This is a genomic window from Acinetobacter sp. TSRC1-2, from assembly GCF_049895885.1.
Classification (GTDB): Bacteria; Pseudomonadota; Gammaproteobacteria; order Pseudomonadales; family Moraxellaceae; genus Acinetobacter.
The window spans coordinates 1-113,522 of record NZ_JAFCTF010000014.1 but is presented as its reverse complement, the minus strand read 5'-3'; the positions used below and the strand labels follow the sequence as shown (position 1 = coordinate 113,522).

Genomic DNA, 113,522 nt, shown 5'->3' with positions numbered 1-113,522 from the left:
GAGTATGATTTAAAGCCATTTCTTGCTGTTTTATGGTCATTATTTTTAGCAGGATTTGCCTCTTTCTCATCGTTGTAAGGTAGTGAATAGTAAACATTTTCTCATTTATATATAAAATTAGTTATTTTAATACAATAAGATAGAATGCATTTCATAAAGAAATACTCATAATCTTTGGTCTTATTGTTAATAGAAACTCATATTATTATATTGAGCAAAATTGAATTTTAACTTAACAATTCATAGGCTGTGATGGACAAGTACTCATGGGAGATGAGAGCGAATGACAACGGAAAAAATAGATGTAAATTCTGTAGTGGATCATGCGAAATTTAAGCCATTTCATTTCAATGTGGTTGCTTGGTGTTTGCTCATTATCTTATTTGACGGCTATGATCTAGCAATTAATGGTGTGACTTTGCCATTACTAATGAATGATTGGGGCTTAAGTGCTGTCCAGGCAGGCATGTTAGCCAGTACAGCTCTTGCTGGCATGATGTTCGGTGCGATGATCTTTGGCTCACTCGCAGACAAGATCGGTCGTAAGAAAGTGATCATGATCTGTATTGTATTATTCAGTGGTTTAACTTTTGCGGGCGGTTTTGCTTCAAATCCAACTGAATTTGGTATTTTACGCTTCCTTGCCGGGCTCGGTATTGGTGGGGTGATGCCAAACCTGGTGGCATTGACTTCGGAGTATGCCCCACAAAAAATGCGTAGTACCTTGGTCACGACCATGTTCAGTGGGTATGCTGTAGGCGGTGTAATGGCAGCACTACTAGGTTCATGGTTCACGCCAAGTTTTGGTTGGCAAATCATGTTCTTTATTGCAGGTATTCCATTATTTTTATTACCCTTGATCTGGAAGTTTTTGCCTGAATCACTCGCGTTTATTGTGAAACAGAACAGGCAGGCCGAAGCACGTCAAATCGTACGTCGCTTGGCACCAAATCTGACTGTAACAGAGAATACGATATTCACTTTACCACAGGAAAATGTGCCTGAAGCAGCTAACGTAGTGAGTTTGTTCCGTCGTGGCCGCGCGGTAAATACCTTGCTGTTCTGGGTCGCGTTCTTCACTTGCCTGTTAACCATGTATGCTTTAAGCAGCTGGTTACCGAAGTTAATGATGGCGGCAGGCTACTCGATGGACAACAGTCTGATGTTCATGATGGTGATGAACGTTGGTGCAGTCGTGGGTATTGTCGGTGGTGGTATTCTTGCAGATCGTTTCCACTTGAAACCGGTACTGATGGTTCTGGGTATTATGGGTGCGATTGTGATGAGCCTGATGGGCTTCCAGTCGAATACCTTCCTGCTTTACATCTTGGTGTTCTTGGCCGGTGCAGCGTCGATTGGTTCACAAATGCTGTTATATAGCTATGTTGCGCAGTTCTACCCACTTGCGGTGCGTTCGACAGGCATTGGCTGGTCTTCTGCGATTGGCCGTATGGGCGCGATTGTAGGGCCGATCCTGATTGGTGGCTTACTGGGTATGAACCTACCTGCTTACTTCAACTTTATGGCAGTCGGTTTACCGGTTCTGATTACTGCAATTGCGGTTGCATTGATCATGCATGACAATGAGTCTGAAAAAATTGGTTCAATTGAGCCAGCAGTGTCTAAAGCTTAAAGCCAAGTATTAAATAAGAAGCCTCCGAAAGGGGGCTTTTTATTGTCTAGAAAATTTTTAAAGATTATTATCTTAAATAATAAGCAAGTAGGAAAAATAATGAAAAAAGATTGGAAGTCGGTTAATGAGTGTTTTTTATTTAATTTAACGAACTGGTTTCTGTTAATTGCTGGATTAATAAATTTGGGTGTAGGAACTTGGTCTTCTTATTTCGGTAACACACCTATTGCTATTACTTCTTTGACAGCAGGGTTAGTATTATTATTTGCTGCGACAATCGACCGATTTGAGTCATTGAAAGGATTAGGAGTAGAAGCTAAGACTAGACAATTAGATAAAAAATTAGAAGAAGCTGATAAGGCATTAATCTATCTTAAAGAGATGACAGCTATAACAGCTAAAACTCTTGTCGAAATTCAAAGTAATATCGGTAGATTTGATGGAGCTCCTACATCTGAAGAGTTTATTCAATTTGCTGATGATATTAGAAAAATAATGAAAAAAACTGGATCTAATGAACAAGATATACATGAAGTTTTAAAACCTTGGGCTAAAACTTTATGTATGGATCTAAGTTTTAAGAAAATTAGGAGTTTACGAGCTGCTTTAAATGAAAAAATTCAAGATTTAGATAATCAAATTAAGGAAATTCCTCAACCAATTAATTCTTCTCACTCTTCTCGTCATAATGATCTTCTTGAAAAGAAATCTAGAATCTCTACATATCTCCAAAATGATTTAAGTAAGTTACATTTAATTGAAATAGATGACTATCCTGAAAAACTATTAAAATTATACGATGATGCACCATATCTAGAAAAAGAAAAAATTGAAAACTTAAAAAAAGAGCTAGAATTGTTTATACCTGAAATGAAGTTATTAAAATTTGAGAAAAAAGTTGATAACAAATATTTATGGATAAGAGCACTTAAGGAAACTTGAGATTTAACTTAGACAGTGTTTAATTATTTTAACTACTACGAAATTATCTAGGATATTGTTTTATGAAACTCAACTCATTCTCCCCAATCCCTGAAGATGATGACGAACTGCATCTTCCTGAACTGGTGTACTGGGCATCCTTAGGTGATATTGATCAAGTCGAGCAGGGCATCAACGATGGTCTGGACGTCAACTCTGCCGATGAAGAAGGCTATAGCGCCTTACATGCAGCAGCTGAAAATGATCATTTAGAGGTCGTGAAGCTATTGATTAGTAAAGGTGCGGATATTAATCATCGCAGTACTTATACAGCTTTAGAACTTGCTAAAATGGCAGGAAATCAAGAAATAGTGATTTATCTAAAGAGCTTAAAAGGAATAGCTTAAATCACTTAAATACAAAAAAGCCCTATCACGATGAGAGGGCTTTTTTGTATGCATTGCTTAGGTATAACGGCTGTTCTACCTCACGTCCTGATGCTCAAACTTATAATTATTGTTTTAGGTTTGGGAAACATCCTGTTTCCTGATGAATTCAGAATAAGAAAATTATCTTGAAGGAGATAGAGGTTCATAGAACTATTTTATGTACGTTACGTCTTACACAACCCACCAGACAAAACGAAATGAAAAGTTTGTTACCAATAAAAAACAGTGATTTTCAATATTTTACTTAGAATAAAAGTGATGAGCTATTTGAATGGCAGAGGATAATAACGATGAAAATGTTCCGACAGCGTATGCTGACCACAATCATATTAATCAGTACATCAAGTTTAACAGCCTGTAATGCACAAACTGACGCTGTGAACTCTGCATCCAAGTCAGCCCCAGAAACGCCATCTTCCAAACCTTCTTCAGGTTTAGTTAATCAAACTTATAAACTGACGAACGTCGCACAGTTTAATGAACCTTGGGCGATTGCCTCTTTAAAGGATGGACGTTTACTGGTCACTGAGCGAAAAGGAAAATTACAATTATTTGATCCTAAAACTCGACAACAGGTTGAAGTTAAAGGCATCCCTAAAGTGGCATACGGCGGGCAAGGAGGCCTTGGTGATATTGCCTTGCATCCACAATTTGAACAGAACCATCAAATTTATATAAGTTATGCAGAAGCAGGACCGGGCGGTTATGGTGCTGTAGTTGTTCGGGGTGAGTTAGATTTATCCGATGCTCAAAAACCGCAACTTAAAAATTTAAAAACCATCTGGAAACAGGTGCCTAAAGTCCAAGGTCAGGGCCATTATGCGCACCGGCTGTTATTTGGGGCTGATGGCAAGCTCTGGATTAGTTCCGGTGAACGTCAGAAGTTTGATCCTGCACAAGATATGCAATCCAATTTAGGCAAAATCTTACGTTTAAATGATGATGGTACACCTGCTTCAGGTAATCCATTTATGAATCAAGGAGAGATCGCAAAACAGGTCTGGTCATTGGGCCACCGTAATCCACTTGGCATTGCATTTGATCCTAAAGGGAAACTGTGGGTGGCTGAAATGGGACCTAAAGGTGGCGATGAGCTCAATCTCATCATAAAAGGTGAAAACTACGGTTATCCGATTGTTTCAAATGGCGATCATTATGATGGAAAAGATATCCCTGACCATCCTACCCGTCCTGAATTTAAAGCTCCTGAGATCAGCTGGACACCTGTCATCTCTCCATCTAGTTTGATTTTTTATAAAGGTAATCAATTTCCAGCATGGAAAAATAAGGCCCTAATTGGCGGCTTGTCTTCTGAAGCGATTGTGGTGGTTGATACAGAAACGAAGCCAGTAAAGGAAGTACAGCGCCTAGCCATGAAACAACGTATTCGTGGTTTAGTTGAAGCCCAAGACGGTTCAATTTGGGTACTCGAAGATGGTAAAAATGCAAAATTGGTTAAAATGACTGCAAAATAATTTCAATTTCATTGGATTATAAAGCCCGATTCAAAGATCAGACTTTCAAAGATAACAGCCTAAATCCTTGGGTCGAATTATGTTATGAAGGATTGTTTTGTTGATTGAGATTAAAGTTTGATATTTCAGCATGAGGTAGATTTTGGTCATTTAATTGAGCTTTTCGACAAGTGGGTGGCTCACTTTAAATCACAATACAAATAGTTATAAGAATAAAATAAATTTAAAAAAAAGCCCCGACATCCTGTCGAGGCTTTTTTATATTCATTTTAAAGGTATAACTCCTGTCCTACCTATCAGCGTCCTGCTGTTTATTGCCTATCATTATTGTTTTGTGATTTAGAGACTTCCTGTCTCTGTATGGCTTAAATATAGCGCTTAAATTAATACGTGAAAAGTGGAGATATTCGGCAGCTGTTGTAAGCTAAAACCTACACAGGTGCTTAAAAAATATCAGGCACTCACATATTGAATCAGTTTATCTAAAACAGATCTGAGATTTTTGTTATCAAATTCATTCGGTTCAAATTCTTCAGTTTTATTGCGTGAGAAGATGTCCCGAATTTCAATCACCGCATTGCTATCGACTAAACCGAGCTGGGTTCCAACTTGACGGATTTGATCAATCGAGCGTGAGCCATTGGTTGCACCATAGCCAATATAAGCCGCCGGTTTACCTTGCCATTCTTTGCCTAAGTAATCCAAAGCATTTTTAAGCGCCGGACTATAACCATGGTTATACTCAGGGCTAATCAAAATAACGGCATCACCCGAAGCAATTTTGTCAGCCCATTCTTGTTGTTTGGGCTGATCATAAATACCGGTCAGAGGAGGGTGGCTACCTGCAAAAATAGGCAGGTTCCATTCTTTTAAATCGACCATTTCAACCTGAACGGTACTAAAATTGGCTCTTTCAATACTGCGCTGTACCCAACGTGCCACTTTTATGGCTGTACGCCCCTCGCGAACACTACCGACAATAATCTGAATTTTCATCTTGAACCTGTGTTTTTTTATCAAGTTATGCTCTAAATTAGTCTGAATGTGTTGGGCTGAATATGAGGGATTTGTATCTCCCAAATGTAAAAAAGCTCCCGAAGGAGCTTTTTAAAAATCATCCCTTAGATGATCTTTTACATTAGTTTAATACCTTGTTGACCGGCAGGCGTCACTTTAAAGATTTCCACTTCAAAGGTAATATTTTTGCCTGCAAGTGGGTGATTAAAATCAATTTCAGTAATATCTTCACCGACTGATTTCACTACCCCAAATAGGCTTTGTTTGGCTTTATCTTCAAACTCAATCATATGACCGACAATCGGTGTCTGTTCGAATTTAACGGTATCAAATTTTTGCACGTTTTCAGGGTTCCAGGGACCGAACGCATCTTCGGGAGGAAGACTGACAGTACGACGGTCACCGGCACGTAAACCAAACAGTGCTTTTTCAAAACCAGGCAATAAGCTGCCATCACCCATCACCAGGCTTACCGGTTCTTCACGGCTACGGGTGTTGTCAATTTCCACACCGTTTTCAATAGCCACCGAAAAATGCAGCTCTACTTTCGAGCCTTCATTAACACGAGTTTCTTCGTTTGGATTAATAATTTCAGTCATTGTGTTGCGCTTCCGCACGTTGAATACGTTGCTTTTCTAGGAAAAAAGTATCGATCAGCATTAGAATAGTCCCAACAGTAATGGCACTATCTGCAATATTAAAAGCAGGAAAGTGGCTGTTGTTGTAGTAAATGTGAATAAAATCGACCACATAACCCAAAGATACGCGGTCAATTAAGTTACCGATCGCCCCACCCAAAATCAGGGCAATCGCCAACGGTAAAATTCCCATTTTTTTCGGCATGCGCATCAGCCAAAATACAAAAATTACAGACACTAAACCTGCCAGTGAGGTAAAGAAATAACGCTGCCATCCACCGGCATCGGACAAGAAACTAAAGGCTGCACCATAGTTATGCAGTAATGTCCAGTTTAAAAAGGGCAGTACCGGCACAGGATCTGCATAATTCAGATGTGTCGTTGCAATCCATTTGGTCCATTGATCCAGAATAATCGCCACAATGGATAAACCCACCCACATCAGATTGTGTGGGTAGAATTGGAATAAGCCCTTTTTAGCTTGTGGATTAGGCATATTTTCTCTCTTCGCCTTGACCTGTAGGAAGGTTAATAATACAACGAGAACAAAGACCTGGATGTTCGTGATGTGTATTCACATCTGGTAGTACATGCCAGCAGCGTGCACATTTTTCACCTGTCGCGGCCGATACTTTCACACGTAGGCCTTCAAGATCCGTTGCTTCACCTTGTGCTTCGTCAAATGCATTTACAATCACAGTCGATGTGATCAGAACGAAACGAAGTTCATCACTTAACTGATCAAGCACTGCTTTCAATTCAGCATTTGCCCAAAGTTCAACTTTGGCAGACAGGTTAGAACCAATCAGTTTGGCATTACGTGCAGCTTCAATTTGCTTGTTCACTGCAGATTTAACGCTAATTAAAGTTTGCCAATCCGCTTCTGAAACCAGGTTGGCTTTCGATGCAACCGGAATGTCATACCATTCAGTGGTGAACACGTATTTCTCAGTTTGACCCGGAATTAAAGGCCAAGCTTCTTGAGCAGTAAAGGTCAAGATCGGTGCCATCCAGCGAACAAAAGCCTGTACCAGGTGATACAAGGCAGTTTGTGCAGAATGACGTGCTTGCGAGTCTGCTTTGGTGGTGTACTGACGGTCTTTGATGATGTCTAAATAGAAACCACCCAAGTCATTAATACAGAAATTGGTCAACGCGCTTGCCACGATATGGAAGTTCATATCTTCATAAGCTTGCTGAATGGTTTTTTGTACGTCCGCTGCGCGTTGCAAAATGTATTGGTCTAACGCAATCAACTGATCGACTGGCAATGCATCTGTAGCCGGTTGGAAACCATTCAGGTTTGCCAACAAGAAACGCAAAGTATTACGGATACGACGGTAACCATCAGAAGCACGGCTAAAGATTTCTTTACCCGCGGTCATTTCATAACGGTAATCTGCAGATGCGATCCAGAAACGTAAACCATCTGCACCCATATCTTTAATGATGTCTTGTGGTGTGATCACGTTACCAATGGATTTCGACATCTTGCGGCCTTTCTCATCGACCACGAAGCCGTGTGTCAACAAGCCTTTATACGGTGCGCGTTCGTTGATGGCAATTGAAGTCAACAATGACGATTGGAACCAGCCACGGTGCTGGTCTGAACCTTCAAGGTATAAATCAGCAGGATCAGTCAATTCTTCACGTTCACGCAGCACGGCATAATGGGTTGTACCCGAGTCAAACCAGACGTCTAGCGTATCGCGTACTGCATTGTAGTGCTCAGCATCGGCACCAATGAAGTCTTTCGCTTCACGGTTATACCAGCCATCAATCCCTTCCTGTTCAATCAGTTTAGCAACTTCTTCGATCAGTTCAGGCGTACGTGGGTGCAGCTCATTAGTGTCTTTATGCACGAAGAACGGAATTGGTACACCCCAAGTCCGTTGACGCGAGATACACCAGTCCGGACGGCCTTCAATCATCGCCTGAATACGGTTTTTACCCCAATCTGGGACAAAACTGATGTCATTTTCAATCGCGTTTAAAGCGCCTTGGCGTAACCCTTTTTCGTCCATGCTGATGAACCACTGTGGGGTCGCACGGAAGATAATTGGGGTTTTATGACGCCAGCAATGTGGATAGCTATGTTTGATGACCACATGTGCCCACAGCTTGTTGGCTTCACTTAATGCAGCAATAATTTTTGGATTGGCTTTATAGATGTGTTCGCCTGCAAAAACAGGTGCAGTCGGTAAATACACACCGTTACCACCCACAGGATTATCGACTTTCAAGTTATACAGTAGGCCCACTTTATAATCGTCTACACCATGGCCCGGTGCTGTATGTACCGCACCTGTACCGCTGGTTGCAATCACGTGTTCGCCTAAAATTACAGGAACCTGACGTTCAGTAATTAAAGGATGTTGTAATTGTAAGTTCTCAAGTTTGCTACCGGCAAAATCAGCAATCACTTCAACGGTGGTAAAGCCATAGCGTTCAGTTGCAGATTCCACCAAATCTTTGGCCAAGATAAAGTTTTGCGCGGCTTTTTCGTCGCCACGTGCTTTAACAAGTTGATATTCAATGTCCGCATGCAGGGCAACCGCCTGGTTCGCAGGAATGGTCCAAGGCGTCGTTGTCCAGATCACGATATCGGTTGAGTCTTTAACTTCTACGCCCAAACGAGCCGATAAATCTGCCAAATCAACAATGGTAAAGCCAACGTCGATGGCATCCGATTTTTTATCTTCGTATTCAACTTCAGCTTCAGCCAAAGATGAACCACAGTCCAAACACCAGTTGACTGGCTTAAGACCCGGTTCGATATGACCTTGTTTTTGGATTTCACCCAGCGAACGCACGATATTGGCTTCTTGCGCAAAATTCATGGTCAGGTAAGGATTGTCCCAATCCCCAAATACGCCCATACGCACAAAGTCTTTTTTCTGTAATTCGACTTGAGTATAGGCATATTCGCGGCAATGTTTACGGAACGTTGCAGCATCGACTTTAACGCCGACTTTACCAACTTTTTCTTCAACTTTAAGTTCAATCGGTAAACCGTGACAGTCCCAACCCGGAACATACGGTGCATCAAAGCCATCCATAATACGGCTTTTGATGATGATGTCTTTAAGAACTTTATTTACCGCATGACCCAAATGGATTTGACCATTTGCATATGGAGGGCCATCGTGAAGCACATATTTTTTCTTGCCAATACGCGATGCACGAATCTGCTGATAAATGTTGTCGGCATACCACTCTTCTAACCATTTCGCTTCACGTACTGCGAGATTTGCTTTCATCGCAAATTCAGTACCTGGGAGGTTTAGCGTGGCTTTATAATCCACTGCATTTTCAGGAGTTTGCTTATCGCTCATGCAAGTTGTCTTCCAATTTAATCAGTCTTAGGCTGACGCGTTTTACAATAAAAATGTGGGATTTAAAAGGGAAAATTGGGGGTATTTTGTCGAAACTCAAGCAGTTTCTCAACATCATCATCAATTCCCGCTTTCAATGCTTCAAGCGAAGGGTAGTCCTTTTCACCATGTAAATAGTTCAAGAACGTCACCCGCATTAACAGGCCATACAGATTAGCAGAAACATCAGGAAAATGTACTTCTAATCGCCATTCAGGATGCTGCTGTTTGATGGTGGGTCGTGTACCAACATGTCCTGCACCAAACAGGGCAGTTGGTTCATAGCCTGCAATCCCCAGTTTTTCAGGATTGTCGGCTTTTACTTTGTCTTTTAAAGATCCGGTTTCACATAATACTTCAACGCCGTAAATCCCGTTTAGACACGGTTTATGACGATTTAAACGGACGTTAATGGTTGGGAAATTAATGGTCCGTCCAATCTGATCACCATATTGTACCCGGCCGGTGATGCTATATGGACGTCCTAGGAGCTTTGCAGCCAAAGCTAAATCGCCGGCTTGCAGGGTGTGACGAATCCGGGTCGAGCTGACGCGGTGTCCATCCAATGCAATCGTATGCAAGTTGGTGACCTGAAAACCGTAGGCCCGCAAAAATTCACTATTGCCTTGACGGTTTTTACCGAAATGGAAATCGTCGCCCAGAACCAGATGTTCTGCATTGAGCTTTTGTTTGAGAATATCTGCAAAGCTTTCAGCATTTAAGCTACGGAAATGATTATCAAATTTCGCAATCGCGATATAGTCGACCCCGAGTTCGGTTAAGTATTCGACTTTTTCACGCAATGAGCTAATGCGTGGCGGTGCTTCATAGCCTTTAAAGAACTCTAAAGGTTGCGGTTCAAAAATCATCACCAAGGTTTTTAAATTTTGTGCTGCGGCAAGTTGTTTTAATTGTGCGATCATTGCCTGATGACCCAAATGTACACCGTCAAAATTACCAATCGTAACGGCAGTTTTTGGCAATTGAAAATTTGGCGCTAAAGCATTCAGGCGGAGCAGCTTCATGGGCGAATCAATAAGTGAAAAATTATCAGGGCTATATATTGCCATAATCTTGAGCGTTCGTCTTGTTGTTGTGTTTTCAACCAAAAAAATTATTGGATATCTACCTAAAAATAGTGGTGTAGAAAGATCAAAATATAGATTGATTCAGGACAGATTTTTAAGTTTGCACTCTTCCTTTAATTCTTTTCTAATGGGTGCAGTTTTGAGTTGGCAAATAAATAAGGTACTACAATGTCGGATTTGGCTTTAATTATGGCACTTCCCAATGAATCGAAAGGTTTGTTTGAACAAGCGGGGATTCAAGTGCATTACAGTGGTATTGGTAAAGTCAATGCTGCATTTAAAGCCTTTGAAGTGATTCAAAAAACCGGTTGTAAGACCTTACTCAATTTGGGCTCAGCAGGAAGTTCTCAATTTGATGCACATGCCTTGGTTGAAGTGACGACTTTTGTGCAACGCGATATGGATGTATCGCCATTGGGTTTTGCGGTCGGCGTTACACCTATGGATGATGACCATCCTGCAGAAATTCATTTAGAGTCTTATTTTCAGCACCTGGAAAAAGGCACTTGTGGAACAGGCGACAGCTTTGAAACAGGTACGCCGAAAGTGCCATGCGGTCTGGTAGATATGGAAGGCTATGCACTTGCGAAAGTCTGCAAGAAGCTGGGCGTGCGGTTAATTTCCGTGAAATATATTACTGATGGTGCGAATGACACAGCGCATTTGGATTGGGAAGAAAATTTATTATTGGGTGCGCAAAAGTTATTAAAATTATATCAAACGGTCAAATAAGCAGAGTAGGGTTGGAAATTCGGCGACCATAGTTGTCTATGGTCGTATGCCAAAATTATCGTAGACGATAATTTAAGAATTATAATTTAAGAATCATGGGCGCGGAATAACGCCGTATAACATCATATGGACAGTATGTTGGATGATCCGCTGCTGCATACTACGGTTACGTAAGGTTTTACCGGTCACCATTTCCATTTGGGTGGCAAAATCTGCATAGTTTTGGGTAACCGCCCAAATATTCAGAATTAAAAGCTCAGGATCAATTTCCTTGGAAATTTTACCTTGCTCTTGCCACATGGTAATGACTTTGGCTTTACGCTTCACCAGTTTCTTTAATGGACCTTTTAAAATTGGCAAAATATGCGGTGCACCTTGAATCACTTCCAAAGCAAACAGTCGCGATGCTTTCGGCTGGGTACGCGAAACCTCAATTTTTTGCAATAAATAATTGGTGATCGCTTCTTCAGGCTCAAGCTCTGTTTCTAGCATTTGCAGTGGAGCAAGCCACTTCTGTAATACCGTGGTGAGTACTTCAACGTACAGTGCTTCCTTATTTTCATAATAATAGAAAATATTGGATTTGTGCATTTCAGCAATTTGAGCAATCTCGTCTAAGCTTGCCCCATTAAAACCGTAAAGGGAAAATACATCCAGTGCAGCATTCAGCAGTTGATGTCGTTTTTGTGTACTCTTTTTTTGTTCCATTGGTCATTTAAAAACAATTAAAAGTGGAACCTTAAATTGTACGGCAAATCGTCAGATTTGTGCACAGGCAAAAGTTTTAATTTTATGAATAATGGCGATTTATTTTTTAGATCAGCTATTAAATTGCCAAGTTTTCGACCAATGCAAAAAGATGCTTTAAAAGAGGGTAGAAAATAGCGCGGTAAAGATCGTTAAAGAATTCAATAAGATTGAACTTTTGTATTTTGTTGAACGACTCAGTTAAACACCCAAGTCATAAATGAATGATTAAATTAATTAAAGAATAAGGTGAGGTTTATATAACCTCATCATGAGATGAGCCCAAACCGGTTATCAGGATGTGCTCATTTCAAATGTAAAAAATCATGTTGCCAATACAGCATTGAGAACTTGCTGCTCTAACTCGCTAAAAGCGTAATCTTTTTTGCGTGGTCGTGCTAAATCCACTTTAAATTGTTTAGCAATATGACCTTTATCAAGCAAAATAATTCGATCGGCCAGTTGTACTGCTTCGCTGACGTCATGGGTCACCAAAATGGCAGTAAAGCCTTGCTCATGCCAAAGTTTTTCAATCAAGCTCTGCATGTCTAAACGGGTGAGAGCATCCAGTGCACCGAGTGGCTCATCCAACAGCAAGATGCGAGGCTTATGTGACAATGCACGTGCAAGCGCAGTACGCTGACGCTGACCTCCTGAAAGTTGAGAAGGCCACAATCCCGCTTTTTCTTTCAGTCCGACTTTTTCTAACAGGGCAGAGGCATTGTCTTGATGCGCTTTGGCTAAACCCAACTGTACATTCTGTTCAATGCTACGCCACGGCAAAAGTCGCGGATCCTGGAACATGACCCGAATGTCATCACTGCTAATGCCCTCGCGAATATGTCGTGCCGATTTAAACTTGATTTCACCATAGCTGGGTTGTTCTAAATCGGCAATCAGACGAAGCAGGGTACTTTTACCACATCCGCTACGCCCAACAATGGCAAGAAATTCACCGGGTTGAATATGCAGGTCTAAATCTTCCAGAACGGTGACATCACCATAGAATTTATGCAGCTGCTCAATCAGAATTTCTGCACCGACCACTGCGCTTGGATTAATATCTGCAGTTGCCGACTGTTTTGGTGCAGCCGGATCTTCTGCGACATGTCGCCCTATACTTAAATCAGTCATAATTTATTCCTTATTTTTGATATCCAGCATGCCAACGCAGCAAGTATTTTTCTAAGCCTACTGCCGATACATCGGCCAATTTTCCAAGCAGTGCATAGAGTAAAATCCCCACCAAGACCACGTCAGTCTGTAAAAATTCACGCGCATTCATGGTCATGTAGCCAATACCGGATTGTGCTGAAATGGTTTCTGCCACAATGAGCAACACCCACACCAGACCCAATGCAAAGCGTAAACCGACCAGAATGGATGGCATGGCACCCGGTAAAATAATTTCTTTGTATAACTGCCAGCGGGTCAGACCGTAGCTTTTACCCATCTCGATCAGTTGTGGATCAACCGAGCGAATACCATGATAAGTGTTGATATAAATCGGGAAGAACACACCGACAGCGACTAAAAATAGTTTGGCGGATTCATCAATCCCGAACCAGAGAATCACCAAAGGAATTAAAGCCAAGGCTGGAATATTACGGATCATTTGCAAGGTGGTGTCGAGCAGCGTCGATGCCGTCTTAGAAGAACCATTCAGTAGACCGAGTAGCAACCCTAAACCACCGCCAACCAATAAACCGAGCAGGGCACGTCCGGCACTGACTTTGACATGTTGCCCAAGTTCACCACTGATGAGCAGATGCCAAAATGCAGCTACGACCGCCGTCGGTGCAGGCAAAATACGGCTTTCTAACAGACCGGTACTGGATGCAATTTGCCAAATCAAGATCAGGGCAATCGGAACCAACCAAGGCAGCAAATGCTGCCCAAATTGTGTTCCACGTGAAACCTTGGTTTTAGCCAAGGCTTCGGCAGAAATGCTTTTACTCATTAAGCCGGCTCCTTAGCTTTTACTTCTTGTTTCGCCTCATCTGGTACGTAGTTATTTGCCACGATTTCACCAAAAGGACCGGTTAAGTTCGGTTGCGCCAATTTTTGACGGGTTTGCAAAGGCAGCAATGGGAACACCAGTTCAGCAAAACGGATAGATTCTTCAAGATGTGGATAGCCTGAGAAAATAAAGGTATCAATACCCATGTCGGCATATTCCTGAATGCGTGCAGCTACAGTTTGTGGATCGCCCACCAATGCCGTACCTGCGCCGCCACGAACAAGACCTACGCCTGCCCAAAGGTTCGGAGACACTTCAAGTTTGCTGCGATCGCCATTATGCAGTTCAGCCATGCGACGTTGACCGACCGAATCCATTTGTTTGAATTTTTGTTGTGCAGCCGCAATGGTTGCATCATCAACAAATTGAATCAGTTCTTCAGCCGCCGCCCATGCTTGTTCATTGGTTTCACGCACAATCACGTGTAAACGGATACCGTAATTTAGGCTACGCCCTTTAGCCGCAGCTTTAGCTTTGACATTTTCAATTTTTTCTTTCACTGCTGCAGGTGGCTCGCCCCAAGTTAGATAAGTATCGACCTGGTCGGTGGCCAATTCCACTGCGGCATCTGAAGAACCACCGAACCAAAGAGGTGGGTAAGGTTGTTGTACAGGTGGATAAAGCAGTTTTGCATCTTCCACTTGTAAACGTTCACCATTGAAACTGAAGCTTTCACCGGTATGTGAACGTTTTAAAATCTCACGCCAGATGGTGGTGTATTCAGCTGCAGTTTTATAGCGCGTCGCATGATCTTCATAAACGCCGTCACCTTTCAGCTCTTGCTCGTCACCACCAGTGACCAGATTCAGCAGAACACGACCATTCGATAAACGGTCAAAAGTGGCAGCCATACGTGCAGTCAGTGCCGGAGTCGTTACCCCGGGACGTAAAGCGACGAGGAATTTTAAATTTTTGGTGGCATCAATCAGGCTGGCTGCTGTAATCCATGGATCTTCACATGAACGCCCGGTTGGAATCAGTACGCCTTCATAACCCAAGTTATCTACCGCCACGGCAATCTGTTTCATATAAGCATGATCGACCTGACGTGCGCCTTTGCTTGTGCCTAAATAACGACTGTCACCATGCGTAGGAATAAACCAGAAAATTTTCATTGCTTTGATCCTTAGATTATTTGCCTGCCCAAACGGCTTGCTGAATATAGATAGATTTTGGAATGATCTTGAGTTCGCTAAAACGGTTTGCGAGTTCTTGTTGATTGGCAATCACTTTTTGAGTAAGTGGAGCCGCAGTTGACGGATTAGGACGACGTTGGATAAAGGTCTGGCTGACATTCGGTTTTAGTCCGGTACTTTGAGCAAATAGGGTTGCCGTTGCAGCCTTGTGGCTTTGTACCCATTTATCGGCAACGTTCAGTTGCTTGATAATGCCTTTTAATGCCTGCGAATGATTTTTAACTAAATCATTTGAAGCCAGATAGAAGGTGTAATTTGGACTTAAGCCTTTGCCTGTGGTCAGTACCTTAGCCTTATCTTCCAGTTGCGCCGCAGCATAGTACGGATCCCAAATGGCCCAGGCATCAATCGCACCTTTCTGGAAAGCCGCACGTGCATCAGCCGGGCTTAACCAGATCGGTTGAACGTCTGTCCATTGCAAACCGGCTTTACGTACTGCCTGCACCAACAAATAATGTGAGCTTGAACCGCGGTGAACCCCAATACGTTTACCCTTCAACTGGCTGAGCTGGGTAATTTTGGAATTGCTGGGTACCAAAATGGCAGAAGCCAAAGGTTTTGCGGTTTCATAAGCGAAATAATGCAAGGGCTTGTTGCCTGCCTGAGCATAGACCGGAGGCGTATCGCCTGTAGCACCGATATCCACAGAACCGACGGCCAAGGCCTCTAAAATTTGTGGACCGCCCGGAAATTCATTCCAGCTAATTTTCGCGTTGGGAAATTCCTGTTCAAATAACTTTTGCTGTTGCGCAATCACCAGATTGACAGAAGATTTTTGATAGCCCACGCGCAACTGTTTGACTGAAGGATCGGCTGCCCACGCGGCGCTCGAACCCAATATCGCACAAGCAATCAGCATCGCGTTCATGCCATGACTGGAGGTTTTGAACCAGGTAATTGCTTTGTTGTGTTGCTGATGTTGAGTCATTGTCGAGTCCTCTATTGTTCTGTTATTACTTGGCTAAAAGTGCAGCTTGAATATTGATTTCGTTTGGAATCAGTTTCTGGTTATAAAAAGCATCTGCAACATATTGCTGTTGTTTCACCACTTCATCAGAAATCGGTTGTACACCAAAACCCATGCGGGAAATGGAGGATTTAAGGATGCTGACAGACAGTCCTGTTGGTTTTTCCAGGAGTTTGGCTGCTTCGTCTTGATGCTGTGATACCCACTGTGTAGTGGTGTTTAACTCATTCACGACAGCTTTCAGCACATCCGGATGCTGCTCGGCAAATTTACGGTCTGCCAAATAGAACTGATGATTGCTAACCAAGTTTTCACCTGTTGCAATGACACGTGCACCAATTTGCTGTTCAGCAGCGGCAAAGAATGGATCCCAAATCACCCAGGCATCGACTGCACCTTTTTCAAAAGCGGCACGTGCATCGGAAGGCGGTAAATACACCACTTGAATGTCATCCAGTTTCAGGTTGTTGGCTTCAAGTAATTTGAGCAATAAGTAATGCACGTTTGAGCCTTTGTTCAGGACAACACGTTTACCTTTTAGATCCTGGATGTTTTGAATGGCTGAATCTTTTTGCACAATTAAGGCTTCAGCTTTAGGCGCTTGCGGTTGGTTGGCGATATAAACCAGATTCGAATTGGCGGCCTGAGCAAAAATAGGCGGTGCTTCACCTGCTTCTCCCAAGGACACACTGCCAACATTTAAACCTTCCAGCAATTGTGGACCGGCAGGAAATTCGACCCATTTCACATGGACGCCTTGGTCTTTCAACGCTGTTTCTAAAGTGCCGCGTTCTTTAATAATCGGTAACAAGCCATATTTTTGAAAACCAATATTTAAAGTCACCGTTTCAGCTTCTTTTTTTCCACAACCTGACATCATCATTGCGCCCGCAACTACTGAAGAAAGGACCAGCGATTTCGCCCAGAATTTTGCTTGAATGGCGCTCATGAATGTGTGCTCCGCAATAATGAAGTGTTGAATATTGAACACATACGCTAAAGCCTTTTCTTTTTCGAAAATAATAAAAAAATAGAAATTCTTAATGAGGAAAAAAGATAAATAAAAAAAAGAAAAACTTATGTGGAAAAATGATTTATAGGAACAATAAAATATGTTGTTTTAATTAATTATATTGTTGATATTAAATGAATTAAATTTTAAATCTTAGACCAATATAAAGTTATGTGAAAACTGCATAAGTAAATTGTCACAAATTTCGCAAAAGCACAGATAAAGATATAAAAAATAAAGCTATAGCTGTCATAAAAAAAGTCACTTTAAAGTGACTTTTTGAATACCAAGGAATTACGTTGGTAGTTATATAAGGCCTGACGCGCATTCGGCAGATCATCAACACTGGCCGGTTCAAAGCCATGCTCGACAAACCAGTGTGCAGTACGTGTGGTCAGCACAAACAGTTGCTGAATGCCCAATTTTTTAGCTTTGTCTTCCAAATAATACAAAATTTGACTACCACGATTGGACTTGCGATAGGTGGGATCAACCGCGACACAAGCGATCTCGGCGGATTTAATTTCATTGGCTGAAGCTGGAATCGGATACAGCGCAGCACAGGCTAAAATCATCCCATCACGTTCAATTACAGAAAACTGCTCGATTTCACTTTCTAAGCGTTCCCGTGAGCGATAAACCAAAATACCTTCAGCTTCAAGTGGGCGAAGTAAATTCATTAAGCCACCGACATCCTGAATCGTGGCAGTACGCACTTCTTCATAATGTGAATCGGTCATCATGGTGCCTGCACCATCGCGGGTGAACAGTTCTTCCAGCAATGCGCCATCATAGGTATAAGAAATTAAATGTACACGACGTACGCCTTGTAGTGAGGCATTTTTCGCACCGCGTAACTGCAAAGCGATATCCGGATTGGAGTCTTGATATTGCAAAATATGTTGATCAAGTTGATGCGGCGGAATTTCACGCTGCAATTGCCCAAATTCATTGACCAGACCTTGTTGTTTACCCAAGAAAATCAACTTGTCGGCTTTAAGCAAAATAGCGGTATTGGTGGCGACTTCTTCCGCGACCAGATTAAATACTTCGCCAGTATTGGAATAACCGGTTGGGCCAAGCAAGACAATATTATGATTTTTAAGATGTCTTTGAATGGCATCGGTATCCACGGTACGCAGTTCACCGGTCAGCTGGAAATCCACGCCATCACGAATGCCATAGGGTTTTGCGGTGACAAAATTGCCAGAAATGACATCAATACGTGCGCCGTACATCGGTGAGTTTGCCAGTCCCATCGAAAGCAGCGCTTCGATTTGCAGGCGAATGGAACCCACCGCATTCATCACGCAGCTTAAAGATTCACGTGTGGTAATCCGGCGATGATTATGAAACGGGGTTTGAATGCCGCTGGCTTTTAAGTTCTGATTGATTTGCGAACGTGCGCCATGCACCAGAATCAGACGAATGCCCAAAGAATGCAGCAGGGCAATGTCATGAATAATATGCTGGAAATTTTCATGTTGTACCGCTTCACCATCAAACATGATGACAAACGTTTTATTGCGGTGGGCATTGATATAAGGCGCAGAATGTCGAAACCAATGCACATATTGCAAAGTTGTGCTTTGTGATGTTTCCGATGAATTCGCGTGCATACTTATCTCAAATGAAGAATAAAATCCTATGCCTGATTCTAATCAAAAAATTGCCCAGAGGAAGCCCTAATAAAAAAAACACCTTAACAAAAGTTAAGGTGTCTGCAGCAGGGAATAAGTGGGACTGAGCGATTAGTTAATAATACGGACAATGCGGTTGTTACGTTCATTGACTAGAACATGATCCCCATTCACTTTATACCATTGCTGATTACGGCTTGATTTCGGTAACTGACGTGCTTCACGATCACTGATTTGGAAACGTGAGCTGCTGTATTGACGTGGTAAGGTTTGACCGACACGCCAATCACGACTCGGGTTTACACGTTTGTTGTCATAACGGTTATTGTTGTCCCAACGGCTGTCCTGATGCGATTGTGCATGGTTATAACGTTGACGATCATCATAACGATGATCTGGTGCTGCCATCGCAGAAGTAGCCATCAATGCAGATAGAGAGAGTGCAATTGTTGTTAGAATTTTTTTCATATCTTTCACCTAAATTTCAAAGAGAACGGTTATTTCGTTAAAGCTAAATTAACCAAAAACTAGAGATAAAAAATGAGAGCTTTATAGTTGAATTGTGAAATTCATGGAGAAAAAAAGAAGATTTTATAAACGCTGAAAAGCTTGCACTCAAAGACTTGCTGTTAAAATAAACAATTTTTTAAAAATAAAAAAAGCCCAAACCGGAGTTTGGGCATGGAGAATTTAAAACTGAATTTAAAAACCCTGAATACGAATGATATTATTACTATCAGTATCAACTAAAATATAGTCATTATTGATTTTGTACCACTGCTGGTTACGAGAGGGTTTTGGCAAGTCATGGCTTTTGTAATCGACTTTATAACCGTTACCCCGATAATGCTGCGGCATCACATAACCGGTTTGCCATTTATGCTGTTGTAGACGTTTTACCCCACGTTCTTCCCGAACACGGCGTTTATCTTGCATACGATCATCGTCATCATCCTGGTCACGAAAATCTCGACCATTATTCGACTGCTGATGACGCGGTTGATCCCAACCACGATTGTTATCGTGTTTCTCGTGAGGTGCAGCAGTGGTTACACTGTTTGCCATCAATGCACTGAAAGAGATTGCCAAAACTGTCAAAATCTTTTTCATGTTGAACCCTCATAGAAAAATTATTAATTTCAATCATGCTAATGTACGAAAAAATTGCAGAGAAACTGTGAAGATAAATCACTCATTTATTAAAAAATGCAGAGATAATAAGGATATTATGCAGAAATATCTCACGATTTAAAAATCTTAAGAAATTTTATATCGATATTAAATACTAGAAAAATAGGGTATTGATGAAAACTTTGTATCAAATTTTTGATAGCGCTTTTATTTATTCAAAATTGTTCTGACTAAATGCGGAAACAGCCCTATGGTGACTGTTCAATAAAACTGTTCTAGTTCCATTGCTCAGCAAGGTCTTGAAGTGAATTCACAGCCTCTGCAATTGCTTCTGCCTGGCCTGCATCATCCAGACCGGTAATCAATGTATTTGAAAGCTGTAATTTTTTAATGCTACGAATCGTTTCAATTTTACGTTTTTGATCAGCCATAACCTATTCCTCATATGCAGTGTTTTTCAATATGAATAAGCATAAGCTTATTTTTTTGATTTGAAAAAACGAATATTATTGTTGAATTTATTTGAAAATACGATTTATAGTTTGAGGTGATCTGAAAGTTATTTCACCTCAAAAAAGAGGCATAAAATAAAAAGGGAGCATGGGCTCCCTTTTTGATCTTTTTAAAGATTAATCCTGCGCATCAATACTTTGACCATTCAGATGCAAGCTGTCGTCACCCATTAAATACAGGTAAGCCGGCATGATCATTTCAGGGGTTGCCAAGGTTTTCGGATCTTCATCTGGATAGGCTTTGGCGCGCATGGCAGTCCGTGTTGCGCCCGGATTAATACAGTTAAAACGCACATTTGGATAAACATTTTCTTTGGCAAAAATCTGATTGACTGCTTCAATGGCAATTTTTGATACTGAGTAGGCTCCCCAACGCTCACGTGCTTCACGACCTACACCGGAACTGGCAAAAACCACAGAGGCATGCTCCGATTTTTGCAGAAGCGGTAACAGGGTTTGTGTCAGTAAAAATGGCGCACGCAGATTCACAGCCATCACATCGTCCCAGACATCGACCGGGTAATGGGCGAGTTCTGTGCGTTCACCCAGAATACCGGCGTTATGCAAAATGCCATCGAGGTGACCAAATTGTTTTTCTAAAGTATCGACCAGTAACTCATAGTCTCGAGGAGAGGCGCTGGAGAGTTGCAAAGGCAGAATAGCCGGTTGGGGTGCGCCCAAGCTTTCAATTTCATCATAAATGACTTCAAGCTTGTTTAAGGCACGTCCATGCAGGACTACTGTTGCCCCATGCAGGGCATAACTAATTGCAGCTGCACGACCAATACCATCGCCCGCACCTGTAATCAGGATAATGCGATCTTTTAGCAGATCGGGGCGAGGTTGATATTCTGAATATTTCATTGCATACCTCCTCGTTTATCGTATTTTTATGTCTTTATGAAATCAGAGAATTGTTATGTTGCTTTGAGATGACCAATTGGTTAATTACTTGATGTAATTCGGCAACTGTCTTGACTATACAATCAGCCTGCCATGCTGTTAAGTCATCTTTGTGTTGCAATGGTAAATAGCCATAGCCTGCCAAAATGGTATACATGTTGGCATTACGACCGGCATCAATATCACGTGGATGGTCGCCGACATAGATACAGTCTTCAGGTCGAATCTGAATGTGCTGGGCTGCCAGATACATCGGTTCAGGATCAGGCTTGGTTTTGCTGACATCTTCTGGACAAACCAGAACAGCACAGCGTTCAGACAAGTTCAGCGCTTTAAGTAAGGATTCACTTAACCAGCGTGGTTTATTGGTAACAATGCCCCAAGGAATATCGTGGCTTTCCAGTTCTTCAAGCAGCGGATACATGCCTTCGAACAGGTCAGTATCCACCGCAATATCTTCGCCATACAGATCTAAAAAACGTTGCCGATGGGCAAGAAAAACCGGATCTTCAACCTCCAGTTCCGGATAGACCAGTTTCACCATGGCGCGTGCGCCTTCAGACACTTGGGTACGGATTAAATCCGCAGCCACGATCTCGCATTGTTTATCGCGGCACATGTCTTGAATAATACGGATAAAGTCGGCAGCGGTGTCAATCAGAGTGCCATCTAGGTCAAACAGTACAGCTTTCATTCGGCACCTTCTTTTACCGTATAAACCATGTAGTTCACATCCACATTCGGTGCCAGCCAATAACGTTTGGTAATGGGATTAAAATGTAAACCGGTCATGTCTTTAAGTTTTAGGCCCGCACTGCGAATGTCATGCGCAAGTTCCGAAGGTTTGATGAATTTATGATAATCATGCGTGCCTTTGGCGAGCATCCGAAGGACATATTCCGCACCAATAATCGCAAATAAATAAGATTTTGGATTACGGTTAATGGTCGAGAAGAATACATGACCACCCGGTTTAACCAAGGTCTGGCAAGCTTGAATAATGGATGCTGGATCGGGTACATGCTCAAGCATTTCCATGCAAGTGACCACGTCATATTGTCCAGCTTGTTCTTCTGCCAACTGTTCTACGGGAACCTGGCGATATTCAATATTGGTCACATTTTCTTGTTCTGCATGAATACGCGCTACATTTAAAGGGGCTTCACCCATGTCGATGCCTAAAACTTTTGCACCACGACGTGCCATGCTTTCAGACAAAATACCGCCACCGCAGCCAACATCGAGGACTTTTTTGCCGGCAATGCCACCTGAATGTTCATCAATCCAATTTAAGCGTAAAGGGTTAATTTGATGCAGGGGACGGAACTCAGAATGCTGATCCCACCATATGGCTGCGAACGCTTCAAATTTGGCAATTTCTTGTGGATCAACATTCAATTGCGACATCGGTCTCACCTCAATCAAGTCATTATATTTTAAAAAAAGTTATAGGGGCTTAGTGTAGCGTTTATTCTCAAAAAAGCGATAAAAGCTGTAAAAAAGTTCACAGAATGAAAACGAATTCGGCATAATTGATTTATAGTCATCGTATAACTTAATCATAACGATTTAGAGGACAATAAGGTCAATGAAAAAATTCCTTTTAGGTAGTGTTGCTACTGCTGTTTTTGCCTTTTCAGGCATCGCAATGGCTGCCAATTTTGTCGCGGGTAAAGATTACACCGTGGTTGCCAACCCAGGTAAAGTTGAAGTTCCTGGAAAAATTGAAGTACGTGAGTTCTTTTGGTATGGCTGTCCTCACTGCTTTACATTAGAACCGCATATGCAGGCTTGGCTGAAAAAAATTCCTAAAGATGTCAACTTTGTGCGTACACCTGCTGCGATGAATCCAGTCTGGGAACAAGGCGCACGCGGTTATTATGTGTCTGAAGCATTAGGCGTTCGTAAGAAAACTCACTTGCCTTTATTCCATGCCATTCATGCCGGTGGTCAACAGATTTTTGACCAGAAATCACAAGCCAAGTTCTTTGTGAAATATGGCGTACCAGAAGCCAAATTTAACAGCATGTTTAATTCATTCGCGATTACCTCGAAAGTGGCTCAATCGAAGAAATTGGCACAACAATACCAACTGAGCGGTGTGCCTGCGGTCGTGGTAAATGGTAAATATGTGGTTCAAGGTGAAGATGCCAAAGTAACTCAAGTGGTGAGCTACCTGGTGGAAAAAGAGCGTAAAGCCAAATAAGTTTGATGTACTAAAAAACCGTAATTGTTAAAGCCAGTCAGTTAAGAAATTGACTGGCTTTTTCTTTTTTAAATTCCAGATAGTGTCCGATACACGGACATGTCATCCGCAACCTGAGTAAAAACAAAACACTATTTTGTTTGTAACGCAAAGTAGAGGTATTAAAAAAAGGGCTGTTTTTGCAAAAAGTTATTTTAAGTACAGAAATTGAACAGGTTTTGCAGTGAGGTGCATTGCGCCCTAAGATGCTTTTCTTGCGAACTCAAAATATATTTTGAGGCTCATCAGTTGGCGAATGAAAACCACTGTTTTGCAAGGAACAAACGAGCTTCGAACAGTTGATTGAAAATGGTAAGACTCCGTCTTGAATGGCCAAAAAGTTAAGCAAGTTATTGAAAAATAATTAATTCTTCAGCGTTACGCAACAGCTGCGGTTGCTTATATCTAATCTTGAGCGATTACTTGCTCACTGCTGCCAGTGTCGTATCCCAGTTGGAGATTCCGCGAAAAATGACATGTACCTGGGTAATAGTTTGCAGCTTAAATTTTATTTGTTGTTCTATTCGTTCATCCGTCTGATAGTGACGATTGATGTCCATCCAGGTCATCGCCCAAGTAAAGGATAAATTAATTAAAATATTCGAAATTACCTGAAGGTCTTGTACATTGCGGATGTGCTGTACCGTTTCCATTTTGCATAAATCATTGGCCAAGTCTTCAATTAAGAAATTAATTTCCCGTACAATGGCCTGACGAATCACTTCTGATCCGCCCCAGCGCTCGGCAATCATAAATACCCAAGGTTCAGGATTATGCTCAACCGCCTGGAAAAACAGATCTAGGCTGATTTTCGCTTTGGTATTCGGTTGGTAGATATAGGCTTGTCCAAGTTGATGCAGAATGCCTTTTAGATGCAGGGCCACCTGATCGACTAATTCGAGTCCAAGCTCATTCATGTCTTGAAAATGGCGATAAAACGCAGTCGGCACCAAACCGACGTGGCGCGCGATTTCACGCAAACTGATACTGCTAAAAGAACGTCCAGACGTGCTTAAAGCAAGCGCGGCATCCAAAAGCGCTTGGCGGCTTTGTTGTTTACGCTCATCCCGTATCGACATTCGACTACCCTAAAAAAATTCTGCATGAAGTCTATCAAAAAAAAACAAATTAAACGACGAATGTCAGTGAACAGGTGTTGACTGAATTAAAAAATAATTATAGTGTACAAGTGTTCACTGTAAGAACACCTGTTCACTCAAATAAATAACCAGCAATAAAAAAGAGGAACCTCATATGAGTCATGTGATGCAGTACCAACCGCAATGGATCCGAGAAGATTTCGTCGATTTTATTGCTGAAAAAGTGAATCCAGTTTGGGCGTGGAAAAAAGTGAAAGCCAGTATTGTCGAGCTAAACATGCTGAGCGAAGACTTTTATCAAATTCAGCTTCAGCCCAATCATAACTTTCAGGCAAAAGCATTTCGTGCTGGGCAAAGTATTTTAGTGACTGTAGTGATTGCAGGTGTTCGTCAGCAACGTAGTTATTCGATTGTAAAAATTACCACTCACGGCAACATTGTGATTGCAGTGAAACGCCAGGGTAAAGTATCCAATGTCTTAACGCGTTTAGCCCGAGGCAGCGTGGTGGAAATTTCTCAAGTTCAGGGCGATTTCATCTTAAGTTCATCTCAGGATTCTATTCTATTACTGGCATCGGGTAGCGGCATTACTGCTATTTATTCACTGTTAGAGCAGGCACTGGCTCAAAAGGTGAAGCAGATTGATCTGATCTATTTTACGCGTGACAATGCTTTTCATACTGAATTACTGCAATTGGCTGAACAATATCCACAGTTTCAATATCATCATTTTAATACTGTGGTACAGAAGCAACATTTAACGGCGGAACTGCTTGGAAGTGCCGTAGCGGATTTCGAGCAACGTCAAAGTTATGCCTGTGGTGCCAAGGGCATGATGCAAAGCCTGAACCAGATTTATCAACAACTGGGTATTACCAATCAACTCAAACAGGAATATTTCCAGGTCGTTGTAGATGAAACTGCAGCAGTACAACCGGTGGTATTTCTACGTGCCCAACAAGAATTTGAAGCAAAAACCAATTTACTTGAAAGTGCCGAACAGGCCGGGTTAAGACCGGCACATGGTTGCCGTATGGGGATTTGCAATACTTGCACTTGTACCAAAGTCAGCGGCTCAACCAAAAACTTGCTCACCGGTGAAATTGACCACGATAGCAATACCCAAATTAAATTGTGTATTAGCCAAGCTGTCAGTCCTGTAGTGATCAACCTTTAAAAATTTTAGTTCTGCTCGCACTTGCCATGAATAGGTGCTGAAGCATGACTCAGGAGAAAAATAATGAATATGTCAGTTAAATTTTTAGAAAACAGTAAATCAAAACATCTGAGCGCTAAACAAACTGCCGAATTTGGTGAGAAAGTCGATGCAATTCGCCGTGAAATTATGGACAGTATTGGCGAGCAAGATGCCCAATATATTTATAAAATTCGTGATTTTGTCCGTTATAGCGAAATAGCCTCTCGCGGGATGCTGATGTTTGGTGGCTGGATTCCACCGGTATGGTTGATGGGTACCGGTTTGTTGGGTCTGTCCAAAATCGTTGAAAATATGGAACTGGGTCATAACGTGATGCATGGTCAGTTTGACTGGCTCAATGATCCGAATCTGAATGGCGCCAATTATGACTGGGATACCATGGCGACCGGAGATGACTGGAAACATACCCATAACTACATTCATCACACTTATACCAATATTGTAGGTAAAGACCACGATGTTGGGTATGGCTTGCTGCGGGTCAGTGAAGCGCAAAAATGGGAACCGCGTTTTCTTTTCAATATTCCTTTAACCATTCAATTGATGGTATTTTTCGAATGGTATGTAGGCTTACAAAACCTACATTTAGAAGATGCCTTGATTTATAAGACCCGAACTTGGAAACAGGTCTGGGAAGATTCGGCAAAATTCCGTCAAAAAGCCATCCGACAAGTGGGCAAGGATTATGTGTTTTTCCCTTTAATTGCGGGGCCGAATGCTTTACCTGTATTTGCCGGCAATGCCGTAGCGAATGTGATTCGTAGTCTATGGGCATCAGCGGTCATCTTTAATGGTCATTTCACTGAAGATACAGAAACTTTTGAATCAGACAATACTGAAAATGAAACCCGTGCAGAATGGTATTTACGTCAAATTCGCGGATCGAGTAACTTTAGCGGCACAGAATGGTTGCATATTTTAAGTGGTAATTTGAGTCATCAAATTGAACACCATTTATTCCCTGATATGCCGGCTAACCGTTATGCAGAAGCGGCACCAAAAATTCGTGCCTTATGTGCGGAGTATGGCATTCACTATAATGAAGCCAGTTTTATGAAACAGTTTGGCAGTGTTTGGGTGCGTCTAGCTAAATGTTCTTTACCGAACTCTTGGACAGCATCGGTTGAGCAATCAAAACAAAAGTTAAAAACATTATTCCGCTTTTAAAGTGAAATAGAAAGGGATTTGAGCTAAGCATAATGGGAGGCTAATTCAACTGATGGCTAAATAGAAGCAGCGTGATTTTATGGTTTTTGTCAATCGATAGTCTGTCGGCAAAACCTTCAAGCTTGCTTCTGTTATACTAGGCCGCAATGAATTTTAGCCAAAGAGAACCGATTATGCGTATCGACCAACGTACAGTAGATCAATTACGTGACGTAAAAATTACCCGTAACTATACGCGTTATGCGGAAGGTTCAGTATTGATTGAATTTGGTCATACTAAAGTTCTTTGTACTGCAAGTATTGACAATTCAGTACCACGTTTCCTTAAAGGCAAGGGACAAGGTTGGGTCACCGCTGAATACGGTATGTTGCCACGTTCAACGCATACCCGTAGTGACCGTGAAGCCGCTCGTGGTAAACAAAGTGGCCGTACTCAAGAGATTCAGCGTCTGATTGGTCGTAGCTTGCGTGCCATGGTGGATTTGAAAAAACTGGGTGAAAACACCATTACCATTGACTGTGATGTGATTCAGGCAGATGGTGGTACACGTACCGCCGCTATTACTGGGGCAGCCGTAGCTCTCATTGATGCAATGAATGTATTGCTTGAGAAAAAGAAAATTAAGCAAGATCCACTTAAAGGTTTAGTGGCTGCGATTTCTGTCGGTATGTATAAAGATGAAGCGTTATTGGATCTGTGTTATGAAGAAGATTCAAGCTGTCAAACCGACTTAAATGTGGTCATGACACAAGCAGGCGAATTTATTGAACTGCAAGGTACTGCCGAAGAAAAACCCTTTACCCGTGCACAGTGTAACGAGATGCTTGAATTGGCTGAAAAAGGCATTCAAGAATTAATTAAAAAACAACAGGAAGCTTTAGGCTGGTAAGTTGTTTAATTAAGAAATAAAAAACGCACCTCAAGGTGCGTTCTTTATATAGATCAGCTAAAAGGACTGGATACAAAAAGGCTGCAATAGCTGCACCTTTTGAAACGCAGGCTTAAGATCAAGTTCATATTCAGTGCTTAGACTCATGTTTTATTTTTTCAGGAGGAGTAGATGTTAAATATCATTATCTTGGTTGTAGCCGTGGTAACGCTGGCGCTGATGACCAGTGATCCAAGGGCTTCAGAAAAAGAATCGATCCAATCCGCTTGGCAACAGAACACACCCTCCAGTAAAATTCAGGATTTAACATCTAAACCGAAATCTCAACCGCAAAATGATATTGAGCAGACTTAAGCATTAAACCGCATAGATAAATCAACCGCTTTGACGTCTTTGGTTAAAACGCCCATCGAAATATAGTCAACACCTGACGTTGCCACTTCACGTAAGTTGTCAATGGTGATGTTGCCCGATGCTTCCAACTTGCAACGACCGGCAACATGCTGAACCGCATCAATCATTTGTTGTTGACTGAAATTATCCAGCATTACGATATCGGCATGGGCTTCCAAGGCTTGATTGAGTTCATCCCAAGTTTCGACTTCAACTTCTACAGGTTTACCCGGTGCAATGTTATGCGCTTTGGCAATCGCCTGTGCAATGCCGCCTGCTGCCATAATATGGTTTTCTTTAATCAAGAATGCATCAAACAAACCAATGCGATGGTTTTGACCACCGCCAATAGCCACGGCATATTTTTGCGCAATACGTAAGCCGGGAAGGGTTTTACGGGTATCTAATAATTTGGTGTTTAAGCCTTCTAATTGTTTTACATATTCAGCCGTTTTCGTCGCAACTGCAGAAAGCGTTTGTATAAAATTCAGTACAGGGCGTTCAACCGTGAGTAAGCTGCGTGCAGAACCGGCCAGTTTTAAAAAGGCTTCATTGGCTTGTACGCGGTCGCCATCATTTTTAAGCCAAGTCACTTGTACCGATGAATCATATGCCTGAATCAGTGCATTCACCCAAGGCTGACCCGCCAGAACCATGTCTTCACGGCTAATGATGGTTGCGGTGGCTGGTTCATCTTCAGGAGTCAATAAAGCGGTGATATCACCCTCGCCAATATCTTCTTGTAAAGCCTGTTGAATATTGATCTGGATTGCGTGTTCCAACAAAGATTGAGATATGCTCATCAGAATTCCGTATCTTTTTTAAGCTATGAAAATTGCGCGTTATATTAGCATTGTTCATTTGAAAGAAATGTTTTTTCAATGGATTTTTATTTTTGGAATTTGAGATTTTAAGTTTAAAGTTTTAGGATTGCGCTAAAATCATCTACTTACACGAATAAGACTCAGGATAGGAATATGCAACAAGCACCGTCTTTTCAGGTCATCGATGGTCAGTTAATCGGTGCAAGGCAAGTACCATCCCCAAACTATAATCAACGTCCCGAATACACTGAAATTCAACTGGTTGTGGTACATAACATCAGTTTGCCACCCTCACAATTTGGCGGCGGCTATATTGAACAATTTTTTCAAAATCAGCTGGATTGGTCAAAGCATCCTTATTTTCAGACTATTCGAGGGATGCAGGTTTCGACGCATCTGCTCATTTTGCGCACGGGTGAAGTGCTGCAATTTGTGAATTTTAATGACCGTGCCTGGCATGCAGGGCGTTCAAGCTATTTATCCAAAAAAGAATGTAATGATTATTCCATTGGTATTGAACTGGAAGGCAGTGATGATCAGTCTTTTGAAGAGGTGCAATACAGTATATTGGCAAAAGTGATTGCGACATTACAGGCGACCTATCCGAAGATATTACAGCATCTGGCAGGGCACTCCGATATTGCCCCGGGACGTAAAACCGATCCCGGTCCTTTTTTTGATTGGTTAAAAACCAGAGCATTAATACAACAATCCAAAGCAGATCAATAGCTGCTCGAGTTTATGAATTAACAACGAAATTCCTTTGGAGTTTCTTTACAATAGCGACTTATTTTAAGACTGGGTGGAAACGATGGCGCTGTGGCGGTCGACCTTTATTGTCAGTGCAATGACCATGTTGTCTCGGATTTTGGGTTTAGTCCGAGATGTGGTTTTGCTGAATGTGTTTGGTGCAGGTAAAGATTTCGATACCTTTGTGGTTGCCTTTCGTATCCCTAACTTTTTTCGGCGCTTGTTCGCTGAAGGTGCCTTTTCGCAAGCCTTTATTCCGGTTCTAACCGAATATAAAACTACTAAAACCCATGCTGAAGTGCAAATTCTGATTAGTCGGGTCTTTGGTTGTCTGGCCACCTTTATGACCGCGCTGACATTCATTGCTATGATCGCTGCACCGGCGATTTTGTATATCTATGCACCGGGTTTCCATAGTGATCCAGAAAAATTTGCCCTAGCCACGGACATGTTCCGTCTGACCATTCCGTATTTACTGTTTATGTCGCTGACTGCTTTTGCCAGCAGTATCTTAAACAGTTACGGTTCATTTTCGACCCCGGCTTTTGCACCGGTTTTATTGAATGTCACCATGATTGCCGGCGCATGGTGGTTAACGCCTTATATGGCTGAACCGATTATGGCCTTAGGCTGGGCGGTCGTGGTTGCAGGTATTTTACAACTGGCGATTCAAATCCCGGAGCTATGGCGTAAAAATCTGCTTATTCCACCGAAAGTTGATTTTAAGCACGAAGGTGTGGATCGCATCATGAAACTGATGCTGCCTGCACTCTTTGGTGTTTCAGTAACGCAAATCAATTTGCTGCTGAACACCATCTGGGCATCCTTCATGCAAGACGGTTCGGTGTCCTGGTTATACAGTGCCGAACGCATGACCGAATTGCCTTTGGGCTTAATTGGAGTGGCGATTGGTACGGTCATTTTACCTTCTTTGTCTGCACGTCATGCCGAGCAAGATCAGTCCAAGTTCCGTGGCATGATCGACTGGGCTGCCAAAGTGGTTATGCTGGTCGGTATTCCTGCCAGTATTGCCTTGTTCATGCTATCGACTCCCATCATTCAGGCACTGTTCCAACGTGGGCAATTTACCCTTGAAGATACGCAAATGACCGCATTGGCTTTGCAATGTATGAGTGCCGGGGTAATTTCCTTCATGTTGATTAAAGTCTTTGCACCAGGGTTTTACGCACAGCAAGATACCCGAACCCCGGTACGTGTCGGTTTAATGGCCGTTGCAGCCAATGCGATTTTAAATGTGATCTTTATAGGCTTCTTTAAACTGATCCATTGGGAAGCCGAACATATGGCATTGGCCTTGGCCTCTTCTGGTTCTGCACTGGTGAATGCCGGAATGTTGTATTTCTATTTGCATCAACGCAATATTTTCCGTTTTGGGGCGCACTGGAAGAAACTTTTCCTTCAGTTTGCCATTGCCAATGCCATCATGATTGCGGCACTTTGGTATGCCTTGACTTGGTATAATGGCGATGTTTCGCAATGGATTCGCGTATTCGAAGTCATCGGACTTTGTGTAGTGGGTGTTTTGGCTTATGCGATTGGTTTATTGATCACAGGGTTCAGACCACGTCACTTAAGACCATAATAAACAGATCTCGAATTTATTCTTTATCTTGAAATAGGGGCCTGAATTTAATGTGTGAAAAATACTTTAATTTTTGCTTAATTTGATTCAGGCTTTTCTAATCTGATAGATGAATCTTTAATATAAAAAAAGAGCCCGAATAGGCTCTTTTTTATGAAACTAGAGGTATAAGGTAATTTTATACTTTCCCTCGAGAGAGGAAGCCGACAATTGCTAGAATAACTGCAATGACAAGTAGAATAACCGCGAAGTCTTTAGATAAGCCGGCGACACCACCGAAACCTAACAGACTGGCTATAAGTGCAATCACTGCAAAAATAATCGCCCAACGGAACATAAGCTTTCTCCAAGTGTTGTTATTTTCAAAGTAGATTTAGTATAGGACGTTGAAATTCCTAAAAGTGTTATGCTTATGTTGAAAAAATGTTCACTTTGACAGTAAATATATGATTCAAAGTAAAAATAACATTCATACATTGTGAACTTGAACACGCTATAATAATGAAAACCTCTCTTCTTTTTTGTTTTTATGACTGCGCAATTACGTCCGGAATTTTGGAAAAAATATCCTTTAGCTGAACTGAATCCTACTGAGTGGGAAGCACTTTGTGATGGGTGTGGTTTATGTTGTCTGATTAAACTGGAAGATGAAGAAATTGGCGAAGTAGCTTATACCAAGGTGTCATGCAAACTTTTAGATTGCAAAACAGCACATTGCAGTAATTATGCCGAGCGTTTTGAGTATGTTCCTGATTGCATTCAACTCACGCCTGAAAAATTGGCTACAATTCACTGGCTTCCACCCAGTTGTGCTTATCGTCGCTTAAAAGAAGGCAAGAAGTTACCGTCTTGGCATTATTTAAATACCGGTACACGGGAGAGTGTGATTAAGGCGAAAAAGTCGGCTGCAGGGCGCTGTATTTCGGAAGTAGAAGTCAATGAAGCCGATATTGAAGACTATATTGTTCGTTGGGTACGTTAATTTTAACCGTACAGTTTTTGGAAAAGATCTTCTAAAAGATATTTAGTTGATATCAGTTTAATCCTGTCAAGTTTGCGCTGCCTGTTGCAAGAGTGCTGGAATCAGCAAGCTTCAAAACCAGATGATTTTTTTGTAAAACATTTCAATTGAAATACGCGATATTAAAATTACATAGTAGACTGGTTTTAAGCACAGTAAAGAAATAACAAGATGTCAGATAGTCATATTCCACTGCCTGAGCGGCTCCGTCCACGTGATTTAGCAGAAATTATCGGTCAGGATCACTTATTGGGTGATCAAGCACCTTTACGCCAAATGATTGATCAAGGGCATTTACCCTCGATTATTTTTTGGGGACCACCGGGTGTGGGCAAAACCACCATTGCTTTGCTTTTGGCACAGGCGGTTGATCGACCTTTTGTCAGTCTATCTGCCTTGAATGCGGGAGTGAAAGAACTCCGTGAAATCATTGCTGAAAGTGGGGACTTACTAAAACCTGTAGTGTTTATTGATGAAATCCACCGTTTTAATAAGTCACAGCAAGATGCTTTATTGAATGCAGTGGAAAAGGGAAAAATCACGCTGATTGGTGCCACCACAGAAAACCCCTCCTTTGAAGTGAATAGTGCATTGTTATCGCGTTGTCAGGTGTATAGCCTGAATGCTTTAGATGCCGATGCCATTCAGACTTTATTGAATCAAGCTCTACAAAACGATACCTTTCTAAAAGAACGATTTATTCAAATTGAAGAATATGAAGCACTGATTCAATTTGCTGCCGGAGATGCGCGTAAAGCCCTCAATCTGCTAGACCTGATCGCCAGCACCTTTGAACCTGAACTTGAAAATGTCATTACCAATGCTATTGTGGTGAAAGTCGCGCAGCAGAATATTGCCCGCTATGACAAATCGGGCGAGCAGCATTATGACCTGGTCTCGGCTTTTATTAAGTCGATTCGCGGTAGTGATCCGGATGCAACTTTATATTGGATGGCACGCATGCTCAAAGGCGGGGAAGATCCGGTCTTTATTGCACGCCGTATGCTGATCGCAGCTTCCGAAGATATTGGTAACTCGAACCCCAATGCTTTGCTTCTTGCGGGAGAGTGTTTCCGTTCGGTACAAGCAGTAGGTATGCCGGAATGCCGGATTATTTTGGGACAGTGTGCAGTATATTTGGCGACCAGTGCCAAAAGTAACAGTACTTATTTGGCCATTAATAAGGCTTTGGACTTAGCTGAAAAAACCGCAAATTTACCCGTACCATTACATCTAAGAAATGCGCCAACTAAATTGATGAAAGAGCAGGGCTATGGCGTGGATTATCTCTATCCACACAATTACCCAGAGCATTTTGTCTTGCAAGACTATTTGCCGCCTGAATTAAAAGGCACCAAGTTATATGAGTCCGCACGAAATAAACGTGAAGTGGAAGGTGAGCGTTTACAGCAACGTCGTTGGCAGCAGGAACAGCAGCAGCAATAAAAAAAGCCCGATTCAGGGAGAATCGGGCTGAAAATAGGATGTCTTGGGGGAGATACATCCTAGAGGGTAAACAATAATCTGGTGGGCAAGGCATCAATCAAGATTTAATTTCGATGTTGCCTGATATATAAATTATATTAGCGGTTTAAGTTCAGAATGTAAAAACGATCATTTTTATTAAATAAATTTGTTTATTCGATTGAATAATTTATTCATGATCATAAAAAACCGAGCTTAAAAGCTCGGTTTTTTGAATCAGCATGCTGATTAGACTGATTAGATGTCAGAAAGATCGAGACCTAAACGTGTTGCCACTTCTTCATAAGCTTCAACCACACCGCCTAAACCTTGACGGAAACGGTCTTTGTCGAGTTTTTTCTTGGTGTCTTTGTCCCATAGACGGCAACCGTCTGGAGAGAATTCGTCACCCAGAACAATACGGTCGTGGAACACACCAAATTCAAGTTTGAAATCAACAAGAAGCATGTTGCCTTTGTCGAACAAATCTTTAAGTACTTCGTTTACTTTATAAGTCAGTACTTTCATTTGTTCAAGTTGTTCAGCCGTTGCCCAACCTAAAGCAATCGCTTGAGATTCGTTCACCATTGGATCGCCAAGTGCGTCATCTTTGAAGAACAATTCAAAAGTAGAAGGCGTTAATTCTTTACCTTCTTCAACACCTAAACGACGGCACAAGCTACCCGCTGCGTAGTTACGAATAACACATTCGACAGGAACCATTTTTAATTTTTTCACTAAAACTTCAGTAGGAGAAAGAAGTTTTTCAAAGTGAGTCTCAATGCCAGCAGCAGCCAATTTTTCCATGATGAAGGCGTTAAAACGGTTGTTCACCTTGCCTTTACGATCTAGCTGTTCGATTTTTTCGCCGTTAAATGCAGAGGCATCATCACGGAAGACTAGGATAAGGTGATCTGCACTGTCTGTTTCATAAACAGATTTCGCTTTACCAGTATAGAGCAAGGTTTGTTTCAACATGGGGGAACCTTTTTCAAAAAAAAATGCCTAGTACGACTAGGCTGGCCAATTTTGGTAAATCTGGGTTAACAGTTCTGCAGCTTTTTCTTTGTCTGCAAAGCTATTATCGGCATTGAACACAGCGATGTTGTTACTCGTTCCTACAGATGCAAGTCTTAATACATAGATCTGTTGATCGACCTTAATCGTTACTTCATAACGATTTTTACTTTGACCAACAATGGTATGGTTCAGGCTGCTGAGAGTAGCAAGTGTGTACTGCCAAATTGTAGCAGAATTTCCATCAATTTTGAGCAACGGATTTTGATTTCCATCACGAACTAACTGAGGGCGACCGACATTTTTGCTGTCATTTTGGCTATCTGTTGGTGCATTTGCCTGAGCTTTGTCAGGGCGAGGTAAAGCAAAACGGTTGCCACCTTTATTTTCAAGCTTAGGCGCGTGTTCAATCGCCAATGGGTCAACCACTGGAGACGGATACAATGGCGTTGCAGGTCGAACCATTGAACCTTCAGGATATTTCAGAGGTTCAAAGGTTGCAGTATTTTTATAATCCAGAGAACCATTGTTGATTCCCATTGAACTACAACCCACTAAACTGAATGCTGAAAGGGTAAGGGTTAAACCAAAACGTAATTGCATAGTGTTGTGCTCTTTATTTAATGACACCAGAAGCGTTCAATGCTTCACGCAGCGGTGTACGATATTGTTCTGCAAGAGGAGTTAATGGTAAACGAATACCTGTACCAATTAATCCCATTTCATGAAGCGCCCATTTCACAGGAATTGGGTTGGATTCACAAAATAGAATATTGTGTAAATTTGCAATTTCATTGTTTAAAGCTTCAGCGCGTTCTGTATTACCTGCAACCGCAGCAGCACATATTTGGCTCATTTCTTTAGGTGCAATATTGGCAGTCACAGAAATGTTGCCTTTCGCGCCAAAGCCCATCAATTGGTATGCAGTGGCATCATCACCAGAGTAAACGGTCATGTCCTTACCGTGTAATCCTTGAATAAGTTCTTGACCACGCGGTACATCACCAGTTGCGTCTTTAATCCCGATAATTTGCGGGATATCAGCCAGGCGAATCACCGTTTCATTTAACATGTCGACGCCAGTACGACCTGGTACATTGTAAAGAATTTGTGGCAAATCAACAGCTTCAGCAATAGCTTTATAATGCTGATATAAGCCTTCTTGTGTAGGCTTGTTGTAATAAGGCGTGACTAGAAGCGCTGCATCGGCACCGAGATCTTTGGCTTCCTTAGTGAGTTCGATCGCTTCATGGGTAGAGTTCGCCCCCGTACCTGCAATGACAGGAATACGTTTGTTGGCTACACGAATGATTTCAGCAATGACTTTGGTGTGTTCTGCCATGCTTAAGGTCGAAGCTTCACCAGTTGTGCCTACAGCAACAATACTGTTGGTACCTTGTGCTATATGCCACTCAACGAGCTTTTCTAGACCCTTCCAATCTACGCTGCCATCTTCAAACATCGGGGTGACGATTGCGACAATTGAACCTTGGATGATCTGTGCTTGCTGAGTCATTTTAAAAAAATATCCTATTTGTCCATCCGGCTGAGGTAGAAAAACATAAATTTGGATGGTTACCTATTCTGATTTATAGCATTTTCAACACGATTAAGCGTAATTGAATAATGCTTATGCAAATTATGAACGAACAAACGATGAAGAACAATATGCTTTAGTCAAACCGTATAAAAACTTTATGAAAAGCAAGTGAAAAATCTACTAAACAAAACAAAAGCCCTTTTTTACAATCGCAGTTCACTAAAAGTTTGCTCAGCATCACTATATAGGTGGCACCTTGTTATAACTCAAAAGTGCCAGTGAAGTTGTTATAAAAGTGCTTTAAAGCCAATACCACCGCCAATTCCGGGTAAAAACATCGGAATTTAAGATTTAATAAAGATGAGCATAGACTTGAGAGCTATATAAACCAAGAGTTTAAAAGATAAAAATCATCATTAAAAACTTAAGGAATAATCAGTTAAAACTATTAATCTATTTTTACCATTTTCGCACAGGATGATTTTCAGAATTGAAATCCTGATTGTCATATTGAATTTTTTGTGCTGATTAGTCGCGATTAAGTGTTTTTATGACTATCAGGTATTGCGCTAAGAAACGTTAAATATCCATTATTTTTATCCATAAATTAAAGAGTGTTCAACTTATTGGTAGTTATTTGTATGTGCAGACTCAGGGATGATGGCGTTCTATTTTGAAACACTGATTGAACAAGGAGTTTGCAATGGAAAGATCAGATAACAAACACTCCGTCATTACAGTCGCTATCTGTTTTTTAATTGCAGTCATTGAGGGACTGGATATTCAGGCAGCGGGTATTGCTGCAGCCGGTATTCGTGAATCTTTTGGCTTGGATAGTTCGCAATTGGGGGTGTTTTTTAGCGCAGGGATTCTGGGTTTATTACCTGGAGCGCTGATTGGTGGAAGATATTCAGACCGTATCGGGCGTAAAAAGGTGCTGATTTGGTCGGTTGCAGTATTTGCAGTATTTACCTTATGTACCGTATGGGTAAACAGTTTTAACACGCTTTTATTGGTTCGTTTTTTAGCAGGGGCAGGTTTAGGCGCTGCCATGCCAAACTTGATTACGCTGGCTTCCGAAGCGGTTAGACCTGAAAATCGTGGTCGTGCTGTGGGTTTGATGTATTGTGGTATGCCAGTGGGTGCGGCTATTTTGTCGTATATTGCGAGTTTAGATTTTGGCTCAAACTGGAAAAACATTTTTTATTTAGGTGGATTGTTGCCGATTATTGTGCTTCCCATCATGATTAAATTTTTACCAGAATCACGTGAATTCTTAAAAGCGCAAACTAAGGCGGAAACAACAACAGTAACCACTCAAGGCTCTTTCAAAGATTTATTTAATAGCAGTAACGTGACACGTACCTGCTTAATTTCAGTGAGCTACTTCTTCACCTTGATGGTGGTTTACATCATGTTGAGCTGGTTGCCTTCATTGTTTATGGAACTTGGCTTTAGCCGTAAAGAAGGCAGTACTGCACAGTTCTTCTTCATGATAAGTGCAACAGTCGGTACGATTGTTCTCGGTATGCTGACTGACCGCTGGAAAAAAGCCTATGTGATTATTTTAATGTACGGCGGTATTTTGGCAGGTTTATTTTGCTTGAATGCAGCAAGTTCATTGACACAAATGTATATGACTTCGGCATTGGTGGGTGCATTCGTGATTGGTTGCCAAGGTGTGCTTTATGCGTTCGGTAGTATTGTTTTCCCAACTGAAGTGCGCGCAACAGGCGTGGGTATGGCATCAGCCGTAGGGCGTGTTGGCGCAATGCTTGGGCCCGCAATTGCAGGTCAGTTACTTGCGGCAGGTTTTGGTGCAGCAGGGGTCATTTCAGCAGCCATTCCTTGTATCGTGATTTCAGCTGTCTTTATGTTGATTCTGGTTCGTCGCTTACAAACTCAAGCTTAATTTTTGATGTCTAAAATAGCTCGCAGATCGCGGGCTATTTTTTTATCTTCAATTTTATTTCTATTTTTTAGTCATAAAAAAATTAAAAACTTTTCTAAACTGGGGAAACAGCTCAATCATTGAATTTGCCAAAATACCGTTATGATTTACATTTACAGTCATTTCATTTTTACGACCAAGTCTAAATACTGCAATTTATTTTGTTATATGCTTAACAAAAATGACAACACGCAAATAATGGACTGCCAATGATGCAAAACAATAGCGCTTTGATTGTAGTAGATGTACAAAATGGTTTTACCCCCGGGGGTAACTTAGCCGTTGCGCATGCAGATCAGATCATTCCGAACATTAACCAATTGGCGCGATATTTTGACAATATTGTGATTACTCAAGATTGGCATCCAAAAAATCATGTGTCATTTGCTGAAAATCACATAGCTAAACAGCCTTTTGAAACGATTCAATTAGATTATGGAACTCAAGTGTTGTGGCCTGCGCATTGTGTTCAAGGCACGCCGGATGCCGAACTACATCCAGATCTTAACTTACCCATCGCACAATTGATTATTCGCAAAGGTTTCCATGCGCATATCGACAGCTATTCTGCTTTCATGGAAGCGGATCAAAAGACCACAACCGGTTTAGCGGGTTACTTAAGGGAGCGTGGAATTGATACGGTTTTTATTGTCGGCATTGCCACAGATTTTTGTGTGGCATGGACTGCGATAGATGCTTGCAAACTGGGCTTTAAGGCTTATGTGATTTCGGATGCCACCAAGGGCATTGATCTGGATGGGTCATTGCAACATGCCTGGCAAGATATGCTTGCAGCAGGGGTGAAACGCATTTTAGTCAGAGATATTATTCAGCAGCAGGCCTCATAAAGTGTGCAATTAAGAGAAAAGAAATAATTAGTAATTTCTCGATGCTTCTTGTACCAGCTAACATTTAGCCTGGATAGCAGAATAAATATTGGATTGAACCATGTCAGCTTTTTTGCGCTTTACGCAATTTATTCAAAAAACCTTTGCGCTGTGGGTAGTGTTATTTTCAGGTATTGCTTTAATTGTGCCCGAAGCGTTTGTTTGGCTCAAAATGTATATCACCTGGATGCTGGGTATCATCATGTTTGGAATGGGCATGACCATGACCGTGGATGATTTTAAAGGAATATTACAAAGTCCTAAAGCGGTGGTGATTGGAGTGGTTGCACAGTTTGTGGTAATGCCGGGACTGGCTTATTTGTTATGTCAATTGTTTCAACTGCCGCCTGAAATTGCTATTGGTGTGATTCTTGTGGGCTGTTGTCCAGGTGGCACAGCATCGAACGTGATTACCTATATGGCCAAAGGCAATACTGCTTTATCTGTGGCCTGTACCTCTGTTTCGACTCTTTTAGCACCTGTGTTGACACCTGCGATTTTTTATCTTTTGGCCAGTCAATGGATCGAAATTAATGCATTATCCATGCTGGGTTCAATTTTACAGGTCGTGCTGTTTCCAATCATTTTGGGTTTAATTGTCCGGACAGTATTGAAGCAAAAAGTGGATGCCTATATTCAAGTCATGCCACTGATTTCCGTACTGGCAATCGTCGCGATTGTGGCTGCAATTATTGCAGGCAGTAAGGCACAAATTTTAGAATCAGGTTTACTGATTTTAGGTGTAGTCGCGTTACATAATGGTTTGGGCTATTTAATGGGTTTTTGGGCAAGTCGAGTGTTTAAATTGCCTTATGCAGACAGTAAAGCGATTGCCATAGAAGTGGGCATGCAAAATTCTGGTTTGGGCGTGGCTTTGGCTGCAGTGCATTTTGCCGCTTCACCACTTACTGCAGTGCCAAGTGCTATTTTTAGTTTATGGCATAACATTTCAGGTCCTGCATTGGCGACGTATTGGGCCAGTAAAGCCAATAAAATGAAATAGGGGTTGCATGAAATTTCTATTTTAAGTAGACGAAAAAAAGCCGAGCACATAAGCTCGGCTTTTTTTATGAATTCATTTTAAGAAGCTTTGGACTGTTTGGCTTTTAAAATTTCAGTTCTGAAGGTCTGTGCCAATTCAGCCACTTCACTGTCCATCCCGTTCATCATAAAGGCATGACGAGTCAGCACATTGGTCGGATTTGGCATGCTGACCAATTGGTAACGGTCGGAAATATCTTTGAGTAATTCATTCGGTAAATGAATGGCACTTTCTTTTGCCGCTAACTGTTGAACCAGACGCTCTGCAGCTTGGACCGGCGTCAGATGCATAGCTTCGACATGACTTGAAATTGCATTACGGGTTTGTAAAACAAAGCGCTTTTCTTCGCGATAGCGTTTGTACAACACATCCGACAATAACTGGAATACGGTACTGATCATCACCAAACATTGCACCGCATTTGGTGTTTCTACCGACATACTAATGGTTGCGCCATGTTCATCAAATTTATGCACAGTTGAAATATCCGAACTATTTAATTTGTAGTGTTGAACACACAATTCGGCGGTTTTATTCAGGAAAATCTGACATAAATTGAAATACGGTACGGATACTGTTTTATTAACCGAATCCATAAGTTGTTTTGGATCATAAAACTGAATATTTAAGGCAATACATTTGTCGTCAAGCACGACAGGTTTTGATTCTTTGACTTTAACTTTTGCCTGAGCATTGTGCTGTGCTTGTGCAACTGCTACAGCAGCATTGTGTTGTTCTTGTTCTAAGGCCTGAGCCAAGGTTTGAATTTCATGTTTTAGTCGTGATTCATTATTGATACGCGCTAAATATTCAGTCCGACTTGGGCGGGCAATCGCACGATAAGCCAACCATAACAAGCCGTGAATCATCAGCGATAATAAAATTGCCAGCCATTGAGTCCGTAAAATTTCACCAATGCTGGATTGGATTAACGTGATTTCAATGGTGCCGACTTTCTTTTCATTTTGCAGTGCTTCACGTACAAAGACTTCACCTTGACGTGTCTTGGTTAAACCACCTGTTGCAAGTACCTGATTATTCGCATCTAAAATACGAATAGAAGCAACACTCGGGTTAGTTGCATAACGGTCGGCCAATAATGCCAATGACACCGTATTAGCAGGCTCAAGCTCGGATAGGCTGTCTGTGACCAGTTGCGTGGTCATCAGCTGTCCCTGACTGGCGCGATTTGCATTCAGTTGATGCGTCGTCGCAAGAACCAGTAAAAAGGTGTGTAAAGCAAAACTTACTATCAGTAGGCTAGCAAATAGCCCTTGTCTAGGCGCATTCAACGTAAACTTCCAAGGCATTTATGTTCAAATTCGATTATGATTCTTACAATAGTTGTAGCTCAGATCCGAGTCAATTCATGCGAGAAATCATTCTTATATCATTTTTGGGACCCGACCAGCCTAATCAATTTACACGATTAATGCAGGTACTGTCCGTACATTCTTTACAAATTTTGGATGTTGGACAGGCCGTCATCCACAACCAACTGACTTTAGGTATTGTTGTTTCGTCAGATGACCAAACTGCTACAGCATTAGCCATGAAGGAGATCTTGATTCTAGCACATGATATTGGTTTAACTGTGCGCTTTAAACCAATCTCTACCTCAGAATATGATCAATGGGTCAGTGAGGGTGGGCAGACCCGTTATATCGTGACTGCACTTGCACCAGAATTAACCGCATCTCAATTACAAGCAGTCACCAATATTGTGTCTAACCAAGGCTTTAATATTGAAACTGTAACGCGTTTGTCGGAACGTCCAAAGCTAGCGGGTCAAGCCGATGGACCGAAACGCTCTTGCGTACAGTTTGGTTTAAAAGGACAAATGCTGGATGCCACGGCAATGCGTGCATCTTGCCTACGTTTATCGACTGAACTCAATGTGGATGTCGCGGTTCAGGAAGATAATGCTTACCGTCGTAATCGCCGTTTAGTCTGCTTCGACATGGACTCGACTCTGATTGAACAAGAAGTGATTGATGAGTTGGCGATTGAAGCGGGTGTAGGGGAGCAAGTTGCTGAAATTACTGAACGGGCCATGCAAGGAGAACTTGATTTCCAACAAAGCTTCCGTGCCCGTGTCGCCTTATTAAAAGGAATGGATGCTTCTGTTTTACCTCAAATTGCAGAACGTTTAACCGTGACTGAAGGCGCAGAACGTCTGATTTCAACCTTGAAAGCATTAGGTTATCGAACTGCTATTCTTTCAGGTGGCTTCCAGTATTTTGCTGAATACCTGCAAGAAAAATTAGGTATTGATGAAGTTCATGCTAATTGTCTAGATATTGCTGATGGCATGGTTACAGGCGAAGTCAAAGGCCATATTGTTGATGGTGCGCGTAAAGCCTTCCTGCTGCGTGAACTTGCTGAACGTATGGGTATTTCACTTGAACAAACCATTGCTGTAGGGGATGGTGCAAATGATTTGCCAATGTTGTCCATAGCCGGTTTAGGTGTGGCATTCCGTGCAAAACCTTTGGTTCGCCAAAATGTAAATCAGGCCATTTCTAGCGTAGGTTTAGATGGCGTGTTGTATCTACTCGGTGTACATGATAAAGACCTGAGTCGTGCCTAAATATTAGGCCTAACTGTTGAAGTTTATTGACAAAACGCGACGTTGATGTCGCGTTTTTTTGTTATAAAAATAGTTAAAACACGATGAGCGGTTGAGTTGAATTGCTGATAAAAACAACAATCAATCCATTCGTAAAAAATATTTTTTCAATGCTTTTAGTGCATTGTTTTTTTGTAATGACACGGTAAGTCCGTACCCATCTCACTTCCAGAAAAAGTTAAAAATAAAAAAATGTAATGACAAAATAATATTGCGACAAGGTGTGTCGCTTTATGAAAATACAAGACTTTTTTTCTTTAAAAAACTACGCATAATGCTTGCATAGAGATTGATATAGACATATTCATCATTTATTTAACGGTATCGGGAATCAGGTTTAGACAAACATTCAATGTCCAAATCTTATCTTAGACGGAGGTTTTTATGGTTACAGCGAATTTAGCAACCATCGTAGGCTTAAGCTTGATTGCGGCTGCTTTGATAGCTGTTTTCTTCTCGCCTTATCGTCGTTTGTTAAGCTTTATGTTTGCAGGTATGCTGTTTTGGGGATTGATTGAAGTTGTCCGCTTTGGTACACAGGTGGTATTTGAATTACCTGTGACCTATAGCTATCTTACTGCATTAATGTCAGCAATGGTCGTAGTCGCCATGCTTTTGGTACGCGAAGATCGTCGTGCAGAACGTGCTTTAAATGAGCGTCGTTGTATTGAACATACACCTGTATATGAAGAAGACCAGCAGCACTGCTCAAGCCGTTAAATCGTAGTGTTTAAGAATTCTAAAAAAGATGTGTCCAGAGCACATCTTTTTTTTGTTCGTTCAATATTGTTATACAAAGCCTTACTTCAAAAAACATAACTTATGTTAGGATAAGTCGTCACTTTTCCAACAATTACAATAGGCTTAAATGTCATGAAACTATCTTCGATTCCTGTCGTAAAATTACCACTGGTCGATGTAAGCACGGATCCGCTTGATTTACTAGTTGCGGGCTTGGCTTTGCGTATGAAGCAATTGGCTCGTACCAGTCCAAAATTTATTGAGTTAGTTCATGAACGTCAGTTTCGTATTCAAATTGGTACAGATTTAGGCGTTGCGCGTCAAATTCTGGTAAACAATGGACAAATTGATACTGTGTCTGGCGATGCTGAAAAAGCAGATTTTATTTTACAGTTTGCAGACAGTGAGCAAGGCGTAAAAACTTTAATGAAAGGTGATCCCACCGCTTTCATGACAGGCATGCAAAATGGCACGATTAAAATGGAAGGCGATTTTGGTCTTTTGGTTTGGTTTAACAAAGTAGCCAAACTGATTCCACCAAAACTACCTAAGCCAGTACAGGAAAAAGTGAAATTGGTGCGTTCATTTATTCGTGAAAAAACCGGTAAATAAGATTTTTTGTTGAATATTAATTTCTTATTGATAATAATGCCCCCTATTTTTAGGGGGTATTTTATATGAAAAAGGTTTTAACGACAGCTTGCTTAGCGGCAACTTTAACAATGACCGGTTGTGCAAGTATTATTTCGGGATCAACGCAAACATTGACATTTAAATCTGTTCCTGAACAAGCCTCTATTTCTATTAGCAACAAAGCAGGTGAAAAAGTGCATACAGGCGTTACGCCTGCAACTGTGACTCTTAAGCGCGGTAATGGTTATTTTAAGCCTGCCGCTTATGATGTAGCTTTTAAGAAAGAAGGCTTCCAAACCAAGACTATTCAAGTAACTGGTAGTGTTAATGGCTGGTATGTAGCAAATATTATTTTTGGTGGATTAATTGGATTACTTATTGTTGACCCTGCAACGGGTGCAATGTATACATTGAATCCAAGTGATATCAATGCAGTACTGGAAGATAATCAAACTGCATCACAAAAAGGACAGCAGTCACTTACTGTAATGTTGATTCAGGATATTCCTGTAGATATGATGAGCCGAGCAAAATATATCGCGACTCTCTAAGGTCGAAATTAAAAAAGCCCTCATTCGAGGGCTTTTTTAATGGTTGATCTATTTCGCTGTTTATTCAACTTCTAGGTTAAAGGTCACGGGTCCATCATTCACCAGATGCACTTTCATATCAGCTGCAAAAATGCCGGTTTGCACATTTTCAAATTGAGTTTGAGCATAAGCGACCAATTCTTCATAGAGGTCCTTGGCTTCACTTGGTGGCATCGCTGGTCCAAAATCAGGACGTAAACCTTTTTGTGTTTGCGCCATCAAGGTGAATTGCGAAACTAATAATAATCCGCCACTTGCTTGGCTGACATTCCAGCCCATCTTGCCTTGTTCATCATCAAAAAAACGATATTTCAAAATCTTGTCGATCAGCTTTTTGCCTTTTTCAAGATTATCTTCTTTACCCAGACCCAGAAATACCAAAATACCGTGTTGGATTTCACCGGTAGTTTCACCATTGACCACCACTTTGGCTTCTAAAACTCGTTGTAATAACGCACGCATATTTTATCAAATCAGTTATTTCAAATTTGCGGTGAATTGTAGCAAATCTATGCTTAAACGCTTCAAAAAGTAGTAGTGTGTAGATGTGGATTTAAAAAATTTCCATAAATGTATCAAGACGAAAGTACCTTTTAATGTCTGTGCTTTAGTAACACTCGTTAAAAATGAGGGTAAAGAAACTGTTAAGCATAATTAGAAGGATTGACCAGGAGTAAATTTTGTTTTAGCCCTTGATGTATGAACCTTAATTTATTCAATAGTTTTCAGCATTTACGAAAACATTAGTTTTATAGTGAAAAAAATATGCTTTAATGCGGATAGTTGATAAAAACTGAAAGTGATATGTCCGCAATCATCCATTCATTATTAGATACCGACCTGTATAAATTCACCATGTTACAGGTGGTTCTGCATAAATTTCCTCAAACTCATAGTGTTTACCATTTTCGCTGTCGCAATTTAGAAGATACCGTTTATCCACTCACGGATATTCTGGATGATTTAAATGAGCAGCTTGACTATTTATGTCAGCTCAACTTTAAAGAAGATGAGTTGCAATATTTACGTAGCTTGCGTTTTATTAAAAGTGACTTCGTCGATTACTTAGAATTATTCCAACTGAAACGACGCTTTATTAAAGCCAGTATTGATGATCAAGGCCGTTTGGATATTTGGGTTGAAGGCCCGATGGTTCAGGCGATGATGTTTGAAATCTTTGTGCTGGCGCTGGTTAACGAATTGTATTTCCGCCGTATTCGTACTGATGAGGTTTTGGCAGAAGGTGAACGTCGTTTACAGGCCAAAGTGGCCTTGCTTAAAAAGTACGAACAAGAGCAAAATCCGAATGATCCACCATTTTTAGTATCCGACTTTGGTACTCGTCGTCGTTATAGCTATGCCTGGCAGAAACATGTGATTACCCAGTTTCATCAGGCCTCTCCCTATATTTTCCGTGGTACCAGCAATGTGTTAATTGCCAAAGAATTGGGTCTTACTCCAATTGGCACCATGGCACATGAATTCCTGCAAGCCTTTCAAGCTTTGGATGTGCGGTTACGCAATTTTCAAAAACTGGCTCTGGAAACCTGGGTACAGGAATATCGCGGTGACTTGGGAATTGCCTTGACCGATGTGGTCGGGATGGATGCCTTCCTGCGTGACTTCGATTTGTATTTTGCAAAACTGTTTGACGGTCTGCGTCATGACAGTGGCGATCCCTACGAATGGGGCGACAAGGCCTATGCACACTACAAAAAACTAAAAGTCGATAGCAAAAGCAAAATGCTGACTTTTAGTGACGGGCTGAACCTGGAAAAAGCCTGGAATTTGCATCAGTACTTTAAAGACCGCTTCCAGGTGAGCTTTGGTATTGGCACCAATTTAACCAATGACTTGGGCCAAACTCCATTAAATATTGTGTTGAAACTGGTGGAATGTAATGGTCAATCGGTGGCTAAAATTTCCGATAGTCCCGGAAAAACCATGACCGATAACGATACTTTCCTCGCTTATTTACGTCAGGTGTTCCAAATCACTGAAACTAAATAACAGTGACTTTTCTATAGCTGATTTTTTGCTAAAAGAATGCAAAAAATCAGCATAATAGTGAAAATGAGTTGTGCTAAGATCGTGAATGTTGATCTAAATAAAACTCGAAAAAGTATGACTGTTTCTGCATTTAATTTTGGTCTGCTCATTGAAGCAGAAGATCTCTTGCCACATTTGGGCAATGAGAAATTACGTATTGTCGATTTAAGCCGTAGTTCTGTTTATGATCAACTGCATATCCCGCATGCGATTCATGTCAAGCCTAAACAGCTGCTTCGCCAAGAAGAGCAAGCCTCGGGTTTACTTCCCGATATTGAAGGCTTAAAAGCACTGATTGAATATTTGAATATTTCTCCAGATCATCACATTGTCGCCTATGATGATGAAGGCGGGGCATGGGCTGGACGCTTGATCTGGAATTTGCATTGCCTCGGTTTTGAAAATACCAGTTTGTTAAATGGTGGTATACATGCCTGGTTGGCTGCAGGCTTTCCAACCTCGTCAGAGGTCGAAAAATTAGCGTCTGTTGCAAATTTGGTTGAAATTAACCAGGCACATATTGATCAGTACCGTATTGAATACCCAGAACTTCTTGATAAAGTTCAAAACCATGGAGTCCAAGTGTGGGATTGTCGTACTGAAGATGAATACACTGGACTTCGACTCGCATCGCGACGCGGCGGTCACATTCCAAATGCCCGACATTTTGAATGGAGTACTGCCCTTAACCGTGAAAATCATTTAAAATTACATCCCTTAGAACGCACTCAACAACGCTTAGAACAATTGGGATTCAATTTAAATGAACCTGTGGTGGTATATTGTCAGTCACATCACCGTTCGGGTTTAGCTTATATTTTGGGTCGATTACTCGGTTGGAATATTCAAGCTTATGATGGTGCGTGGAGTGAATGGGGCAACCGCCTCGACAGTCCGATTATTACCGGAGAGTTACCGTCTTGAGTTTCGCATCACGATTAAAAAAACAAATTTTTATTCAAGCACAACGTGTTGTGCCACAACACCAATTATCACGTGTTGTGGGGAAACTCGCAGCCAGTGAAAACCCAATTGTCAAAAATACCGTGATTCAGGCTTTTAAAGCCCAATATGGCATTGATATGTCAATTGCTGAACAAGGTGATGCATTGAAATATAAGTCTTTCAATGAATTTTTTACCCGTTCCTTGAAAGAGGGTGTACGTGCGATTGATAACAATCCTAATAGTATCGTTTCACCTGCGGATGGTGCAATTTCACAATTGGGTAAAATCGAAGAGGGCGATATTTTTCAGGCCAAAGGTCAAAGCTTTTCAGTTGAAAAATTAATTGCCGATCCACAACTGGCTGAACCGTTTAAAAATGGTCAGTTCGCAACCGTGTATTTATCGCCTAAAGACTATCACCGTGTGCATATGCCTTTTGCGGGAACTTTAACTGAAACTTTATATGTGCCAGGTGAATTGTTCTCGGTGAATCAGACGACTGCGGAAAATATTCCGGGTTTGTTTGCGCGTAATGAACGTATGGTGTGTCTGTTTGATACTGAACTGGGCCGTATGGCTGTGGTTTTAGTCGGTGCCATGATTGTTGCCGGTATTGAAACCGTAGCGACAGGTAAGGTGAAACCCACAGGTCGTCTGGAACTCAATCAACATAATCTATTCCTTGAAAAAGGTGCAGAGCTGGGTCGTTTTTACCTAGGTTCTACCGCCGTAATTTTATTTGAACAAGATAAAATGGCTTGGGATGCGATGTTTAAGGCAAACTCAGTCGTAGTAATGGGTGAAGCTTTGGGGCATACAGTTTAATAATATTCTTGTTATAGCAGGAGCTTAGGTGGAGGGGGCTTTTAAGTATTACCTCTCCCTAATCCTTTCCTAACAGGAGAGGGAATTTAAGCTGTAAAAAGAGCCCCATATGAGGCTCTTTTTTACGTTTTAGAATAAGTTGATCTTCTGAATTAGCGTTTTACCACAATCGAATCAATCCCACTGCGTTGTAAAGTTTGCTGGGCTAAGATTGCAGCTTCAGGTGAATCATAAGGACCGGAAATTACCCGATACCAGGTTTGACCATTTTCAACCGATTTAACCACATCTGCAGATAAACCATTCAAAATAATTTCAGCGCGACGCGCATCAGCACTATCTGGATCAGAATAGCTACGAACTTGAAGAATATAACTTGGCTGATGGGCAACCGGAGCTTCAGCGCTTTCAAGGCCTGGCTCAGTAGCTTCACTATTAACCGTCGGTTTTTCTTCAGGTGCTTCAACAATCACCACAGTTTCTGATTTTTTAGTTTCAGGCATAGCCTGATCAGGAATAGGCGTGACTTGTTGCTGAGGTAATAAATCGTAGAAACGATAGTCTTTGTTGGTGTCTTCTTGGTAATGTTCAGAATTAATCTGATTCTTCGGCTGAACCGGTGCCCACGGTTTCCATAGCATCAAAGCTACAGCAAAACTCAGCACGATTAAAATGACGACAAGTGTTCCAAGCCATGCCGGAATCAATGGCTTTTTAGGCTTGTTCGGTCGCTCAGATACACCGCGTTGCGTTTTTCCAAACACGTGGGACTTCCTTTTATTCTAGTTACATTGAGGTAGGGGCAGATACACCTAATAATTCTAAACCATTACGTAAGACTTGTTGTACATTTACTGAAAGTAATAAACGGGCTTGCGTAAGGTCAGCATCATCATTGAGTACTTTATGCTCATTATACCAACCGTGGAATAATGCTGCCAATTCTTTCAAATAGTTACCGACTTGATGTGGTTCATAGCTATTCGCTGCACGAATTACAATTTCCGGATACGCAGCAAGTTTGGCTAAAATTTCAGTTTCAGCATCAAGATCAAGTTTCGCTGCAAATTGACGTGCATTCACGGCATCAAAATTCACATGGGTAGCTGCCGCTTTCTCTAACATACGACAAATACGGGCATGTGCATATTGAATGTAGTACACCGCATTGTCTTTGCTTTGTGACACTGCAAGGTCAAGGTCAAAGTCAATGTGCTGTTCAGATTTACGCATTACATAGTAGAAACGCGCAGCGTCATTGCCGACTTCTTTACGCAAGTCACGTAAAGTGACGAACTGACCTGAACGAGATGACATTTGCACCAGCTCACCGCCACGCCATAGGCTGACGAACTGAACCAAAAGCACAGTGAGTTTTTTAGAGTCATAACCCATTGCATCAATCGCAGCTTTGACACGTGCGATATAACCGTGATGGTCTGAACCCCAGATATCTACGATATCGGTATAGCCACGTTGTAATTTATTTAAATGGTAAGCAATATCAGATGCGAAATAGGTGGTTTGACCATTACGGCGTTTGACCACACGGTCTTTTTCATCGCCGAATTCAGTCGATTTGAACCAGACGTTGCCGTCTTGTTCATAAAGATAGCCACGTTGATCTAAGGTTTCTAAAGCTTCGTCAATTTTTTCAGTTAACGATTCTTCACTGAACCATTGATTGAAGGTTACACCGAATTCACCCAGGTCATCTTTAATGTCATCAAGAATGGCTTTTAAGGCCGCTTGTAAGAATACACGGTAGCCTTGACCAATTAATTGTTGTGAATTGAAGATCAAGCCATCGATATGTTTTTCTTTATCGCCTGAAAGCACAACTTTGTTGCCATCTGCATCAAGTTCAACAGCAAATTGCACATCTTCAGGGACATCTTTATAGACATCCGCAACAGGGCGTACATAAGCATCGCCATCTTTGTCGATAATGCTTTGTGCGATTTCTTTAACGTAGTCACCTTGGTAAGCATTTTTTGGGAACACCAAGGTTTGACCAGTAAGCTCTAAATAACGAAGATATGTAGAGGTCGCAAGGATGTCCATTTGACGGCCGGCATCATTGACATAATATTCGCGGTCAACTTTAGCGCCAGTGGCTTCAAGCAAGTTGGCAACCGTCATGCCATATGCTGCACCACGACCATGACCTACATGTAGGCTAGAGGTTGGATTGGCAGAAACGAATTCGACTTGAATGCGTTTTTCAGCGTTGGCCTGGGTACGACCAAATTGGTCTTTTTGTGCCTCAACCTGATCAAGGACAGTAAAGCGTTGGTCGGCATTTAAAAAGAAATTAATAAAGCCCGGGCCAGCAATTTCTGCTTTGCTGATATCTGCAACTTCAGGAAGACTGGCGAGGATTTTTTCCGCGAGATCACGAGGCTTCATGCCCGCAGCTTTAGAACCGATCATCGCGATGTTCGACGCGAAGTCACCGTGAGTTCGGTCTTTGGTTCGCGTTAAGTTACCACTGTTATTAAAGTCGGATGGGAGTACACCTTCAGCTTGAAGAGATTGCACTGCATGATCGAGAGCTGCTTGGATTGCCGTATTCATAATCAGTCGAAAAATAAACGTCGCGGAAAAACAGCAAATATAGCAAATTTCACCGTCTTTAGGTAAACCCATTTGTATTGAATGAATCTTGTCCGGCAGTCTGCACAGTATGGAAGTCGATAAAATAAGGAAAAAATCCCAAAAAGGGAGATTTATGGCATATTGGAGGGCTTGAAGGAATGAACAGAGCAGAGTGTATGCAACCTGAACGCCCTATGATCATCGGAAATATTCCCAAACTTCCAGCAAAATGGGCCACGGTGGTGATGCCGTTTATTTTGTCTGGACTGATGAGTGGCATTATTTCCTTTATTAATATGCTGCGTAATTTGGGTTGGACCGATGGTTTTACGAATTTATGGTTTCACAACTGGATGATTTCTTGGGCCTTTGCTTTTCCAATTGTATTAATGCTTTTACCTTTAGTCCGTAAATTAACTGGCAAACTGGTCGATCTATCTGCTCCGAATGTACCGAAGTAATTTTGTCCTTTTAGTTTAAAGGCTGGTCCAATCATTCTGCTTTTTCAGTTTGAAAGATCTACAGTCTAGAGACCTTAAAAACTTGAATGATTTTAACAAGAATATTTTGCTTATTGATCAAAGACTGCTGTGACCAAGTGCCCGAATCCAACTAAAGCACCACATCCACCAAAGCGCGAATAATCCCCAGCACCAAACCAATAAATGCACCCACGACCACGCCATTGACACGGATCATGTGTAAATCGCCACCGACTTCATTTTCAATTTTGTCGATCATTTCCCGCGAATCCCATTCGTGAATACGCTCGCTAATAAACCGAATGACTTTCTCACTGTATTGGTCACTCAAATTAACCGCAATCCCACTCATCCGATCATTGAGTAGTTCACGTACTGCCGGGTTGGAAATGATATTTTCCCCTACTTGCTGAATGGCGATACGCAGGTTTTGTGCAATACCTGAATCGTCTTTCAATAAGTCGGCTTTAATGGCATCACAGAGAATGACGACGGCGCCGCTAATAAAATTCAGCACTTGCGGGCTGTCCAGCAAGGCATCTTTGGTACTGTTTAAACGATGACTGGCATTACTTTCATCATCTGCCAGTTCCAGCATCAACTGATGTCCCATTTCTTCAATTTTTTGACGCCACGGATGCTCCGGGTCGGCAAGCATGGATTCAACGCGTTCCACCAGTGAGTCGATGGTACGTTGCTGTACATCAATGCCAATCCAGCTTGCGCCTTTCGCCAGTTTCCATACCCCTAATTCTTTGAATAAGGTGCGTGTGAGTTGACGCGTTTCTTCGGGATGAGACATCACCCATTCATGCGCTAGATCAAGTCCGCGTTGTAAGACATCTTGATGAAAATCATTTTCCAAAACCGCGCGCAGCATTTCACTGGCCAAGGTATTGATTTGGGTATTGCGCACCCATTGCACGCTATTGTTTTGAATAAAGCGTCCAATTTGCTCCTGTCCCACGAATTCAAAAATTTTCGGCACGGTTTGCTGAATGACTTGGGTGACTTGAGCATTATTTTCAGGTTTGGCCAACCATTGCCCAACGGCCAGGCTGAGATCGGTATTGTGCAGACTTCGCTTCACTACCTGGGGCGATAAAAAGTTTTCCTGTACAAAACGTCCCAATGATTCTGCAATACGGGCTTTATTGCGCGGAATGATTTCGGTGTGATCGCGCATGAATTTGGGAATTGGCATTTTCCCAAACGGGTTACGGAACAATACAGTAATGGCATACCAGTCCGCTAAACCACCTACCACACCGGCTTCGGCAGCCAGCATGAAAATATGAATCAGCCAGACATACTCAGGAAGCAGCTTGGCCACCACCATCAACACTAACCAAGTCAGAACCGCCAAGACTAGAGCAATGGTGGCAAAGCGTTTACTGCGTTGCAAACTAGGTGGAGGGGTTACTTCCGCTGGAGTCATGCAATATTCCTGTTAATAGGGGACATCGGTTATTTTTTGGGTGTCACGACTGGGGGCTGTAAAACTTGCCCAGTCGGGCTAAGTCCGTATTTTTGTCCTAACGATTGTAAAATCAAATAGGCATCGAAAGCATCATTGGGTGCTTTTTTCTGATCTTTATAACATTCAATGGTATAGGAAACTTGTACCGGGTCAATAGTGACTACGCGTGGCATATCATAAAACGAGTCAGGCCAGAAACCCGGGTAACGACGATAATAGCCGTATGGATAGTACATTGGGGTTGATGAGTAGACTACGGCTTGTCGTGGAGGCTGATTACGGTTACTCGGATCATTTAGGACTTTAAAATAGCGAAATCCGTTTTGTACGGTGGTTTGAGCGGCTTTTACCAAGGTAATTTCTTCCGCTGTACCAAAACTCATGTTGGGGCGTGCCTGGAAACTGATGCGATAGGACTGTGAATTTAAAGGGGTATTGCTGAATTGACCTAATTGGTCAAAAGTCAGGGGTTTTGAAGGCATCGTTGCACAGCCGGAGAGGGCAATTGCCACGACCATGCTTAAACCTATAATGCTGTTCTTCATGTTAAACCTCCATACCAATTTACTGTGTGAGGGAGGAGACACAATAAATTTTTAGAAACTGCTGTTAGGTTGGGTCAAAAATTCGAGCTCTTCTGCAGTCGAGGTGCGCGACAAAATTTGATTACGATGCGGATAGCGCCCGAAACGGTCAATAATCGCTTTATGCATTTTCTCGTAATCCAGATTCATCGGATTGCCGAGGCGTTGAAATAATTTTAACGCGAATTCGTGGATCAATTTCGATTCACTGTGCATAAAGGGCATGTATAAAAATGCACGTTGTTCTGGACTTAATTGTTTATCCAAATCCAGACTAATCGCTTCTTGGGCAAGTGTCAGTGCTAAAGCATCCTGGGCAAAGGCTTGCGCTTGATCCCGGAACAAATTGCGCGAAAACTGATCCAGTACAATAATTTCAGCCAGACGGCCTTCCGCAGTTTTGCGCCAGGACCAAAGCTCGGCTTGTGTAGCTTGATGGTGAATATCACGAAACTTTTGATTAATTAATCCATCAAAATCATCACTTTTTGCAAACCATAATGGCTGTGTGTCCGAATTAAACCAAAAGTCCAAAATATCCAGATAATTCATAATATTTACAATTCCTTAGCACTTATTATTCAATACAATCACAAAATTCAGGTGTCTTATAGAGTAACTTTGTGATAAAAATTTTCCAGAAATAAAATCAAGGTTTTACTTGAAAACTATACTCGGTTTAATGTGACAGTCCAAAATCACGTTATACTGCTATAAACTGATGATTTTATTTTAGTAGTTCTATTTAGTAGTTATCTTCCGATAAGCGAGATTGTAATGAGTCAACCCGAATCGACCTCTCAAGTTGTATTACCAGCTTGGGTGGATTCTTCGCTGTTTAAAGGCATGTTGCGTGGTATTGAGCGCGAAAGCCTGCGTATGCAAAGCAATGGTTTTTTGTCGCAAGCATCGCATCCAAAAGCACTCGGGTCGGCTTTAACACATCCACATATCACCACTGATTATTCTGAAGCCCTAATGGAGTTTATTACTCCGCCGCAAGACAGCATTAAAAAAGCATTACATTATTTAGAAGACATTCATGCGGTTGCCCATCGCCATCTAGAAAATGGTGAAAAACTGTGGCCATTGTCGATGCCTTGTATGCTAGATGATGAAGAAAATAATATTCGTTTAGCACAATATGGCACCTCTAATGTGGGTCGTTTTAAGACTTTATATCGTCATGGCTTAGGCGTGCGTTATGGTCGTCGCATGCAGACTATTTCAGGGGTGCATTATAATTTATCTTTCCCTGATCAAGTCTTTGAAGCACTGCAACAACAAGAAAGCGACGACACTTTAAAAAGTTTAACTTTGCAGGATTATCGCAGTCATCGTTACTTTGGTTTAATTCGTAACTTTATACGTTTAACTCCCTTGGTGATGTTCCTGGTGGGTGCCAGTCCTTCAGTGTGCCAGTGCTTTATGACTGGACGTGAACATCACTTATTGCCTTTATTAAAAGGAACCTTATTCCTGCCATATGCAACAGCACTGCGTATGGGTAATTTTGGTTATCAGAATTCTGCCCAGAAAAAATTGGGCATTCACTACAATAATCTGTCGGGTTATTTAAAAGGCTTGCAAAAAGCGGTAAAAACGCCTTATGCACCTTTTAGCCGTTTAGGTTTAAATGATGAACAGGGCGAGCCGATTCAAATCAATGACCATGTGCTGCAAATTGAAAATGAATACTACAGCTTAGTCCGTCCAAAACAGGTGCCTCAAGCTGGGGAAACCCCATCTCAAGCGCTTGAAAATCGTGGGGTCGGCTATGTTGAACTGCGTGCCGTAGATGTCAATCCGTATAGTCCGATCGGGATCGATGAAAACACAGCGGCATTCCTGGAAGTGTTGGCACTGCATTGTTTATTACAAGATAGCCCGGATTTACTGGATCAAGAACAGGAACAGATTGAGCGCAATCAGACTGAAGCGGTCAATCGTGGTCGTGCGCCAAATGCAGTGATTATTGATGTTACGGGTGAACAAGCCATTGAAGACTGGTCACGTACTCGAGTCACAGAAATGCAACCTTTGGCTGATTTACTGGATGCAACCTATAGTACCGATATGTATTCAGCTGCATTGGCTGTCATGTTTAAACGCATTGATGAAGTGGATGAAACTCTGTCTGCACAAGTGATTGCCGATACTTTAGAAAATGGTGGCACATGGAACTTTGGTAGTTTTATGGCACAACAACATGCAACGACCTATGCGCAGCATCAATTAAGCCCGGATACATTGTCTTATTTTGAGGGGCTGGCTGAGCAATCTTTGCAACAACAACAGCAACTCGAACAAGATAGCAGTCTCAGCTTTGAGCAATATCTTGCCGATTATCGATAAAAATTAAGAGGATTCACCATGCAATGGAGTTATCGCTTCGTGAGTGGTTTTTTGTTTTTGGCCAGCGTCATTGGCATGGCGTTTGCGTTATATCTGGAACACGTACAAGGACTTGAACCTTGTCCATTATGTGTGTTTCAACGCATTGGCCTGATTGGGTTAGGGATTGTTTCTCTGGTCGCTTTTTTACATAACCCGAACTCAAATGCGGTTAAACGTATTTATGCCTTATTGGGTTCAATCAGTATTCTCTGGTCGGCAGGTGTGGCAGCGCGTCATGTCTGGCTACAAAATTTGCCACCCGATCAAGTTCCCAGCTGTGGTCCAGGCTTGGATTACTGGGTAGAAACTTTGCCTTTAAAGTCGGTGTTTGAACAAGTACTGACAGGTTCGGGCGAATGTGCCAAAGTGGACTGGACTTTCCTGGGGCAATCCTTGCCGGTATGGTCGCTGTTATTCTTTGCGGTGTTGGTTTTACTCAGTCTGTGGCAATTGTTGCGTAGCTATCCATTTGTAACGCATAAACCTATCAAGAAGAAATAAAAAATCTCATAAAAAAGCCAACTTTAAGTTGGCTTTTTTCTTATTCGTTTAAGTCAGCGCAATACCCGATAAATCTTCTAATTGCAGCCTGTATTCATGCACCTGTTCTTTCACTGGTTCATCTTGTGGCGGATAAAACCATTTCGCAATTTGTTCAGCCACACTGGCATGATAGTGCAGTTCAAAATGATTTAAGCCATAGAAAATAGCTTTATGCGATTCAGGCACTTTCAATTGGAACCGTGGATTAGGATGTTCGCCTAAAGCACTTTTAATACTGACCAGATAATCACCCAATACATTTAAAGGGCGATTTTTTCTACTCTCATAGGCAATGGAGGCAGCAACGAAAAAAGTATTGATATGGGAAGGCAAGGGAGCAGGTTTGCGATTGTCATCCATCCCCCCAATCCGGGCATGATTATGTTCCCAGTCATCATCACGTACGCTGCCATAACGTAAATCTAAAATGCCGTTACTGCGGATATTGACGATATGCCGAATAATTTTTACAAAGGGGAAGTGTCCCAGTTTATCCTGCATGATAAAACCAAAACGTTCTAAAACCGCACCATGATGCGGTGACCCTAAACAGACCAAATTTTCTGTCAGGTGTATCCATGGATACATGTTCTGTTTGCCATAAAACAAGGCGCTACGTAAGACCAGGCCGCCCATACTGTGACCGATTAAATCAATACTGGTAATCAATGGGTTACGACGAATCAAATCTTCTAAAGTATTGGCAAGACTGCGTCCATTGGCAGAGATACGCCGTCCGGTATTGTAGTTCAGGTAGAGCATGGTTTTATTGCCACGCTGTGCCAATAACTTCTCTCCGATACCGCCATATTGATGCGTTGACCAATCTAAATGGTTTAAGCATAAGCCATGCACAAAAATCACCACCCGACCGGATAGATCACCTTTTTGCAGTTCACCGTAGTGATCGTATAACACCATCGGCAGGGCAAGCGGGTTTTGATATTTGAGTAAATAATCCCCCAGTACCCCGTTTAAGACACCGATTAAAAAGTGCAGTGAGGGTGTAAGCGGTTTATCATGTAATTTTGGATATTTTTCAATAATCTGACGTAAACTTGGTGCAAATACATAAAGCCCAGAATTGAGCAAAGTATCGTAGGAGAACTGATACAACTTTTCAATATAAGGAATTCGCTGTAATTTTTTCGAGTGTTGTTCACTCATGCCAAATAGACTGATCATGATTTCGCGTTGAATGACCTGAATCAGGTCTTGTACCACATCCCCTAAACGGGTCGTGACCAATTGAGCCAGACCTTCTAATACATCGGCTTGGCTGGGTGGAGTACGATCCCATCTACAATAGGTTTCATGCAATGGTGTTAAACTTGGCATTTTATCCTATCCTTTTTCCAACCATGTCCCGCAGGCACTTTATTTTTTCTTGAGATCACGGTATAAATTCTTAGCTTTTAATCTTCTCGGGTTCATCTCGAACAACTTTCACAATAACGAGGATTGTGTTTTAGTTGTAATTTTTTTGTCTGACAATTCCTGTAAAATGCAAATTAAAACGAAGTGTTAATGTAGTTCTCATTTTAGAATAAATCAGAGTCATTTAAATTAATATGAAATAAAAAGCGATGAACATTATTTATTTACATGGATTTCAAAGTAGTAGCTTGTCCATAAAAGGGCAACATATTAAAGCATTTTGCCAGCAGCAGAAAAATTTTGAGGTCTATTTACCTGATTTAAATATGCCACCCAACCAGGCTTTGGTTTATGTTTCGGATATGATTGCAACTTTAGATCAAGTGGTCCTCATTGGTAGCAGTCTTGGGGGCTTTTATGCGACACAACTGGTCGCAAAACATGGGGTGCCGGCTGTTTTAATTAATCCTGCTATGCGACCATGGCAATTATTTCATGATTTATTTGGCAGCCAGCAGATTCCCTATAGGGTGAATGCTGAATGGACTCTGGATCATACACAACTTGAGCAACTGCGGCAGATGGCGGTTCCATTTGTGCAAGATGCAGACAAAATTTTAGTGTTACTGCAACAAGGTGATGAAGTTTTGGATTATCGTGAAGCACAGCGCTATTATAGCCATGCTTCACATCAGTCCATGATCATCACAGAAACGAATGGCAAGCATGCGATGGACAATTTCGCAGACAAAATACCGATGGCATTACAGTTTTTATCGGATTGTATAAAATAAGGAAACAGTACAACGTGTCTCAATATACGGCTCAATCACTTGAAGTTTTATCTGGTTTAGATCCGGTTCGTCGTCGTCCGGGAATGTATACCGATACCACTCGTCCAAACCATTTGGCACAAGAAGTAATTGATAATGCAGTGGATGAGGCACTTGCAGGACATGCCAATAAAATCACCGTGACGGTGTATAAAGATGGTTCTTTGTCGGTCGAAGATAACGGTCGGGGTATGCCCGTCGATATCCACCCGGAATATGGCCAAAGCGGGATTGAAATTATCCTGACCAAATTACATGCCGGCGGTAAATTTAGCACCGACAACTACCAGTTTTCAGGTGGTTTGCATGGTGTGGGTATTTCGGTTGTTAATGCACTATCTAACCGGATTGAAGTTGAAGTTCAGCGCCAAGGCAATGTCTATAAAATGGCGTTTGAGCATGGTGAACCGGTTTCACAACTCGAAGTGTTTAAAGGTAAAGCACCTAAGCGTGCCTCAGGTACCACGGTTCATTTCTGGCCAGATGTAAAATATTTCGACTCACCCAAATTTGCTTTAAAAGCCTTAAAGCATAATTTAAAAGCCAAGGCGGTTTTGGCGGCAGGCTTACAAATTGTATATGTCGACCAAATTAATAACGAAAAAATTGAATGGCAATTTGAAAATGGTTTAGTCGACTATTTGATGGATGAATTGCAAGATCGTGACATTATCCCATGTCCTGCCTTTGTGGCGACAGGTGAAGCAGAACGTGCCAGTGCAGAATTTGCAATTTGCTGGAATGCTGAAGGCGGTGAACAGGTTCAGGAAAGTTACGTCAACCTGATTCCCACTGCACAAGGTGGTACGCATGTGAACGGTCTTCGTTCGGGTGTCACGGATGCCATGCGCGAGTTCTGTGAACTGCGTAATTTATTGCCGCGTAATTTAAAGCTTTCTGCGGAAGATGTCTGGGATGGCGTGAACTACATTCTGTCTTTAAAATTTCAGGAACCGCAATTTTCCGGTCAAACCAAGGAACGTCTTTCAAGTCGTGAAGCATCAAGCATTGTGCTAAATATTGCCAAAGATGCATTCACGCTGTGGTTGAATCAAAACTCTGATACAGCTCTGCAGATTGCTGAAATAATGATTGCCAAAGCCGGCCGTCGTTTAAAAGCCGCTAAAAAAGTTGAACGTAAAAAGATTGTTGCAGGACCAACTTTGCCGGGGAAACTGTCCGATTGTGTCGGTCATACGTTAGATGAATCTGAACTGTTTATTGTGGAAGGAGATTCTGCGGGTGGTTCTGCCAAACAGGCGCGAGATAAAAATTTTCAGGCGATCATGCCGATTCGTGGGAAAATTTTGAATACTTGGGAAGTGGCATCCGATGAAGTTCTGGCTTCTCAGGAAGTACATAATATTGCCATTGCGATTGGTGTAGATCCAGGCAGTGATGACCTTTCAGAATTACGTTATGGCAAAGTGTGTATCCTTGCCGATGCCGATTCAGATGGTTTACATATCGCGACGCTATTGTGTGCATTGTTCGTGAAACATTTCCCCACCTTGGTTGAAGCAGGGCACTTGTATGTTGCCATGCCGCCCTTGTTCCGGATTGATGATGGCAAAGACGTCCATTACGCACTTGATGAAAACGAATTAGAATCAATTCTGAAGAAAACCAAAACCAAAACGCCGCAAATTACCCGATTCAAAGGCTTGGGTGAAATGAATGCCAGCCAACTTCGTGAAACGACCTTAGACCCTGATACTCGCCGTTTGGTGCAGCTTGATTTAGATGACATGCAATTTACTGCAGGATTACTCGATAAGTTGCTTGCCAAGAAACGTGCCAGTGATCGTAAAGAATGGTTAGAACAAAAAGGTAATCTGGCTGATTTAGTGGTTTAAGCATTTAATAAAAAAGCCCCCCGAAGGGGCTTTTTTATTAAATTTCTAGACTTTCTGACCACAGAAAATAACCACCGTATTGGCTTGTCCTAAATTCTCCGCCAATGGCTTTGCCTTGTTCTGTGAGTAAATGTTTGCCATTTTCATTGAGTGTTAAAAATCCTTTTTCAATAAACTTATCTAATAAATCAGTAGTTTTTAATTTATGTTTTGCCGCTAATTTTGATGAAGTTAATTTACTTAAATGATCTGTGTCCTCATCTTTTTTTTCTTCAGCTTGAGCTTGTCCTGTTTTTACTTCATCTAATGAGATTCGAAGTTCATCACTAATGCGAATAATGCGCTGAGATTCTTCATAAGCATCTTTAAATACTTCATCATCTTCATATTTACGAATTAAAATGCCCATTTCATTATTATTCACTTGACTAAATTCGTAGAGATTTAAACTTGAAATAATGCATTCCGATTCATTCATATAACATTTTGCATGTAGGTTTTTACAAAAGCTGAGGCGTACATAATCAAGTTTTTGCATCCATTTAATTTCATCAGGATGTAAATCACTTTTTCCATAAACAATACGGATATCAATTTTTAAACGGTTTTTGTCTTCTAAGAGTTCTTTAATACGGTCATTTAAATGCAGATAAGGACTGATTAAGATGAGTCGCTCTTTTGCATTTTTAATCAGTTCTTCCAAGAAAAAATTGGTCGCACTGGTATTTAAAAATTTTGCCATTAAATTTCCCAAACAAAGTTTATACAAATTATTTATTATTATTAAAGCATATACAGATCATTTGTTTAGCAGTAAATAAAAAAATTTAAAGCATTATTTTTCAGAAGGTTGAATAATTTAATACTTAATCTAGTATCAGCTGCATCAACACCAAATCACGCCATTGTCCAAATTTTTGTCCCACTTGAGGCATATAGCCTGTGTGCTTAAATCCTAAATTTTCATGTAAAACAATAGAACCTTTATTTCCATGATCAATCGCCGCGACCATGACATGAATATGATGCTGTTGTGCATGGTCAATCAATTTCAGCATTAAAGCCTTGCCTAAACCTTGTCCGATAAAGTCAGGATGAATAAACACAGAATGTTCAACAGTATGTTTAAAGCCATGAATTTGACGAAATGAAGAATAATCAGCGTAACCTGCAATATGTTTAGATTCTAAATCTTCAGCAACTAATAAAGGAAACTGTTGAGCGGCGAGATTTTTAAACCAGTCATGAAAATCCTCTAAAGACTTTTCCTTGTCATTCCAGGTCGCAGTTCCATTTAGAATTTCAGCATTATAAATATTCAGTATCTGTTCTAGATCTTGTGTTTGAGCGGGACGTACTTGGAAGTCCATTACATATGCCGAATGAATAAATAGAGGCATATTTTAGAAATAATTCCATTTTAGGGCAATAAAACGTATTAGAAGTGGTATTTAACCAATGCGCTTACGTTATTTTCATTGGCATCTGGAATACCAAATTTATTGTTCCAAACTGAATGTTCGATACCGAGGTATAAACGGGTATCTGGTGAAATGTGTTTACCCGCATTCCATTTCCATTGCGTGGTCCAGTTGAGTTCACTTGCATGGTCATTTTTTTCTGCTGTAGACCAGTCAAGGAAACCGTCCACAAGGAAGTCTTCAGAGCCTAATTTAAATGGCACACCATAAGTGAGTGTCATTTGATAGTCATCTTTTTGAAGTTCATTATTGGCACGATAGAAATTTACACTCGCATATTGGAAATATGGAATATCTAGATCGAAGCCTACACCGTATAAGAAGTTATCAAAGTTATTATAACTTTCTTTAGCGCTATTAGCTTCCCAGGTAGTAGAAACCAACACGTCTTTTACAGGACCGAAAGCAAGTTTTTGACCCGTTACTTCACCCAAGCTTAAGCGAGGTGATAATTCAAAATAAGTTGATTTGTTATCATCCCCACCGCGCATGCGGTCAGCAAAAAAGAATACATCTGCATACTTCACTTTAGCTGCATATTCAACAGTCATAGTGGTTTGCTGATCATCTACAACTTCATAGTTTTCACCATAAAGACCAGTCACGCTGAAGTCTTGCCAAATTGGCGCAGCTTGAGTAAGTGCAGCAGTTGAAGCCAATGCACATGTAGCAAAAATTTGTGTAAGTTTCATTAAAAAATATCTCCCCCGAGAAGCAAACAAAGCATACAGATTCTCTAGCAAAAATAAAGCCAAAATTGATCAGTAAGGCAAAATAATCTAATTCTCTAAAATGCCTTTTAACTCAAAATTAAACTACAGCTTTGATACTTAAAAATACACGCCGATAAAAAACATCAAACGATTTTATACTGTAGTCCTGAGCGATAACCAATAATATGAGATTTATCAAATAACTTGGCAAATAAATTTAAATCACCGAATTTCTATGTGGTTATTTAAAAATATCAAAATACTACTTGCATCTGCTTCGCATAGCCCCTTATATTCGAAGCATAAGGACACGATTCTGCAGACTCAAAAGTGTTCATCGTTCAATGTGGAGGAATTCGTTCCAAACTAATTTGAAGATGTTTCGCGCTGTTTTTACAGCAAGTTTAAACGTGCCAAGATAAGAAGTTTTGCACAAAAAGATGTGAATAAAAGAGGATGAAATTATATGAACATTGAAATCCGTACAGATAAAAACATTCAAAATAGTGAACGTTTAATTACTTATGTTCGTACAGAACTGAATGCAGAATTCCAACGTCATAGCGAACGTATTACTCACTTTTCAGTTCATTTTAGCGACGAAAATGCAGCCAAAGGCGGTGCAGATGATATTAACTGCATGATTGAAGCGCGTCCAGCAGGGTTGAAACCTGTGGTGGTCAACCATCGCGGTCATAATATTGATACTGCCATCCATGGTGCCATAGATCGTTTGAAACGCAGTTTAGAGCATCTGTTCGAGAAAAAAGAAAACCCTCGTGCAGCAGTGCCGGTATTTGCTGAAGTCAACGATGCTGATACTGAGGATGCAGAGGATTTAAAAGATTAAGTAGCAACATGCTTCATTAGATAGGAAAAAAGCTCTTCGGAGCTTTTTTTACGTGTACATGTTAGGAAAGTAAAATGAATAATAAATATGCTTGTTATACATTTATCTAAAACAAATCAGCGTTTATTGGGCATAATAGTTTAAAACTGATTAAAGAGAGCTTTCTCCATGTTAACAGCGCAACAACAAGTCTTTGTACAAGCAATAGAAGAACTAGATCTTGCTCAAGTACAACGCCTTTTGGCAGAAGGTCTTGACCCTAATTTTATTGATCCGGAAAAAGGTCCTATGATTTCTGTCTGGTCAGATGGTTTATTTAAATGGTGGGAACAGATTTGTGAAGCCCATGAAGCAGGTTCACCCTTATCTGAACAAGAAAAACAACAAAGTTTGGCGGTACATATTGAAATTTTAGAAGCGCTTATTCAGGCCAAAGCCAATGTACATTTATGGGATGCTGAAGAACTGTATGGTCCATTATGGGATGCTGCCAGTGCTGCTTGTGTGCCTGCAGTGAAACGCTTACTCGATGAAAAAGTAGATCCAAATAGCAAGGATGAAGAAGGGCTCACCATTTTATCTTCAATCAGTGATTTATTCTTTGATTGTGATTTTGATGAAATTAACTGGTCAGAAGCTTTGGCAGAAGAAAAACAAACCTTGGAGTTGCTCCGTAGTCACGGTGCTAAAATGACCAAAGAATTAACATAATAGCGAGATAAAAATGTCAGCAGTAAAAATAGTAGCTTTGATTGTTGCGGCAGGTTTCAGTATGAATACTATGGCTGCTGAATTTTCCTTTGACCGTCCGGGGACAGGTTTCAGTACCGGTATTACTCCAGTCGGTCAATTGGCATGGGAACAAGGTTTACCGAATGTCAGCTATAACCAAACCACGGTAGAGGGCGAACAACAAAAAACTGTCACTTTAAACGCGGATATGTTATTGCGTACCGGTTTGGCCAAAGACCTAGAGTTACAATTGGGATGGCAAGGTCCAGCTTGGAGCAAAGTAAAACGTGCAGGTCAGTCAGTTGAAGAAGATGGTTTGGGCGATGTCAGCATTGGACTTAAAAAAGCCATTGATCTGGATGATGACAAGCTTTCTATGGCTATTTTGGCAGAAGCTATTTTAGCGACAGGAAATGATGGCTTTAGTAATCACGATGATATTTATAGCCTGAGTTCTGCGGTAGCTTATGCAGCGACTGATCTGATTACCACTTCAATCACCATGCGTTATGAAGCCCAAAACAGTAATTGGGCTGTGACTGCCGTCCCAACCATTGAATATAAAATTGCGGATAAATGGTCAGGTTTTTCTGAATTTGTGTACCGCAAGGCTGAAAGTGAACATTATGAATATTCACTGGGTTCTGGTGTTATTTATGCACTGAATAACCGCGTACAAATGGATGCGAGTGTGGGTGTTGACTTGAATGGCAGAGATAAAAGCTACCAGTCAGGTTTGGGTGTTTCCTTCCTCTTTTAATTAAAAATATAAATGTATATGAAAAAGTATCTTCCAAATAATGGGTTCTTGTTTCATTCTGCTGTGAGCGGATTTATTTGTAGCGTCATTTTATTGTTTTCAATGACTTTACAGGCACAAGATCAATTGCGTTCTGCAGAAGATGCTTTTTCTTTTACGGTTGAATCCAACCGTAAGCATGAAGCACAGCTGAATTGGAAAATTCCCGATCGTTATTATTTATACCAACATAAATTTGAAGTTAAGCAGGGAACACAAAAACTTGCTTTAAAACTGCCTAAAGCCACCGATCTGTATGATGAAAACTATGGACATACCCAAGTTTATTTTCAAAATATTCAATTCAACATTCCGACTGAAGCATCAAAAACTTATCAGGTGACTTGGCAGGGCTGTGCCCAGGACCGCATTTGTTACCCACCTCAAACGGTCGAGTTTCAGACCGATGTCGATGGCCTGGTGCTTCTGCAAAATCAGGCTAAATCCAGCAAGCGTTTGCTCGACCTTTCACAGTCATCGAATAACACAACAAGCAGTAAGACAGCTTTTTCGACTGAACAAAATAATGTAGAAAGTGCTGAATCTCCAGTTGCGTTAGATACTGCTCAAGATCAGATGTGGTCGCAACAACTGGCAAAAAATTCTTTATTTTATAGTCTGTTGCTATTTTTTGGCTTAGGGATTTTACTGGCCTTTACCCCATGTTCCTTGCCGATGTTACCGATTTTGACTTCGTTAATCGTGCGCGACAGCAAGGGCTTAAAAGCCTGGATGATTGCCTTGGTTTTTGTCTGTAGCATGGCCATGGTTTATGCCATTTTAGGTTTGATCGCCTCAGCTGCCGGTTTGAACTTCCAGCGCTGGTTGCAGCAGCCTTCTACCCTGATTGCTTTTAGCGCGCTCTTTGTCTTGTTCGCGTTGAATTTATTTGGCCTGTTTGAAATTAAATTGCCGCATGCTTTAGTAAACCGTTTAGATCGGGTGCATTCGCTGCAAAAAGGTGGCAGCTTGGTGGGTGCGGCGGTGATGGGCATGATCTCGGCCTTACTGGTTGGACCCTGTATGACCGCACCTTTAGCCGGGGCGTTATTATTTATTTCCCAAACCCAAAGTCAGTGGCAAGGGGCATTATTACTGTTCACGCTGGGTTTCGGAATGGGAACACCGCTGCTTTTGGCCAGTGTATTAGGTGCAAGAATTCTGCCCAAAGCCGGGCAGTGGATGCATCAAATTAAAGTGATTTTTGCTTTTATCATGCTGGCTTTGGCACTGTATTTTATTCGGCCTTTAATTTCTGAAGCCTGGACGCAATGGCTAGGTTTGGGCTTGGGATTAAGCTTTATTGGCTATGTAATCGCGCGCTTAGTCGGACAAAAAACACAGTTCAAATGGCTGTATATTTTAGCATTAATCACCGTGATTCCTTATCTGGCCTATACGCAATATCAGCACAGTCAACGATTCTTTATTCAGCAAAGCACTACTCAAGCGACATGGCATGTGGCTAAAACAGCCAACGAATTTCAGCAGTTGTTAGCCAGTGCGCCATCTGAGCAAGCCATTATTATTGATGTCTATGCAGACTGGTGCGTGGCGTGTCAGCCGATTGAACATCGTGTTTTAAAATCAGCACAAGTGCAGCAAACTTTGGCCCCGTATTTTTTGATTAAACTGGATTTGAGTCATTATGATGCAACCCATCAGGCATTGCTAAATCAATGGGATATTTTAGGACCTCCAACGTATTTATTTTTAAATCCAAAACAACAAGAAATTCGCGGTTTACGTTTAACCGGAGCTTTTACCGAAGCGGAATTAATAAAACAGCTCGATCTGTTTCAAAAACATATAGGACAATAATTTCATGTATCAGCTCTATATTGCCAATAAAAATTATTCCAGTTGGTCAATGCGCCCATGGTTAGTGCTGAAAGCGTTTAATTTACCATTTCAAGAAATCATGATTTCCTTTCCCGCAGAACGGAACACAGGTACTTTTAAACAGGATATTTTGGTAATTAACCCCAATGGTAAAGTCCCCGTGTTGGTGGATGAGGGGTGAATTATTTAGAGCCATATCAACAGCAAACGCTTTAACAGGATTTCGGTTCGGTGAAGAAGTCTTGATAACATTTAACCTGATTACGCCCACATGCTTTTGCTTCATACAGGGCTTTGTCTGCTTGGCTTAACAACTGCTGCGGTCTAAGTTGGATATTCGATAATGTAATCCCAAAACTGGCTGTGACCTGAATTTTCTCGCCCGAATCACTGCGTAAATCCAGCTGTTGAATGGCTTGACGATAACGCTCAACAATAGTTTGTGCTTGTTCTAAAGAAGAGCTATTTAGAATAACAATAAATTCCTCTCCGCCAAATTGCCTCAAGACATCGCTATCACGAATGATTTGTGAGAGCACTTCACTGACTTTAATTAGGGTTTCATCGCCTTTATCATGCCCATATTGTTCCTTAATCCGTTTAAAATGATCCAGGTCGATTAATACCAAAGCGTAAGAATTTGTTGGTTTATTCTCTAATTTTTCTAAATAATAATTAATACTACGGCAGTTAAGGGTATTGGTCAGTGGATCAATCCGACTTAAATTCTGAATTAACTTTTCTCTATGGCGCCATTGGCTGAGTAAAATTTCAAATAAAATTAAACAGCTAATCAAGATGGGTGCAATGAAATACATCATTGAGCTAACCCAAAACATATTTTGATAGGGCAGGCCGTCTAGATAGAATATTGGTGCATAGGGAATTTAATCTTTTAAGCATAAAAATGCACTTCATCTGAATGATTGTTGTTTCAAATATAGAACATTGTGTTGTGTATAAAGGTATTATTCTATTTTTGTTGATCGATTAAACTGGGTTCATTGAATAAATAAAGATTAAGGTTTTGAGCATGAAAGTTTTACATATCGATTCGAGTATTTTAGGCGTTGTTTCAGTTTCACGCCAATTAAGCCAAGCCATTGTTGATCAATTACAGACTAAACATACAGATTTAGCGGTTGATTATTTAGATTTAGCTGCCCAGCCGATTCCACACTTAACCGGTGCCATTTTAATGGGACAAGATGCAGAACAAGTTGCCTTGGGTGAAAAAATTATTCAGCAATATCTTGATGCGGATATCGTGGTGGTTGGTGCGGCCATGTATAACTTCGGTTTGACTTCAACCTTGAAAGCTTGGATTGACCGTATTAGTGTAGCCGGTAAGACCTTTAAATATACTGAAAATGGTCCGGTGGGTTTGGCCGGTGAGAAAAAAGTTTATATCGCCAGTAGTCGTGGTGGGGTGTATGGTGAAAATAGTCCAGTCGATTTTCAGGAAGGTTTTTTGAAAACTGTATTTAACTTTACCGGTGTGAATGATGTCGAAATTATTCGTGCTGAAGGTGTCAATATGGGGCCAGAGCTGAAAGAGCAGGCAATTTCTAACGCTTTAGCCCAAGTACAAGCACTGTAATTTTTGAAAATATAGAGTATTCCTCTTGGGTCAGCTTCGGCTGACCTTTTTTATATGAATTACTTTTTTAATACCAAGCTTTTTAATACCAGGATTAATCTCGATCGAGCCGATGTGCAAATTCCGCCAGATCGGCCAAAGCTTGTTTTCCTTCATCAAACCAAGTGTGAAACATCTGAAAATTGTGCCACATACCCGTGTAAAGTTTATAGGTCAGATCAACCCCGGCTTGTTCCGCTTTCTCTTTAAAGCGCTGTGCATCATCCAGTAAAATTTCTTTAGAGCCGACTTGAACCAAGATTGGTGGTAATCCGCTTAAGTCTGCAAACACAGGTGAAATAGCCGGGTCTGCGGTATCCATAAATTTCGGTACGTAATAATCAATCCCTGCTTCTAAAGTTTCAATAGAGAGCAGTGCATCGTGCTTGCGGTTATAACGCAAAGATTCACTGCTTAAAGTCAAATCTAAAAATGGGGATAATAATATCAAGCCACTGACTTGAGGAAGGCCTTCGTCACGAATTTTAAGTGCCAGAGCTAAAGCCAAATTAGCACCACAAGAGTCGCCCGATAAAATGATGTCTTTGGCTTGAATTCCTTGCCCTAACAAAGTGGTATAAATGTCAAAAATCGCATCACTGGCTTCAGGATAAACAGACTCTGGAGCTAAGGGATAGTCGACATGAAGCACTTGCATCTGTGTACGTGCGGCCATATGAGTTAAAAAGGCACGATGGGTGTCGAGTGAACCCAAAAAGAATGCACCACCATGAATATGCAAAATGAGTTGTGTTGATTCACCTTGAGGTTTTATTTCTTCAGCACGTAAGCCTGCCAGGCGTAGTGATCTGACTTGAACGTCTTTATTACTTGGAAAGACACGACACATTTGCTCCAATGCAAAACGTATCGAGTTGGGAGGCAAGTTAAACTGGCTGGGTTTACGAATGGCCGTTTTTAAAATACTTTCTGTAATTAATTGTTTCCATAGCGGATCTATCTTCATGTTTCTTCCATCTTGTTTTATCTTTAGGGGATGATTAGATATTTACCAATTCAAGATACAAGATTACACTAAATGGTCACATTCAAAAATTGCAAAAATGTTGTGACTTTTTAATACTAAGCCGTCTATACCAGACTAGGGAAACGAAAAAAAATGAAAAAAATTGCACTTGCACTAGGATTGCTCGGATTAACAGTTTTGGCTAATGCTGCTGATCCATTAAATGGTTCTGTTTGGAAAACGATTGATGACAAAACGAAACAACCGAAAGCCATAGTAAAATTTACTGAACAAAAAAATGGCACATTATCTGCGAGTATTCAACAGGTGTTAACACCAGGGGAAGAAAAGGCATGTTCAAAATGTGAAGGTCCATATCATAACAAATCTTTAAGAGGTCTAAAGATTGTGCATGGTCTTAAAAATGCAGGGGGTACAAGTTATGAAGATGGAACAATTCTTGACCCTGCTTCAGGTAAAACTTACCGGTTAAAAGGTCAAATGACGGATGGCGGTAAAAAATTAGAGTTACGGGGCTTTATCGGGATAGCGGCTTTAGGCCGTAACCAAACCTGGATTCGTGCAGAATAATTTAAACTAAAAAATTTTAAAGCAAGCAAAGCCTAGTGGATATTCAGCTAGGCTTTTTTATACGAGAGCTTTACTATCTCGATCTTATTTTAAAGCTTTATAAACAGCTTCATTATAGCCCACAACATAGCCTTGCTCAGTTTCGAGCACCGGACGTTTAATCAAACTGCTATGCGTTGTTAAAGTCGTGATCAAATTGCTTTCATTCGCAAGCGCAGTTTGCTGTTCTGCTTCACTCAGTTTGCGCCAGGTGGTCCCTTTTTTATTGAGAATAAGATCTGGTCCAATCGCATCTATCCATTTTTTTACAGTTCCAGCGTCAATGCCTTGTTTTTTGTAATCATGAAATTCATAGACCAGACCGAGTTGATTTAACAGGTCAAAGGCTTTCTTCATTGAGCTGCAATTTTTGATGCCATAAATTTTAAGCATAAAATGATTATTCCATTTTCAATTACCGGATAGCCTAGCGAAAATTAGCTATAAGCTCTAGAGAAAATTAAAAGTATTAAAAATTAAATAAACATGTCATGAAATTGACATTTAGATTTGCCAAGATAGCGTTATAGATAAGAATAACTTTATGATTAAAAAAAATAGATTTGATGGAGCTAGAAAAAGAGAAAACCCGCATTTAATCATCCTGATCATGCGGGTCTCATTTCAACGTCCATTGTCACATCCTTGCAAAATAAGCTACCGAAGTGGTTTACTTTGTTTCATCCTACGGCGTCCTGTCCTTTTGTGTCATCCTGACATATCCCTTTGCCGTGAAGCAATAATGCACTTAAAACAGTTGTATAAAAATATACAAACGCGTCAAGTGTTGTAGGTTTTTGGATGGTATTGAGTGAACATTTGTTCACTCAAATAAATCTTATTCATTAGATTTTATAATCAATAATCACTGGGGCATGGTCGCTGAACCAGGTTTCTTTATAGACCCAAGCATTGGTTGTCCGATCTTTCCAATCTGGTGAACAGGCTTGATAATCAATCCGCCAGCCGACATTTTTAGCGCGGGCTTGTCCTCGGTTTGACCACCAGGAATAAAGTTCCGCTTCCTTACGCACTTCACGGAAAGTATCGACATAACCCAGATCATCATAAATATGATCGAGCCAAGCACGTTCATGCGGTAAACAGCCAGAAGATTTTTGATTGCCCGACCAGTTTTTAATATCGATCCGTTTATGGACGATGTTGTAGTCACCGCAAACGATGATAGATTTATCTTCATCACGCCATTGTTTTAAAATATCTTGGTATTGGTCTAAAAAGTGATCTTTACGGGCTTGTGCTTCTTCACCTGATGAGCCAGAGGGTAAATAAAGGGAACAGATATGAACAGGTTTTTCCAGACCTAGGTCAAATTCAGCAGATATAAAGCGTCCTTGAGAATCGGCCAATTCAAAACCCAAACCATCGGTCACCGAAACAAAAGGCAGGCGGCTATAAATAGCAGTACCTGCATAGCCTGCACGTTCAGCAGGGAACAGGTGGGTGTACCAACCTTCCGGTCTAAATTTTTCAGTCCACTGCGCATGCGTGATCCGGCTTTCCTGCATACAAATCACGTCGGCTTCTGACTGTTCCAGCCATTCAAGCAAGCCTTTAGTCACTGATGAACGTAAGCCATTTACGTTAATGGAAACGACTCTTAGAATTTTTTGATCACTTGGATAGCTACTCTTTGGTATCATGCGCAAGTCTTACCTCTATTTATGAATTTCGGAGCACCTCATGAACTCGCAAGCGAATTTTAACCCTCAAGATTTTATCGAACTTGCCTTATCACGTGGTGTGCTTAAATTTGGTGAGTTTACTTTAAAATCGGGTCGTGTGAGTCCTTATTTTTTTAATGCAGGTTTGCTCAATGATGGTGAAGCGTTAACGCTGTTGGCTTCAGGCTATGCTGACAAATTAACGACTTGTGACAATGTTGACGTGATTTTTGGTCCTGCATATAAAGGTATTCCGTTTGTCGCTGCGACTGCTGTAGCCTTATCACAAAATCATGCTGTAAGTGTACCTTGGGGTTTTAACCGTAAAGAAGCAAAAGATCACGGTGAAGGCGGCGTGTTGGTCGGTGCTTCAGTTGAAGGTAAAAAAGTCTGGATTATTGATGATGTGATTACTGCGGGTACCGCCATTCGTGAAGTGGTGACTGTGCTTAAAAATGCAGGTGCGCAAATTGCCGGGGTATTGGTTGCTTTAGACCGTCAAGAAAAAGGTCAAGGCGATTTGTCTGCAATTCAGGAAGTGCAACAAGAACTGGAAATTCCAGTTCATGCACTTATTACCATGAAAGATTTGATGGACTTCCTAGAGACGAAGGGCGAGAAAGAGGCTTTAGCAAAAATGGAAGATTACCGTGTCAAATACGGCATCTGATGGTTAGATAGACTAAAAAAGGAAGCTCAATGCTTCCTTTTTTATGATTTTAAGAAAGTGATAAATTACTGAAAAGTAGAAGTAGTTAGATTTAGTCAAATATTCGTACTATTCATAATGTGGCTATCTCTAGTATTTATAAATAGTGAGATTTAAATTTTTGCTCATGTTTCAATTCGCAGAATTTAAAAAGTATTTTAATCATTTCAAAACTTTGAGAAAGAAATTGAGAATTGGAATCAAGTATTTATTCAGAATAGTAATGAAGCGAATAAGTATTCTCGATTCTTGATAGAAGGGCACAAAATTGCGTTAAAATAAAAAATTATTTTTTAGAAATATTAAACAGAATGTTCTTTATAAAATAAATTACTATTTCATAAATTAAACAAAATGCCCGTTATAGAAAAATAAAAATACACGACTTTTCCCATATTTTTTAACTACATAATTTTATCGGTTAAAAACATGAAATTTAAATTGATAAAAAAATATTAAATTAAACAATCTCTTATTTGTATTAAAAATGTTTGTTACCACAATTTAAACTTGCTTCATAAGGTCAAAACTTAATGAAATAGGTGATTTTTCTCGATGAAATAGTGTCCATCAGGTCACATTCTCATACATTTGCACAAGGAAGTTGGTATTTTTTGTGATAGATCATTTAACCATTAAAGTGATTTAATCTGCTTACACAATAACAATAAATAAATACAAAAGAGGACGTTATGTGGTACCTGGCTCTCTAATTCTTTTTATAAGCCTAGCTCATAGAAAGCAAAGGAAGAATTAGAGAGTCAATCTTTAAAAAACAGATTGTATAGCGAAATTAGTAAGAACAAGTTTATTTAATCAATAGAGCAGTTACTAATGAGTGTAGATTTTTTAAACAATTTAAATGGTAACAATGAATGAGAGAGGTAAAGTCATGACAAAAAGGTACAATAAGTTTTTATCTGCTGCTGCAGATTTTAATTTGGAAAATTCGCCATATTACTGGATCACTCAAGTGCATGCCCAATATATACAGAATGTTGATCACGCATTAAAAAAATATGGGTTAGATAATTCTCGCCGCCGTATTTTACTGGCTTTAAAATCTAAAAATAAAGCAAGCGTATCTGATTTGTCAGAAATGGTAATTTCTAAAATGTCGACGACCACTAAAATCGTTTATCGTTTAAAAGATGAAGGATTGGTAGATACCTATTGTTGTGAAGATGATGGTCGAATTACCCGGGTTTTATTAACCGAGAAAGGACAGCAAATGATCCAAAAGATTAATGACCTGAGTCACATTGTTTTGGAACAATCTTTCGATGGTTTAACTCCTTTGCAAATTGAGAAAATGTTAGAAAATCTTAAGCAAATTTTTAAAAATCTAGCCCATTAAGATAAATTTAATCAAGAAGAAGTTTAGGCTAGTTTGCTGATTTATTTTTATTTTAGGGAAGTACGCATAATCCAGTTTCACGTCAGGAAAAGAGAATATATTTTATATAGCTTACCTTGAGCGTTATGCAATGGATTTAGCATGAGAATTTTTTTCTTAGCAAGATTTTAAAAAAATCAAAAAAGAACATAGAAGGATTGGCACTATATAAATTAAAAATGCTGATCCTTTATGTGATCTGATTAAATTGATGCAACAATAATTAGAGCTTCGGCAAGTAATATAAATAATCAACACATTAGTCCATCGTAATCATTGTGCTTTTTTAGTTTTTATAAGCGTCTTATGGTGATAAGTTTTTTATATGAAAGGAGTGAGGTGTGGATAGTAAAATACTAACTTACTCAAAATCTTAGATTAGAATATTTTAATATTTTTTTGGATTTTTTACACAGTTACTATATTTCTGTATAAATTAGCCATAAATAGCTCACTGAACACCGATTCATATATAAAACCTACTCACTTTGTTCATCACACATCTTGCATTCCAACAACATCCCCAATTTTTCTTTACGACCTTTTTCAGTGATGACCCAAGGACGGTTTTGCCAAGGTGGATTATGCCGAACATGTTGCGCATGACCACAGACGAGATCGGCTACCCAGTGATCCTCCTCATCTAAGTGGAAACCAATAATGGCTTGTTGCATCAACTACTCCTGAAACTGCTTTATACAACCCTATAAAAGCTTTACTAAAATTGAGAAAAAAGAAAGATTAAACTCCGCTATACTTTTATTAATTTAAAAATACATGAGCAGAGCGATATGCGCGTACTTGTTGTGATGGATCCCATCGAAAATGTAAACCTGAAAAAAGATTCTTCTATGGCGATGCTGTGGGCTGCCAGCCGCCGTGGGCATGAGTTGGGTTATGCATTACAGCAAGATTTATATATCGAACACGGTAAAGCCTTCGGTTTGATTTCACCCCTGAAAGTGTTTGAAGACTATAACCATTATTATGAATTGGGCGAAAAGAAAAAAGAATCCCTTGCGGATTATGACGTGGTATTGATGCGTAAAGATCCGCCGTTTGACATGAACTTTGTCTATACCACTTATATCTTGGAGCAGGCAGAGCGTGAGGGTGCGTGGATTATTAACAAGCCGCAAAGCCTGCGTGACTGCAATGAAAAACTATTTGCTACGCAGTTCCCGGAACTTCAGGTACCGACTTTGGTGACCTCAAATGAAGGTCTGATTCGCGAGTTTCTGAAAGAACAGGTGGATGTGATTGTAAAACCCCTCGATGGTATGGGGGGTACAGGCATTTTCCGCTTGTATCAAGATGGGATTAATATTGGATCTACCATTGAAATGCTGACCAATAATGGTACCCAACCAATTATGGCGCAACGTTATATTCCAGAAATTGTTGAGGGGGATAAGCGTATCTTGATGATTAATGGTGAACCCGTGCCTTACTGTTTGGCACGCATTCCGCAAAATGGCGAAGTGCGCGGCAACTTGGCCGCCGGCGGTTTGGGGCAAGCCCGTCCCTTAAGTGAAAATGACAAAGCCATTGCGGCAAAAGTCGGTCCTTATCTCAAAGAAAAAGGCCTGGTATTTGTCGGTCTGGATGTGATTGGCAATTACGTGACTGAAATTAACGTCACCAGTCCAACCTGTATCCGTGAAATTGATGATCAGTTTGGTACATCTATTGCAGATGATTTATTTGATGTTTTAGAAACCGGTCAAAAATAAGTCAGGTTTGATCAATGAAAATAACTTTCAAAAATATCAAAAATTTTTTTCAAGATGAGCGCACGCAAGTTGCGCTCAATGAAATTAAAACCCTAGTCAGAGAAAAACCCAGTAAATTCATGCTCGATGCTTTTACACTTTTTGGCGAAGCAAAATCTTTTCAATCACATTTGATTATTGGAAATCCTGTATTTAATCAGCTGGGATTACATCGATTTCGGGTTCAAAAAGCGGCTCAGTTAGCACAAAAGCGTAGGCAATATCTTGCTCAATTTATTGCAGCAGAAGACGTTGAACAATTTCAGCAGAATGGTTTTATTTTAAAAGAAAATTTTCTGTCAGATGCTGAATTTAATCAGTTAAAGCAGGAATTATTAGAAACAAAATTTGAAACCCGGGAAACTTTGCAAGGTGATACCGTGACACGTCGCATGTCTCTAGATCATCAAGTGCTGAATTAACTTCCCACAACCCAAACATTGCTCCAAAGTTATCAGTGGAAAAGTCTCATTAATTATGTGGGAAGTTTTAAAGTCCAGCCCATGTATTATGTACAAGTGATTTTATCGCATGTACGTAAAGCTCGTCCCGATCCTCAAACCAATTTACATAGTGATACTTTTCATCCCACTGTAAAAGCTTGGCTGTTTTTGACGGATGTCGCTGAAGATGAGGGGCCTTTTGTTTATGTCCCAGGTTCACATCAGCTAACAGAATCGCGTTCAAATTGGGAACATCAAAAGGCTTTATCCATCACTGAAAAGACAGATGTCATGACACGCCGTGGTTCTTTCTGGGTGAAAGCTGATGAATTGCTCTCTATGGGATATGCCCAGCCCAAGGCATTTTCAGTTAAGGCCAACACATTAGTTGTGGCAGATACTTATGGATTTCATGCACGTGGTCAATCCACGCATGCATCGCAGCGGATTGAGTTGTGGGCCTATGCGCGCCGAAATCCTTTTTTACCTTGGGTGGGTTTAAATCCTTTGTCTTTACCTTTGCTGAATAAAAGACTGGTTCCGTTGTACTGGAAAGGTTTGGATTTTTTAGAGGAAAAATATCAACGTAATAATCCATGGAAAAAAGTGGGTAAACGATATGTGACAGAGCCTGCTGTAGTGCAAACCAAATAATACTAATAGTGACAAGATACTTTTTATTGAGTTGATTGAATTATTACGAAATAAAAAAGAGTCCAATTGGGGCTCTTTTTTAAGCTTTAGTTAGAGGGGTAGAGAAGGGTTATGTTGATTAGCCAATTAAAAAGAAGGCCGCAAAATTGGATAAAAAATGCATAATATTGTATATTTTTCGTCGATTAATAATAAAACTAGTTTAAACTTTTAAATCCTTAGAAAAAAACAATGAAGCAGTTCGTGAAAAAAAGTAAATAACCTTTCACGGCTATGCGTTTGTGATTACAATTGATCGCTTAAAATCGAATTTCGTTATCCATATTTTAAAATTGAAGAATTAGACTGTGACTGAAGCAACGCAAACAAAGCCCAAACATGTCATGATGATGGCCGCAGGTACTGGCGGGCATGTTTTTCCAGCGCTCGCTGTTGCTAAAGAATTACAGCAACAAGGGGTACAGGTATCTTGGCTTGCAACCCCAACGGGTATGGAAAATCGTCTGTTAAAAAATCATAATATTCCGATTTATCAAATTGATATTCAAGGCGTACGCGGCAACGGTGTGGTGCGTAAATTATTAGCACCTTTAAAAATTTTAAAAGCAACCTTAAGTGCCATGCGCTATATGAAGCAGCTCAATATTGATGCTGTTGCAGGTTTTGGGGGTTATGTTGCAGGGCCGGGTGGTTTAGCTGCGCGTGCCTTAGGTATTCCGGTCATTATCCATGAGCAAAACGCGATTGCAGGTTTTACCAATACCCAGTTATCCCGTATTGCTAAAACTGTGTGTCAGGCTTTTCCAGATACTTTTGCTGAAAGTAAAAAAATAGTGACGACCGGTAATCCGGTACGCAAAGAAATTACAGAAATTTTAAATCCATCTTGGCGTTATCAAGAACGTGAAAAAGCGGCCAAACCTTTGCAGATTTTAATTGTCGGTGGTTCTTTGGGTGCTCAAGCATTGAATGAACGTGTTCCAGAAGCATTGAAACAACTGAATGTACCGATTCATGTATTTCATCAGTGTGGTCAAAATCATCAAGATGCGACTCAGGCGCGTTACCGTGATATACCTGCAACCATGCAAGTTGAAGTACAGCCGTTTATTGAAGATATGGCTAAGGCTTATTCAGATGCGGATTTAATTATTTGCCGTGCGGGCGCATTAACGGTCACTGAAATTGCAACTGCGGGTGTGGCTGCAGTTTTTGTTCCACTCCCAAGTGCAGTGGATGACCATCAAACTGCGAATGCCAAATTTTTGGCTGGTATCAATGCTGCGAAAATTTGTCCGCAAGCCGGCATGACTGTTGATCGTTTAAAAGAATTGCTAACACCACTGATGAATCGCAAACTGCTGTCGGAAATGGCAGTTAAAGCACGTCAAAAAGCACAACCCGATGCAACCCAGCATGTGGTTCGTTTAATTCAAGAATTGTAAATTAGAGTGATATATGTCTCCATCTACTCCTGCTGAGCAAGCGAAAAAGTTAATTAAAGTGCCTGAAATGCGCCGTATCAAACACATTCATTTTGTAGGAATTGGTGGTGCCGGAATGTGTGGCATCGCGGAAGTGCTAAAAAACCAGGGTTATAAAGTTTCTGGTTCGGATATCAAAGCGTCTAAAACCACTGCACAGCTTGAAGAAAACGGGATTAAAGTTTATATCGGTCATACGCCTGAAAATATTAAAGATGCCAATGTACTGGTAGTATCTACAGCGATTGATCCAGAAAACCCGGAAATCAAAGCAGCAATTGAAACCCGTACTCCTGTGGTTCGTCGTGCTGAAATGTTGGGTGAGTTGATGCGTTACCGTCATGGTATTGCAGTAGCAGGAACCCATGGTAAAACCACAACCACAAGCCTCATTACTTGTATGTTGGCGGAAGAAAACATGGATCCGACTTATGTGATCGGTGGATTGCTGAATCGTACCGGGGTGAATGCTGCACTCGGGGCAAGCCGTTATATCGTGGCTGAAGCGGACGAATCTGATGCGACATTCCTGCATTTACATCCGATGGCTGCGATCGTGACTAATATCGATGCCGATCATATGGATACGTATGGCGGTAGCTTCGATGTCCTCAAAGACACCTTCGTACAGTTCTTACAAAAACTTCCGTTCTATGGTTTAGCGGTGGTGTGTGGCGATGATGCCAATGTGCGTGAAATCATGCCGCGTATTGGTCGTCCACTATTGACTTATGGTTTTAACGACGATAACGACATTCGTGCGGTCGATGTTGATCAAGATGGTATGCGCACTCACTTTACCGTGTTACGTAAAGATCGTGAGCCATTACGTGTTACGGTGAACCAACCGGGTTTACACAATGTGCTGAATGCCTTGGCTGCCATCGGTGTGGCAACGGATGAAGGTGTTTCTGATGCTGCAATTTGCCGTGCATTGGAAGGTTTTAGTGGTGTAGGTCGTCGTTTCCAGGTTCAGGGTGAATTTGCAATAGAAGGTGGTAACGTGACCTTGGTTGATGACTACGGTCATCATCCTAAAGAAGTGGAAGCAACCATTAAGGCTGCGCGTCAAAGCCATCCAGGTCGTCGCTTGGTCATGATGTTCCAGCCACACCGCTTTAGCCGTACTCGTGACTGCTTCGATGACTTCGTAGATGTATTGTCACAAGTCGATCAATTATTATTGCTGGAAGTGTATCCTGCCGGTGAGAAACCGATTGTCGGCGCGGACAGCCGCAGCTTGGCGCGTAGTATTCGTTTACGTGGCGATGTTGAACCAATTTTGATTGATCCTGTGGAAGGCAATTTACAAAATGCGGTGCAAAAAGTGTTACAAGCGAATGACTTGTTATTAACGCAAGGCGCAGGTAATGTGGGTGCTCTCTCGATTGAGCTTGCACAAAATAAATTGTATTTAAAGTAATCACTTTATGTGGTTTTGAATTTGATCGTTCAGTTATAAAGTTTAAGGATATAAACGTGGCAAATGCTTCAGAATTCGGCAAAGTTGCCGTGTTGCTTGGTGGTAAATCGGCTGAGCGCGAGGTTTCTCTAGATAGTGGTAAGGCTGTACTTGAAGCATTGGTACGCTCGGGTGTAAATGCAGAAGCTTTTGACCCGCAAGAACGTAGCGTAACTGAACTGGTCAACTATGATCGTGCATTTATTGTGTTGCACGGTCGCGGTGGAGAAGACGGTCAAATTCAAGGTGCATTAGAATGGTTGAATCTGCCTTATACCGGTACTGGTGTACAGGGTTCAGCCATTGGTATGGATAAAGTCAAAACCAAGCAGGTTTGGCAAGGTTCTGAGCTGCCTACGGCACCCTACCGTATTGTAACCAAAGATTCTGATTTGAATGCTGTGGTAGAAAGTATTGGTTTGCCATTCATTATCAAACCGGTACATGAAGGTTCAAGTATCGGTATGAGCAAAGTTGAGCGTATTGAAGACTTTGCAATCGCGATTGAAAAAGCGACTGAACATGATGCAGTGGTAATGGCTGAAAAATGGATTAGCGGTCGTGAGTTCACAATTGTGATTCTGAATGGTCAGGCGCTTCCTGTAATTCGTCTTGAGCCGCCAAAAGATGTGGCTTTCTACGATTATGAAGCCAAATATAACCGTAACGATGTGCAGTACGGAATTCCTTGCGGTCTAAGTGAAGATGAAGAAAAACAACTTCAGACTTTATGTTTACGTGCTTTCCAGGCCGTCGGTGCAAGCGGCTGGGGACGTATTGATGCAATGCAGGATGAACAAGGCAACTTCTGGTTATTAGAAGTGAATACTGTTCCAGGGATGACTAGTCATTCATTGGTACCTAAAGCTGCGAAAGCGGTGGGATATAGCTTTGATGAGCTTTGTGTTGCCATTTTGGAACAGACTTTGACAGGTGCGACTCACTAAACTATGGCTCAACTTCCTGCTTCAATGCGCCGTAAACGAGCAGCAATTACATCAATACATGACAAGCCACCGACCCGTAAGGAAAAGCTTGCGAATGCGGGTGGCTGGTTACTATTGCTGATTGCACTCATGGTATTGGCTGTAGGGATCTATGGTTTATATACAGTCATGACCGATGCACATGTCGCGGAACTCAATGTTGTAGGCACGCGTTCAGATGCTGAAAATAGTCAGGTCATGAAGCATGTTACTCCAGCAGTAACAGCGAATTATTTTACCGCTGATTTAGAACAAATTCGAGATCAGGCACTAGAGTTGTCTTGGGTAGATCGCGTGGTGGTCTCACGTGCATGGCCCAATTCAATTCGGGTACGAGTGATGCCTCGTCATCCCATTGCCCGTTGGGGAACTGGGCGACTGTTGAGTGATAGTGGTGATATTTTTGCACAAGTGATTCCGCAAAATAATCAAAAATTACCCTTGCTGCACGGTCCAACTTCTCAGTCCAAAATGATGATGCGCCGCTACAATGAAATTAATCAGTTATTCCTGCCAGTCAATGCTCGTTTAAAAGAATTATATTTAACAGAACGTATGACTTGGTTTATGCAGTTTGATTCGGGTTTACGCGTGATTGTGGATCAAGATCAAACTATGAGTAAACTTCAACGCTTGAGTCATCTGGCACAAAGTGATTTAAAACCAGTTTGGTCTAAAATTTCATCAATTGATTTGCGTTATAGAAATGGATTGGCGATACAATGGAAGAATTCAGCACCACCTAACATTGTAAATAGTCATTTTGTTGTAACGATTGATGACACAAGCATTGCAGATGCAAGAATGGTAAAGCCATAATTGAGCGGCTTGATATAAAATAGAGGCTTATGGCCATAAATTAACCAAACATGTGATGATGGTAGTAGATAATGAATGAAGCTGTTCCCTCGGTTGTTGCGATTGACATTGGGACGCACAAAGTTTCAGTTTTGATTGGTAAGGTACATGCGCCAGACAATATCCAAGTGATAGGGATGGCAACAGCTCGTAACCGAGGCATGAATAAAGGAAAAATTGTAAGTCTCGATAAAGTCATCACTGCAATTAAAAATGCCGTACAAGAAGCAGAAGACATGGCTGAATGCCGGGTGCATTCCGCTTGGATTTCCATCCCAAGCGCAGAATTAAAAAGCTTTTATGCATCAGGTCGTACACCCATTGAAAATAATGACCATACAATTACAACCAGTGAAGTTGTACGTGCGCTAGAGTTGGCCAAAGCCAGTCATTTGACGTCAGACCACTATTTGGTCAGTGCAGTACCTTTAGGCTTTGAATTAGATGATTCGGCAGAATGGGTACAAAATCCGATTCGCATGTCTGCACATAGTATGATAGGGCATTATCAGTTAATGATGCTACCGATCAGTACGATGCAGAATCTGGATCGTGCACTTAAAGGTGCCAATATTGGTGTCGAAAAAATGGTAGTGTCTTGTTTAGCAACCGCTGAAGCAAGTCTGCTCAAAGATGAAAAAGAGTATGGTGCATGTTTGGTGGATATTGGTGCAGGTACCACCAATATTGCGGTATATCTAGATGGTCGCCTTGCATTGACGCATACTTTGCAACGTGGTGGTGAGCATGTTACACGTGACATTGCTGCAGTCTTGCAAACCACAACGGAAGAAGCGGAACGAATTAAGTTGTTGTATGGTTGTGTTGATCTGAAAGTGGTGAAACCCGATCATATGATTCAATTCCAGGGTATTGATGGTCCACAAACCATCAGTCGCATTGAATTGGCAGAAATTATTATTGCGCGTTATGAAGAGATTTTGACTCAAGTTCATCAAGAATTACAACGTAACGGTGCAATCCATGGTTTATATCATGGTGTAGTACTGACAGGTGATGCTAGCCAAATCGAAGGAATGGTGAATCTGGCACGTCATATGTTAGGGGTTTCAGCACATTTAGGAAATCCACCAGTACAGGTATATGCTGAAGAGCAAAATCAGGCTGCTTTGCGTCGTTCGCAATATGCAACAGCTGCAGGATTATTAATGTTTAGCCAAAGTGACACGCAAGATACCATTGTAGAATCTACAGATCCTGAAAAGCTGTCTGTTTTTAAGCGAGTAGGTCGAGCATGGGCGGCATTGAATAATCAGTTAAAATCGATATTTTAAGTTGAATTTATTGGGAATATTGTTAGGAAGTTGTACGTCTAACGGCTTGCACTTGACAAGCGTGTAGTTGGGCAGCATCCTAAAACACAATTTTTGTTTATTAAGATCAAGGCAGTATACGGGCTTAAGTGACTGCCAATTACGAATTAGGAAATCCAAAGGTCATGGCCTCATTTGAATTTTTAGAAGATGATCAAAACGATAGCAACGGTCAAGCCCGTTTCACTGTGTTTGGTGTAGGTGGTGCTGGTGGTAATGCTGTACAACATATGCTTGAGTCAGACATTCAGGGTGTAAAATTTGTTTGTGCCAATACGGACAAGCAAGCATTAGATCGTATGAATGCCCAATTCAAAATCCAGTTAGGCGAGCAAAGCACACGTGGTTTGGGTGCAGGTGCAAATCCGCAAGTGGGTCAAACTGCTGCTGAAGAAAGCCGTGAAATCATCCGCCAACATCTTGAAGGCACAGACATGGTGTTTGTTACTGCCGGTATGGGTGGCGGTACAGGTACCGGCGCTGCACCTGTGGTTGCGGAAATTGCCAAAGAAATGGGTATTTTGACAGTTGGTGTAGTGACGACTCCATTTAACTTTGAAGGGAAACGTCGTCAGCAATCTGCTGAAAAAGGTATTGAAGCTTTAGAAGCGCATGTGGATTCTTTAATCATTATTCCTAACCAGCGTCTGCTTAAAGTATTCCGCGATATTTCGATGAAAGATGCGTACAAAAAAGCAGATGACGTATTGCTCAATGCGGTACGTAGTATCTTTGATCTTGTGGTTCGCCCAGGTCACATCAACCTTGACTTCGCCGATTTGAAAACTGCAATGAGTACGCGCGGTTATGCCATGATGGGTGTGGGTTCAGGGCGTGGCGAAACACGTGCGCGTCAAGCTGCTGAACAGGCGATTCGCAGTCCACTGCTTGATAACGTAACGATTATGAATGCTAAAGGTATTTTGATTAACGTGACCGGCGGTGATGATGTGACTTTCGGTGAAATTGAAGAAATTACCGACGTAGTCAATCAAATTGTCGATTTGGATGAAGGTCAAGTGTTCTACGGAACTGTATTTGATCCAGATGCGCGCGATGAACTTAGTGTAACTGTGATCGCAACGGGTTTAACCCGTAATTCAGCAGATTCAACTGACACAGTTAAACGTCCATCATCTCAGTCTGCAACTCGCCCGGCAAATCATGTTGCTCATCCTGTTGTTGAAGATGATGATGTACCTGCAATTCAGCGTCAAAACAATGATGCAGGTCTAGCGCCTGCTCCCGCAGTAGGGGCGGCACGTCCTACGCCAATGAGTATTCAAGATTACTTGAAAAATCAGCAACGTAAATAAACTCATAGTTTTAGTTCTTATTTATAGATTTACAAAAGGTCGTAGCAATACGACCTTTTTGTTTTTTATCAATAGCTAAATATGCTAACGTATATCGGTTTTATGAGCAGATGATAAAAGAATGTTGAAACAGCGAACCCTAAAACGTATCGTGAAAGCGAGCGGTATCGGTCTTCATAGTGGGCAAAAAGTCTTGATTAACTTTGTGCCGCACCATGTGGATGGGGGGATTGTGTTTCGACGTATTGATTTAGATCCGCCAGTGGATATTCAGGCCAATGCCATGCTGATTCAAGAGGCATTTATGTGCTCGAACTTAGTTCAAGAAAATGCCAAAGTAGGTACCATTGAACATGTAATGAGTGCCATCGCTGGCTTAGGGATTGATAATCTGATCATTGAAGTTTCTGCTTCTGAAGTTCCCATTATGGACGGTAGTGCAGGTCCGTTTATTTATTTGCTGATGCAAGGCGGATTACAAGAACAAAATGCGCCGAAAAAATTCATCAAAATTTTAAAACCTGTTGAAGCCCTGATAGAGGATAAACGTGCTGTGTTTAATCCGCATCAAGGTTTTCAACTCAACTTCACCATCGATTTTGATCACCCTGCATTCAAAAAAGAATACCAGTCCGCAACCATCGACTTTTCCACCGAAACTTTTGTCTATGAAGTGAGTGGAGCACGTACTTTTGGTTTTATGAAAGATTTAGATTATCTTAAGGCCAACAATTTAGCGTTAGGTGCGAGTTTGGAAAATGCGATTGGAGTAGATGAAACAGGCGTGGTAAATGAAGAGGGGTTGCGTTTCTCAGATGAATTCGTACGCCACAAAATTTTAGATGCAGTGGGTGATTTATACTTGCTCGGGCATCAAATTATTGCAAAGTTTGATGGCTATAAGTCAGGACATGCATTAAATAATCAATTATTACGTAATGTTAAAAGCGATCCAAGTAGTTACGAAATTGTAACATTTGATGACGAAACGCAATGTCCAATTCCTTACGTGAGTGTGACATAAGTCATTGTCTTTTAATGTGTACGTTATAATATAACAAATGTGATTGTTAAATAGTTCACAGAATATTTGACTTAATTCAAAGAGATCAAAGTGTCGGTTACTTTTTATTGCTTGCCAAACGTAGCATTGCTTGGCTAAGCTTAGGGTCGCTCACAAAGTCAGCAGCTCCACGGATTAAATCCTGGATATCAGGACTAAGGGATCTGGTCAGAGATTCAGGCTTCAGTGGTGTTGGTGTTTGAATTCTTAAACGAACTTGCAGTTTATGCAAATCTTTAAATTCAGACAATTGTAACAATTGAGTAATATATTGCTTTTGAAGATATGCCAGTTGACTAATCATGGCTTGATTTGCACCGGTAATCGTCAAAATTCCATTTTCATAACATACAACTTGCCATTGCTCTGGTTGGGGCAATATCGGTTGAATAAGTTTTGTAAGTTTCTGCCATGCAGCAACTTGTGTAGAGAGAAACGTAAAGTTTCCTGTTTTTAAGTGTTTTCTTGTTTGTTGAAAGAGCTTTACCGGTTCAGACATACATTATTCCTACATATTTGTGTCTTAATCTTATCCGCTCCTTTCAGTAGATATCAAGGAAGAGATCACGCAAGGACATTAACTAAGAACAGTTAAAAGAGGTTTTTTATGCATACGAGACGTATTTTATTAGCGTTTTCATTGGCAGCGTCTGCCGCATCTGTAGCTTTCGCTGATTTGGTAGAGCTCAATTCTAGCGATGGATCAACAGATCGCATTGAACAATTGACTCGTACTTTGGCTCAAGGTTCTTATGCAGAATCAAATGACATTGATATTCCTGCTGAAACCAAAATGAGCGTTAAATTACGTGAAAAAACTGTTGAATTGAACAATGAATCGCTCGCAAAAAAATACGGTTCAAGCACCTCAAAGAGTTATTCTAACAATCCTTACTCTTGGTTGGTGGCTCATCCACTTCCTGACATGAAACGCGTAAGCTCATCTTATGGTGGCCGTACCATGGGTGGCCGTGCTGAAAATCATTCAGGTTTAGATCTGGCAGCACCAAGCGGCACACCTATCTATGCGACAGGTCCTGGTATCGTGACCAAATCTGGCTGGGGCACAGGTTATGGGCAATATGTGGAAATTAATCATGGCAATGGTTATTTGACCCGTTATGCACATGCATCTCGTTTGATTGCGCGTGTCGGTGATCGAGTAAAAGCGGGTGAGCATATTGCCAATGTCGGTTCTACTGGTCGTAGTACTGGCCCACATTTACATTATGAAGTAGTCAAAGACGGTGAGCGTAAGAACCCGTCAACCTATTTAGCTATGTTGCCATAAGACTGAGTATGACAACTTTTAAAACCTATTCTGTCGGTTTTAATTTAAAGAGTTGTAACGATAGTTAAAGAATGTGGTAATTCATTTAAAGAGTAGAGTAAAAAAGCTGCTAAAGCTTTCAAATTTGATATTATCACTGCACAGAATACTTATTGTATAAAAACCGCCTTTATTGGCGGTTTTTTGTTTTATTGCGTAAAGAATGGTCAATAGGTATTTATTATATAAATAATAGTGCTATTCCGTATTCAGCTGTGACAATAACTGAAGTTACCTAAAGTATGTTACATATAGAGAATATAAATAGGCTCAATGAATAGGTGGAATATGGCGTTTTATGGCGATACTGACGCGCAAGAAACCCAAGAATGGCAAGATGCTTTTGACTCGGTTCTACAACACATGGGAACGGAGCGAGCGGCATTTTTACTCGAAAAACTTTACCAACGCGCAATTGCTACTCATGTTCCCATTCAGCGTCTAAATACTCCTTACCGCAATACCATTTCTGTTGAAGAGCAACCTGCAATGCCGGGTGATCAGGATATGGAGCGCAGAATTCGCGCTTTAATCCGCTGGAATGCATTGGCTATGGTACTTCGTGCGAATAAGACCGGGGACGATTTAGGTGGTCACTTGGCCAGCTTTGCCTCTTCTGCAACACTATATGATGTGGGCTTTAACCATTTTTTCCGTGCCAATAGTGATCACTTTGGCGGCGACATGATCTATTACCAAGGTCACTGTGCACCAGGTATTTATGCCCGCTCTTTCTTGGAAGGCCGTTTAACTGAAGATCATTTAAATAATTTCCGTCGTGAAGTTGGCGGTATCGGCCTGCCAAGTTATCCGCATCCTTACTTGATGCCAGATTATTGGCAGTTCCCGACAGTATCTATGGGCTTGGGTCCAATTATGTCGATTTATCAAGCGCACATTCAAAAGTATTTGATGAATCGTGGCTTGATTAAGGAAGAAGACCGCAAGGTTTGGGCCTATTTGGGCGATGGTGAAATGGATGAGCCTGAAAGCTTGGGGGCAATTTCACTAGCAGGTCGTGAAAAGCTTGATAACCTGATTTGGGTGGTGAACTGTAACTTGCAACGTCTGGATGGACCAGTGCGTGGTAACGGTAAGATTATTCAGGAACTTGAATCTTTATTCCGTGGTGCAGGCTGGCGTGTCATTAAAGTGGTTTGGGGGCGTCATTGGGATCCGCTGTTGGATAAAGATACTACCGGTGCACTTCAGGCAGTGATGGAAGAAGCCGTCGATGGTGATTTCCAGCGTTATCAAGTGAAGGGTGGCGCATATGCGCGTGAAAAGTTCTTTGGCAAATATCCGGAAGCCAAAGAGCTGGTCAAAGACTTAAGTGACGAAGATATTGATAATCTGAACCGTGGTGGTCACGACCCATACAAAGTATTTGCAGCCTATGCCGAAGCATGTACAGCCAAAGGTCAGCCAACGGTGATCCTGGCGAAAACCGTAAAAGGTTATGGTTTGTCTGAGGAAATCGAAGCAGTCAACAAAACCCACCAAATCAAGAAAATGCAAATCAATTCTTTGAAATACGTGCGTGACCGTTTCAATCTTCCTTTCACCGATGAACAGCTTGAAGAAGTACCGTTCTACCGTCCAAGTGAAAATTCCCCTGAATTGAAATACATGAAGGCGCGCCGTGAAGCATTAGGCGGTTATCTGCCTGCACGTCGTAAAGAAAGTGAACAATTGGCGATTCCTGAGTTATCTGTATTTGATTCGGTCTTAGCCGGTTCAAACGGTAAAGAACAATCGACCACCATGGTGATGGTACGTTTAATCTCTGCTCTTCTTAAAGAGAAAGCGATTAAAGACCGCGTTGTGCCGATCGTTCCAGATGAAGCACGTACCTTTGGTTTAGAAGGGATGTTCCGTCAGCTCGGTATTTATGCCGCGCATGGTCAAAAATATACGCCTGAAGACCAAGAACAGCTGATGCATTACCGTGAAGCTAAAGACGGACATATGCTACAAGAAGGAATTAACGAAGCAGGTGCAATGAGTGCATGGGCGGCGTTGGGAACCAGTTATTCAACCAATAACTTGCCTATGATTCCAATGTACATGTACTACTCGATGTTCGGTTTCCAACGTATTGGTGATATTGCATGGGCAGCAGGCGATGCACAGGCACAAGGCTTCTTGCTGGGTGCAACCGCAGGTCGTACAACGCTCAACGGTGAAGGTTTACAACACCAAGATGGTCATTCACATATCTTGGCCAATACTATTCCAAACTGTGTCTCTTATGACCCGTGTTTCGGTTATGAGTTGGCTGTGATTGTGCATGACGGTTTACAGCGTATGTATGTGAATCAAGAACGCGTGTTCTACTACCTTACCGTAATGAATGAGAATTACGAGCATCCTGAAATGCCAAAAGGGGCTGAAGAAGGCATCAAGCATGGGATGTACTTACTCGAAGAAGATGAGAAAGCCACTGTTCAGTTATTAGGTTCAGGTGTGATCCTGCGTGAAGTGATCAAGGCGGCGAAAATCCTTCGTGAGGAATACCAAATTCACTCGAATGTCTACAGCGTCACCAGCTTTAATGAACTGGCACGTGACGGTATGGCATGTGAAGAATACAACCGCCTGCACCCACTGGCTGAAGATGTGAAAGAAGCATGGGTATCGAAGCAGTTACGCGGTACCGAAGGTATTGTGGTGTCTGCAACAGATCATATGCGTGCTTACAGTGAACAGATCCGTGGTTATCTTCCAGACAACCGTCCATTTGTAGCATTGGGTACTGACGGTTATGGTCGTTCGGATACACGAGGCAACTTGCGTAGCTACTTCGGTGTAGATGCTGCTCACATTGTGGTTGCAACATTGAAGAAACTGGCTGATGAAGGTGAAGTTGATGCACGTTTGGTTAAAGATGCCATCTCTAGCTTTGAGCTGGATACAGACCGTCCAGTAGCCTGGGCTCCTCAAGTAACACCATCTGTACTTCCTGTTGCTGACTATAAAGAGGAGAAATAAGTATGCAAATTACGACTCCCGATATTGGTGTAGATAAAGCCGTTGTTGCTGAAATTCTCGTTAAAGTGGGCGACACGATTGCAATTGATGAAAGCATTGTCTTGCTTGAGTCTGACAAAGCGTCTGTTGAAGTGCCTAGCACTTCAGCAGGTGTGGTGAAAAGCATTTTGGTGAGCCAAGGTGATGAAGTTACGGAAGGTACAGCTTTAGTCGAGCTTGAAGCAGAAGGTGGAGCAGATGCAGCCACTGAAATTCAACAGGCAGATGCTTCGCAAAAAACTTCAGAAAATACGCCAACTTCATTGCCTGACGATGAAATCATGCAAGAACTGTCTTCGCATCGACCAAAAGCTTCAGCTGCTCCTGCAACTCAAGCAGCTTCACAAGTGGTCGATGTCCAAGTGCCTGATATTGGCGTAGAAAAAGCCACTGTGGGTGAAATTTTGGTGTCTGTCGGTGATGAAATTGATGTCGATCAAAGCATCGTGGTAGTGGAATCAGACAAGGCGACTGTTGAAGTTCCAAGTACGGTTTCGGGCACGGTAGAATCTATCGAGATTAAAGAAGGCGACATCATTAAAGAAGGTGTGGTCATTCTGAAAGTGAAAACGGCTGTTTCTGCACCGCAAACCCAGACAGAAGCACCTAAAACTGAAGCTGCTCAACCGGCAACAGAAGAAAAAGCAGTCGCAGCGCCTCAAACTACAGCAGCACCTGCGGGTGATATCGAAGTGACTGTACCTGACTTAGGTGTAGACAAAGCGGCTGTAGCTGAAATTCTGGTTCAGGTCGGCGATACGGTTGAAAAAGACCAGAGCATCATCGTGGTAGAGTCTGATAAAGCCACGGTTGAAGTACCTAGCTCTACAGCAGGCGTGATTAAAGCAATTCACGTTCAAGTAGGTCAAAACGTCTCTGAAGGCATTGCACTGATTACGATTCAAGCTGAAGCGCAAGCAGATGCTGCACCTGTTGCAGCCAAAGCTGAAGTACCGAAAGCAGCCGTTACAAAAGTAGAAACGGCACCTGTTCCTTCTTTTCCAACGGCAGTGACATCTGATAATGCAGACAAGCTAACCAAAGAGCAGAATGCAGCCAACTCGAAAGTTTATGCTGGTCCTGCTGTGCGTAAACTGGCACGTGAATTGGGTGTGGTTTTATCGGATGTGAAAGCGTCGGGTTCGCATGCGCGTGTTATGAAAGAAGACCTAAAAGCTTATGTCAAAACGCGCCTTACCGCGCCGCAGTCTGCTCCTGTAGCCGCTGCTGCTGTGCAGGCGGCCGGTCTGCCAAAACTTCCAGACTTCTCTGCATTTGGTGGTGTTGAAGAAAAAGCCATGACACGCTTGCAGCAGGTTTCTGTACCGCAATTGTCATTGAATAATTTCATCCCGCAAGTCACGCAGTTTGATGCAGCCGATATCACCGAGCTTGAAGCTTGGCGAGGCGAGTTGAAAGGCAACTTTAAGAAAGAAGGGATTAGTCTGACTATTCTGGCTTTCATTGCCAAGGCCTTGGCGCATCTTTTAAAAGAAGAGCCTTATTTTGCAGGTCATTTGGCGGATGATCAAAAGTCTGTATTGCTGCGCAATGAAATCCATATGGGGATTGCAGTAGCAACCCCTGATGGTTTGACCGTTCCTGTTCTGCGTAATCCGGACCAAAAATCGGTTAAGCAAATTGCGATTGAGCTGGGTGAGTTAAGCAAAAAGGCGCGTGAGAAGAAATTATCACCGAAAGACTTACAAGGTGCGAACTTTACCATTACCAGTTTAGGTTCAATTGGCGGTACAGCATTTACACCGCTCGTGAACTGGCCTCAAGTGGCAATTTTGGGCATTTCACCTGCCACCATGCAACCGGTGTGGAATGGTGAAAGTTTTGATCCACGCCTCATGCTGCCATTATCATTGTCTTATGATCATCGTGTGATTAATGGCGCTGATGCTGCTCGTTTCACCCATAAATTGACCAAGCTTTTAGCGGATATTCGCACTTTATTGCTCTAATCAGCTCATTAAAGCTCGAATAAGATAAACCCTGCTTCGGCAGGGTTTTTTATTGTCACAGAGTATTAAAATATTTTGAGTAAGTTGTCGATCTGAGGATGAGCTTTTATTTGTTTTAACCGCCTATTCTAAAAGGCAGATAATAAATTGATTTGATAAAAAACTGCTTTACGATTAAAATCGCCTTACCTCATTGGGGAGTAGCCGCTTTTTACGCAATGTAAAAAGGTGATGGTCAACATAATTGTTCAACAGAACATGGTCATCATAGCAAAGAACCAATTCAGCTTTTCTCAAAGCTTTTTTTGTTGGCAAGACCTTTGATTTATCACTCCGCAGATTTTTGGCTAGCAGGAGCGATAAGTCATCGGCAAATTTTGCTAGCCAGAGAAAGATCACATGTATGAACTACTCATCTCTACCGCTATTGTTGCCCTTGCTGAAATGGGTGACAAGACTCAGTTATTAGCCTTGTTACTGGCGGCCCGTTTTCGAAAACCTGTTCCTATTCTGTTTGCCATTTTACTGGCGACCCTATTGAACCATGGTATATCGGCAGTGCTTGGCCAGTGGATTACCACGGTACTTAGCCCAGATGTGTTGCTGTGGATTGTATCCATTGGCTTTATCGCGATGGCCCTGTGGATGCTTGTTCCAGACGAGCTTGAAGATGAAACCGATAATATTAATAAATGGCAAAAATATGGCGTGTTTGGAGCCACCTTTGTGCTGTTCTTCCTGGCAGAAATAGGCGATAAAACCCAAGTAGCGACCGTTGCTTTGGCAGCGCGTTTTGACAGTGTATTCTGGGTGATGCTGGGCACGACCATTGGGATGATGATTGCCAATGCGCCAGCAGTCTTTGTCGGGAACAAGCTGGCTGATAAACTGCCAATTCCACTGATTCATAAGATTGGTGCGAGTATATTCTTGATCATTGGTGTTGCTACTTTGGTACAGCATTACTTTTTTTAAAGTTGAATAGTCATAAAAAATCCTGGCATTTTAGTCGGGATTTTTTATGACTAAATATGCACAATTTACTGATAATTCTGACGTTATTTCATTATGTGTTGATTGTAAATTACTATAATTCCCTATATGTTATATGGCATTAAAATGCAATTTTACAGCGATATTTTGGGGAATGGGTTATGGCATTTGATCGTACTACATCACAAGTGTTATTTGATAATGGCACACATAAATGTATTAGCTTTACCAGTCTGGTCAAAGGTGAAGGTGTACAAGCCAACCAATTTCTAATTTTGGATCATGAACGTGCCGCAGTGCTGGATCCAGGGGGCGATTTAACCTATGTCCCACTGACCATGGAACTGAACAAATATACCCGTCTGACCAATCTCGATTATGTGATGGCCTCCCATCAGGACCCTGACATTATTACCTCAATGCCACGTTGGTTGGTGTATACCGAAGCCAAAGTGGTGGCATCTAAACTTTGGGCGCGCTTTTTACCCCATTTAAATTCGGCTTTTATGAGTGATCGAATGAAGGGTGGATGGTTGGAACGCTTGATTGAATTACCAGACCACGGTGGAATCATTCCTTTGGGCGAATCACGTATTATTGTTGTTCCTGCCCATTTCCTGCATTCGGTTGGCAATTTTCAGTTTTATGATCCGATTGCAAAAATTTTATTTTCCGGTGATATGGGAGCATCAATGGTGGAGGATGCCGCTAAACCATTGGAAAACTTTGCAGCGCATATTCCAAAGATGAAAAGCTTTCACCAGCGCTATATGTGTTCGAATAAAGTGATTCGCCTTTGGGTAAATATGGTGCGTACTATGGATATTGAAATGATTGTGCCGCAGCACGGTACGCCATTTATCGGTAAAGAGCAGATTAACCAGTTCTTGGACTGGATTGAAACTTTAGAGTGCGGAATCGACTTGATGGATGAAACGGTATTTACCTGTCCTGAATAATATCTCTGCTGTTCACTGATTTTTGTTGCGTATAAAAACAACATTTTTTAATATTTCTGTCTAAAAATTAAATCTTTGATGACGAGAATTTAAAAATGTTGTCTCAAGTCGCGACGCAGGATGCATGTTTGAGCTGTGGGGCATGTTGTGCCCATTTCCGGGTTTCATTTTATTGGGCAGAAGGTATTGCCATGCCTGAACATTATATACAACCACTGACCGCAGTTTATTCGTGTATGCAAGGCACCCACCAGTCACAGCCTTATTGTGCTGCACTCGAGGGGAAAATTGGTGAACAGGTCAGTTGTGCCATTTATACAGTGCGCAGTTCCAGTTGCAAAGAAGTGCAGGTTGCGGATGAACAATGTAATAAAGCCCGCCGTGCCTACAATATGATTCCCTTTATAGCTATTGAAACGGCAGAACCGAGCAATGATGAGGATTTTGATCAGGTAGTTTAACATTCAATAAAATTAAATATTTAGCCTTATAATGCAGCAGAGTGGCTGTTTTTGAACAAAAAACCTTGTAGATATTCAGTCATGTAAATTTATTTTGCCTGACTGTTTGAAATTAACATGAATAAACCTGTATTTTTTGTTTATAATAGCGCACGGAAATTACCAGTGAGACTGTTATGTTGACCATCGTTCAAGAAGCACTAACCTTCGATGATGTCTTATTACTCCCTGCCTACTCAACTGTTCTCCCAAAAGATGTCTCTCTAAAGACACGCCTTACTCGTGGCATTAATTTGAATATTCCCCTTGTTTCAGCTGCAATGGATACTGTGACAGAATCACGTATGGCAATTGCGATGGCGCAAAACGGTGGTATCGGCATCCTGCATAAAAACATGGATATTTCTGCTCAAGCAGCTGAAGTACGCCGTGTGAAAAAATTCGAAGCAGGGATGGTGAAAGATCCTATCACTGTGACTCCAGAAACTACGGTTCGTGAATTGATTGCGATTACTCAAGCCAACAATATCAGCGGTGTACCCGTTGTTAAAGATGGCAAAGTGGTCGGTATTGTCACGGGTCGTGATACACGTTTTGTGACTAATCTAGAACAGCCGGTTAGCAACATCATGACTGGTCAGGACCGTTTGGTGACTGTTCGTGAAAACGAATCTAAAGAAAATATCCAGGCCTTATTACAAAAAAACCGTATTGAAAAAGTCTTGGTGGTAGGCGACAACAACGAATTAAAAGGTTTGATTACGGTCACTGATTTCCGTAAAGCCGAGCTTTATCCAAACAGCTGTAAAGATGACTTAGGTCGTCTGCGTGTTGGTGCGGCAGTAGGTACAGGAATTGAAACCCCTGCACGTGTTGAAGCATTGGTTGAAGCCGGTGTGGATGCGATTGTTGTCGACACGGCACACGGTCACTCTGCAGGTGTAATTGAACGCGTTCGTTGGGTTAAAGCCAACTACCCGCAAGTTCAAGTCATTGGCGGCAACATCGCAACTGGCGATGCTGCATTGGCTTTACTTGACGCAGGTGCAGATGCGGTTAAGGTCGGTATTGGTCCTGGCTCAATCTGTACCACCCGTATTGTTGCGGGTATTGGTATGCCGCAAATGTCTGCGATTGATAGTGTTGCCAATGCATTGAAAGATCAGATTCCTTTAATTGCTGATGGTGGTATCCGCTTCTCTGGTGATATGGCGAAAGCCATTGGTGCCGGTGCGAGCACAATTATGGTCGGTTCATTGATGGCAGGTACTGAAGAAGCACCTGGTGAAGTTGAATTCTTCCAGGGTCGTTATTATAAAGCTTACCGTGGTATGGGTTCGTTGGGTGCAATGGCCGGTGCAACAGGTTCTGCTGACCGTTATTTCCAAGACGCTAAAGCAGGTCAGGAAAAACTCGTACCAGAAGGTATTGAAGGTCGCGTACCTTACAAAGGTCCTATGGGCAACATTGTGCATCAAATGATGGGCGGTTTACGTTCATCTATGGGCTATACGGGTTCTGCAGTGATTGAAGATCTTCGTCAAAATGCGAAATTCGTAAAAATCACTTCAGCCGGTATGTCTGAATCACATGTTCATGATGTGACCATTACTAAAGAAGCACCAAACTACCGTGTTGGTTGAGTTTTAGTAATCCAAGCCATGAAAAGCCGTCATTTATATGACGGCTTTTTTGATTTTGGTGTAAAGTAATTGCGGATAAAATTGGATGATGAATATCATCACACATATATAAGAAGTGAGTGAAAAATGAGTTATTTCGGAACAGATGGCATTCGTGGAAAGTTTGGGGAGCTTCCAATTACACCTGAATTTGCACTTAAGCTAGGCTTTGCAGCAGGTAAAGTTTTAAAACAAATGAGTCATAAGAAAAAACCTATTGTTGTGTTGGGTAAAGATACCCGTTTATCTGGCTATATTTTAGAATCTGCATTACAAGCTGGTTTAAATGCTGCTGGAGTCTATGTTCATTTATTGGGGCCATTGCCAACCCCGGCCATCGCACATTTAACCCGTGCTTTGCATGCCAGTTTAGGCATTGTAATCTCGGCTTCGCATAACCCTTATTTTGATAACGGGATTAAATTTTTCTCAAGCGAAGGCAAAAAATTGCCCGATGAAGTTCAAAATGCAATTAATCGAGAACTTGAAAAAGAATTAAAAATTGAAGATACCGCAAACTTGGGTAAAAGCGTTCGTGTCAAAGACGCCAATGGTCGTTACATTGAGTTCTGTAAATCAACATTCCCATATCATTTCGATTTAAGTAATTTAAAGATTGTGGTGGACTGTGCCAATGGTGCAGCTTATAACGTGGGGCCTGCGGTATTTCGTGAACTGGGCGCGGGCGTGATTGCTATCCATAATGAACCGACAGGTTTAAATATTAATGAAGGCTGCGGTTCAACCCATCCTGAGAGCCTGCAAAAAGCTGTGTTAGAACATCAAGCAGATTTAGGCATTGCCTTTGATGGGGATGCAGACCGGGTGGTTTTGGTCGATAAAAACGGTCAGTTAGTCGATGGCGACAACATCCTTTATATTCTTGCGACACAAGCGAGCCATAAACCTGCAGGAATTGTGGGTACCGTGATGAGTAATATGGCCCTTGAATTGGCACTCGAAAAAGCGCAAGTTCCATTTGTACGTGCCAGTGTAGGTGACCGTTATGTATTGCAAGCACTGGATGAAAATGGCTGGGTGATTGGCGGTGAACCATCCGGGCATATTCTGACCTTAGATAAAAGCACCACAGGCGATGCGATTATTGCAGCCTTGCAAGTGTTGACTGTCATGGTTGAACAGAAAAAAGCTTTGCATGAGTTGGTTGCAGACTTTCATTTATTGCCAAATGTACTGGTGAATGTCCGTTTAGAAGCCATGTTCGATCCTTATACTGTACCTGCATTAACGACTGAATTTGAGAAAGCGGAACAACAGCTCAAAGGTCGGGGGCGTTTACTGATTCGTAAATCAGGCACTGAACCCGTCATTCGGGTCATGGTGGAAGGTGATGATCTTCAAGAAGTGACCGATTTAGCCAACCATCTTGCAGATGCTGTCCGTACCAATGCTGCTTAAGGAAACCATATGAATGATGTGATTAAAGATTTGAGCGAACTTCGCTTAAGTTACCAAAAAGGTGAATTACATGAAGCACATGTGGACGAAAATCCACATTTGCAGTTTCTAGCGTGGTTTAACGCATCTTTAGATGCCAAATTGCATGAACCCTATGCCATGTATTTGGCCACGGCAAATGCGCAAGGTCGTCCGCATGTACGTACCGTATTATTACGTGGCGCAACGCATGCGGGTTATGACTTTTATAGTAATTATGACAGTCAAAAAGGTTTAGACTTAATTGCAAATCCCTATGCGGAACTGCTGTTTTATTGGCCTGAATTGGAACGCCAAATTCGCGTCAGTGGTAAAGTTGAAAAGATCTCTTTAGCAGAGTCGACCGACTATTATCATAAACGTCCACGTGATAGCCAGATTGCAGCGCATATCAGTACGCCACAAAGTGGAGTCATTGCCAGTCGTGAAGAATTGCAAACGCGTTTCCAGGCCTTGCAAGATCGGGTAAGCGACAAAACAGAATTGGCCAAACCCGAATTTTGGGGTGGCTACCGTTTAGTACCCGACTATTACGAATTTTGGCAAGGTCGTCCAAACCGTTTACATGACCGTTTAAGTTATGAAAGAATCGACGGTACATGGAAATTACAACGGCTCATGCCTTAAATGCCAAAAACACTGATTCAGCAACGACCTTTTATTACGCGCCCTGAAAATATTCAGGGCGTATCTCCATTTATTGCGCAAATTTTAGCGCGCCGTGGTGTGCAATCCGAACAAGAACTCGAACTTAAACTGAAAAATTTACTTGCTCCCAATATGAAGGGTTTAGAACAAGCCATTCAAATTATGGATCAAGCTATAGATGATAAGAAGAAAATTGTCATTGTTGGCGATTATGATGCGGATGGTGCAACCAGTACCGCATTAATGGTTTTAGCTTTACGAGATATGAGTGCCAATGTTGAATATTTGGTTCCTGATCGTTTTAAGTATGGGTATGGTTTAACACCGAAAATTGCAGATCTGGCGTTTACCAAGTATCAGCCAGATCTGTTGATTACGGTTGATAACGGTATTTCTAGCCATGCTGGCGTTGAACAAGCCCAAGCGCATGGCATGCAGGTGATTATTACCGATCACCATCTGACCACCAAGGAAACACCTAAAGCCGAAGCTGTAGTCAATCCGAATCAATTGGGCTGCGCCTTTCCGAGTAAGGCCTTGGCTGGAGTGGGTGTTGCATTTTATTTACTTGCCAATCTGTCGAGTCATCGAAGCAAATTAGGAAAATCGGCCTCCAAAGTGACCCAGTATTTAGACCTGGTGGCGCTCGGGACATATGCTGATGTCGCAAGTCTGGATTATAACAATCGGATCTTGGTGGATGCCGGAGTTAAACGCATCCAGCAAAATCAATGTCGCGCAGGGATAAGTGCTTTACTGGATATTGCGGGACGAGAACCGTCTCAACTCAAAGCCCAAGATTTAGGCTTTGTATTGGGTCCTCGAATTAATGCAGCTGGGCGCATGGAAACCATGGACATTGGTATTGAATGTCTCATTGCAACCGATATGCAAACTGCTTATCCATTGGCACAGCAGTTAAATCAGTTAAATATTGAACGTCGTCAGGTTGAAGCGCAGATGAAGCAAGAGGCTTTATCTGAATTAGCAACCTTGCAATTAGATCAGACAGTTTTACCTGCGGCTTTAATTCTATTTGAACAGCATTGGCATCAGGGTGTAATTGGCATTGTGGCGGGTCGTCTGAAAGAGCAGTTTCATCGTCCGAGTATCGTTTTTGCGGCTGATGATGATGGTATTCATATCAAAGGTTCTGCACGCTCAATAGAGGGCGTGCATATTCGAGATGCAATTGAACTGATTGCAGAACAATATCCGCATTTGGTTAGCCACTTTGGCGGACATGCCGCAGCAGCGGGTTTAACTATTCAGAAAAAGCATTTTGAAGAATTTAAACAGGTTTTTGAGCAATTAATCTCGACTATGGATGAATCGCTGTTTTATGCCACTTTATGGACGGATGGTGAATTACCCACAGCAACTTTTCAAATTGAAACTGTTGATCTACTTCAAAATTTAACCCCATGGGGACAAAAATTTCCATCACCGATTTTTGAAGGTGTGTTTAAAGTTATAGATTATCGCTGGTTAAAAGACACCCATTTAAAACTGCGTTTGGCTTTGGAGAACGGTCAAATTGTAGAAGCCATTGCTTTTAATGTCAGTGAAAAATTCGAATTTGATGCCATGCAGAATAGTGTTCGACTGGTGTATGAACTTGATAAAAATGAATTCAATGGCAATGTGAGTTTACAACTGCGTGTCATACATTTAGAACAATAAAAAAACCGCTCATTGGAGCGGTTTTTTTGATTTAACTATAGGCGTATATTAGAAGCGGAATGTACCGTTAATACCAAAAGAGTCAGCGCCATCAGTAGTGGTGTAGTTCACACCTGCAGCAATTGCTGGAGTAAAGAATTTTTGAGCACGAACCGAGAATACAGTGTCAAAATCATCTAAAGTTGCATCATTAACTGATACACCAACGCTTAAAGTTGGATCAAGATAAAGATCAGCAGCTACGCTATATGCTGTTTCATCACCGAATGCAGTTGATGCTTCAAAGTTAGCATAGTGATTGCCAACTAAAGTTACATATTTAGCACGTAGGGTAAGAGCAGTATCATCTGCTAATGCAGAAGCTGCACTATAGGTATTGATAAAGCCTTTTTTAGCGACTTGATGTGCATCGATGTTCTCTTTTGAAACACCTGCAGCCAAAAGTAAGCCATTAATTGGTAGATAACCTGCTTCAATTGCGTAGCCAGTGTTGTCATCAGATACTTTACCAAAGTCACTTTCAGCAGTAACTTCTGCACGATTCAAGCTACCAGCAACATAGAATTGTGAATTTGGAATAAAGAATTCACCATTGATACCCACAGTATCAATTTCCAACTCATAGCCTTCTTCGTCAGTACTCGCATTGGCATAAGCTAAACCAATGTTACTTACTTTGCCCAAAAAAGCAGCTTCAGCAAGAGGAGTATCTTTAACTTGAACATCATTTAAATAATACTTTCCCCCAATCGCATAAGTATCAACGCCATCAGTATCATCAATATCAGTATTTTCATATGCAGCATTGATTTCAGCTTGATAAGCGTGGGCAGTCCCTAGGCTTGCAAGAAGTGCTGTAGCAAGAGCAAGTTTTTTAAGCATTTAGATTTCTCTCTTTGTTATAAAAATATGACTGTTTTATTAACAGTTGTAACAAATTGTACAGTTTATATTTGCCCCGTCAATGTGCAAAAAATACCTAAATGCTTGTTAGAAGTGCAAAAAACCCATCCGAAGATGGGTTTTTTAGCATTTATTTATTTCTGGTTGTGCTATTAGAAGCGGTATTTCGCAGCTACACCAAATTTGTTGTAGTCATTATTACCAACTTCACCAAAACCAACTCGACCTTCAAGGCTTACTTGCTGATTGAAGAATTTACGGGCATTGATACCAAATTCGTTTTGATCATTAATATCATTACTTTGGTAATCGGCACCGATACTCATGGTTTTATCAATAAAGTAATCTGCCGCTAGATTGTATTCATCTAGGTCACCAAACGCTGCACCTGCTTCAAGGTTAATATCTTTACCGTTGCTGAGGGTTGTTACGTACTTAGCACGTAATGTTGGATCTACGCCATCATCATTATCTGTATCCCAACCTTTAAGACCCGCTGCAATGAGTAGACCTGGTGCTGGTAAATAACCAACTTCTGCGGCGTAAGTGGTTAAATCATTGTCTAGATCATCATTGTCTTGAAGATCATGACCTGTAACGTCACCACTTAAATAAAAATCTGAATTTGGGACATAGTATTCAGCACCTACACCATAACGATGTGCTTCAGAGTCACCAATTTCATTATATTCATATTTTGCATTTACGTTACTTGCACGGTCAAGGAAAGCTGCTTCGGCAAGTGGAGAATTACGAGTTTGAACGGGGTTAAAGTAATAAGTACCATCTACACCAAAAGCGTTACCTGAACTACCATTATCTGGGTCAACGTAAGCGGCTGCTGCACCAACTTCGGCTTGGTATGCATTTGCTGTACCTGTTACTGCTAGAGCAGAAAGAAGTGCTGAAGCAATGGCTAATTTTTTCATGAATACTACCCCTCAAATTTATGGTCAAAATTAATACATTTTTTGTTACAACTTTTAGTCTAGAGCAAAATGAATCTAGGTCAATCCTCGCAAGGTTACTCAAATGTTGCTAACGTAATCTTATGTAATTTTTAAATATTAAATATTTGAAAAATATAAACTTATTAAAATGTTTTGTTTTATTAAAATTATGGAGAGTTAATGGATTTATGTGAATTTTTAATAAAATTTTAAGTATTTTGTAACATAATAATGAGTTATTAATAAAAAAATAACCTCAATTGAGGGTGTTTTTAACTATGAAATTCATTACTTATTGCTTAATTAAAAACGATATGTCGCATTGATATTGAATGCATGAATATCATTACCAAAACAAACCTCGCCCCACTGCAAAGTTAGAATGAATGAAATATTTAGAACGAATCGGGAAGAAATCAACATCGTCTTCACCGTGGTCTTGCATATTATAAGCCGAACCTAAGCTAAAGGTGTGGTCGAAATAAATATTCGATTCCATCATCACTTGTATATGGGTCCGCTTCAGATTTTGTGGCTAAAATAGTTTTTCTTTCTAAGTCGTGATAGCCAAGATAAGCATTGCTGTTATGAGTTAAAAATGCAACTTCATTTAAAGGTGGCCCGCAGCTGTTGAAATTGGATTGAATTAAAAAGTGCCTTTTACCTCAAATTCATTATCTGTATCGGTAAAGTTATCATCATGATCAGCATAGATAACACTACCATCTAATTGAGTATTCTAAGCAAAACTTGAAGAAGTAATTGCTGCAAGGCTGAGTGCTAGACGTGTGTGTTTCATACACCTCCAAGGTTATTGTGGTCAAAAAATTATAATAATGCTTAAAAACATGCATCTTGTTCATAAAAAAGACATTCAGATCAACTGTTATTGGACCTATGCTCTCTAAAACTGCGTCCATGCTCTGTGTTATAATTGACGGCTATTTAAGCCTAATATTCTGATTGAGAGTAATTCACGTGGAAATTAATCCTTATCTAAACCAATTAAAAGACTTAAACGACCGTGGTCTAACATTACGGGGGTATCTTTGACTACGATCTGAAAAAAGAGCGTTTAGAAGAGGTACTTCGTGAATTAGAAGATCCAGCGATCTGGAATGATCAAAGTCGTGCGCAAGCGATGGCCAAAGAGAAAGGCGAGCTTGAAAACGTATTAAATGTGCTTGAGGGTTTATCGACTCAGCTGGAAGACGCACAAGCATTGCTTGAGTTAGCAGTTGAAGCAGATGACGAAAGTTTGCTTGAAGATGTGCAAGCGGAATTAGACAATTCTGAAGCCGAACTGGCAAAACTTGAATTCCGCCGTATGTTCAGTAACCCAATGGATCCGAACCCATGTTATGTGGAAATTCAGGCTGGTTCGGGTGGTACAGAAGCACAGGACTGGGCTTCTATGCTACTTCGTATGTATATGCGCTGGATTGAACGTCACGGCTTTAAAGCAGAATTGATGGAAGAATCTGACGGTGATGTTGCGGGTATTAAGTCGGCCACAATTCGTGTAGAAGGCGAGTATGCTTATGGCTGGTTGCGAACCGAATCCGGTGTTCACCGTTTAGTGCGTAAATCACCCTTTGACTCGGGTAACCGCCGTCATACTTCATTCTCGGCTGTGTTTGTTTCTCCTGAAATTGATGACGATATCGAAATTGATATTAATCCGGCGGACGTGCGTACCGATACCTATCGTGCTTCTGGTGCCGGTGGTCAGCATATTAACAAAACCGATTCTGCGGTACGTTTAACCCATGCACCCACAGGGATTGTAGTGGCATGTCAGAACCAGCGTTCACAACACGCCAACCGTGACCATGCGTGGAAACAGTTACGTGCAAAACTCTATGAATTAGAGATGAAAAAACGTACCGATGCTGCGCAGGCACTGGAAGATACCAAGTCCGATATTGGTTGGGGTAGCCAGATTCGTTCATACGTACTGGATGACTCACGTATTAAAGACTTGCGTACCAGTGTGGAAAGCTCGAACACGGGTGCAGTGCTGGACGGTGATCTGGATAAATTTATTGAAGCCAGCTTAAAACAGGGTTTATAAGTTTATTGCTTGAAAAGCAGAGGCGAGTCCTCTGTTTTTTTAGCTTCAAAATATGGTGATTCGAGTTAATCAAACGCATTGACCAGACAATGTTAGAATAGAGTAAAGTTGTACAATATTGCAGCAATTTACAAAATGAATATATAATATCGATAAATTTCGATATTAATATCGTATAAATTCGATATAATGATTCTAGGTAAGGTGCTGATCATGACATGAGTGAAATGAGATGGACACAGAAGCAATTTATAAAGCCTTAGCCAACCCGATTAGACGCCAGATTCTGCAATGTCTAAAAGAACCTGATCGTTACATTTCTAGTGAAGAATGTGGAAATGACTTTAGTCGTGGTGTCTGCGCGGGTCAGATGGAAAAAATTGCTGATATCTCTCAATCGACCATGTCCAATCATTTGTCGGTGCTGCAACAGGCAGGATTGATTCATGTCACTAAATATGGGCAATGGTCTTATTTCTCACGTAATGAAGCACTGATCGAAGAGTTTTTACAACATTTACAGCATGCGCTTTAGACTTTAATCAGTCCGGGCAAGCTGTAAGAGGATTGCTGGATGACAGATTTTTCAACACCGATTCAATTTGGTGAACTTAAACTTAAAAACCGTATGGTAATGGCACCATTAACACGTAGCCGTGCCACCGCTGACCGTGTACCAACGCCAATGATGGCTGAATACTATGCACAACGTGCAAGTGCAGGTTTAATCATCTCGGAAGCAACGGTGATTTCAGAAGAAGCCAACGGTTATGAAAAGACTCCGGGTTTATTTAGCGACGCGCAAGTAGATGGCTGGAAACTTGTTACAGATGCAGTTCATGCCAAAGACGGTTTGATTGTGGCGCAATTGTGGCATGTGGGTCGGGTATCGCATCCTGATTTACTCAAGGGTGAAATTCCGGTTTCAGCCAGTGCCGTACAACAGGCTGGTCATGTTAGCCTGCTGCGTCCAAAACGTGAATATGTAGTGCCGCGCCCACTGGAAGTCTCTGAAATTCAAGCCATTACCGAGCAATATAAACAGTCTGCCATTCGTGCCAAAGCTGCAGGTTTTGACGGTGTAGAATTGCATGCGGCCAATGGTTATCTGATTGACCAATTCTTGCAAACTTCAACCAATAAACGTACAGATCTTTATGGCGGTTCGGTTGAAAACCGCGCGCGTTTCTTGCTTGAAGTGGTGGATGCCCTGATTGAAGTCTGGGGTGCGGGTCGTGTCGGTGTACATTTGGCGCCGCGTGGCGATGAGCATGATATGGGCGATGCCAATGCGAAAGAAACGTTTGGTTATGTAATGGAAGAACTGGGCAAACGTAAAATTGCCTTCTTCTTTACCCGTGAATATCTAGCCGATGACAGCATCAGCCTGGAAATGAAAGCGCGTTCAAATGGTGTGCCGTATATTGCCAATATGCGTTTAAGCCGTGAAGATGCGCTTGAATTATTGGCGTCGGGCAAAGCGGAAGCGGTGTCATTTGGTAAGGATTATATTGCCAATCCTGACCTTTTTGAACGCTTGGTGGAAGATGAGCCACTGAATGAATTGAAGTTTGAAAATATGATTGGAACCGATGTGGCAGCAGGTTATATCGATTATCCTTTCTTAAATAAACAGCTAGCTGAAAGCTAAGTTGATAGATCAATAAAGCAGAATAAAATTATTACGCAGAGTAGAATTCATTAACATGTGGAGGCTGCTCTGTTATATTTTGCCGATTGAACACAATTTGAGGCAACTTGTTTGGCTACTCCTTTTTGGTACAACGCAGCATTATCAATCATTAAACCATTGTATCAATGGCGGATCAAAAAACGTGCGTTGAATATGGAGCAATTGCAACAAGAGTGTCTTGAGCGTTTTGGCCCATTTCAAGCACCGAAAAATCTGTATGCCATCTGGTTTCATGTGGTGTCTGTTGGCGAAACCAATGCAGCACAACCCTTAATTGAACATTATTTAAAATTGGGTCATGCTGTTTTAGTGACCAATACGACCAAGACCGGACAGGCGCGTGCAAAATCACTTTTTTTAAAAGCCCCATATGAGCATTTGTTTCAGGCAGTGTATTTGCCTGCGGACCAGAAACATTTGGTGCAGGCGTTTTATCAAAAATATCAGCCGAAATTATTGGCTTTGGTAGAAACTGAAATTTGGCCGAATTTAATTGACCAAGCCCAGCAATTTAAAGTGCCATGTTTACTGATTAATGCCCGTCTTTCAGAAAAATCCGCCCAAGGCTACACCAAGGTTCAAGGTCTGAGCCGAGGCATGCTGAGTGGCTTAGACCAGTTATTGGCACAAGACCAAGCGACTCTGCAACGTTTCCTGAATTTAGGCATGCCTGAAAATAAAAGTCAGGTGTTAGGAAGTATTAAATTTGATATTCATGCACCTGAAAGCTTTATTCAACAGGCTCAGCAACTGAAGCAAGAGTGGGATTTAGCACCACGTAAAATTATTACTATTGCCAGTACGCATGCACCAGAAGAGCAAAAATTACTAGCCGCTTTACAGCCTTATTTAATGCAACATCCGGAGATTGTGGTGATTGTGGTGCCACGTCATCCGGAACGCTTTGATGAGGTGTTTCAGGTTACAGAAGGTCTGAATTTAAAAACCCGCCGTCGCAGTTTGGGTGAATCCATTCAGGCTGATACCCAAGTGTATTTAGCCGACAGTATGGGCGAGATGTGGCTGTGGTATGCCTTAAACCAAGTCTGCTTTGTCGGTGGTTCGTTGAATGAGCCGGGCGGTGGGCATAATATTTTAGAGCCAATTGCATTAAATGTACCGACAGTTTTGGGAAAAAATTACTTTAACTTCCAAACCATTGTCGATGAATTTGTGGCTGTAGGCGGCGTGAAAGTTGTCGATGATGCAGAGCAGGCAGTGAAGGTTTTGATTGAACTGTTAAATGATCAGGTGGCTGCAGAACAACTGAATCAACAGGTACAGCAGATCATGCTTAAAAATACAGGTTCGTTAGCAAAGCATATTGCGGTGATTGATCAGTATCTTTAGCTTCTTTGAGATATGAAGCTGGGCAATTGTGGAATTGTTTTGTGCATTTTTGTGAGGCGGAGTCTTGGCATTATTTATTCAAGGTCAGAAGCTCTTCTTTTACTTTTGTTTTGGCATGAGCAGTATAACTGCGCAAGGCAAACCCTCTTGCGAAGCAGTGCTTCTCACCACAAAACTCGTCAGATACTATTATTTTACACAAATTTCGCAGAAACTTTTTTGAGCAGCAGCAGTCCTGCCTCAAACAGTTGTGGATGACTTTTACGCGTATCGAAAGATTGCATATTTTTTTTAAGTACTAGATCCTATGAATATTGTCCTTCTTGACCCGCGCCAAACTGAATCAGAAATCTGGACGGTTAGTGCCAAACGTCAGCTTGAACATTTAAAACAGCATATTGATGTACAAGTCGGTGACAGTCTAAAAGTGGGTATTCGTGGGGGTAAACGCTATCTCACCGAAATTGTGGAAGTAACCGAACAAGTCATAAAATTAAAACCGATCAAAGAAGAGGTTGTTCCTGAAAAACTGCCGGTCACTTTAATTGTTGCCATGCCGCGTCCGAAGGTACTACGCCGTTTAATTATGGATAGTGTTACGCTGGGGGTAGAAAGAATTATTCTTCTGCACAGTTATCGGGTGGATAAAAGCTATTGGCAAACGCCATTTTTACAACAGCTTGGTCAATATGTAACGCTGGGTTTGGAACAAGCAGGTGATACCATCGCTCCGCAAATTGAAATCTATAAACGCTTTAAACCGTTTGTAGAAGATATTTTACCCAGTTTAATTAACGCTGAATGTCCAGCTTATGTGGCCCATCCTTATGCAGACATGAAAATGCCGTTTGCGATTGATCATTCCTGTAGCATTGTGATTGGCCCAGAGGGCGGTTTTATTCCTTATGAAATTGATTTGTTGATAAAAAACGGTTGCCAGGCGGTAAGCTTAGGCAACCGTATTATTCGAACTGAAACCGTGATTGCTTATGTCTTAGGCCGTTTGTTTAGCGCGGGCTGACTCATCATCCTGTACCGAAGGATCACCACGATAGACCTTCACTTCCTGTACCGGATAAGGAATAGAAATTTCATTTTCAGCGAAGGCCTCAATTACTTTTTCCTGCACGCTACTAATAGAAGTGGACGTCACCACTTCCGTGGTATTAACCCACCACTGCACTTTTAAATTCACCGAGAAGTCAGCCAGAGCTGCAACATTTACGCTAAAACCGGGTTGGCTCAAGATGGTAGAGTCGTGATCTAAAATACTTAAAATAATGGTTTTGGCTTTTTGAATATCATCTTCATAACCAATACCGACCACAAATTCACAACGGCGACGTTGATAAGCCGTATTGACCGTCACTGCACTGGTATACACCGTTGCATTTGGAATGACGATACGACGCCCATCCGGCGAACGCAAGAAAGTTGCACGAATCTGAATATCTTCAACCGTACCTTCCATGCCCGATACAATAATGTCATCACCAATTTTGAACGGTTCACCCAGTAAAATTAAAATGCCTGAAAGCAAATTCTGGAAAATGTCCTTGAATGCGAAACCGATCGCGACCGAACCAATCCCCAAAGCACTCATCAGCTGCCCCGGGGTAAAGCCCGGAATGGCAATGACCATGGCAATGAGGAAACCAAAGAACATGATGGCTGAACTACCGACACGGTTCAGAACCAGAACCAAATTCTGTTTGGTATAAGAGCGGTCTGTTAGCGCTTTGCGGACAAAAAACTTAAATAATTTTGACAGTAAATAAAATATTGTAAAAACCACCAGCGCAATACAAATGTAGGGTAAGCGCTCCCAAAAGGCATCGACGAATTTATCAATGGTGGAGTACGCATCGTTATACTTTGCTGTGTGTTGCAGCACAGTTTGTGCGGTTTTTTCAGTTGCCTCATGCAAAAGCTCTGATGTGCCTTGAGTCACATCATTCAAGGCATTGTTTTGTTCAGCCACGAATTTTCCGAATTTGGGTCAGTGCGCGCTATTCTGCCTGAAACTCAGTAAAAATTTAACCACCCCTAAGCTGCAATCAACCTAGTTTTGTCAAAAAACTGTGAACATATTTTAAAAGTAGGCTGTGCCTTTTTGAATGACTTCTTGAGGTTGAGGCATTTCCAGTTCGCCTGCTCCAAACATATAAGACACGATGCTACTTGAAGCCATGAAACTCAATACCGTGATAATGATCATCAACCAGGCCAATATTTTTTCCCAGACCGGTGTCGCACGCGGCAAACCATAATTGTTGACTCCATTGGTTCCTGAACCTAAAAGTAAATACAGCCCCATAAAAATATTCAGTAAAGGAATCAGAAATAACAGAATCAGCCAGCCACTTCGGTTCATGTCATGCAAACGGCGGATGCTAATCACCATCAGAAAATAAAGATACAGTACCAAAATCACCACAAAGCCGAGTCCTGCTAATCCGGTCAATGTATTTACAAACTGGTTCTCCACCGACAGGGTGTTCAGGTTGAAAATGCCCAAAATTAGGCTCAGTGCAATAGTGGCAAAGAAAGTGATTAAATGAACAAACCCATACCAGCCAATTGAACTCAAACGACCAAAACGACCTTGGGGCGACAAGGGATTATCGTTAGTTGCCAGTTGTGGTCGTGAAAAAAATGGAGAGGAGTCTTGCGGGTTCATATGCTTTCCGGGTCAGGTTTGGCTGAGCAAATAGGGTGTTTTGCAAAGCAGTGCATGCATCTTCTTGTTAAATTATAAGATTAAATGAACAGATCAGATACGAATTAGACCATTTTTTTTGTTGAATACGACAAGGGGTCTGTGTTTTAAATTGTATAAATAAACTACGACCAAAGCATGATTGAAGCGGTTGAAAAATAATCGTCATACTGTGGGTATGCAGTCAATAAAATCAATAACGTGGCATAGCATCTCGTAATGAGATGAAGAAGAGCAAGGAAGTACTTATGAAAGAGATCTATCCTGTACCAGAAGAATTTAAAAAAACCGCTCGCACCAACGAGTCGCAATATTTCGAGCGTTATCGGCAATCCATCGATCAGCCTGATGAATATTGGACAGAGCAGGCCAATAAGCTGGACTGGATCAAACCCTTTACCCAAGTCAAAAACAGCAGTTTCGACAAAGATAATTTTAAAATTGAATGGTTTGCCGATGGGCAACTGAATTTGAGTGCCAATTGCCTGGATAGGCATTTAAAAGAACATCCGCATAAACCCGCCATTATTTGGGAAGGCGATCATCCTTCACGGCATAAAATTATTTCCTTTAAAGAACTGCATGATGAAACCTGCCGTTTTGCCAATGTGTTAAAAAAACATGGGGTAACGAAAGGCGACCGTGTGGTGCTGTATATGCCGATGATCTCCGAAGCGGCTATTTCAATGTTGGCTTGTGCGCGAATTGGTGCGGTACATTGTGTGGTGTTTGGTGGTTTCTCGCCAGATTCACTGGCCAGTCGGATTGAAGACTGTCAGGCAAAAGTCGTGATTACCGCCGACTCAGGCATGCGTGGCGGAAAACCGGTCCCACTCAAAGAAAATGTTGATGCGGCACTTGAAGTAAAGGGAACTGAATCGGTTCAAAATGTGATTGTGGTGCATCGTACCGGGAACCCGATTGAACTTAAGGAAGGGCGTGACCTGTGGTATCACATGGAAATCATGTCGGTCAATGAAATCTGTCCGCCTGAACCGATGAATGCCGAAGATCCTCTATTCATTTTGTATACCTCGGGTTCGACTGGTAAGCCGAAAGGGGTGTTACATACGACTGGGGGTTATCTCACTTATGTGAACTCCACTTTCCGTGAAGTCTTCGATATCAAGCAGGATGATGTGTTCTGGTGTACCGCAGATGTCGGCTGGATTACCGGACATTCCTATGTGCTCTATGGTCCACTATCCAATGGCACCACTACGGTAATGTTTGAAGGTGTGCCGCAATATCCGACCTGGGCACGTACCGGTCATATAGTCGACAAGCACAATGTCACCATCCTCTATACCGCCCCAACCGCGATTCGCGCCATGATGCGAGAAGGCGATACCTTTGTTCGTGAAAGCGACCGCAGCAGCTTGCGTTTAATCGGTTCCGTGGGTGAGCCGATTAATCCGGAAGCATGGAACTGGTATTACACCGTGGTTGGTGAAAGCCGCTGTCCGATTGTCGATACCTGGTGGCAAACCGAAACCGGCGGGATTTTAATTTCACCATTACCAGGCGCAACCGATTTAAAACCGGGTTCTGCGACTCGCCCCTTGTTTGGCATACAACCGGCCATCGTCGATGCCGAAGGCAAGGAGCTGGAGGGTGAAGCGGAAGGTAACCTGATTATCAAGGATTCCTGGCCGGGGCAGATGCGCACCATCTGGGGTGATCCTGAACGTTTTATCGAAGCCTATTTCTCGACTTATCCGGGAACTTATTTCACTGGAGATGGCGCACGCCGTGATAAGGATGGCTATTACTGGATTACCGGACGGGTAGATGATGTACTCAATGTCTCAGGACACCGTTTAGGTACCGCAGAGGTGGAAAGTGCCTTGGTGGCACATGCGCATGTCGCTGAAGCTGCCGTAGTCGGCATGCCGCATGAGATTAAAGGGCAGGGCATCTGTGCATTTGTCACCTTACAGGCCGATTTTGAAGAATCCGAAGAGTTGCGTAAAGAATTGGTCGCTTGGGTTCGTAAAACCTTGGGACCTGTCGCCACACCGGATGCTTTACATTGGGCACCTGCCTTGCCGAAAACCCGTTCCGGCAAAATCATGCGCCGTATTTTAAGAAAAATTGCCGCCAATGAACTGGATAGTTTGGGGGATACTTCAACCTTGGCCGATCCACAGGTGGTGGACAACCTGATCGCGACGGTCCATTCGGACAAGTAAGTAATTGAGCAAAATACCGCCTGCATGTTCAGGCGGTATTTTTATTTTATGTATAAGGACTGCAGGCATTCAGATAAAGATGAAAAACATCATCTGCTAAGCTAAAAACATAGAAATATATAGATATGATTATGAATGCCTCATCCCCACTTTTAAATTCAAATCCATTACATATCGCTCAACAACTGTCGGAACAGTTTGCAACCACTGCGGCTGAACGTGACAAACAGGGTGGCAACCCAAAAAAAGAGCGCGATTTAATCCGTCAAAGTGGTTTATTAGGGTTGTCTATTCCAACCGAATATGGCGGTCATGGTGCAGATTGGAAAACCATTTTTCAAACCATTCGAGCCATTGCACAAGTGGATAGCTCACTGGCGCATGTCTATGGTTTTCACCATTTATTGATTGCAACGGTGCAACTGTTTTCACAGCCTGAACAATATGGAAAATGGTTTGAGCGAACTGCTCAAGAAAACCTGTTTTGGGGCAATACTTTAAATCCACTTGATCGACGGACGACAGCAGTCAAAATCTCTGAAAATGAATATATCTTTCATGGTGATAAGAGCTTTTGTTCAGGTTCCATGGATTCAGATATCCTGCTTTGCTCAGGTTATAACGATGATGGGAAATTGCTGATTGGGGTGATTCCGACTGCACGTGACGGGGTCAGCTTTTTAGGTGACTGGAACAATATGGGACAGCGCCAAACCGACAGCGGCACCAGTCATTTTGAGCAGGTCAAAATTCAGCAGCATGAATTGCTGCTCAATCCAGGTCCACTCAGTACGCCTTATTCGAGTTTACGTCCGCTGATTGCACAATTGATTTTTGTGCATTTATTCTTAGGCGTGGCGGAAGGGGCTTTTGAAACAGCCAAACAAACCGTTCAAAACCAAAAAGCCTGGTCAAAATCTTTGGTGGAAAATGCCGTCAATGATCCATTTATGCAAAAACATTTTGCCGAGTTTTATGTGCAGCTTGAGGGCGTGCGTTTACTCGCCAATAAAGCGGTAGAGACTTTGCAAAATGCTTGGAATATTGGCGAAGAATTAACAGCCGAGCAACACGGTGAAGTGAGTATTGCGATTGCCACTGCCAAAATTGCAGCAACCAATACTTCGCTGTTTGTAACACAAAGTATTTTCCAGGTGATGGGCGCACGTGCGACCACGGCGAGACTCAATCTCGACCGTTTCTGGCGTAATGTGCGCACCCAAACCTTGCACGATCCTGTGGATTATAAATATCAGGAAATCGGAGAGTGGGTGCTGACCGGCAAAGTACCTGATCCAAGTTTTTATTCTTGATTGATTAAAAGATAAAGCCCGTGAATCGAGCCTTTATTTTCAAAAAGACTTTAGCAATATGGGATATAAGGAATGTAGAATTTACTTTTTTAACCCGAATCCTGCTTAAGCCAATGGTTCCATAATTTGAATTGTTGGCTTATTTCGATGGGTTAATTGATATGCAC

The 113,522-nt window shown here is 41.5% G+C and carries 112 protein-coding genes and 1 riboswitch; of the genes, 66 read left to right on the top strand and 46 right to left on the bottom strand.

Annotated features, from left to right (window positions below):
* The first annotated feature begins 283 nt into the window (after positions 1 to 283).
* From ACP69Y_RS14210 to ACP69Y_RS14195, 4 genes are all read left to right on the top strand, one after another.
* On the top strand, positions 284 to 1,633 hold the full coding sequence (locus ACP69Y_RS14210) for an aromatic acid/H+ symport family MFS transporter (protein WP_425919025.1): 1,350 nt from the start codon (positions 284 to 286) through the stop codon (positions 1,631 to 1,633).
* A gap of 99 nt (positions 1,634 to 1,732) precedes the next feature.
* Positions 1,733 to 2,575 (top strand): hypothetical protein, encoded by an 843-nt coding sequence (locus ACP69Y_RS14205; RefSeq protein WP_425919024.1) that lies wholly within the window; start codon positions 1,733 to 1,735, stop codon positions 2,573 to 2,575.
* A 62-nt stretch (positions 2,576 to 2,637) separates the two neighbouring features.
* A complete protein-coding gene (locus ACP69Y_RS14200) occupies positions 2,638 to 2,961 on the top strand; it encodes an ankyrin repeat domain-containing protein (RefSeq protein WP_425919023.1) in 324 nt (107 codons plus the stop codon).
* 332 nt (positions 2,962 to 3,293) lie between these two features.
* Positions 3,294 to 4,478, top strand: coding sequence for a PQQ-dependent sugar dehydrogenase (locus ACP69Y_RS14195; protein ID WP_425919022.1), 1,185 nt, complete (start codon positions 3,294 to 3,296; stop codon positions 4,476 to 4,478).
* Between the two features lie 453 nt (positions 4,479 to 4,931).
* On the opposite strand, the gene ACP69Y_RS14190 is transcribed toward ACP69Y_RS14195, so the two are convergent.
* The 5 genes from ACP69Y_RS14190 to ribF form a co-directional block, all read right to left on the bottom strand.
* On the bottom strand, positions 4,932 to 5,474 hold the full coding sequence (locus ACP69Y_RS14190; RefSeq protein WP_425919020.1) for an NADPH-dependent FMN reductase: 543 nt from the start codon (positions 5,472 to 5,474) through the stop codon (positions 4,932 to 4,934).
* 137 nt (positions 5,475 to 5,611) lie between these two features.
* Positions 5,612 to 6,094, bottom strand: coding sequence for an FKBP-type peptidyl-prolyl cis-trans isomerase (locus tag ACP69Y_RS14185; RefSeq protein ID WP_425919018.1), 483 nt, complete (start codon positions 6,092 to 6,094; stop codon positions 5,612 to 5,614).
* Complete coding sequence (gene lspA / locus ACP69Y_RS14180) at positions 6,087 to 6,629, bottom strand: signal peptidase II (RefSeq protein ID WP_425919017.1); 543 nt, start codon at positions 6,627 to 6,629, stop codon at positions 6,087 to 6,089. The genes ACP69Y_RS14185 and lspA overlap by 8 nt, the downstream gene beginning before the upstream one ends.
* Positions 6,622 to 9,468 carry an isoleucine--tRNA ligase gene (gene ileS / locus ACP69Y_RS14175; protein WP_425919016.1) on the bottom strand — a complete coding sequence of 949 codons (2,847 nt, stop codon included), beginning with the start codon at positions 9,466 to 9,468 and terminating at the stop codon, positions 6,622 to 6,624. Before ileS ends, lspA begins: the two co-directional genes overlap by 8 nt.
* Before the next feature lie 62 nt (positions 9,469 to 9,530).
* On the bottom strand, positions 9,531 to 10,532 hold the full coding sequence (gene ribF, locus ACP69Y_RS14170) for a bifunctional riboflavin kinase/FAD synthetase (RefSeq protein WP_425919015.1): 1,002 nt from the start codon (positions 10,530 to 10,532) through the stop codon (positions 9,531 to 9,533).
* Here ribF and ACP69Y_RS14165 point away from each other — a divergent pair.
* Together ACP69Y_RS14165 and ACP69Y_RS14160 are read left to right on the top strand one after the other, a co-directional pair.
* A complete protein-coding gene (locus ACP69Y_RS14165; RefSeq protein ID WP_425919014.1) occupies positions 10,531 to 10,782 on the top strand; it encodes a hypothetical protein in 252 nt (83 codons plus the stop codon). The two genes, ribF and ACP69Y_RS14165, sit on opposite strands and share 2 nt — an antisense overlap.
* Positions 10,764 to 11,327: a 5'-nucleosidase gene (locus tag ACP69Y_RS14160; protein ID WP_425919013.1), complete on the top strand. Its 564-nt coding sequence runs from the start codon at positions 10,764 to 10,766 to the stop codon at positions 11,325 to 11,327. The genes ACP69Y_RS14165 and ACP69Y_RS14160 overlap by 19 nt, the downstream gene beginning before the upstream one ends.
* 93 nt (positions 11,328 to 11,420) lie before the next feature.
* Here the strand turns inward: ACP69Y_RS14160 and ACP69Y_RS14155 are convergent, their stop codons facing one another.
* The 13 genes from ACP69Y_RS14155 to ubiG form a co-directional block, all read right to left on the bottom strand.
* Positions 11,421 to 12,035: a TetR/AcrR family transcriptional regulator gene (locus tag ACP69Y_RS14155; RefSeq protein ID WP_425919012.1), complete on the bottom strand. Its 615-nt coding sequence runs from the start codon at positions 12,033 to 12,035 to the stop codon at positions 11,421 to 11,423.
* A gap of 363 nt (positions 12,036 to 12,398) precedes the next feature.
* Complete coding sequence (locus tag ACP69Y_RS14150; RefSeq protein WP_425919011.1) at positions 12,399 to 13,208, bottom strand: ABC transporter ATP-binding protein; 810 nt, start codon at positions 13,206 to 13,208, stop codon at positions 12,399 to 12,401.
* A 10-nt stretch (positions 13,209 to 13,218) separates the two neighbouring features.
* The gene (gene ssuC / locus ACP69Y_RS14145; RefSeq protein ID WP_425919010.1) at positions 13,219 to 14,034 is read right to left on the bottom strand and encodes an aliphatic sulfonate ABC transporter permease SsuC; all 816 of its coding nucleotides are present in this window, start codon (positions 14,032 to 14,034) and stop codon (positions 13,219 to 13,221) included.
* Entirely contained in the window at positions 14,034 to 15,209 is a 1,176-nt protein-coding gene (gene ssuD, locus ACP69Y_RS14140) for an FMNH2-dependent alkanesulfonate monooxygenase (RefSeq protein WP_425919009.1), read from the bottom strand. Before ssuD ends, ssuC begins: the two co-directional genes overlap by 1 nt.
* A 16-nt stretch (positions 15,210 to 15,225) precedes the next feature.
* The gene (locus ACP69Y_RS14135; RefSeq protein ID WP_425919008.1) at positions 15,226 to 16,218 is read right to left on the bottom strand and encodes a sulfonate ABC transporter substrate-binding protein; all 993 of its coding nucleotides are present in this window, start codon (positions 16,216 to 16,218) and stop codon (positions 15,226 to 15,228) included.
* Positions 16,219 to 16,243: 25 nt separating this feature from the next.
* Positions 16,244 to 17,206: a sulfonate ABC transporter substrate-binding protein gene (locus ACP69Y_RS14130; RefSeq protein ID WP_425919007.1), complete on the bottom strand. Its 963-nt coding sequence runs from the start codon at positions 17,204 to 17,206 to the stop codon at positions 16,244 to 16,246.
* A gap of 329 nt (positions 17,207 to 17,535) precedes the next feature.
* Positions 17,536 to 18,888 (bottom strand): amino-acid N-acetyltransferase, encoded by a 1,353-nt coding sequence (gene argA / locus ACP69Y_RS14125; protein ID WP_425919006.1) that lies wholly within the window; start codon positions 18,886 to 18,888, stop codon positions 17,536 to 17,538.
* Positions 18,889 to 19,020: 132 nt separating this feature from the next.
* Positions 19,021 to 19,377, bottom strand: a complete 357-nt coding sequence (locus ACP69Y_RS14120; protein ID WP_425919005.1) for an RcnB family protein — start codon at positions 19,375 to 19,377, stop codon at positions 19,021 to 19,023.
* A gap of 234 nt (positions 19,378 to 19,611) precedes the next feature.
* Complete coding sequence (locus ACP69Y_RS14115) at positions 19,612 to 20,019, bottom strand: RcnB family protein (RefSeq protein ID WP_425919004.1); 408 nt, start codon at positions 20,017 to 20,019, stop codon at positions 19,612 to 19,614.
* 296 nt (positions 20,020 to 20,315) lie between these two features.
* Positions 20,316 to 20,471: a hypothetical protein gene (locus ACP69Y_RS14110; RefSeq protein ID WP_425919003.1), complete on the bottom strand. Its 156-nt coding sequence runs from the start codon at positions 20,469 to 20,471 to the stop codon at positions 20,316 to 20,318.
* A gap of 198 nt (positions 20,472 to 20,669) precedes the next feature.
* Positions 20,670 to 21,416: a YciK family oxidoreductase gene (locus tag ACP69Y_RS14105; RefSeq protein WP_425919001.1), complete on the bottom strand. Its 747-nt coding sequence runs from the start codon at positions 21,414 to 21,416 to the stop codon at positions 20,670 to 20,672.
* A gap of 34 nt (positions 21,417 to 21,450) precedes the next feature.
* On the bottom strand, positions 21,451 to 22,149 hold the full coding sequence (locus ACP69Y_RS14100; protein ID WP_425919000.1) for an HAD family hydrolase: 699 nt from the start codon (positions 22,147 to 22,149) through the stop codon (positions 21,451 to 21,453).
* On the bottom strand, positions 22,146 to 22,862 hold the full coding sequence (ubiG, locus tag ACP69Y_RS14095; RefSeq protein WP_425918999.1) for a bifunctional 2-polyprenyl-6-hydroxyphenol methylase/3-demethylubiquinol 3-O-methyltransferase UbiG: 717 nt from the start codon (positions 22,860 to 22,862) through the stop codon (positions 22,146 to 22,148). The genes ACP69Y_RS14100 and ubiG overlap by 4 nt, the downstream gene beginning before the upstream one ends.
* A 181-nt stretch (positions 22,863 to 23,043) precedes the next feature.
* Between ubiG and ACP69Y_RS14090 the strand changes: the two genes are divergently transcribed.
* Entirely contained in the window at positions 23,044 to 23,661 is a 618-nt protein-coding gene (locus ACP69Y_RS14090; RefSeq protein ID WP_425918998.1) for a thiol:disulfide interchange protein DsbA/DsbL, read from the top strand.
* Between the two features lie 458 nt (positions 23,662 to 24,119).
* Here ACP69Y_RS14090 and ACP69Y_RS14085 read toward each other — a convergent pair whose 3' ends face one another.
* A complete protein-coding gene (locus ACP69Y_RS14085) occupies positions 24,120 to 24,779 on the bottom strand; it encodes a TetR family transcriptional regulator (RefSeq protein WP_425918996.1) in 660 nt (219 codons plus the stop codon).
* 175 nt (positions 24,780 to 24,954) lie between these two features.
* Between ACP69Y_RS14085 and ACP69Y_RS14080 the strand changes: the two genes are divergently transcribed.
* From ACP69Y_RS14080 to ACP69Y_RS14065, 4 genes are all read left to right on the top strand, one after another.
* Positions 24,955 to 25,977, top strand: a complete 1,023-nt coding sequence (locus tag ACP69Y_RS14080) for a ferredoxin reductase (RefSeq protein ID WP_425918995.1) — start codon at positions 24,955 to 24,957, stop codon at positions 25,975 to 25,977.
* A gap of 63 nt (positions 25,978 to 26,040) precedes the next feature.
* Positions 26,041 to 27,186 (top strand): fatty acid desaturase family protein, encoded by a 1,146-nt coding sequence (locus ACP69Y_RS14075; protein WP_425918993.1) that lies wholly within the window; start codon positions 26,041 to 26,043, stop codon positions 27,184 to 27,186.
* Positions 27,187 to 27,359: 173 nt separating this feature from the next.
* Complete coding sequence (gene rph, locus ACP69Y_RS14070; protein ID WP_131216929.1) at positions 27,360 to 28,076, top strand: ribonuclease PH; 717 nt, start codon at positions 27,360 to 27,362, stop codon at positions 28,074 to 28,076.
* 171 nt (positions 28,077 to 28,247) lie between these two features.
* The gene (locus tag ACP69Y_RS14065) at positions 28,248 to 28,430 is read left to right on the top strand and encodes a hypothetical protein (protein ID WP_425918992.1); all 183 of its coding nucleotides are present in this window, start codon (positions 28,248 to 28,250) and stop codon (positions 28,428 to 28,430) included.
* Here ACP69Y_RS14065 and nadC read toward each other — a convergent pair.
* Complete coding sequence (gene nadC, locus ACP69Y_RS14060; protein ID WP_425918991.1) at positions 28,427 to 29,272, bottom strand: carboxylating nicotinate-nucleotide diphosphorylase; 846 nt, start codon at positions 29,270 to 29,272, stop codon at positions 28,427 to 28,429. The genes ACP69Y_RS14065 and nadC overlap by 4 nt on opposite strands.
* A 174-nt stretch (positions 29,273 to 29,446) precedes the next feature.
* Between nadC and ampD the strand changes: the two genes are divergently transcribed.
* Positions 29,447 to 30,022: a 1,6-anhydro-N-acetylmuramyl-L-alanine amidase AmpD gene (gene ampD, locus ACP69Y_RS14055; RefSeq protein WP_425918990.1), complete on the top strand. Its 576-nt coding sequence runs from the start codon at positions 29,447 to 29,449 to the stop codon at positions 30,020 to 30,022.
* A 73-nt stretch (positions 30,023 to 30,095) separates the two neighbouring features.
* Positions 30,096 to 31,646, top strand: a complete 1,551-nt coding sequence (murJ, locus tag ACP69Y_RS14050) for a murein biosynthesis integral membrane protein MurJ (protein WP_425918989.1) — start codon at positions 30,096 to 30,098, stop codon at positions 31,644 to 31,646.
* A gap of 178 nt (positions 31,647 to 31,824) precedes the next feature.
* Here murJ and ACP69Y_RS14045 read toward each other — a convergent pair whose 3' ends face one another.
* Positions 31,825 to 31,983 carry a DUF1328 domain-containing protein gene (locus ACP69Y_RS14045; protein ID WP_005006601.1) on the bottom strand — a complete coding sequence of 53 codons (159 nt, stop codon included), beginning with the start codon at positions 31,981 to 31,983 and terminating at the stop codon, positions 31,825 to 31,827.
* Positions 31,984 to 32,175: 192 nt separating this feature from the next.
* Here ACP69Y_RS14045 and ACP69Y_RS14040 point away from each other — a divergent pair, with 192 nt between their 5' ends.
* Complete coding sequence (locus tag ACP69Y_RS14040; RefSeq protein ID WP_425918988.1) at positions 32,176 to 32,628, top strand: YcgN family cysteine cluster protein; 453 nt, start codon at positions 32,176 to 32,178, stop codon at positions 32,626 to 32,628.
* Between the two features lie 210 nt (positions 32,629 to 32,838).
* Positions 32,839 to 34,113: a replication-associated recombination protein A gene (locus ACP69Y_RS14035; protein ID WP_425918987.1), complete on the top strand. Its 1,275-nt coding sequence runs from the start codon at positions 32,839 to 32,841 to the stop codon at positions 34,111 to 34,113.
* A gap of 276 nt (positions 34,114 to 34,389) precedes the next feature.
* On the opposite strand, the gene purC is transcribed toward ACP69Y_RS14035, so the two are convergent.
* The 3 genes from purC to dapA are packed head-to-tail and all read right to left on the bottom strand — an operon-like array spanning position 34,390 to position 36,664.
* Positions 34,390 to 35,109, bottom strand: coding sequence for a phosphoribosylaminoimidazolesuccinocarboxamide synthase (gene purC / locus ACP69Y_RS14030; protein ID WP_131216914.1), 720 nt, complete (start codon positions 35,107 to 35,109; stop codon positions 34,390 to 34,392).
* A gap of 36 nt (positions 35,110 to 35,145) precedes the next feature.
* On the bottom strand, positions 35,146 to 35,751 hold the full coding sequence (locus ACP69Y_RS14025; protein ID WP_425918986.1) for a lipoprotein-34 precursor (NlpB): 606 nt from the start codon (positions 35,749 to 35,751) through the stop codon (positions 35,146 to 35,148).
* 13 nt (positions 35,752 to 35,764) lie between these two features.
* Positions 35,765 to 36,664 (bottom strand): 4-hydroxy-tetrahydrodipicolinate synthase, encoded by a 900-nt coding sequence (dapA, locus tag ACP69Y_RS14020; protein WP_425918985.1) that lies wholly within the window; start codon positions 36,662 to 36,664, stop codon positions 35,765 to 35,767.
* Between the two features lie 727 nt (positions 36,665 to 37,391).
* Between dapA and mhpT the strand changes: the two genes are divergently transcribed.
* From mhpT to ACP69Y_RS14005, 3 genes are all read left to right on the top strand, one after another.
* Positions 37,392 to 38,600, top strand: a complete 1,209-nt coding sequence (mhpT, locus tag ACP69Y_RS14015; RefSeq protein ID WP_425918984.1) for a 3-(3-hydroxy-phenyl)propionate transporter MhpT — start codon at positions 37,392 to 37,394, stop codon at positions 38,598 to 38,600.
* A 251-nt stretch (positions 38,601 to 38,851) separates the two neighbouring features.
* Positions 38,852 to 39,487: a bifunctional nicotinamidase/pyrazinamidase gene (gene pncA, locus ACP69Y_RS14010; RefSeq protein ID WP_425919030.1), complete on the top strand. Its 636-nt coding sequence runs from the start codon at positions 38,852 to 38,854 to the stop codon at positions 39,485 to 39,487.
* A 100-nt stretch (positions 39,488 to 39,587) separates the two neighbouring features.
* Positions 39,588 to 40,529, top strand: a complete 942-nt coding sequence (locus ACP69Y_RS14005; protein WP_425918983.1) for a bile acid:sodium symporter family protein — start codon at positions 39,588 to 39,590, stop codon at positions 40,527 to 40,529.
* 77 nt (positions 40,530 to 40,606) lie between these two features.
* Here the strand turns inward: ACP69Y_RS14005 and ACP69Y_RS14000 are convergent, their stop codons facing one another.
* A complete protein-coding gene (locus ACP69Y_RS14000) occupies positions 40,607 to 41,860 on the bottom strand; it encodes a hypothetical protein (protein ID WP_425919029.1) in 1,254 nt (417 codons plus the stop codon).
* A gap of 77 nt (positions 41,861 to 41,937) precedes the next feature.
* Between ACP69Y_RS14000 and serB the strand changes: the two genes are divergently transcribed.
* The 4 genes from serB (at position 41,938) to ACP69Y_RS13980 (ending at position 45,122) form a co-directional block, all read left to right on the top strand.
* Positions 41,938 to 43,158, top strand: coding sequence for a phosphoserine phosphatase SerB (gene serB / locus ACP69Y_RS13995; RefSeq protein ID WP_425918982.1), 1,221 nt, complete (start codon positions 41,938 to 41,940; stop codon positions 43,156 to 43,158).
* Positions 43,159 to 43,581: 423 nt separating this feature from the next.
* Complete coding sequence (aciT, locus tag ACP69Y_RS13990) at positions 43,582 to 43,917, top strand: ciprofloxacin tolerance protein AciT (RefSeq protein ID WP_425918981.1); 336 nt, start codon at positions 43,582 to 43,584, stop codon at positions 43,915 to 43,917.
* Between the two features lie 153 nt (positions 43,918 to 44,070).
* Positions 44,071 to 44,550, top strand: coding sequence for an SCP-2 sterol transfer family protein (locus ACP69Y_RS13985; RefSeq protein WP_425918980.1), 480 nt, complete (start codon positions 44,071 to 44,073; stop codon positions 44,548 to 44,550).
* A 65-nt stretch (positions 44,551 to 44,615) separates the two neighbouring features.
* Entirely contained in the window at positions 44,616 to 45,122 is a 507-nt protein-coding gene (locus ACP69Y_RS13980) for a hypothetical protein (protein WP_425918979.1), read from the top strand.
* Between the two features lie 60 nt (positions 45,123 to 45,182).
* Here ACP69Y_RS13980 and dtd read toward each other — a convergent pair whose 3' ends face one another.
* Positions 45,183 to 45,623, bottom strand: coding sequence for a D-aminoacyl-tRNA deacylase (dtd, locus tag ACP69Y_RS13975; RefSeq protein WP_425918978.1), 441 nt, complete (start codon positions 45,621 to 45,623; stop codon positions 45,183 to 45,185).
* 342 nt (positions 45,624 to 45,965) lie between these two features.
* Here dtd and pncB point away from each other — a divergent pair, with 342 nt between their 5' ends.
* The 3 genes from pncB (at position 45,966) to asd (ending at position 48,982) form a co-directional block, all read left to right on the top strand.
* The gene (gene pncB, locus ACP69Y_RS13970) at positions 45,966 to 47,171 is read left to right on the top strand and encodes a nicotinate phosphoribosyltransferase (protein ID WP_425918977.1); all 1,206 of its coding nucleotides are present in this window, start codon (positions 45,966 to 45,968) and stop codon (positions 47,169 to 47,171) included.
* A gap of 114 nt (positions 47,172 to 47,285) precedes the next feature.
* Complete coding sequence (locus tag ACP69Y_RS13965) at positions 47,286 to 48,134, top strand: sulfurtransferase (RefSeq protein ID WP_425919027.1); 849 nt, start codon at positions 47,286 to 47,288, stop codon at positions 48,132 to 48,134.
* Entirely contained in the window at positions 48,131 to 48,982 is an 852-nt protein-coding gene (gene asd, locus ACP69Y_RS13960; protein ID WP_425918976.1) for an archaetidylserine decarboxylase, read from the top strand. Before ACP69Y_RS13965 ends, asd begins: the two co-directional genes overlap by 4 nt.
* Positions 48,983 to 49,134: 152 nt before the next feature.
* Here the strand turns inward: asd and ACP69Y_RS13955 are convergent, their stop codons facing one another.
* Positions 49,135 to 49,746 (bottom strand): SPOR domain-containing protein, encoded by a 612-nt coding sequence (locus ACP69Y_RS13955; protein WP_425918975.1) that lies wholly within the window; start codon positions 49,744 to 49,746, stop codon positions 49,135 to 49,137.
* 22 nt (positions 49,747 to 49,768) lie between these two features.
* Entirely contained in the window at positions 49,769 to 51,559 is a 1,791-nt protein-coding gene (argS, locus tag ACP69Y_RS13950) for an arginine--tRNA ligase (protein ID WP_425918974.1), read from the bottom strand.
* A gap of 197 nt (positions 51,560 to 51,756) precedes the next feature.
* Between argS and ACP69Y_RS13945 the strand changes: the two genes are divergently transcribed.
* Positions 51,757 to 52,041, top strand: coding sequence for a DUF2798 domain-containing protein (locus tag ACP69Y_RS13945; RefSeq protein ID WP_425919026.1), 285 nt, complete (start codon positions 51,757 to 51,759; stop codon positions 52,039 to 52,041).
* A 151-nt stretch (positions 52,042 to 52,192) separates the two neighbouring features.
* On the opposite strand, the gene ACP69Y_RS13940 is transcribed toward ACP69Y_RS13945, so the two are convergent.
* Genes ACP69Y_RS13940 through ACP69Y_RS13930 form a run of 3 tightly spaced genes read right to left on the bottom strand, consistent with a single transcriptional unit; the run spans position 52,193 to position 54,678 of the window.
* A complete protein-coding gene (locus ACP69Y_RS13940; RefSeq protein WP_425918973.1) occupies positions 52,193 to 53,500 on the bottom strand; it encodes a DUF445 domain-containing protein in 1,308 nt (435 codons plus the stop codon).
* A gap of 29 nt (positions 53,501 to 53,529) precedes the next feature.
* Positions 53,530 to 54,087 (bottom strand): CC0125/CC1285 family lipoprotein, encoded by a 558-nt coding sequence (locus tag ACP69Y_RS13935; RefSeq protein WP_425918972.1) that lies wholly within the window; start codon positions 54,085 to 54,087, stop codon positions 53,530 to 53,532.
* Between the two features lie 51 nt (positions 54,088 to 54,138).
* Positions 54,139 to 54,678 carry a DUF924 family protein gene (locus tag ACP69Y_RS13930; protein WP_425918971.1) on the bottom strand — a complete coding sequence of 180 codons (540 nt, stop codon included), beginning with the start codon at positions 54,676 to 54,678 and terminating at the stop codon, positions 54,139 to 54,141.
* Between the two features lie 225 nt (positions 54,679 to 54,903).
* Here ACP69Y_RS13930 and gshA point away from each other — a divergent pair, with 225 nt between their 5' ends.
* Positions 54,904 to 56,481 (top strand): glutamate--cysteine ligase, encoded by a 1,578-nt coding sequence (gene gshA, locus ACP69Y_RS13925; protein ID WP_425918970.1) that lies wholly within the window; start codon positions 54,904 to 54,906, stop codon positions 56,479 to 56,481.
* 18 nt (positions 56,482 to 56,499) lie between these two features.
* Entirely contained in the window at positions 56,500 to 57,024 is a 525-nt protein-coding gene (locus ACP69Y_RS13920; protein WP_425918969.1) for a disulfide bond formation protein B, read from the top strand.
* A 48-nt stretch (positions 57,025 to 57,072) separates the two neighbouring features.
* Here ACP69Y_RS13920 and ACP69Y_RS13915 read toward each other — a convergent pair whose 3' ends face one another.
* A complete protein-coding gene (locus tag ACP69Y_RS13915; RefSeq protein WP_425918967.1) occupies positions 57,073 to 58,404 on the bottom strand; it encodes a hypothetical protein in 1,332 nt (443 codons plus the stop codon).
* 248 nt (positions 58,405 to 58,652) lie between these two features.
* Between ACP69Y_RS13915 and ACP69Y_RS13910 the strand changes: the two genes are divergently transcribed.
* Together ACP69Y_RS13910 and parE are read left to right on the top strand one after the other, a co-directional pair.
* Positions 58,653 to 59,237, top strand: a complete 585-nt coding sequence (locus ACP69Y_RS13910; RefSeq protein ID WP_425918966.1) for a YqiA/YcfP family alpha/beta fold hydrolase — start codon at positions 58,653 to 58,655, stop codon at positions 59,235 to 59,237.
* A 14-nt stretch (positions 59,238 to 59,251) separates the two neighbouring features.
* A complete protein-coding gene (gene parE / locus ACP69Y_RS13905; RefSeq protein WP_425918965.1) occupies positions 59,252 to 61,132 on the top strand; it encodes a DNA topoisomerase IV subunit B in 1,881 nt (626 codons plus the stop codon).
* Between the two features lie 37 nt (positions 61,133 to 61,169).
* Here parE and ACP69Y_RS13900 read toward each other — a convergent pair whose 3' ends face one another.
* The 3 genes from ACP69Y_RS13900 to ACP69Y_RS13890 form a co-directional block, all read right to left on the bottom strand.
* Positions 61,170 to 61,874 (bottom strand): phospholipase D family protein, encoded by a 705-nt coding sequence (locus ACP69Y_RS13900; RefSeq protein WP_425918964.1) that lies wholly within the window; start codon positions 61,872 to 61,874, stop codon positions 61,170 to 61,172.
* Positions 61,875 to 61,998: 124 nt separating this feature from the next.
* On the bottom strand, positions 61,999 to 62,502 hold the full coding sequence (locus ACP69Y_RS13895; RefSeq protein WP_425918963.1) for a GNAT family N-acetyltransferase: 504 nt from the start codon (positions 62,500 to 62,502) through the stop codon (positions 61,999 to 62,001).
* A gap of 68 nt (positions 62,503 to 62,570) precedes the next feature.
* The gene (locus ACP69Y_RS13890; RefSeq protein WP_425918962.1) at positions 62,571 to 63,305 is read right to left on the bottom strand and encodes an outer membrane protein OmpK; all 735 of its coding nucleotides are present in this window, start codon (positions 63,303 to 63,305) and stop codon (positions 62,571 to 62,573) included.
* A gap of 487 nt (positions 63,306 to 63,792) precedes the next feature.
* On the opposite strand from ACP69Y_RS13890, the gene ACP69Y_RS13885 reads away from it, so the two are divergent.
* From ACP69Y_RS13885 to ACP69Y_RS13865, 5 genes are all read left to right on the top strand, one after another.
* Positions 63,793 to 64,176 (top strand): HPF/RaiA family ribosome-associated protein, encoded by a 384-nt coding sequence (locus ACP69Y_RS13885; RefSeq protein WP_425918961.1) that lies wholly within the window; start codon positions 63,793 to 63,795, stop codon positions 64,174 to 64,176.
* Positions 64,177 to 64,344: 168 nt separating this feature from the next.
* Positions 64,345 to 64,887 carry an ankyrin repeat domain-containing protein gene (locus ACP69Y_RS13880; RefSeq protein ID WP_425918960.1) on the top strand — a complete coding sequence of 181 codons (543 nt, stop codon included), beginning with the start codon at positions 64,345 to 64,347 and terminating at the stop codon, positions 64,885 to 64,887.
* 13 nt (positions 64,888 to 64,900) lie between these two features.
* Positions 64,901 to 65,668 carry a transporter gene (locus ACP69Y_RS13875; protein WP_425918959.1) on the top strand — a complete coding sequence of 256 codons (768 nt, stop codon included), beginning with the start codon at positions 64,901 to 64,903 and terminating at the stop codon, positions 65,666 to 65,668.
* Positions 65,669 to 65,680: 12 nt separating this feature from the next.
* A complete protein-coding gene (gene dsbD, locus ACP69Y_RS13870; RefSeq protein WP_425918958.1) occupies positions 65,681 to 67,528 on the top strand; it encodes a protein-disulfide reductase DsbD in 1,848 nt (615 codons plus the stop codon).
* A gap of 4 nt (positions 67,529 to 67,532) precedes the next feature.
* Positions 67,533 to 67,730: a glutathione S-transferase N-terminal domain-containing protein gene (locus ACP69Y_RS13865; protein ID WP_425918957.1), complete on the top strand. Its 198-nt coding sequence runs from the start codon at positions 67,533 to 67,535 to the stop codon at positions 67,728 to 67,730.
* A 31-nt stretch (positions 67,731 to 67,761) separates the two neighbouring features.
* On the opposite strand, the gene ACP69Y_RS13860 is transcribed toward ACP69Y_RS13865, so the two are convergent.
* On the bottom strand, positions 67,762 to 68,370 hold the full coding sequence (locus ACP69Y_RS13860) for a GGDEF domain-containing protein (protein WP_425918956.1): 609 nt from the start codon (positions 68,368 to 68,370) through the stop codon (positions 67,762 to 67,764).
* A gap of 212 nt (positions 68,371 to 68,582) precedes the next feature.
* Between ACP69Y_RS13860 and ACP69Y_RS13855 the strand changes: the two genes are divergently transcribed.
* A complete protein-coding gene (locus tag ACP69Y_RS13855) occupies positions 68,583 to 69,149 on the top strand; it encodes an FMN-dependent NADH-azoreductase (protein ID WP_131216858.1) in 567 nt (188 codons plus the stop codon).
* Between the two features lie 94 nt (positions 69,150 to 69,243).
* On the opposite strand, the gene ACP69Y_RS13850 is transcribed toward ACP69Y_RS13855, so the two are convergent.
* A complete protein-coding gene (locus ACP69Y_RS13850; protein ID WP_425918955.1) occupies positions 69,244 to 70,155 on the bottom strand; it encodes an alpha/beta hydrolase in 912 nt (303 codons plus the stop codon).
* Positions 70,156 to 70,308: 153 nt separating this feature from the next.
* On the opposite strand from ACP69Y_RS13850, the gene ACP69Y_RS13845 reads away from it, so the two are divergent.
* Positions 70,309 to 70,746, top strand: a complete 438-nt coding sequence (locus ACP69Y_RS13845) for a DUF2147 domain-containing protein (RefSeq protein WP_131216854.1) — start codon at positions 70,309 to 70,311, stop codon at positions 70,744 to 70,746.
* A gap of 84 nt (positions 70,747 to 70,830) precedes the next feature.
* Here the strand turns inward: ACP69Y_RS13845 and ACP69Y_RS13840 are convergent, their stop codons facing one another.
* Together ACP69Y_RS13840 and ACP69Y_RS13835 are read right to left on the bottom strand one after the other, a co-directional pair.
* Complete coding sequence (locus tag ACP69Y_RS13840) at positions 70,831 to 71,178, bottom strand: Spx/MgsR family RNA polymerase-binding regulatory protein (RefSeq protein ID WP_131216853.1); 348 nt, start codon at positions 71,176 to 71,178, stop codon at positions 70,831 to 70,833.
* A 452-nt stretch (positions 71,179 to 71,630) separates the two neighbouring features.
* Positions 71,631 to 72,449 carry an exodeoxyribonuclease III gene (locus ACP69Y_RS13835; RefSeq protein ID WP_131216981.1) on the bottom strand — a complete coding sequence of 273 codons (819 nt, stop codon included), beginning with the start codon at positions 72,447 to 72,449 and terminating at the stop codon, positions 71,631 to 71,633.
* A 40-nt stretch (positions 72,450 to 72,489) separates the two neighbouring features.
* On the opposite strand from ACP69Y_RS13835, the gene pyrE reads away from it, so the two are divergent.
* Together pyrE and ACP69Y_RS13825 are read left to right on the top strand one after the other, a co-directional pair.
* Positions 72,490 to 73,140 carry an orotate phosphoribosyltransferase gene (pyrE, locus tag ACP69Y_RS13830; RefSeq protein ID WP_131216851.1) on the top strand — a complete coding sequence of 217 codons (651 nt, stop codon included), beginning with the start codon at positions 72,490 to 72,492 and terminating at the stop codon, positions 73,138 to 73,140.
* 931 nt (positions 73,141 to 74,071) lie between these two features.
* Positions 74,072 to 74,536, top strand: coding sequence for a MarR family winged helix-turn-helix transcriptional regulator (locus ACP69Y_RS13825; RefSeq protein ID WP_131216849.1), 465 nt, complete (start codon positions 74,072 to 74,074; stop codon positions 74,534 to 74,536).
* A gap of 518 nt (positions 74,537 to 75,054) precedes the next feature.
* Here ACP69Y_RS13825 and ACP69Y_RS13820 read toward each other — a convergent pair.
* Positions 75,055 to 75,249, bottom strand: a complete 195-nt coding sequence (locus tag ACP69Y_RS13820; protein ID WP_425918953.1) for a DUF3565 domain-containing protein — start codon at positions 75,247 to 75,249, stop codon at positions 75,055 to 75,057.
* A gap of 117 nt (positions 75,250 to 75,366) precedes the next feature.
* On the opposite strand from ACP69Y_RS13820, the gene gshB reads away from it, so the two are divergent.
* From gshB to lpxC, 10 genes are all read left to right on the top strand, one after another.
* Positions 75,367 to 76,308: a glutathione synthase gene (gshB, locus tag ACP69Y_RS13815; protein WP_425918952.1), complete on the top strand. Its 942-nt coding sequence runs from the start codon at positions 75,367 to 75,369 to the stop codon at positions 76,306 to 76,308.
* Between the two features lie 14 nt (positions 76,309 to 76,322).
* A complete protein-coding gene (locus tag ACP69Y_RS13810) occupies positions 76,323 to 76,769 on the top strand; it encodes a hypothetical protein (RefSeq protein WP_425918950.1) in 447 nt (148 codons plus the stop codon).
* 81 nt (positions 76,770 to 76,850) lie between these two features.
* A complete protein-coding gene (locus ACP69Y_RS13805) occupies positions 76,851 to 77,444 on the top strand; it encodes a phytanoyl-CoA dioxygenase family protein (protein ID WP_425918948.1) in 594 nt (197 codons plus the stop codon).
* Between the two features lie 347 nt (positions 77,445 to 77,791).
* Positions 77,792 to 78,889, top strand: coding sequence for an undecaprenyldiphospho-muramoylpentapeptide beta-N-acetylglucosaminyltransferase (gene murG / locus ACP69Y_RS13800; RefSeq protein WP_425918947.1), 1,098 nt, complete (start codon positions 77,792 to 77,794; stop codon positions 78,887 to 78,889).
* Between the two features lie 13 nt (positions 78,890 to 78,902).
* Positions 78,903 to 80,351, top strand: a complete 1,449-nt coding sequence (gene murC / locus ACP69Y_RS13795) for a UDP-N-acetylmuramate--L-alanine ligase (protein ID WP_425918946.1) — start codon at positions 78,903 to 78,905, stop codon at positions 80,349 to 80,351.
* Positions 80,352 to 80,407: 56 nt separating this feature from the next.
* Positions 80,408 to 81,337, top strand: coding sequence for a D-alanine--D-alanine ligase (locus ACP69Y_RS13790; RefSeq protein ID WP_425918945.1), 930 nt, complete (start codon positions 80,408 to 80,410; stop codon positions 81,335 to 81,337).
* Between the two features lie 3 nt (positions 81,338 to 81,340).
* Positions 81,341 to 82,195: a cell division protein FtsQ/DivIB gene (locus tag ACP69Y_RS13785; protein ID WP_425918944.1), complete on the top strand. Its 855-nt coding sequence runs from the start codon at positions 81,341 to 81,343 to the stop codon at positions 82,193 to 82,195.
* Between the two features lie 71 nt (positions 82,196 to 82,266).
* Positions 82,267 to 83,529 carry a cell division protein FtsA gene (gene ftsA / locus ACP69Y_RS13780; RefSeq protein ID WP_425918943.1) on the top strand — a complete coding sequence of 421 codons (1,263 nt, stop codon included), beginning with the start codon at positions 82,267 to 82,269 and terminating at the stop codon, positions 83,527 to 83,529.
* Between the two features lie 164 nt (positions 83,530 to 83,693).
* The gene (gene ftsZ, locus ACP69Y_RS13775; RefSeq protein ID WP_425918942.1) at positions 83,694 to 84,884 is read left to right on the top strand and encodes a cell division protein FtsZ; all 1,191 of its coding nucleotides are present in this window, start codon (positions 83,694 to 83,696) and stop codon (positions 84,882 to 84,884) included.
* Between the two features lie 121 nt (positions 84,885 to 85,005).
* The gene (lpxC, locus tag ACP69Y_RS13770; RefSeq protein ID WP_425918941.1) at positions 85,006 to 85,908 is read left to right on the top strand and encodes a UDP-3-O-acyl-N-acetylglucosamine deacetylase; all 903 of its coding nucleotides are present in this window, start codon (positions 85,006 to 85,008) and stop codon (positions 85,906 to 85,908) included.
* 97 nt (positions 85,909 to 86,005) lie between these two features.
* Here lpxC and ACP69Y_RS13765 read toward each other — a convergent pair whose 3' ends face one another.
* The gene (locus ACP69Y_RS13765; protein ID WP_425918940.1) at positions 86,006 to 86,446 is read right to left on the bottom strand and encodes a DUF721 domain-containing protein; all 441 of its coding nucleotides are present in this window, start codon (positions 86,444 to 86,446) and stop codon (positions 86,006 to 86,008) included.
* A gap of 108 nt (positions 86,447 to 86,554) precedes the next feature.
* Between ACP69Y_RS13765 and ACP69Y_RS13760 the strand changes: the two genes are divergently transcribed.
* The 10 genes from ACP69Y_RS13760 (at position 86,555) to recJ (ending at position 100,161) form a co-directional block, all read left to right on the top strand.
* Complete coding sequence (locus ACP69Y_RS13760) at positions 86,555 to 87,238, top strand: M23 family metallopeptidase (RefSeq protein ID WP_425918939.1); 684 nt, start codon at positions 86,555 to 86,557, stop codon at positions 87,236 to 87,238.
* A gap of 327 nt (positions 87,239 to 87,565) precedes the next feature.
* Positions 87,566 to 90,268 (top strand): pyruvate dehydrogenase (acetyl-transferring), homodimeric type, encoded by a 2,703-nt coding sequence (gene aceE, locus ACP69Y_RS13755; RefSeq protein ID WP_425918938.1) that lies wholly within the window; start codon positions 87,566 to 87,568, stop codon positions 90,266 to 90,268.
* 2 nt (positions 90,269 to 90,270) lie between these two features.
* Positions 90,271 to 92,277: a 2-oxo acid dehydrogenase subunit E2 gene (locus ACP69Y_RS13750; RefSeq protein WP_425918937.1), complete on the top strand. Its 2,007-nt coding sequence runs from the start codon at positions 90,271 to 90,273 to the stop codon at positions 92,275 to 92,277.
* Between the two features lie 183 nt (positions 92,278 to 92,460).
* Positions 92,461 to 92,603, top strand: a riboswitch (yybP-ykoY riboswitch).
* Between the two features lie 73 nt (positions 92,604 to 92,676).
* The gene (locus ACP69Y_RS13745; RefSeq protein WP_425918936.1) at positions 92,677 to 93,252 is read left to right on the top strand and encodes a TMEM165/GDT1 family protein; all 576 of its coding nucleotides are present in this window, start codon (positions 92,677 to 92,679) and stop codon (positions 93,250 to 93,252) included.
* A 179-nt stretch (positions 93,253 to 93,431) separates the two neighbouring features.
* Complete coding sequence (locus ACP69Y_RS13740; RefSeq protein ID WP_131216821.1) at positions 93,432 to 94,229, top strand: MBL fold metallo-hydrolase; 798 nt, start codon at positions 93,432 to 93,434, stop codon at positions 94,227 to 94,229.
* 95 nt (positions 94,230 to 94,324) lie between these two features.
* Positions 94,325 to 94,690, top strand: a complete 366-nt coding sequence (locus ACP69Y_RS13735) for a YkgJ family cysteine cluster protein (RefSeq protein ID WP_425918934.1) — start codon at positions 94,325 to 94,327, stop codon at positions 94,688 to 94,690.
* Between the two features lie 176 nt (positions 94,691 to 94,866).
* Positions 94,867 to 96,333 carry an IMP dehydrogenase gene (gene guaB / locus ACP69Y_RS13730; protein WP_131216817.1) on the top strand — a complete coding sequence of 489 codons (1,467 nt, stop codon included), beginning with the start codon at positions 94,867 to 94,869 and terminating at the stop codon, positions 96,331 to 96,333.
* A gap of 126 nt (positions 96,334 to 96,459) precedes the next feature.
* Complete coding sequence (gene glmM / locus ACP69Y_RS13725; protein WP_425918933.1) at positions 96,460 to 97,791, top strand: phosphoglucosamine mutase; 1,332 nt, start codon at positions 96,460 to 96,462, stop codon at positions 97,789 to 97,791.
* 9 nt (positions 97,792 to 97,800) lie between these two features.
* Positions 97,801 to 98,457: a pyridoxamine 5'-phosphate oxidase gene (gene pdxH, locus ACP69Y_RS13720; RefSeq protein ID WP_131216813.1), complete on the top strand. Its 657-nt coding sequence runs from the start codon at positions 97,801 to 97,803 to the stop codon at positions 98,455 to 98,457.
* Positions 98,458 to 100,161 (top strand): single-stranded-DNA-specific exonuclease RecJ, encoded by a 1,704-nt coding sequence (recJ, locus tag ACP69Y_RS13715; RefSeq protein ID WP_425918932.1) that lies wholly within the window; start codon positions 98,458 to 98,460, stop codon positions 100,159 to 100,161.
* 48 nt (positions 100,162 to 100,209) lie between these two features.
* On the opposite strand, the gene ACP69Y_RS13710 is transcribed toward recJ, so the two are convergent.
* The 3 genes from ACP69Y_RS13710 to ACP69Y_RS13700 all read right to left on the bottom strand — a co-directional run bounded on the left by ACP69Y_RS13710 (position 100,210) and on the right by ACP69Y_RS13700 (position 102,519).
* Entirely contained in the window at positions 100,210 to 101,043 is an 834-nt protein-coding gene (locus ACP69Y_RS13710; protein WP_425918931.1) for a putative porin, read from the bottom strand.
* A gap of 173 nt (positions 101,044 to 101,216) precedes the next feature.
* Positions 101,217 to 101,993, bottom strand: a complete 777-nt coding sequence (locus ACP69Y_RS13705; protein WP_425918930.1) for a putative porin — start codon at positions 101,991 to 101,993, stop codon at positions 101,217 to 101,219.
* Positions 101,994 to 102,360: 367 nt separating this feature from the next.
* Positions 102,361 to 102,519 carry a hypothetical protein gene (locus tag ACP69Y_RS13700; protein WP_425918929.1) on the bottom strand — a complete coding sequence of 53 codons (159 nt, stop codon included), beginning with the start codon at positions 102,517 to 102,519 and terminating at the stop codon, positions 102,361 to 102,363.
* Between the two features lie 473 nt (positions 102,520 to 102,992).
* Here ACP69Y_RS13700 and prfB point away from each other — a divergent pair.
* The 5 genes from prfB (at position 102,993) to ACP69Y_RS13675 (ending at position 108,152) form a co-directional block, all read left to right on the top strand.
* Positions 102,993 to 104,088 (top strand): peptide chain release factor 2 gene (gene prfB, locus ACP69Y_RS13695; RefSeq protein ID WP_425918928.1). Its coding sequence is split into 2 segments (ribosomal slippage): positions 102,993 to 103,064 and positions 103,066 to 104,088, totalling 1,095 coding nucleotides; the frame shifts between segments, so codons are not numbered across the junction.
* Between the two features lie 232 nt (positions 104,089 to 104,320).
* Positions 104,321 to 104,623 carry an ArsR/SmtB family transcription factor gene (locus tag ACP69Y_RS13690; RefSeq protein ID WP_425918927.1) on the top strand — a complete coding sequence of 101 codons (303 nt, stop codon included), beginning with the start codon at positions 104,321 to 104,323 and terminating at the stop codon, positions 104,621 to 104,623.
* 39 nt (positions 104,624 to 104,662) lie between these two features.
* Complete coding sequence (locus ACP69Y_RS13685; RefSeq protein ID WP_425918926.1) at positions 104,663 to 105,739, top strand: alkene reductase; 1,077 nt, start codon at positions 104,663 to 104,665, stop codon at positions 105,737 to 105,739.
* 111 nt (positions 105,740 to 105,850) lie between these two features.
* A complete protein-coding gene (locus tag ACP69Y_RS13680; protein WP_425918925.1) occupies positions 105,851 to 107,131 on the top strand; it encodes a 3-deoxy-D-manno-octulosonic acid transferase in 1,281 nt (426 codons plus the stop codon).
* A 307-nt stretch (positions 107,132 to 107,438) separates the two neighbouring features.
* Positions 107,439 to 108,152 (top strand): 16S rRNA (uracil(1498)-N(3))-methyltransferase, encoded by a 714-nt coding sequence (locus ACP69Y_RS13675; RefSeq protein WP_425918924.1) that lies wholly within the window; start codon positions 107,439 to 107,441, stop codon positions 108,150 to 108,152.
* Here ACP69Y_RS13675 and ACP69Y_RS13670 read toward each other — a convergent pair.
* Both ACP69Y_RS13670 and ACP69Y_RS13665 read right to left on the bottom strand, forming a co-directional pair.
* On the bottom strand, positions 108,126 to 109,112 hold the full coding sequence (locus tag ACP69Y_RS13670; RefSeq protein WP_425918923.1) for a mechanosensitive ion channel family protein: 987 nt from the start codon (positions 109,110 to 109,112) through the stop codon (positions 108,126 to 108,128). The two genes, ACP69Y_RS13675 and ACP69Y_RS13670, sit on opposite strands and share 27 nt — an antisense overlap.
* 111 nt (positions 109,113 to 109,223) lie before the next feature.
* Positions 109,224 to 109,811, bottom strand: a complete 588-nt coding sequence (locus tag ACP69Y_RS13665; protein ID WP_425918921.1) for a DUF805 domain-containing protein — start codon at positions 109,809 to 109,811, stop codon at positions 109,224 to 109,226.
* A gap of 287 nt (positions 109,812 to 110,098) precedes the next feature.
* Here ACP69Y_RS13665 and acs point away from each other — a divergent pair, with 287 nt between their 5' ends.
* Complete coding sequence (gene acs, locus ACP69Y_RS13660; protein WP_425918920.1) at positions 110,099 to 112,042, top strand: acetate--CoA ligase; 1,944 nt, start codon at positions 110,099 to 110,101, stop codon at positions 112,040 to 112,042.
* Between the two features lie 131 nt (positions 112,043 to 112,173).
* A complete protein-coding gene (locus ACP69Y_RS13655; protein ID WP_425918919.1) occupies positions 112,174 to 113,355 on the top strand; it encodes an acyl-CoA dehydrogenase family protein in 1,182 nt (393 codons plus the stop codon).
* The last annotated feature ends 167 nt before the right edge of the window (positions 113,356 to 113,522 follow it).

Bases quoted from the DNA above. Each gene is read 5' to 3' on its own strand.
- ACP69Y_RS14210 (WP_425919025.1), top strand. From the start codon at position 284: ATGACAACGGAAAAAATAGATGTAAATTCTGTAGTGGATCATGCGAAA.
- aciT (WP_425918981.1), top strand. From the start codon at position 43,582: ATGGTTACAGCGAATTTAGCAACCATCGTAGGCTTAAGCTTGATTGCG.
- ACP69Y_RS13675 (WP_425918924.1), top strand. From the start codon at position 107,439: ATGAATATTGTCCTTCTTGACCCGCGCCAAACTGAATCAGAAATCTGG.
- ACP69Y_RS13885 (WP_425918961.1), top strand. From the start codon at position 63,793: ATGAACATTGAAATCCGTACAGATAAAAACATTCAAAATAGTGAACGT.
- ACP69Y_RS14075 (WP_425918993.1), top strand. From the start codon at position 26,041: ATGAATATGTCAGTTAAATTTTTAGAAAACAGTAAATCAAAACATCTG.
- nadC (WP_425918991.1), bottom strand. From the start codon at position 29,272: ATGAGCATATCTCAATCTTTGTTGGAACACGCAATCCAGATCAATATT.
- ACP69Y_RS13980 (WP_425918979.1), top strand. From the start codon at position 44,616: ATGAAAAAGGTTTTAACGACAGCTTGCTTAGCGGCAACTTTAACAATG.
- ACP69Y_RS14035 (WP_425918987.1), top strand. From the start codon at position 32,839: ATGTCAGATAGTCATATTCCACTGCCTGAGCGGCTCCGTCCACGTGAT.
- ACP69Y_RS13920 (WP_425918969.1), top strand. From the start codon at position 56,500: ATGCAATGGAGTTATCGCTTCGTGAGTGGTTTTTTGTTTTTGGCCAGC.
- ACP69Y_RS13760 (WP_425918939.1), top strand. From the start codon at position 86,555: ATGCATACGAGACGTATTTTATTAGCGTTTTCATTGGCAGCGTCTGCC.
- dapA (WP_425918985.1), bottom strand. From the start codon at position 36,664: ATGACTCAGCAAGCACAGATCATCCAAGGTTCAATTGTCGCAATCGTC.
- ACP69Y_RS14005 (WP_425918983.1), top strand. From the start codon at position 39,588: ATGTCAGCTTTTTTGCGCTTTACGCAATTTATTCAAAAAACCTTTGCG.
- gshB (WP_425918952.1), top strand. From the start codon at position 75,367: ATGCGCGTACTTGTTGTGATGGATCCCATCGAAAATGTAAACCTGAAA.
- ACP69Y_RS13685 (WP_425918926.1), top strand. From the start codon at position 104,663: ATGACAGATTTTTCAACACCGATTCAATTTGGTGAACTTAAACTTAAA.
- purC (WP_131216914.1), bottom strand. From the start codon at position 35,109: ATGTTGAAACAAACCTTGCTCTATACTGGTAAAGCGAAATCTGTTTAT.
- ACP69Y_RS13825 (WP_131216849.1), top strand. From the start codon at position 74,072: ATGACAAAAAGGTACAATAAGTTTTTATCTGCTGCTGCAGATTTTAAT.
- ACP69Y_RS13835 (WP_131216981.1), bottom strand. From the start codon at position 72,449: ATGATACCAAAGAGTAGCTATCCAAGTGATCAAAAAATTCTAAGAGTC.
- pncA (WP_425919030.1), top strand. From the start codon at position 38,852: ATGCAAAACAATAGCGCTTTGATTGTAGTAGATGTACAAAATGGTTTT.
- dtd (WP_425918978.1), bottom strand. From the start codon at position 45,623: ATGCGTGCGTTATTACAACGAGTTTTAGAAGCCAAAGTGGTGGTCAAT.
- guaB (WP_131216817.1), top strand. From the start codon at position 94,867: ATGTTGACCATCGTTCAAGAAGCACTAACCTTCGATGATGTCTTATTA.
- ACP69Y_RS14045 (WP_005006601.1), bottom strand. From the start codon at position 31,983: ATGTTCCGTTGGGCGATTATTTTTGCAGTGATTGCACTTATAGCCAGT.
- ACP69Y_RS13930 (WP_425918971.1), bottom strand. From the start codon at position 54,678: ATGAATTATCTGGATATTTTGGACTTTTGGTTTAATTCGGACACACAG.
- ACP69Y_RS14155 (WP_425919012.1), bottom strand. From the start codon at position 12,035: ATGGAACAAAAAAAGAGTACACAAAAACGACATCAACTGCTGAATGCT.
- ACP69Y_RS13750 (WP_425918937.1), top strand. From the start codon at position 90,271: ATGCAAATTACGACTCCCGATATTGGTGTAGATAAAGCCGTTGTTGCT.
- pyrE (WP_131216851.1), top strand. From the start codon at position 72,490: ATGAACTCGCAAGCGAATTTTAACCCTCAAGATTTTATCGAACTTGCC.
- ACP69Y_RS13965 (WP_425919027.1), top strand. From the start codon at position 47,286: ATGACTGTTTCTGCATTTAATTTTGGTCTGCTCATTGAAGCAGAAGAT.
- ACP69Y_RS13765 (WP_425918940.1), bottom strand. From the start codon at position 86,446: ATGTCTGAACCGGTAAAGCTCTTTCAACAAACAAGAAAACACTTAAAA.
- ileS (WP_425919016.1), bottom strand. From the start codon at position 9,468: ATGAGCGATAAGCAAACTCCTGAAAATGCAGTGGATTATAAAGCCACG.
- mhpT (WP_425918984.1), top strand. From the start codon at position 37,392: ATGGAAAGATCAGATAACAAACACTCCGTCATTACAGTCGCTATCTGT.
- ACP69Y_RS14100 (WP_425919000.1), bottom strand. From the start codon at position 22,149: ATGAAAGCTGTACTGTTTGACCTAGATGGCACTCTGATTGACACCGCT.
- ACP69Y_RS14110 (WP_425919003.1), bottom strand. From the start codon at position 20,471: ATGGCTGATCAAAAACGTAAAATTGAAACGATTCGTAGCATTAAAAAA.
- ACP69Y_RS13985 (WP_425918980.1), top strand. From the start codon at position 44,071: ATGAAACTATCTTCGATTCCTGTCGTAAAATTACCACTGGTCGATGTA.
- gshA (WP_425918970.1), top strand. From the start codon at position 54,904: ATGAGTCAACCCGAATCGACCTCTCAAGTTGTATTACCAGCTTGGGTG.
- acs (WP_425918920.1), top strand. From the start codon at position 110,099: ATGAAAGAGATCTATCCTGTACCAGAAGAATTTAAAAAAACCGCTCGC.
- ACP69Y_RS13935 (WP_425918972.1), bottom strand. From the start codon at position 54,087: ATGAAGAACAGCATTATAGGTTTAAGCATGGTCGTGGCAATTGCCCTC.
- ACP69Y_RS13665 (WP_425918921.1), bottom strand. From the start codon at position 109,811: ATGAACCCGCAAGACTCCTCTCCATTTTTTTCACGACCACAACTGGCA.
- ftsZ (WP_425918942.1), top strand. From the start codon at position 83,694: ATGGCCTCATTTGAATTTTTAGAAGATGATCAAAACGATAGCAACGGT.
- serB (WP_425918982.1), top strand. From the start codon at position 41,938: ATGCGAGAAATCATTCTTATATCATTTTTGGGACCCGACCAGCCTAAT.
- dsbD (WP_425918958.1), top strand. From the start codon at position 65,681: ATGTATATGAAAAAGTATCTTCCAAATAATGGGTTCTTGTTTCATTCT.
- ACP69Y_RS14190 (WP_425919020.1), bottom strand. From the start codon at position 5,474: ATGAAAATTCAGATTATTGTCGGTAGTGTTCGCGAGGGGCGTACAGCC.
- ACP69Y_RS13855 (WP_131216858.1), top strand. From the start codon at position 68,583: ATGAAAGTTTTACATATCGATTCGAGTATTTTAGGCGTTGTTTCAGTT.
- ampD (WP_425918990.1), top strand. From the start codon at position 29,447: ATGCAACAAGCACCGTCTTTTCAGGTCATCGATGGTCAGTTAATCGGT.
- pncB (WP_425918977.1), top strand. From the start codon at position 45,966: ATGTCCGCAATCATCCATTCATTATTAGATACCGACCTGTATAAATTC.
- ACP69Y_RS13805 (WP_425918948.1), top strand. From the start codon at position 76,851: ATGTATTATGTACAAGTGATTTTATCGCATGTACGTAAAGCTCGTCCC.
- ACP69Y_RS14185 (WP_425919018.1), bottom strand. From the start codon at position 6,094: ATGACTGAAATTATTAATCCAAACGAAGAAACTCGTGTTAATGAAGGC.
- ACP69Y_RS13840 (WP_131216853.1), bottom strand. From the start codon at position 71,178: ATGCTTAAAATTTATGGCATCAAAAATTGCAGCTCAATGAAGAAAGCC.
- aceE (WP_425918938.1), top strand. From the start codon at position 87,566: ATGGCGTTTTATGGCGATACTGACGCGCAAGAAACCCAAGAATGGCAA.
- ACP69Y_RS13860 (WP_425918956.1), bottom strand. From the start codon at position 68,370: ATGATGTATTTCATTGCACCCATCTTGATTAGCTGTTTAATTTTATTT.
- ACP69Y_RS14135 (WP_425919008.1), bottom strand. From the start codon at position 16,218: ATGACTCAACATCAGCAACACAACAAAGCAATTACCTGGTTCAAAACC.
- ACP69Y_RS13865 (WP_425918957.1), top strand. From the start codon at position 67,533: ATGTATCAGCTCTATATTGCCAATAAAAATTATTCCAGTTGGTCAATG.
- ACP69Y_RS14080 (WP_425918995.1), top strand. From the start codon at position 24,955: ATGAGTCATGTGATGCAGTACCAACCGCAATGGATCCGAGAAGATTTC.
- ACP69Y_RS13910 (WP_425918966.1), top strand. From the start codon at position 58,653: ATGAACATTATTTATTTACATGGATTTCAAAGTAGTAGCTTGTCCATA.
- argA (WP_425919006.1), bottom strand. From the start codon at position 18,888: ATGCACGCGAATTCATCGGAAACATCACAAAGCACAACTTTGCAATAT.
- ACP69Y_RS14105 (WP_425919001.1), bottom strand. From the start codon at position 21,416: ATGAAATATTCAGAATATCAACCTCGCCCCGATCTGCTAAAAGATCGC.
- glmM (WP_425918933.1), top strand. From the start codon at position 96,460: ATGAGTTATTTCGGAACAGATGGCATTCGTGGAAAGTTTGGGGAGCTT.
- ACP69Y_RS13705 (WP_425918930.1), bottom strand. From the start codon at position 101,993: ATGAAAAAATTAGCCATTGCTTCAGCACTTCTTTCTGCTCTAGCAGTA.
- ftsA (WP_425918943.1), top strand. From the start codon at position 82,267: ATGAATGAAGCTGTTCCCTCGGTTGTTGCGATTGACATTGGGACGCAC.
- pdxH (WP_131216813.1), top strand. From the start codon at position 97,801: ATGAATGATGTGATTAAAGATTTGAGCGAACTTCGCTTAAGTTACCAA.
- ACP69Y_RS13875 (WP_425918959.1), top strand. From the start codon at position 64,901: ATGTCAGCAGTAAAAATAGTAGCTTTGATTGTTGCGGCAGGTTTCAGT.
- ACP69Y_RS13845 (WP_131216854.1), top strand. From the start codon at position 70,309: ATGAAAAAAATTGCACTTGCACTAGGATTGCTCGGATTAACAGTTTTG.
- ACP69Y_RS13810 (WP_425918950.1), top strand. From the start codon at position 76,323: ATGAAAATAACTTTCAAAAATATCAAAAATTTTTTTCAAGATGAGCGC.
- ACP69Y_RS14200 (WP_425919023.1), top strand. From the start codon at position 2,638: ATGAAACTCAACTCATTCTCCCCAATCCCTGAAGATGATGACGAACTG.
- ACP69Y_RS13940 (WP_425918973.1), bottom strand. From the start codon at position 53,500: ATGACTCCAGCGGAAGTAACCCCTCCACCTAGTTTGCAACGCAGTAAA.
- lspA (WP_425919017.1), bottom strand. From the start codon at position 6,629: ATGCCTAATCCACAAGCTAAAAAGGGCTTATTCCAATTCTACCCACAC.
- ACP69Y_RS13850 (WP_425918955.1), bottom strand. From the start codon at position 70,155: ATGAAGATAGATCCGCTATGGAAACAATTAATTACAGAAAGTATTTTA.
- ACP69Y_RS14065 (WP_425918992.1), top strand. From the start codon at position 28,248: ATGTTAAATATCATTATCTTGGTTGTAGCCGTGGTAACGCTGGCGCTG.
- ACP69Y_RS14205 (WP_425919024.1), top strand. From the start codon at position 1,733: ATGAAAAAAGATTGGAAGTCGGTTAATGAGTGTTTTTTATTTAATTTA.
- ACP69Y_RS13890 (WP_425918962.1), bottom strand. From the start codon at position 63,305: ATGAAACTTACACAAATTTTTGCTACATGTGCATTGGCTTCAACTGCT.
- ribF (WP_425919015.1), bottom strand. From the start codon at position 10,532: ATGAAGCTGCTCCGCCTGAATGCTTTAGCGCCAAATTTTCAATTGCCA.
- ACP69Y_RS13740 (WP_131216821.1), top strand. From the start codon at position 93,432: ATGGCATTTGATCGTACTACATCACAAGTGTTATTTGATAATGGCACA.
- ssuC (WP_425919010.1), bottom strand. From the start codon at position 14,034: ATGAGTAAAAGCATTTCTGCCGAAGCCTTGGCTAAAACCAAGGTTTCA.
- ACP69Y_RS13880 (WP_425918960.1), top strand. From the start codon at position 64,345: ATGTTAACAGCGCAACAACAAGTCTTTGTACAAGCAATAGAAGAACTA.
- ACP69Y_RS14150 (WP_425919011.1), bottom strand. From the start codon at position 13,208: ATGACTGATTTAAGTATAGGGCGACATGTCGCAGAAGATCCGGCTGCA.
- ACP69Y_RS13655 (WP_425918919.1), top strand. From the start codon at position 112,174: ATGAATGCCTCATCCCCACTTTTAAATTCAAATCCATTACATATCGCT.
- ssuD (WP_425919009.1), bottom strand. From the start codon at position 15,209: ATGAAAATTTTCTGGTTTATTCCTACGCATGGTGACAGTCGTTATTTA.
- rph (WP_131216929.1), top strand. From the start codon at position 27,360: ATGCGTATCGACCAACGTACAGTAGATCAATTACGTGACGTAAAAATT.
- ACP69Y_RS14160 (WP_425919013.1), top strand. From the start codon at position 10,764: ATGTCGGATTTGGCTTTAATTATGGCACTTCCCAATGAATCGAAAGGT.
- ACP69Y_RS14130 (WP_425919007.1), bottom strand. From the start codon at position 17,206: ATGAGCGCCATTCAAGCAAAATTCTGGGCGAAATCGCTGGTCCTTTCT.
- argS (WP_425918974.1), bottom strand. From the start codon at position 51,559: ATGAATACGGCAATCCAAGCAGCTCTCGATCATGCAGTGCAATCTCTT.
- murC (WP_425918946.1), top strand. From the start codon at position 78,903: ATGTCTCCATCTACTCCTGCTGAGCAAGCGAAAAAGTTAATTAAAGTG.
- ACP69Y_RS13915 (WP_425918967.1), bottom strand. From the start codon at position 58,404: ATGCCAAGTTTAACACCATTGCATGAAACCTATTGTAGATGGGATCGT.
- ACP69Y_RS13785 (WP_425918944.1), top strand. From the start codon at position 81,341: ATGGCTCAACTTCCTGCTTCAATGCGCCGTAAACGAGCAGCAATTACA.
- ACP69Y_RS14115 (WP_425919004.1), bottom strand. From the start codon at position 20,019: ATGAAAAAGATTTTGACAGTTTTGGCAATCTCTTTCAGTGCATTGATG.
- ubiG (WP_425918999.1), bottom strand. From the start codon at position 22,862: ATGTCGCAATTGAATGTTGATCCACAAGAAATTGCCAAATTTGAAGCG.
- ACP69Y_RS14120 (WP_425919005.1), bottom strand. From the start codon at position 19,377: ATGAAAAAAATTCTAACAACAATTGCACTCTCTCTATCTGCATTGATG.
- ACP69Y_RS13900 (WP_425918964.1), bottom strand. From the start codon at position 61,874: ATGGCAAAATTTTTAAATACCAGTGCGACCAATTTTTTCTTGGAAGAA.
- ACP69Y_RS14165 (WP_425919014.1), top strand. From the start codon at position 10,531: ATGGGCGAATCAATAAGTGAAAAATTATCAGGGCTATATATTGCCATA.
- ACP69Y_RS13945 (WP_425919026.1), top strand. From the start codon at position 51,757: ATGCAACCTGAACGCCCTATGATCATCGGAAATATTCCCAAACTTCCA.
- ACP69Y_RS13895 (WP_425918963.1), bottom strand. From the start codon at position 62,502: ATGGACTTCCAAGTACGTCCCGCTCAAACACAAGATCTAGAACAGATA.
- ACP69Y_RS13745 (WP_425918936.1), top strand. From the start codon at position 92,677: ATGTATGAACTACTCATCTCTACCGCTATTGTTGCCCTTGCTGAAATG.
- recJ (WP_425918932.1), top strand. From the start codon at position 98,458: ATGCCAAAAACACTGATTCAGCAACGACCTTTTATTACGCGCCCTGAA.
- ACP69Y_RS13820 (WP_425918953.1), bottom strand. From the start codon at position 75,249: ATGCAACAAGCCATTATTGGTTTCCACTTAGATGAGGAGGATCACTGG.
- lpxC (WP_425918941.1), top strand. From the start codon at position 85,006: ATGTTGAAACAGCGAACCCTAAAACGTATCGTGAAAGCGAGCGGTATC.
- ACP69Y_RS14195 (WP_425919022.1), top strand. From the start codon at position 3,294: ATGAAAATGTTCCGACAGCGTATGCTGACCACAATCATATTAATCAGT.
- ACP69Y_RS14025 (WP_425918986.1), bottom strand. From the start codon at position 35,751: ATGCAATTACGTTTTGGTTTAACCCTTACCCTTTCAGCATTCAGTTTA.
- ACP69Y_RS13710 (WP_425918931.1), bottom strand. From the start codon at position 101,043: ATGCTTAAAAAACTTGCTCTTGCTACAGCACTTCTTGCAAGCCTAGGG.
- ACP69Y_RS13735 (WP_425918934.1), top strand. From the start codon at position 94,325: ATGTTGTCTCAAGTCGCGACGCAGGATGCATGTTTGAGCTGTGGGGCA.
- ACP69Y_RS13690 (WP_425918927.1), top strand. From the start codon at position 104,321: ATGGACACAGAAGCAATTTATAAAGCCTTAGCCAACCCGATTAGACGC.
- ACP69Y_RS14085 (WP_425918996.1), bottom strand. From the start codon at position 24,779: ATGTCGATACGGGATGAGCGTAAACAACAAAGCCGCCAAGCGCTTTTG.
- ACP69Y_RS14040 (WP_425918988.1), top strand. From the start codon at position 32,176: ATGACTGCGCAATTACGTCCGGAATTTTGGAAAAAATATCCTTTAGCT.
- ACP69Y_RS14090 (WP_425918998.1), top strand. From the start codon at position 23,044: ATGAAAAAATTCCTTTTAGGTAGTGTTGCTACTGCTGTTTTTGCCTTT.